This is a genomic window from Acinetobacter sp. AR_0276 (genome assembly GCF_003000705.1).
Classification (GTDB): Bacteria; Pseudomonadota; Gammaproteobacteria; order Pseudomonadales; family Moraxellaceae; genus Acinetobacter; species Acinetobacter nosocomialis.
On record NZ_PSQO01000004.1, the window covers coordinates 3,398,571 to 3,513,913 of the forward strand.

Sequence of the window (115,343 nt, forward strand, 5' to 3'; positions counted from 1 at the left end):
TGGATGATGCTGTTTTTCGGTTTCCTTTACGGTATTCCATATGCAATTAATGCCACCTATATGACAGAAAGCTTCCCGACTTCTATTCGAGGTTCGGCAGTGGGCGGTGCTTATAACATTGGCAAAGTACTTTCAATTTTTTCTCCATTAACAATTGGTTATCTATCGCAAAACGGTTCTATTGGCTTAGGACTTTTGGTAATGGCTGCGGCTTATTTTATCTGCGGGGTAATTCCATTGTTATTTATTAAAGACCGACTATTTAACCCGCAAAAGGCAGAGTGACAGATTTATCTGTCACCTTAAATTAAGGATGAAAAGGGACAAGTGAGATGATAAATAAAATCACCAGTGACATTGAACCGATTTTAAAAGCTATTCCTGATGGAGCAACCATCATGACAGGCGGGTTTGGTGTGACGGGGCAACCTGCTGAATTAATTGAAGCCTTAATCGATTTAGGAAAAAAAGAACTCACCATTGTAAACAATAATGCAGCTTCGGGTGACCGTGGTCTAACCAAGCTGATTATTGCCGGTTGTGTCAAAAAAATGATTAGCTCATTTCCGAAATCTGCAGGATCAACCGTTTTTCAAGACTTATATAGAGCGGGAAAAATTGAGTTAGAACTGGTACCGCAAGGTAATTTGGCATGTCGTATTCAAGCCGCAGGGGCAGGTTTGGGTGCTATTTTTACTCCGACTGGTTATGGCACTAAAATTGCCGAAGGCAAAGAAACCCGAACCATTAATGGTAAAAACTATGTGCTTGAATATCCACTGGAAGCTGACTTTGCACTGATTTATGCCGATAAAGCCGACCGCTGGGGCAATTTAACTTACCGCAAAGCGGCTCGCAATTTTGGACCAATTATGGCAAAAGCCGCCAAGACCACGATTGTTCAAGTGAATGACACCGTAGAGCTAGGAACGCTTGACCCAGAGTGCATTATTACACCGGGAATTTTTGTTCAGCACGTTGTAAAAGTAGGAGATATCTAATGTCAGTTCAAAAGCGTTCTCGTGAAGATATTGCCAAACTCATTGCCAATGACATTCCGGAAGGTTCTTATGTCAATTTAGGCATTGGCTTACCGACCAACGTTGCTAAATTCTTGCCAAAAGACAAAGAAATTTTTTTACATTCGGAAAATGGTGTTTTGGCTTTTGGCCCACCACCACAACCGGGTGAGGAAGATGAAGATCTGGTAAATGCCGGAAAAGAACTTGTCACTTTATTAGATGGTGGATGTTTTATGCATCATGGTGACTCATTTGACATTATGCGTGGCGGCCATCTGGACATTTGCGTGATTGGTGCATTCCAAGTTGCGGTCAATGGAGACTTGGCAAACTGGCATACCGGTAAAGCAGATGATGTACCTGCAGTTGGCGGTGCTATGGATTTGGCAGTTGGTGCAAAAACGATTTATGTCTATATGGAGCATGTCACTAAAAAAGGTGAGCCCAAAATTGTAAAAGAACTGAGTTATCCAATAACGGGTGAGCAGTGTGTAAACCGTATTTACACCGATTTATGCATTATTGAACTCAAGGACCAAAAAGCTTACGTCAAGGAAATGGTAGACGGCTTAACTTTTGATGAATTACAGGCAGTTACTGACTGTGAACTAATTGATGCACGTGTAGCCTAAATACACACGGAAAAAACGCTTCTTTAAGGATTAAAAGATGAAAAAATTAATTTTAGCTGCAGCTTGCGCTGCGGCTTCAGGGACTATTTTTGCAAATTCTTCAGATACCACAGAACAAAGAATTAATTTACTAGAAACCGAGCTGCAAAAATTAAAAGCAGAACTTGCTGCTCAGAAACAAACTCAAAATAATTTACAGGTCAAACAGGTTAAGATCGAAGAGAACATTGAAAAAACTAAAGCAACGGTAACAGAAAAGCCTGTTGCTCCTTCATGGGTGACTTGGACGGATAACGTTAAGGTTTATGGTATTGCCCGTATTGATGCAGCGGTTGATTTTAAGTCATCACCAGACTCGGGCGGTAGAACGACCAGCAGTCTGTACCGAACACCTTTTGAAAGTGAAAAACGTTCGAATCATGCGCGTTCGGATGCCATGATTAATGCAAGCCGACTCGGTGTTTATTTTAATAGCCCAAATAAAGCGGTTACAGGAAATATCGAAGCCGATTTCTTTGATAGCTCTAACATGGGAACGGGGGATGGTAAATTCCGTATCCGTCATGCATTTTTTACCTATAAAGACTGGACCTTTGGTCAAACATGGTCACTCATGTCTAACATGGAAACCCGTACAGAAGCTGTTGATTACACCCAATTTGTGGGAACTTCCTATACGCGTACTCCTCAAATTCGCTATGACTGGAAAATCGACGCCAATAATGATTTAAAAGTAGCTTTGGAATATACAGGTTCGAGAGTCTCGGCATTGCCATCTTTAACGGGGCGCTATACTTTTAAACAAGGTCCTTTAACTGCTCTTGCGCAAGGTTTTATCAATGAAAAATCCGCAGATGTCGCCACTGCCACAGTGAAGAAAGTAAGTTGGGGTGCAGGAGGCGGCTTAAAATATCAACTCACGCCACAACAATCGCTACAAGCAAATTATCAATATATTGTCGGTGATCAAAAATTTATGCCGTATACCACCCAAAGTGGTTTGGCAAATTCAACAAGTTTAAATGCTGCGGGTGATTTTTCTTTAAACGAAGATAAAACAGATTTGGTGATGAATAAGTTGAATAGCGTCAATATTGGCTATTCATATAAATTTAATGAGCAATGGCGTGCGAACTTATCGGCTTCAATGTTTGATTATGATGACGACACGGCTTATGCCAAACTTAACCCCGATGCTAATAAACGCTTAACGGACTATGCTGCTAACGTCTTTTATTCTCCAATTGAGCAAATGGATATTGGGATGGAATATCACCAAGGCAAACGTGAAGTGTTCGATGGCCGAACCGCTGATGTGTCACGCATAAACTTTGTATCAATGTATAAATTCTAAAATAGGGCGTAATTAAAAATGGAAAAAATAGTTGAGCCCAATGCAGAAAATATACTGTCAAAAAGCTTTATTTTTATCATGGCAATGACATGTGGAATTTGTGCGGGTTCAAACTATTATAACCAGCCCTTAATCTATTCCATTGCAGAAGCATTAAAAGTCAATGCCGATCAGGTCGCTTTAACTATTGTGATTAGCCAGCTGTCATATGCAGTTGGCCTTTTTATATTAGTTCCCTTAGGCGACTTTTTTGAAAAGCGTAGTTATATTTGCCTGCTCATGTGTTGTACGGGGCTTGCACAAGTAGGGCTATCCTTAAGTCAAACCTTGCCAGCTTTATATGGCTTTACCTTTTTAGCTACATTCTTTTCGATTGCGACTCAAGTTTTAGTTCCTTTTGCCGCGGGTTTAGCCAGCCCGAAAAAAAGCCCTCAAGTTGTAGGGACTCTCATGAGTGGTTTGTTCTTGGGAATATTATTGGCACGTTCTATTGCAGGCTTACTTTCTACAGTTTGGTCTTGGCATGCGGTTTATTTAATTAGCGGAATTGTCATTTTGGTGTTTGCTTGGGTAATGTGGGTAAAGTTACCAGTGGCGCGAAAATCCCATCAACTCAATATTCTACAGATTTATGGTTCGCTATTTTCATTAGCTGTTCATCAGCCTCATTTACTACGCCGTGGTTTGGCAGGGGGAATTGGCTTTGGAATTTTGGCTCTCATTTTTACCACCATGACTTTTATTTTGGCGAATGAGCCTTATCACTTTAACGATTTCCAGATTGGTTTATTTGGTATTGTTGGCTTGGCTGGCGTATTTGCGACCCCATGGGCAGGCAAGAAAATTGCAGCAGGCCTTGAAAATAGGATTGCATTGGTTTGTATGGCACTATTAATGAGTGCATGGATACCACTATTTTTTGCACAGCAGTCTTTGGTTGCCTACGCTGTTGGCGTGATTATGGCGTATTTTGGTTTGTCAGCATTTCATGTACTCAACCAAAATCTGGTCTACCGGATTTCGGCCGAGGCACGTTCCCGTATTAATTCAATTTATATGACTTTATATTTTGGTGGAGCCGCCTTAGGTTCTTTTATTGCGGTGTATGCTTGGAAACACTGGGGATGGGAAGCATGTGCTGCTTTAGGTTTAGCAATGGCAATAACAAGTTTCGTGATTGATCGCTTAGATTTTTATGAAATGGGTAAGATTACCAAGCAAGAAAAAGCTCCATAAACAGGAGCTTTAAAATTTTATTATTTGCGAATAATCATTAAGGTTGCCGAGGCAAAAGCATACACTTTGCCGTTCTCATCTACGATTTTTCCTTCGGTACTTATAATATTACGGCCCGCATTAATCAATTCGGCTGTCGCATAGTAAGACGTATCAACTTGCATGGGGCGGATCATTTTTACATTTAAATCAATGGTTCCATAGCCGACGCCATGTTCGAGCAATGTATGAGCTGCACTGCCAGTAGCTGTATCTAAAGCTGTGGCGCAAAAGCCGCCGTGTACACCGCCTTGAATATTTCTATGTTCTTTGCGAGGGGTAACTTTATAAGTTGCTTTACCTTTGGATACTTCAACGAGTTCCATTGGTATGGTGTGAGCCATAGGTGATGGAGAAACTTCACCATTTTTTAAAGCGGTTAAAAACTCAAGACCTGTGTATTTCGGGCTTTCCATGAATCGTCCTTGGATGATTAAGCAATCTAATCACCATACTATAAATTGAATTTTTACGGAATAAAATTTTGCAATACAAAATTTAAATTTATTTTGATTATGTAATGCTAATTACTTTTTATTCTGTATTTGTATTTTAAAACATGTATTTATGTTTTATATCCATTTATGAGTTACGATAATTTTATTAATTTAGTGAAAATATATTTTGCTATAAGAAATTTTTTGATATTTTGGTGAGATTGAAACAATAAAAGTCCATTTCAAGGAAAAACGATATCTGCCCATGACACAGGCAGAGAGGTGAAAGGAAAAACTATGCCTTTATACAAAGCTCCATTACGCGATATGCAATTTGTACTGCATGAAATGCTTCAAACAGAACAGAACTATCAAGGTTTAAGCAAATATCAGGAAAGCGTAAATCGAGAATTAATTGATCAATACTTAGAGGCAGCAGCAGATTTTTGTGAAAATGAATTAGCGCCCATAAATCAAAATGGCGATCAAGAAGGCTGTCATTTAAATCAAGGTGTGGTGACAACCCCTAAAGGTTTTAAAGAAGCCTACCAAAAATATGCCGAGCTTGGGTTTACTTCATTAACCGCCGATCCGGAATATGGTGGGCAAGGCTTACCAACATTACTGCGGATTGCGATTTCTGAAATGTTATGTGGTTCTAATTGGGCTTGGGCAATGTATCCGGGATTGTCTCATGGCGCAATGAGAACAATTGAGCACCATGGTACCGAGCAACAAAAACAGAAGTTTTTGACTAAACTTATTAGTGGTGTCTGGACCGGAACCATGTGTTTAACCGAGTCACATGCGGGTTCGGACCTTGGTTTAATTAGAACTAAAGCAGAACCAAATTCGGACGGTAGTTACTCGATTACAGGCGAAAAGATTTTTATTTCGGCGGGTGAACATGATCTTTCTGAAAATATTATTCATATTGTTTTAGCCCGTTTGCCTCAAGCACCTGCAGGGACTAAAGGTATTTCTTTATTTATTGTGCCTAAATTTAATGTGAGTGATGATGGTCAGGTGCTGGACCGTAATAAAGTCGTTTGTAGTGCGATTGAACATAAAATGGGGATTCATGGAAATGCGACCTGTGTACTGAATTTTGATGGTGCCAAAGGTTATTTAATTGGTCCTGAAAATCGTGGGCTCAATTGTATGTTTACTTTTATGAATACCGCACGTATTGGAACAGCCGTACAAGGGCTTGCTGCTTCTGAAATCTCATTTCAAGGCGCGTTAAGTTATGCTAAAGAGCGTCTCGCTATGCGTTCGTTATCTGGTCCTAAATATCCTGAGAAAAATGCCGATCCAATTATTGTGCATCCCGCTGTGCGTTCAATGTTAATGACACAAAAAGCTTTTTCTGAAGGTGGTCGTGCACTGGCTTATTTTCTGGCTCAGCATGTCGATATTGTGGAAAGCTCAAACGATCAGGAACAGCAAAAACACTCCGATGAATTATTGGCTTTTTTAACACCCATTGCTAAGGCCTTTTTAACAGAGTCGGGTAATGAGTCTGCAAAGCATGGTGTTCAAGTATTTGGTGGACATGGCTTTATTGTTGAGCATGGCATGGAGCAAATTGTACGTGATGCACGTATCTCGACATTGTATGAAGGTACAACTGAGATTCAGTCTTTAGATCTGCTGGCACGTAAAGTCCTCAAGTCGGAAGGCAAACTTCTAAAGAACATGACCGATTTAATTGATCAGTTTATTAGTCAGCACCAATCAAATGAAGTCTTGAAACCTTATTTAGAAAAATTAGCTGAGCTTAAGCAGCAATGGCTGTCACTGACCAAATCTATTGCAGAGAAAGCCAAACACAACCCAGAAGAAATAGGGGCTGCTTCAGTAGATTATCTTTATTTTTCTAGTTACGTCGTGTTCGCTTATTTGTGGGCTCGAATGGCACAAGTTGCCCATGAAAAATTAGCATCGGGTACACAAGAAGAAGCTTTTTATAAAGCAAAATTAACGACAGCTAAGTTTTTCTATCAAAAGCTTTTGCATCGTACACAGAGTTATGCCGCTTCTATTGAGTCTGGAGCTGATACTGTGATGGAGCTCGATCAAGATGCTTTTGCATTTTAATGAATCGTAATATCTAGAATCATTGGGTGAAATTGACATACGAAATTTTACCTATTGATTAAATTTGTAAATTTAGACTCATCAGTTTTTGGTAGGAAAAACCAGTTGAGACAAAGAAATAGAGGGTTAACATAAGTATTAAAACGTGAATTTTCATCAAATATTGATGTTGGACAAGGACTAAGGAAAGAAAATCATGAATGCTTATTATCAATTACTGAATAGAACAATTGGTCCTCAAGGTGAAGTGATTGCTCATTATTGCTCAACTGTTCATGCGCAAGGTGCTTGGAACCCTCATGAACAGCATATGGCGCCTGCAAGTGGCGTGATCGCAGTAGAGTTAGAACAGTTTTCACCACGACAAGATATGCGAATTGGTCGAATTAGTTTTGATATTTTTGGATTGATTGCATTTGGTGAATTTACGATTAAAACACATGTCATTCGTGCCGGTAAAACGATTGAATTGATTGAAGCAGAACTACAAGCACAAGGTAAAACTTGTATTGTGGCTAGAGCATGGCGCATGTGCACTCAAGACAGTTCCGATATTGCTGGGCTTGAAGATCAACCAATTCATCATCCAGATACTTTTACCGAATGGACAGGTATGAAAAGATGGCCGGGTGGTTTTATCCAGACATTAGTCACTAAAACTGATGATCAGCATCGTGCGGGCAAAGGCATTGTTTGGCTAAACAATCATAAAGAAATAGTTGAAGGGCAGCCGACCACAGATTTTGCGCATTTGATCGGTATGGTAGATACCGCAAACGGCATTGTCCCAAGACAAGAAGGAGAATTTACTTGGGGCTTCCCAAATCTTGATTTACAAATCCACATGCACCGTTATCCGCAAGGTAAATGGTTAGGTCTGGAAACCGTTCAGCAATATGGTTCGGATGGCATTGGTTTAACCAGTGCAGTTTTACATGATGTGTATGGTCCATTTGGACGAAGCGAGCAGATTTTGACTTTACGTAAAATGACTAAATAAATTTTTGAGCCAATAAAAAAAGTCATCCCCAAGGATGACTTTTTTTATTGAGATTTAATTGTTAGTTACGGACTTTTAGCAATGTTGGCGTAAGCTCATCCCAACGTTGTTTTGCAGCGTCCATTGCTTTCATTTTGATATGACCATAACCGCGGACTTCTGCCGGTAATTTTGCAATTTGTTCAGCAACTGCCAAGTTATGATTGTCTGGTGTCTCAACAAGTGTTTCAACAAATGCGATGTAACGGTCACGCCAAGCTTGTTCGTGTTGACGTTCTTCTTGACGCGCAAATGGGTCAAGGAAAGTTTCACGAAGCCATTGTAAGCGAGCGAGCATCATCATCGGGAAACGCATCCAGTAACCAAACGCACGTTTACGGACATTTTTCAGACCACCAAGTAACGCTGGTGGAGCAAGATGATAGGTTAAACGTAAGCCTTTACCGAATTGGGTTTCAATTGATTCTTTGAAGCTTTTACCTGTTAGTAGACGTGCAACTTCATATTCATCTTTATAAGCCATAACTCTGTAAAGCTGAGTTGCAATCGTACCTGTTAACTCTTCTGGTAACTTTTTAGCTGCCAATTCTACAAGAGTGCGGTATTTAGCTGCATAAGCTTCATTCCAGTAGTCTGTTAGACGAGCAGAACGGTCTTCAACAAGTTCAGCTAAAGTTTGCGGAGTTTTGGTTTTTGGCATTGCTGCAAGTAAACGAGCAGCTAAAGTCGGGTCACTTGCAAGATGACAACCTACACGGAAAGCTTCAAGGTTCTTTTCAACAGCCGTACCATTTAGGCGAATTGCTTTTTCAATACTTTCACGTAATAGCGGAATGCGACCAGATTGCCATGCCATACCGAGCAATAACTGGTTGGTATAAATTGAATCACCTAAGAGCTGAGTTGCAATACGAGCCGCTGGCAGAGAAACCAGCTGACCTTGACGAACACGACCACGGAGACGGTCAATTAAATCGGTAATAGGCGCATACCAGTCACGAGATTTAATAAACTCAGAAGTAGGGGTACTGTCTTCATTCACAATAACTAAAGCATCATCTTTTAAACGAGATAGAGCAGCGCTACCACCAGCGACTACGGCATCTGCACCGATGAGTAATTCACATTGACCCGCTGGAATTTTGGTAGAAGAAATTTGCTCATCACTTGCTGCAAGTTGAACGTATGAATAAACCGTACCACCTTTTTGGGCAAGGCCGGCCATGTCCATAACACGTGTTGCTTTACCTTCGAGGTGAGCCGCCATACCAAGCAGTGCACCAATAGTCACAACACCTGTACCACCAATACCACCGACCATAATACGACTTGGAACGTCATATAACTGAGGAATAACGGGTGATGTTGGCCAGCCTGCACCAATACCTTCAAATTTAGCAGGACGTTTCATATCACGTGTATGAACAGTCACAAAGCTTGGGCAAAACCCTTCGGCACAAGTGAAGTCTTTATTACAGCTACTTTGGTTAATTTGACGTTTAGTCCCTAAAGCAGTCTCTACTGGCTCAATAGATAAACAGTTTGATTTTTTAGAACAGTCGCCACAACCTTCGCAAATATCACTGTTAATGTATAAACGCTCAGCTGGGTCAGGGTAGGCATCACGTTTACGGCGACGGCGTTTTTCACTGGCACAGGTTTGTACATAAATTAAAGCGGTTACACCTGAAACTTCACGTAGCTCACGTTGAACTGCATCAAGCTCATTACGGTGGCGAATTTCTACACCCGCTGCAATACCGTCTTCTTCATTTAATAATTTAACTTCATCAGTGACAATCACTTGTTTTTTAATACCTTCGGCAGCGAGCTGGCGAGTTAACTGTGCAACGCTCAAATGCCCATCTACATGCTGACCACCTGTCATAGCGACCGCATCGTTGTAGAGGATTTTGTAGGTGATATTTGTTTTTGCAGCGATAGATTGACGAATTGCTAAGTAACCAGAGTGGAAATAGGTTCCATCACCAAGATTAGCAAAAATGTGTTTTTCATTGGTAAATGGTGATGCACCCACCCAACTTACACCTTCACCGCCCATTTGAGAGAACGTTTCGGTACCACGGTCAAGCGAAACAGCAATATAGTGACAACCGATACCGCCTAACGCACGACTACCTTCAGGAACGACTGTTGATGAGTTATGTGGGCAACCACTACAGAAATATGGTTTACGTTCAGCAAGATCAATCACACGTTTTGATTCTTGCTCTGCTTTTAGCAGTAAGTCGATTCTGCTTTGGATTTGTGCTTTTAAGCTTTCTGGAATATCTAGTTTTAAGAAGCGAGCAGCTAGCATTTTTGCAATCGGTTCAGGCTGATACTCATAGTGACCAATGAGCGGTGCTTCTTCAATAGAGGTACTCCATTCACCTTTGCCATCAATCGCTTTACCAATAACACGAGGACGTTTGTCATCAGGAAGTGAGTACAACTCATCTTTAATTTGTGTCTCAAGAATTGGACGTTTTTCTTCAACAACAATTAGCTCTTCTAAACCTTCGGCAAATTCACGTAGACCTTGTGGTTCTAGAGGCCAAATCAGCCCAACTTGATAAACACGTAACCCAAGCTGTTGGGCTGTTTCATCCTCAATACCTAAAATACGTAGGGCTTCAATGGTATCTAAATAACCTTTACCACTTGCAGCAATACCAATACGGGCATTTTCACAAGGCCATGTTACGGTATTGATTTTATTCGCACGGGCATAAGCCAAAACAGCAGGTAAGCGATATTTATAAAGACGTTCTTCTTGTTGAATGCCATGATCTGGCCAACGAATATTAACGCCACCCTCTGGGAAATTGACATCTTTTGGTATAACAGGAGTGACACGGTCTAAATCGACATGAACAGAAGCTGAAGTTTCTACAATTTCACTGACCAGCTTCATGGAAGTCCACAGACCAGAAAAACGTGAAACAGCAATGGCATGAACACCAAAGTCTAAAATTTGTTGAACGGATGTTGGGTAGAAAATTGGAATACCGCAACCAATCATGACATGTTCAGACTGGTGGGGAATTGTAGAAGATTTACAAGAGTGGTCATCACCAAATAAAGCAACGACACCACCACGTTCAGAGGTACCAGCTAAGTTAGCATGGCGGAGTACGTCGCCTGAACGGTCAACACCCGGGCCTTTACCATACCACCATGAAGACACTCCATCATATTTGCCTTGACCTGAAAGGTTAACTTGTTGGGTACCCCAAATTGCGGTAGCAGCCAAGTCTTCATTTACGCCAGGTTGAAATACAACATTATGGGATTTAAGTAATCCTTGAACTTGCCAAAGGAAACTATCATAGTTACCAACAGGAGAACCGCGATAACCAGAAATAAAACCAGCAGTATGATAACCATTAATCGCGTCACGGCGAGTTTGGGCAAGAGGCAAACGAACAAGCGCCTGAATGCCGGTCATATATGCTGTACCGTTATCACTTACATATTTATCTTCAAGTGACACATCCTTTGTTGCAATAATATTTGGAGTGACTTTTGTAGCTATATTCATTTATATCTCCTTAGAATTTTTAGTAGCTCGGACTACTTTCTTTTTTCAACATCCAGTTGAATATTTGGAGCAAGTGACATACGAAATAAAAAAAGATCGGTTCCTCTTCTTAAAAAGAATTGGTGCCAATGTATGTACATTTAGTCATTGTGGTTGAACTAAACTGGTGCAACAATCCGTAATTTAGGAAAACATATTTACGTTATGCGCAAAAATCTCGATGGTGGACTATTGCATGCTATGCATGCATTCCTGAAAGTGATTGATAGCGGGAGTTTCACAGCAGCAGCTGAGCAGATGGATCTGACCACAGCACAGGTTTCACGTCTTATCAGCGAGCTAGAAACACGCTTAGGTACAAAATTAATACAACGCTCAACGCGCCAGCAGGCCCTCACTGATATTGGTGCGACTTATGCAGAGCGCTGTCGCCAAGTCATTTCAATGGTGGATGAAGCGGAGTCAGAAGTCACCGGAACAGCTTCTAAACCCAAAGGCCGTTTACGCGTGTTAAGTATGGGAAGCTTTGGGCATCATTATGTTTTTCCAGTGATGGCTGAGTTTTGTAAACATTACCCCGAATTAACCGTGGAATATACGACTTCACAATACGTTCCGGACCTGTTGGCAAAAGGGGTCGATGTTAGTCTTTATCTGACTGAATCATTAACAGACTCACGGTTTGTCGCACGCAGAATTGGCACTATTTTTTCTGTTTTATGTGCATCACCTGCTTACCTAGAAAAACATGGGATACCTGAGTCCCCCGAAGACTTAAAAAGTCATGCCTGTTTACGCTTGGTAAATCCGTCTATTACACCAGATTGGCACTTATTAAATACAAGTGGTGAGTCTTACCAAATCGACATTGGCGGGCAACTCATTGCAGATAACCCTGAGTTATTATTAGATGTGGTGCAGCAGGATATGGGCATCGCATTATTGCCGATGTTTTCGGCTTTAGATGCAGTTCAAAATGGAAGATTATGTCATATCTTGCCAGAGTGGCGTTCACCTGATATCGGGGTTTATACCTTATTGCCTTCACGCCATTTTATTGATGCCAAAACACGTGCATGGTTAGATTGGGTAGAAGAATATATTTCTCCAAGAATTGAAATGGATGCATCTTATTTTTATAAATAATGAGATAAATTTTTTAAGGATTACAATTGAAAAAGGATGAAGAATAATACGGATTAGAATAAAAATAGGGTAGAAAATGCTTCTTTTGAAAGAGGCATTTAATACAAAGATAAATAATAGATTTTAAAAAAATTGCATGAGGGATTGAGTCCCAATTCCTGAACAGAATGAGATAAAGATGAGATAGGATGATCTGGTATTTCACCTAATATTCAGCTTTATACCAGATGCTGAGCTACTTTAATTGATGACTAGGCACACTTGGTTTGCCAGTAAGCATTTGCATAATTCGACAAGCTTTTTCGGTTTAATACATTGCTAATATTTTGGCTGGCTTGCATCAGTTTTTCTAAATTAATGCCAGTTTCAAAACCCATGTGGGATAGTAAATAAAACAAATCTTCGGTCGATACATTACCTGAGGCGCCTTTGGCATAAGGGCAACCCCCAAGTCCTGCAAGAGACGAGTCAAAAACGCGAATACCTTGTTGTAAAGACTGATAAATATTGGCAATCGCCATGCCATAGGTGTTGTGGAAATGGCCGGCTAAAACCTTGCTGTCGAGCTCAGCAAGACAGGCTTGCCATACCTTTTGGACGCGATCTGGTGTTGCGGTACCAATGGTTTCACCTAAAGACACTTCATAGCAGCCCATATCATAGAGTCGTTTAACCACTTTTACGACTTGCTCAGGGGCAATTGCGCCTTCATAAGGGCAATCGACTATACAAGAGACATAACCTCGCACACGGATGTTATGGGCTTTTGCCGCGCTCATGACATCGCTAAATTTCTCAAAGCTTTCTTCGATTGAACAGTTGATATTTTTGCGGGTAAAGCTTTCCGAAGCTGCGGTAAACACGGCAACCTCTTTGCATCCGACCGCTTGAGCAGTTTCAAAACCTTTGATATTGGGGGTGAGCAGGCTAAATTGCACATCGGCTGTTTGGGGTAATAACTTAAATAGCTCGTCACTTTGAGCCATTTGTGGCACCCATTTTGCCGAAACGCATGAACCCACTTCAATTGATTTCAGGCCTGCATTAATCAGATCGTTAATGAAGTTTAAGCGTTGTTCAACTGTTAAAGCCTGCTTTTCGTTTTGAAGGCCGTCTCTGGGACCGACCTCCACGATTTTGACAAATTCACTCATGCAACTTCCTCCTGTGCAGGTTGAAATTCCACAAGCTCATCGCCAGCTTTGACCTGATCACCTACTTGGAAGTAGGAATCTACAATCACGCCGTCTTTAGGAGCACGGATGGTATATTCCATTTTCATTGCTTCAAGCGTCATTAAAATATCGTCTTTCTTCACGCTATGATTTGCACTGACTAGCACTTGAGTGACCACACCTGGCATAGGGGCTTTTAAGTGACCTTCATCGGCTTGGCTATCTGCCTGATTAAAGTCTTGGCGAATATAAGCAAACTTATAGCTTTGACCATTTTGGAACAAGGTAATACCTTGCTGACTTTGGTTAAAAGGTTGCTTTTGCTGAGTCCCACCAATTTGAATAGAGGCCGTATGTGCATCAAGCAATTGACCTGAAATCGGGTAGCTTTGGCCGTTATATTCTGCGGTGAAGCCATCTTCATTTGAGGCAAATTTGATTTGGATATTTTGGTTTAAATAATTCAGTTTAATGCTGTGCTGATAAGCAATATTTAAACGCCATAGAGGTTGAGCTTGCCAAAGCTGTTTTTGGCTTGAGCTGTTGTTATTAAGTTTGCTTAAAAACTCAATAAATGCCGCTGCCACTACCAGTTCCGGTTTGATCTCTTCAGGGCTAAACAAGAAGTTTTGTTCACGTTGAATCAGGTTGGTATCAAGCTTAGCTTGTTTAAACGATTCGCTACGTACAATCTTTTCAAGAAAGGCAATGTTGTTACCTAAGCCATCGACATGGAATTGGCTCAAAGCATTTTGCATTTGAATAAGCGCAGCTTCACGGTTTTTACCCCATACAATCAGTTTGGCAATCATCGGGTCATAATAGGTCGTGATTTCATCGCCTTCAACAATACCGCTGTCTACACGTACATATTGGTTTTGCGTTGGGTAGTGCAAATAGTCAATTTTACCGATTGCTGGTAAAAAGCCTTTTTCTGGTTCTTCGGCATAAATACGTGCTTCGAGCGCATGGCCGTGAATCTGCAATTCGTTTTGTAGTTTAGGCAAAGGTTCACCATAGGCCACACGAAGTTGCCATTCGACCAAGTCTTCACCTGTAATCATTTCAGTAACAGGATGTTCGACTTGTAGACGTGTATTCATTTCCATGAAATACGCCGTACCGTCTTGTTCTACAATAAACTCAACTGTACCTGCGCCAACATAATTTACCGCGCGTGCAGCATCAATTGCAGCTTGGCGCATTGCCTCGAGTTTCTCGCTTGGCATTTGTGGAGCAGGGGCTTCTTCTAGCACTTTTTGGTGACGGCGTTGTACCGAACAATCACGTTCAAACAAATGTACGTAGTTGCCATGTGTATCGCCAAACACTTGCACTTCAATGTGGCGCGGTTGAATCACATAACGCTCAATCAAGACATCATCATTACCAAAGCTCGATTTGGCTTCACGTTTACAAGAGGCTAAGGCATGCAGAAAATCTTCACTGCGTTCAACCAGACTCATGCCTTTACCACCGCCGCCAGCACTGGCTTTAATTAAAACAGGATAGCCAATTCGGTCTGCCTGTTGTTTTAAAAAGTCGGCATCTTGGTTGGTTCCGTGATAGCCCGGTGTTAAAGGAACACCTGCTTTTTCCATTAAAGCTTTCGAGGTTGCTTTTAAGCCCATCGCTAAAATGGCATCCACTGGCGGGCCAATAAAGCAAATGTTGTGTTGTTGGCAAGCGAGTGCAAACTGATCATTTTCAGAAAGGAAGCCGTAGCCTGGGTGAACCGCTTGGCTACCTGTATCAATGGCAGCTTGAATAATACGATCAACCTGTAAATAACTTTGTGTTGCAGGGGACTGACCAATATAAATCGCTTCATCTGCAAGTTTGACGTGTTGTGCATTTGCGTCTGCATCTGAGTAAACGGCAACCGTTCTAATACCTAATTTTTTAGCTGTACGAATTACGCGGCAGGCAATTTCGCCACGGTTCGCAATTAAAATCTTTTCAAACATGATGATCGTCCTTAATTGTTGTTATTCGAGTTAGAAACCCAAGCAGGCTGCTGTTTATTTAAAAAGGCACTCAGACCTTCTTTTGCCTCACTGCCTTGACGAACTTGAGCAATATGATGTGCTGTCTGTTGCAGCAAGTCATTGCTCATGGTCTGGTTGCTCACCATTTGAATGAGTTGTTTGGAGGCCGTTTGAGCGTGCGGGCCACCGAGTAATAGAGCATCAATAATTTCTTGAACTTTTTTATCTAGGTCTTCGGCATCTGCTACTTCGTGTGCCAAACCAATTTGTTTGGCTTCACGTGCTGAAATCCGCTCGGCAGTTAAGAAATAACGTGAGGCTTGTCTTGCACCAATCGCACGAATCACATAGGGACTAATGGTTGATGGAGCAAGTCCTAAACGAACTTCAGACGTAGCAAACTTGGCATCGGTGCTGGCAATACAAATATCACATGCCGATGCCAAACCCATGCCGCCACCAAAGGCAATGCCATGCACGCGGGCAATAGTCGGTTGTTTAAGTGTTGCAAGTGCATCAAGCATTTGGGCAAGTTTTAATGCATCTGCTTCATTTTCTGCTGAAGATGCCTGACCTGCCTGTTTCATCCAGTTCAGGTCGGCACCTGCCGAAAAGCTTTTACCGCGTCCAGCTAAAACGACCACACGTATATCATCACGTGTATTGATTTGCTTAAAGCAGGCATGCAATTCTTCAATGACTGTTGTATTAAATGCATTGTGCAATTCAGGGCGATTCAGCCAAACATAGGCAACCTGACCTTGTTGTTCGAGTTGTAAAAATTGATAGCTCATATACACCTCTTACATGCGGAACACGCCAAATTTGGTTGGCTGGATAGGGGCATTCATGGCCGCAGCCAAACTTAAACCAAGTACCTGACGGGTTTGAGCTGGGTCGATTACACCGTCATCCCAAAGGCGGGCAGAAGCATAGTACGGATGGCCTTGGCGCTCGTATTGTTCACGAATAGGTTGTTTAAACTCGTCTTCTTCTTGCGCTGACCACTGGGCACCTTTTTGCTCAATCTGGTCACGTTTTAAAGTCGAAAGTACGCTCGCTGCTTGTTCGCCGCCCATGACTGAAATACGAGAGTTGGGCCAAGTCCATAAAAAGCGTGGTGAATAAGCGCGGCCACACATACCGTAGTTACCTGCACCAAACGAACCACCAATAATCAGGGTGAGTTTAGGTACATTTGCGGTGGCAACTGCCATCACTAATTTAGCGCCGTTTTTTGCAATCCCTTCATTTTCATACTGGCGACCAACCATAAAGCCCGTAATGTTTTGTAGGAATAACAATGGAATATTGCGCTGTGTACATAGCTCAATAAAGTGCGCACCTTTTTGTGCAGACTCAGAAAATAAAATCCCGTTATTTGCAATAATGCCGACTGGCATACCATAGAGTGAAGCAAAACCAGTAATGAGGGTTGAACCAAAGCGTGCTTTGAATTCATCAAAACGAGAACCGTCTACAATACGTGCAATGACTTCACGCACATCGAAAGGTTTACGCGCATCACTTGGCACCACGCCATAGAGTTCCGATGCATCAAACAGCGGCTCATCAATTTGCTTGTTTAACTCATTTGGCTTTTTATTTAAGTTAGCAACAATGTTTCGTGCAATCGCAATGGCATGTTCATCATTTTCAGCTAAGTGATCAGCTACACCTGAAAGACGTGTGTGTACATCGCCGCCGCCTAAATCTTCACTGCTTACCACTTCGCCTGTTGCAGCTTTTACCAGAGGAGGGCCGCCTAAGAAAATCGTACCTTGATTACGGACAATAACGGTTTCATCAGACATGGCAGGCACATACGCACCACCAGCGGTACAGCTCCCCATCACCACGGCAATTTGAGCAATACCTAGGCTCGACATGCGTGCCTGATTATAGAAAATACGCCCAAAGTGATCGCGGTCTGGGAAAACCTCATCTTGCATTGGTAAATAAGCACCGCCTGAATCTACTAAATAAATACAAGGCAAGTGATTTTGTTCAGCAATTTCTTGTGCGCGTAAATGCTTTTTAACTGTAAGTGGGTAATACGTTCCGCCTTTAACCGTTGCATCGTTGGCAACGATCATGCAAGTTACGCCGTTGACCTGACCAATACCAGCAATCACACCGGCAGCAGGAACATCATCTTCATAAACGTTGTACGCTGCCAATTGACCAATTTCTAAAAATGCCGTGCCGACGTCAATCAGTTGATCAATACGTTCACGGGGTAAAAGTTTACCTCGAGCCAAATGTTTTTGTCGGGCATTTTCACCACCGCCTAAAGCAATACGCTGGGCAACCTGTTTGAGATCTGTGACCAATGTTTGCATGGCTTGCTGGTTTGTTTTGAAGTCTTCGCTTCGAACATTAATCTTGCTTTGTAATTGGTTCATAAGATGCGTCCTTATTTATAATTATTATTTGGTTTCATTGAAAAGTTCGCGGCCAATTAGCATGCGGCGAATTTCAGAAGTTCCCGCACCAATTTCATAAAGTTTGGCATCGCGCCATAAACGGCCAGCAGGGAATTCATTGATATAACCGTTGCCACCTAAAGTCTGAATGGCTTCACCAGCCATCCATGTTGCTTTTTCGGCAGCATATAAAATGGCACTTGCGGCATCTTTGCGTAAGCTGCGGTCATGATCTGCTTTGTCACATGCAGCACCAACCGCATAAACGAGAGCTTTACATGCAAGCCATGTTGAATACATATCGGCAAGTTTGCCTTGCATAAGCTGGAATTCACCTAAAGCCTGACCAAACTGTTCACGCTGATGCAAGTAGGGAATAACGACATCTAAGCAAGCATCCATAATGCCTAAAGGTCCGGCACTTAAAACTGCTCGTTCATAATCCAAACCACTCATGAGTACTTTAACCCCGTTACCCACACCACCGAGTACGTTTTCAGCAGGAACTTCTACATTGTCAAAGAACAGTGGATAAGTATTAGAACCACGCATACCGAGCTTATCTAAGTGGTTGCCGTGACTAAAGCCTTTCATACCTTTTTCAATCAAGAATGCGGTCATGCCTTTAGGGCCCGCTTGTGGATCAGTTTTAGCGTAAACGACCAGTACATCTGCATCACCGCCGTTGGTAATCCACATTTTTGAACCGTTTAAAACAAAGTGATCACCTTTTTGCTCGGCGCGTAATTTCATGCTGACCACATCAGAACCGGCATTTGGCTCAGACATGGCAAGGGCACCAACATATTCACCGGAAATTAATTTTGGTAAATACTTTTGTTTTTGCTGCCCGTTACCGTTACGGTTAATTTGGTTTACACATAAATTAGAATGAGCACCATATGACAAGCCAATAGCTGCCGAAGCACGAGAAATTTCTTGCATGGCAATAATATGAGCTAAATAACCCATATTGGCACCGCCATATTCTTCAGAAACCGTCATGCCTAAAAGGCCCATATCTCCGAATTTTTTCCAGAGATGTGCAGGGAATTTGTTGTCTTGATCAACTTGTTGGGCAATTGGTGCAATTTCCTTTGCACAAAATGCGGCTACCGAATCTTGAAGCGCAATTAAAGTTTCATCTAGACCGAAATTCAAGCTGCGTAGGTTCATGATATTTTCATCCTATTGGTTATATTTGTTGTCCATAAAATATTTTGTGGGTATTTGATAATTACCATACAATGATTTTTTGAAAAAGTGAATACAGATTCATAAAATGATTTACAATTCATTTTATTTGTTAGAGAATAAATTATGAGCTATAAACGATCATCTTTAATGCAAGAGCGGATGGAGCAAAATCGTAAATCGATTTTGAATTCAGCTAGAAAAATAATTTCAGAAGGAGGATTTAAGGACGCACAAATACAAACAATTGCAGAGCAAGCAGGTGTATCTAGTGGACTGGTTTATCGCTACTTCGATAATAAAAGCCAAGTGCTAATAGAAGTTTTGTCTGATGCCATTAATACAGAGCTATTGGTCATCGATTCGATTACCGAAAGTGACTTATCGGCAAAGCAGAAATTACACAAGGCGGTGGCAACTTTTGTAAAACGGGCACTGAATAGTCCTCAGCTTGCGTATTCACTCATGTTTGAACCTGTCGATTCCACGGTTGAACATGAGCGTTTTCGTGTGAAGCAATTGATTAAACAAAGTATTAAAAAAATACTTGCGGATGGAAATGCAAGTGGTGAGTTTGTCTTGGATGATTTAAACACAGCAGCACTTTGTGTAGTCGGTGCTATGACTTATGTGGTGGTTGAACCCCTAGACCCAGCTCAAAATACAAAGTTTGATCATGCGCACAAAGACTATTTTTCAAAACAGATTGCGGACTTTTGTGTGGATGCTGTGCAAAAGAAATAGGGCATATAAAGGATAAAACAACACAAAATAAGTAGTTTGGAAAAGTAGTTGCAGTAACAACAATTAGATCAGGTAAGAAGAGAATTAGAAGAATCAAGGAGAATGATTCAATGCAACAAGAACGGTTAAGCTACGCCTCGGGACCAAGTACACAACCCTTATTGGGTATGACCATTGGTGAACAATTTGATCAGGCCTGTCAGCAATATGCTGAAAAGGAAGCAATCGTTAGTTTTCATCAAAATAGACGATTAACCTATAAAGCTTTACAAGATGAAGTAAACGCTTTTGCTTGTAGCCTATTAAAATTGGGATTAAAAAAAGGAGACCGATTAGCGATTTGGTCACCTAACTGTGTGGAATGGACGGTAACCCAATTTGCAGCTTTTAAAGCAGGGATTATTTTAGTTAACCTGAATACAGCTTATAAAAGTCATGAACTTGAATATGTGTTGAATAAAGTCTCGTGCAAAGGATTGATTATTGCTTCTCAATTCAAAACGACGGATTATCAAGAATTACTCACAAAAATTGCCCCTGAATTAACTAATAGCCCAGATAAAGTGCTCAGTTCAGAGCGTCTGCCGCATTTAAAATTTGTCATTAAAATTGATGACCAACAACATACGGGTATTTATCGTTTTAGTGATTTAGTCACCACACCAACTTCTGAACAGCTAGAACAATTAAAACAATTAGCCAGACAGCTCCAGTTTGATGAAACCATTAATATTCAATTTACCTCAGGTACAACAGGTAACCCGAAAGGGACCATGTTAACCCACCATAATATTTTAAATAATGGTTATTTTGTCGGTGAAGGCATCCGTTTAACTGCTCAAGATAAAGTCTGTATTTCTGTGCCATTGTTCCATTGTTTTGGCATGGTGATGGGGAATCTGGCGTGTGTGACGCATGGGTCAACCATGGTCTATCCATCGGCTGTATTTAATCCTTTGGAAACTTTAAAAGCGATTCATCAAGAACGTTGCACGGCAGCTTATGGTGTACCAACCATGTTTATTGCCACTTTAGAACATGAACAGTTTAATGAGTTTGATCTTTCGAGCTTAAGAACAGGCATTATGGCAGGTAGTCCTTGTCCACGTGAAATTATGCAACGTGTCATAGACCGAATGCATATGTCGGAAATTACCATTTGTTATGGCATGACAGAAACCTCGCCAGTGAGTGTACAAAGCTCGGTAAACGATTCAATCGATAAACGGGTAAGCACAGTTGGGCATGTTCATCCGCATGTTGAAATTAAAATTGTCGATTTAGAAGGACAAATTGTTCCGCAAGGCACATTAGGTGAGTTATGCGTTCGTGGTTATTCAGTGATGGCCGGTTATTGGGGTGAAGAAGAAAAGACCCGTGAAGTGATAGATGCTGCTGGTTGGATGCATACGGGTGATATTGCCGAGATGGATCAAGACGGTTTTATTAAAATTAAAGGCCGCATTAAAGATGTCGTGATTCGCGGAGGAGAAAACCTTTTTCCAAAAGAGATTGAAGACTTTTTATATACCCATCCAGATGTAAGCGATGTACAGGTGATTGGCTTGCCAGATGCAAAATATGGTGAAGAACTTTGCGCATGCATTATTTTGCATGAGCATCACCAAGTCGATGAAGACAGCATTCGCCAATTTTGCAAAGAGCATATTTCTCATAATAAAGTGCCGCGCTATGTCCGATTTTTTAATGAGTTTCCAATGACTGCTTCTGGCAAAGCGCAAAAGTTTAAATTGCAGGAAATTATGCGAGCTGAACTTAATTTAACGGGCAATGTCTTTGACTAAATAAGTTAAAAGCTCGTTCAAAGTGCAGAAAATGATAAACCGAAAAGCAGTTTTAAAAGGGATAAAACAAAATGGCAAAAGACTTTAATAGCCCTAAAGTAGTTGAAGGATATGATGCGCATATTCGTAAATTAATTCCGGGTTATGAAGTCATCCATCTACAGGTGAATGCCATTTTACAGTCGGTGTTGCCACCCGATGCTCATGTCTTAATTGTGGGCTGTGGTACGGGTTATGAACTCGAATATTTACTTAAAAGACATCCAAACTGGAAATTTACAGCAGTCGATCCATCTTTAACCATGCTGCAAAAAGCTCAGGAGCAGGTTGAACTTTTAGGTAAATCTACCCAAGTCACTTTTGTACATGGTGATACTTCAGCACTGCCTTTGGAACCATGTTTCGATGCTGCACTTTCTATTCTTGTGGCTCATTTTATTGCAGATGACATAAAACCAGCCTTCTTTAAGGATATTTATGATCGCTTAAAAGAAAAAGCGCTTTTACTTACCTATGACCTCATGACTTGTGTAAATCCACAGCAGCTTCAAGCATTGCGTTACTTGTGCTTGGCTCAAGGGTTAACAGAAGAACAATGTCAAAAAATGTTGGAGCGTATGGCGGAGGACTTTTTTAGTTTAACGACTGAAGGATATATAAAACTTTTGGAAAAGACGGGCTTTGAAAGTGTACAGCCTTATACGCAAATTTTGACTTATCAGGGGTTTATTGCAAAAAAATAATACTATTGGGGAATATAAATAAGGGGTTAAAACTGAATATTCTCAATGTGGAAGAGAATATAAAAAATGGAAAATTAAAAAGTTGCTTTTGCTGCGTTAGGGAGGATACGGCTAAAAAATATGAGGGAAGGTCTTTCTTGTGAAAGAAAGGCAAATTTTTAAGGATCTATTTTAGATAGGTACATAACAAAAAGGATGTCGAGACTTTTAAGACTACTTAAAGGTCTAAAGGAAAATTTCATGATGAAAGTTTTAAATACAACGGTTCAAAAAAGCTTGTTGGCAGTTTCTGTGACTCTGCTTATGTCTTCTGCTTTTGCTGGTCAAGTAAACCCTGAAATAGAGCAACTTCGCCAAGAAGTAAACGAATTACGGGCAATGCTACAGGCAGATATACAAACTCAAAAATCTTTAACCCAAGAAAAAGTAGAACAAGTTGCTCCTGTGGCTACTCAAGCTCCACAATCCATACAACAAGTATTAACTAAATCGGGTACAGAATTTAACTTATATGGTTATATACGAGCAGATGCTTCTTACCAAATTAAGGGTGCATCTACGATGTATAACAATATTAGTGGGGTTCCACTTGAACATACGCCAGAAGAATCTGCCCAGAGGGACCAATTGCACAGTACGGTTTATGTGACCCGTTTCGGATTGAATTTTAAAACACCAACAACTGCTGGTGATGTGGGTGGAAAGTTAGAAATGGACTTTTTTGGGGCGGCTACTCGTGATCAGTTCCGTATACGTCATGCTTATTTAACTTTTGATAAATGGTTGATTGGTCAAACATGGTCGACATTCATTGCCCCTGAATATTACCCAGAAACAATCGATGCAGGAACATTTGTAGGCAGTGCTTTACTTAGATCGCCAATGGTTCGCTATAGCGATAATTTAACGGCAAATACAAGTTTTGCAGTATCAGTTGAAGACCCGAAATATACTGCGGCAACAGACCCAGATAACAAAATGCGTTTACCTGCTTTAGTGGGGCGTTTAAATCATAAATTTGCCAATGGTTCGATGCTTTCAGGCCGTAGTTTTGTTGCAGAAAAAAGAACCAATAATGACAGTGAATGGGCTTGGGGCGTAGGTTTCGGCGGTAAATACCAAATGACACCCGATACTTTACTTAAAGCCGATTATTACCATGTCAAAGGCGATGGACGTTTCTTATTGTGGAGCAATAGTGGCTATGCAATAGATGAGCAGAACAACATGCATAGCAATGAATTTGATACGGTGTCTTTGGGGGTAACTCATCAATTCACGCCAAAAATTCGCTCGACTTTAGCTTATGGCTATATGAAAGCTAAAGACGATAACCGTTTTGCCGAATTACACCACAATAGCACGACTCAAAACAAACAGCTTTGGCAGGGCTGGGTAAATACCATGTATAACCCATACAAGCCAATTACCTTAGGTGTTGAATATGTATATGGCGAACGAGAAACTTTCGATGGTCGAAACGGGGTGGATAACCGCTTCAACATGATAGCAAGTTATGATTTCTAAATAGCTATTCCCATCAGATGAAAGGCTCACCTGATGGGGCAATCATTAATTTTTAGTAATTTGATCTAAATCTACCAATTCCGCCATATGTTGATTGCCACGATCATTAGGATGTAAATGATCTCCAGAATCATAAATGGGATTTAAACGATTGGGATGTTTTGGATCTTTTAAGCCTTCATCAAGATCAAGTACACCATCAAATGTATGACTGGTTCTTATCCAGTGGTTAATGCGCTGACGTAATTGATCTTTGTTGGGTTGATAGTAATTATCTAAAGGCGTATTGGGTAAAGCACCAGAAAACGGAAGTAAAGTTGCACCAATCACCTGAATACCTTGCTTGTGAGCTTCATTTACAACACGCTGATAACCTTTAGTTAAGGCTTCAAAAGAAGGTATTTGCTGTTTAGGAGCAAACGCTGTGCCGGGCCATGAAATATCATTTATACCAATTAAAACGATTAAAGTTTTAACATCTGTATATTGAAATATTTCATTGTTTAAACGTTTTAAAACACTATCGCCCATACCATCGGTAAGCAGTCGATTTCCTGAAATTCCGCTATTAATTACCGCTACTTGATGGGGAGATAAACGCTTAGCCAAAAAATCGGTCCATCTCGTATTCGCATCTAAGGTTGCAGTCGCTCCATCGGTAATTGAGTCTCCAATAACAGCAACCACCCGAGCTTTCTGTTTAGGTTTTACCTCGATTGCAGACAGTAATAATCGTGCTGTTGTAGTTTTTGCATTCGTAGGCGCATTTAAATTTGTTGTCTGATTTCCACTAATGAGCCAACTGGTTTGTTTGGCATCCCAATGAAATGTTTTAAACGTTGTAGGCTTTTGAATAAAGCTATTCACCACCAATTGAGCATGATCGGGAACAGCTAACTTGATTGGATCACTCACCAGTTGTTTGCCAGGTAAAATTTTTGCTTTAAGTTGACCAGAAAAATAAACGGAATAGGTGCTCTTAGATTTTGGAGTTACTGCGTTCGCTAAACCAATCGTTGTTTGATCAATATAAAGCGGTTGCTCGCCATATTGATTGGTAAAAACAAGCCGAACAGCTTCACCACCTAAACTAATTTGGCTTACCTGCCTAATTGTTTGGTTGGATATTTGCTCTGGAATGAGTGTCGGAAAAACGAAATCTTTATTCCAGACTTTTTGAGGGCTAGCAGACCAAGTCGTGATCCATTGGTTATTTGATACTTCTGCTCGTGTAAAGCTTGTAAATAAAACCAAAGAAAATACGGTGGCTTGAGAAAGTTTCATCTCGTGAACTCTTTAAAACAAATTAAAGGTATCTTTAAATAAATTGCTGGCTTGTTATAGCGGGCTAAGCGGAATAAGATTTGTGAATACAATTCATAAATAAATTTTGTTATGTCTTATTTTGATATTAATCGATCTGGCGAGTTGGCAATTTTTATTCGAGTGGTCGAGCTTGGAAGTTTTTCAGCCGTAGCAAGGGCATGTGATATGACGCCGTCTGCAGTCAGTAAGTTAATTTCTCGGTTGGAAAAAAGACTTGGCATCAGACTATTGAACCGTTCAACACGTCAGTTTCAGCTTACCAGTGAAGGGTGTCAGTTTTATGAGCAAGGCCTTCAAATACTCAATAATTTAGATGAACTTGAACAATCTGTTACTGCTCACCATAAACCGCAAGGACGAATTAGGATCCATACCAGCTTTTCATATTGGACTCACTTTTTATTGCCTTGCATTAGTTTGTTTAATCAACGCTATCCGGAAATTGAATTAGAAGCTCATTTGAGTGATGAAGTAATTAATTTAGTTGAACAAAGAATTGATGTTGCGATTCGAACAGGACCTTTGAAAAGCTCCAATTTGGTAGCTCGCTCACTCGGGAGTACACATAAATATTATGTATGTTCACCTACATATATTGAAAAGTATGGTTGTCCCAAACATCCGGATGAGCTACATGCACATCGGCTTTTAGATGTAAGTTATCAACGCCAGAACAAAACCTGGTTATTCAAAAAAGCAACTCAGGAAATTAACTTAACGCCATCTAGAGTTTTAAAAGTAAATCAGGGTGAAGCAATTTTACAGTTAGCAGTGTCAGGTGTTGGTATTGCTCAGCTGAATGAATTTCAAATTCAAAAAGCAATACAGCAAAAGCAACTCATCAAGATTCTTGAAGACTGGAATATTCATGCTTGTGAAGAATTCCATGCTGTCTGGATTGGTCATGATAAATATGTTCCAAATCGTGTTCGCGCATTTTTAGATTTTTTGGTAGAGCATGCTCCTATACAGTAACTCATTGTTTCCTTGCACTAAATTGGCACTGTTGCATAGTTTTATTCATTGTTTCTACAAAATTCATTTTAGTATCAATATTCTGCAAGCTCACTTTTGGTAAGCTTTCTACAAATTGTGGTGAATAGTGCTGCTCTAACGAGCTATAGATACAATTACACTGTGAAAGGTCATGTCCCGCCCCAACACAACGTGTATTAAATTCATTTTTACTCATGGGTCTGCAGCCCATCAGATTTAAAACACTGAGTGTAACAAGGCTCACCAAAACAAAACGATAGAGAAAAAACATTGTTGTTACTCTGCATGGGTTGTTGTTATCGTTAAGTGATGTTGATAGAAGTTCTAATCTTTATGTGGTATTTGAATACTTAAAACTTTTAACCCAAACTTATATAAAAAGGGTAGAAAAAAGATTTAAGTAAACGATTTTTGAACTCTATAGAAAGTTTTTATTTTTGAGAAATGGGTACGATCTCTAAAAATGCTTGAACAAATAAAAAATGCCGAATGTAAGTAAAATCAATAAAAGTACGTAAAAAATATAGAATAGTCATGAGTGACTCCTTGATTAAAAGAAGTTATGCCCACTCATTGCTAATCATTATGGTGGCGAAACGAAAGAGGGTTAGCAGACTGATACCTAAGAAACCAGCACACCCGAAGGTGTCCCACTCTCGTTCCTCCATCAAAGGCACGAGGGGCATCACACCAAAAAACGTGTTTTTTAGTGCACTTAGGTAGACGGTCTGCTAAAACCGACTGACAAAATTGGTCAGCGCGAGCATCATAAGCTGAGCATTGGGGTGGGTCAATTGCAAAAATAAAAGATTGATTTATATAATTTGATATAAATATTTGCCTGTTTTTATTTAGAAAATAGAAAAATTAAAAAATATAATGTGTATATAACTGTTTTTTATTTCACCTTTGGAGTTGCTTTTTAATCTTATATATCAAATATTTATTAATTGTTTATTTGTATAGTATGTCAATGTCATTAATTAGATGTATCGTTTGGCTAAACTATTTAATAATTCGATTTTTATAACCTAGACGATGTAGTATAAACACTGCATGCCAAAAAATAACCAAAATTTCAATTGCAAGAAATGTAATTTTATTAATCATATTTTTGGGTTTTTACAAAAGCTTGCATAATCTACAAAAGTTAAGAGAACCACTGCGGTAGGCCAACATAAGATAATGTTATTCATAAACCTACATTTTAATATTTATAAAGGTGATTTAAATGGTAAGAATATTTTGTGCAGTAAGTATGGTGCTGGCAATTGCTATGGGCATGAGTGCTTGCCAAGACCGTAATTCAAGAAATGATGGCATGCATGGAGCAAGTGATCCAGCGACCTCTCATGATATGAATAAAAACTCGTAATAAATTAGTTTTTACTAAAAAAGCCTACTTTATAAGTGGGCTTTTTTTATCGTTATTTTATCTAAAGAATATAACTTAACAAGTAATCAAATATTTTAAAATAAAATATAAATCAATAATTTATGTTGTTTAAATGACTGGAATTTTTAATGTTACTGAATTGTTGTAAAATGAATATATCTTTTCAAAAAGTTAATAAAACAAACACAATAGCTTACTTATATTCATCCAAAATTCATTTTAGTAATAATGAACTATAAAGGTAAGGATATGCCCCAATATTTAAAAATAGCTGAGAAAATATATCAAAATGTTAAAGAAAAAAAAGGTTTTACAGATGATCCAATGGAAGATCTTAACAACTTGATGATCGAACTCAGACAAGAAATAAAGGGGACAAAGTTAAAGCTTTTATATAATTATATTGATTTTGCCGAAATACTCATAAAGCCCTTGCAAGAGTCAAAAATTAAATTGGATTTAAGTCTTATTCCTAAAAGTAAGAATACTCAAGAATTTGTACTTTGGCTGGCTGGTTTTATTGAGCGAATTACCACAGGGGGCCAAGAGAAATTACCCCCAATTCGAGCTAAAATTACTTTACCCGCCTATGCCTACGAAGAAACTTACCCCTCGCAGAAAAAGCCTGTAAATAATGGGGAAGAAATAATTGAATATTTTAAAAAAAATCAAAGTTGATTTTGAGGAAAGCCTGACCAGATTAACTGAGTCAGGCTTTATGTTTGATAGGACCTTTATGTTTAGTGATATTTAAGGTAGTACGTATGTTTGTATATTTTACAGATGGAACTTGCATTAATGATTCTGAAATTTATGGCGTAAAAGCTAAGCACGAGCAAAATAAATATGTAGTGGAAGTGACTATTAAGCCGACTCATGTACTCACTACAACCGTGAGCGTACAATTTAAGAAAGAAGTTTTTGATGATCCAAATTTAGCAAATCAGTACCTTAATCATAATTTTAATATGCCACCATATTTTTAAAACAATAAAAAAGCCTATTTCCCAGGGCCAATAGGAAATAAGCTTATAGCTTTGGACCAGTTGAGAATGTTACATATCATCCCATGCATCTTTAATCGCTTGTTTAGCGTGTTCCCATTTAAGGCGGGACTCGGCTTTTAGCTCTTCCCATTTTTGCTTTAAGCTACCTTCCATATCTTCAAACTGAGTTCCTTCTTTAGATTCAGAACGAGCCCGATGACCAAGTTCATAAGCTGCAGAAAAATCACGATCATAATCTAGATCTGGTGTAGTTAATTGCGCTTCTTGATAATAAGGACGAGTAAGATAGCTTTCACGCCAGCGAGAGTCAGAATAGTTATGATCGCCAGCTACCAGTTGAGCATGATCTGTATTTTGATCTGTCATCAGAATTCCCTCATATTTTATTGAATTTTATGTTTATATTTTGATTTAGGAAGGTGCTTTCACCTTCCTAAATGATTGACCGCATCAAAGAACAACTAAAAACGATTAGCGTTGTTGGTTGTTATTTGAGTTTTGTTGGCCAGAATCTTTTTGGTTAGATCCTTGTTGTTGGCCGCGGTTATCATTTTGCTGTTGCTGCTGATTATTTTGTTGCTGTTGATCGTTTTGCTGTTGGTTACCGTGTTGCTGTTGATTACGGTTGTCATTTTGCTGTTGTTGCTGCTGATTATTACGTTGATTTGCTTGATTATTAGTAGTGCTCATTTTTTAATACCTCATATCAATTATGACGATGTGTTTTATCTGAGAGCTTCAGATAGGTTTATTAAAACATGTAGATTTTAAATGTGTAGGGTAGGGGTGTTACCCTATATTTAACTGTAAATTTAAAATTTGAATAAATTGCTGATTTTTAATATAAGTAATTTTTTAGAATAAACATTATTAATATGAATGTTTAATAAATTACATTTCAGTACACAACATTTAAAAAAGATAATAAATATGTCTAAATGTATATTTGTTATCTTTTATATAGGTTAAGGTGTTTTTTTATCTAATATAATAAATTTTATATCTTGAGTAATGTAGTAAGTCAACTTTCTAAGCTTTAAAAAAGCTGGTCCTTTTAATACACGCCTAAAATTATAAAAATTATTTTTATAATATATTGAATAAAAGAACGTTCCTACTGGTTTTTCTTGTGTTTCGGAACCCCCTTTTTTGAGTAGACCCGTACATGCAACATACATATCTGCATGTAAAAGCTCTTTTCCTTTATTAATCATTTCAACAGTTACTTGCATTGATTCTGCTGTATATTTTTCAATAAGTTCTTCTGAAATATGTAGGGTATTTTCTTTGACACGAAGATCATAACTCACAAGGCTTCCAATCAATATATCCCCCGAATAAGGGCTCAAAGAGAAGCGGTAAGCCAGATAGCCGGCAGAAGCACTTTCAAAAAAAGCAATTTTAATTTTTTCCTTAGCTAATAATTTACAACATGAATTAAACATTTTAATTCTCCCTTAAATTGTTTTTAAAATGTTATAAAAATATATAACTATTTGCTTTGTTATTTTTTTAATGTTTATAATTTTGATGGTGAAACTAATGTAAGTTTAGATTAAGTTTTGCAAATTTTATATAAAAACAGCAGCTTAAATAATTCTAAAAGTTTAAATGTAATTTTGCGTTAGTAACTATGTTGTTGAAATATTTTAATTTTCAGGTTTGATCTTAATTTTTAATAACGCAAAATAACAAAGTTAAAACTTGATTATAGTTAGGGTGACGTATGGTAATTGATATCTCACAAACGGAGAATGAAAATGCCTGTTGTAGTGAAAAAAAGATTATTAGACTTATTACAAGATAATCAACAAAATTATTATGAATTGTTTGTTTTTTTTCTTGACCCTGATGTTTCAAGTTTTGAGAAAGAGAAAAAGGCAAGAGATTTTCTTATTAAAGAAATAGATAAACTAGAGATGACGGAAATAGATTTTCCTTCAAGTATCGATTCGATTAAAGAATGGTGTGAAAACGATAATAAAAAAAATTGTCAGGAATTTCAGGCATATTTAAATCGTAGACAAGATGGTCATGGTAGAGAGTATTTTCAGAATGTTGCTCAGGCGTTTGAGTTTTTAATAAAGGTATCTCCGACCAAAAAAGTAGATGGTGCTTGGCTATATAGCTCTGTACATTACTGGAATGATCCTGTCTTTCATGAACTTATTATTACTTATCTGGAAGAGCTTGGATTAGGTGAACCGAAAGCGAATCATGTGTGTATCTATGATGATCTTTTACGTAGTCTTGGACTCGACAGTTTCGACCTGCTTTTAGAAGATGATTATTACCATCAAGCCGTAGTACAGCTTGCATTAGGGTATGCACCGCCTGAGTTTATTCCAGAAATTGTTGGTTTTAACTTAGGTTATGAGCAGCTTCCTCTGCATCTTTTAATTTCAAATTATGAGCTTGCTGAATTAGGTATCGATTCTAAATACTTTAATTTACACATTACTATCGACAATATTGACAATGGCCATGCTTATAAAGCGATTAAGGTTATTGAAGATATTTACAATAAATACAGGGATAAAGAGCTCTTCTTTACCAAGTTAAAACAAGGTTTTGCCTTGAATAACCGTGGTGAATCTTCTTCAAATATTATAAAGAATTTAAGTCTTGAAGACTTTGTTCATAAAATTTTGAAAAGAAAAGCACTTGTCGGTCAGTTAATTCATAACGAAACCAGACAGTTTGGCTGCAAAACTATTAATCAATGGTTATCAAACCCCGATGATATTGCAGGATTGATCAATCATTTAACTGAACAGAAATGGATTAAATTTAATACCGACCCTGAACAGAGCGTGTTCTGGCGGATGATTAATGAAGAAAATGGAAAAATGTTTGGGGTATTTAACCCTGTAGAGCGTCAAATTATTCATGACTGGATCGCTGGTAGTGATCATTCTTCTAACTTCTTGGCATACAGCAGAGAACTAAAGAATAGCCAGCGTATTCAAGATTATCTGTTTAGCTATATCTCTGATGGCGAGCTTGATGCACTGCAAGAGCGCGTGCTGCAATCAAGTGATCTTGCAATAAAAATATGCAAACTTACTCCGTTTCTAGCCCCTGATTCTCATCATAAAAGTATTGGTCTTTGGAGTACTCGTAAATACGTAGAACTTCTTTTTCCTTATTTAGGGACGTTTAAAAACTAGTTTGATAAACGTTTTCAACTTCAACCCAAGTTTAACTTTCAAAACATAGGTAATGGACATGAACGACAAAACTAAATTAACTAATAAAACAAGTGAAATGGCTGGTGCCGATGCAGCAAATAAAGCCAATACTACCCAGAAAACTGAACAGTTAGACACAGTAAGAGATGATGCAACCAATGAGGCATTAACCACAAATCAAGGTGTTAAAATAGCTGATAACCAAAATAGCTTAAGAGCGGGTATTCGTGGTTCGACCTTGTTGGAAGATTTTATCTTAAGAGAAAAAATCACCCACTTTGACCATGAGCGTATACCTGAGCGTATTGTGCATGCTCGTGGTGTAGGGGCGCATGGTTATTTTCAGGCTTATGAAGGAAATGAACGTTTGACCAAAGCTGGGTTCTTAACAGACCCAACCATTCAAACTCCAATTTTTGTACGCTTTTCAACAGTGCAAGGGCCGCGTGGTTCAGCCGACACTGTCCGTGATATTCGCGGTTTTGCAATTAAGTTTTATACCCAAGAAGGTAATTTCGACTTAGTTGGTAATAACGCCCCAGTCTTTTTTGTGCAAGACGGTATTAAGTTTCCGGACTTTGTCCATGCAGTAAAACCTGAACCAGATACAGAAATCCCGACTGGTGCAACTGCACATGATACTTTCTGGGATTTTGTGTCTTTAGTACCTGAATCTGCACATGCGGTAATTTGGGCAATGTCAGACCGTGCGATTCCACGTAATTTACGTTCAATTCAAGGGTTTGGTGTGCATACCTTCCGTCTAATTAATGCCGAAGGTAAATCACACTTTGTGAAATTTCACTGGACACCAAAACAAGGTTTAAGTGCGCTCGTATGGGACGAAGCTCAAAAACTTGCTGGTAAAGACCCAGATTTCCACCGTCGTGATCTTTATGAAGCGATTGAGCAAGGTTTTTATCCAGAATGGGAACTCGGGGTGCAGATTGTCGAAGAAGAAGATGAAATGAACTTTGACTTCGATTTGCTTGATCCAACAAAAATTATTCCTGAAGAATTAGTCCCTGTTACGCCAATTGGTCGATTTGTTTTAAACAGAAATGTAGATAACTTCTTTGCTGAAACAGAGCAGGTGGCTTTCTGTCCGGGTCATGTAGTGCCTGGTATTGATTTTACAGATGACCCACTTTTACAAGCACGTCTATTTTCATATACAGATACCCAGTTAAGCCGTTTAGGTGGACCAAACTTTCACCAAATTCCGATTAACAAACCTGTGTGTCCATTCCATAACAATCAACGTGATGGCATTCATCAACATACCATTCATAAAGGTCAAGCTTCATATCAACCAAACTCGATCGATGGAAATTGGCCAGTTGAGACACCGCCAGCAGCATCAAATGGTGGTTTTGAAAGTTATCCTGAAAAAATCAGCGGACATAAACTTCGTCAAAGAAGTGAGACATTTTCTGATTATTTCTCACAGCCTCGACTTTATTACAAAAGCCTTGCGCCGCATGAGCAAAAACATGTGGTCGATGCCTATACTTTTGAGTTAAGTAAAGTTCAAAGAAAACATATTCGTGAGCGCCAAGTTCAACAAATTTTGGCAAATATCGACCTCGATCTGGCACGTCAAGTCGGTGCGAATTTAGGTATTGAAGTGCCGGATTTAACCTTAGATTATAAGAAAACAGCAATTGAAAAATCTGCCAAGTTGTCTTTTTTAGCTTTCCCTCCTGAAGACATTCAAGGTAGAAAAGTCGCTGTGCTTATTCATAATCTTGTGAAGTCAGATACACTTGAAGCAATTAAAAATTGGGCAATTAAAGAAGGTGTAGTTGTTCATTTACTAGCGCCGAGCTTGGCTCCAGTAAAAGACCATAAAGACAATATTATTGTAGCTGATGGTATGCAAATGGCTGAACCTTCAATTGCTTATGATGCTGTAATTGTTCCAGATGGCGATAATTTAAATGCAGTGATGCAAGATGGTGTAGCGCGCCATTATGTACTAGAAGCTTATAAGCATTTAAAACCAATTGCATTTTTAGGCAATAAATCTGATTTGCTTGAACCACTCGGTTTAGTTGCAGATGAAGGAACTTTGGTTGAGGATGAGTTCCAGCATATTGCAGAAAAATTTAAAAATCTGATTAAAGCTCATCGTGTTTGGTCACGAGAACAAATAGCCGCACACGTACCGGCTTAAATAAAAAAGCCCTGAAAGTTGAAGCTTTCAGGGCTTTTTCTAAATGACGTTAGCGCTTAGCCATTAACAATTTGACCGCCATTTACATGAATTACCTGACCCGTAATATAACTTGCATCATCTGAGGCAAGAAAAAGGTAAGCAGGGGCGACTTCACTTGGCTGACCCATGCGACCCATTGGTGTATCTTTACCAAATTTCTCAACCGTTTCTGCATCGAAACTGCTTGGAATGAGAGGAGTCCAAATTGGCCCTGGTGCCACACCATTTACGCGAATACCTTTTTTCTGTTTCATTAAGTTGTTCGACAAGCTACGAGTAAAAGAGGTAATCGCACCTTTAGTACTCGCATAATCGATGAGCTCATCATGACCTTGATAACTGGTAATGCTGGTGGTGTTTATAATACTATCACCTTCTTCCATATAAGGAATCGCTTCTTTGGTTAAATAAAACATGGCAAAAATATTTGTTTTAAATGTTTTTTCTAATTGTTCATTACTAATACTTTCAATTTCTTTTTGCTGATATTGAACTCCAGCATTATTTACTAAAATATTAATTTTTCCAAAATGCTGTAAAACCTTATCAATATTTTGTTTTGCAAGGTCTGCATCGGAAATATCACCTTTTAATAGAAGACAGTGCTGTCCTTCCTTTTCAACAAGTTGTTTGGTGATTTCAGCATCTTGATCCTCTTCAAGATACAGAACTGCAATATCGGCGCCTTCACGGGCAAACAATACGGCAACCGAACGGCCAATACCGCTATCGCCACCGCTAATGACGGCAACTTTGCCTTTTAGTTTCTCACTACCTTTATGAGATGCTTTAATGATTTCTGGTTCAGGATGCATCTTCTCCTGATCGCCTGGCTGATGAGGTTGAACTTGTGCTGGAACTGCTGTTGGATACTCATTTGTTGTATTTTCCATGTCTAGACTACCTCTATTTAAATTTCAGTCCCTTTATAGTGATTAATATGCACGTGAATATAAGTAAATAGTCTTTTTTAAAAAGTTGTCTTTGTTATTTTATATATAAGGATGTAAAAAAATATAACATCTAAATTTTTATTAAATAATATCCAATAATTTAACCTTGTTTTTATCAATCATACTTTCAATAATTGATCGATTACCTGTATCCTCTAACCAATTTTCTATAGGTATATAATCCGATAAATCTAAAATTTCTTTTATTACGGTTTCTGCTTCTACTATAGATTTTAATTCTGGTTTATTTTTAGCTACTAAATTATCAAATGGTTCTTTTATATCTTCTTTCTCAATATTTTTTGATTTAATAATATGTAAATCTCTTTGGAAAGGATGGCTTGCATGAGGTGGATCTAATCTATAGCTCCATTCTTGGTTATAATCTTGCCAAATATTTTTAATTTGTATATTACTAAGTAAAATTTCAGGTACAGAAATATGAATGTATTGTAGCGATGACTGAGTTTGAGGTAATTGCATGATTCATCTCTCATAAATATTATATTTTAATTTTAAATCTTGATTTTGCTCACTCAAGTAAATTTTTTCTGAAAAAGTAATTGATTATGTTATTGTTTTTAAATAATTTTAATTGTATTTTTTATTTGTTTCTTCAATTGTTAAGATGTTTTTGTTTATTATTGATTTGTACATTGTGAAAGTTTATGTTATTCACATTGATCTTTTAAAGGCATTTGTAAAAATATATTATTATGTAGGATTGAGTAATAATAAGTATGGCCAGTATTTAAAAAGTAAAACTATAGAATATTTTATAAATATTTTAATTGATAAAATCTTTATTTAAATAATCATCTTAGAGTTTTTTACGTATTTTAATTTATATACATTTAAAAAGGTTGAAACATAGCATAGGTATAAAAATATTTTAAATCTCTTATCTTAAATTTATCCGTTCAACAAAAGCGGTAGCTACTATAATTTAAATATAGGAAGATATAACTATGGCTAATACTAGATATGAAGATCACGATAACAATAGTTCAGGTACTTCAAATCGTGGATTTGCAAGTATGGATCCTGAAAGAGTAAGAGAAATAGCCAGTAAAGGTGGGCGTGCTGCGCATGCAAGTGGTAATGCACATGAATTTACTTCAGAAGAAGCTCGTGAAGCTGGTCGAGCTGCACACGCTAGTGGTAATGCACATGAATTTACCTCGGAAGAGGCTCGTGAAGCTGGTGCTTTAAGTCATAAGAATGATGATCGCAATGGTCGCGGTCGCAGCCGTTATGACGATGACGAAGATGATGATCGCGGTCGTTCAGGTGGCCGAGGCCGTAGCCGCAGTCGTTACGATGACGACGAAGATGATGATCGCGGTGGTCGTTCGAGTGGCCGAGGCCGTGGTCGCAATCGTGATGACGATGACGAAGATGATGATCGCGGTCGTTCAAGTGGCCGAGGTCGTGGTCGTAGCCGTTATGATGACGACGATGAAGATGACGATCGCGGTCGTTCAAGTGGCCGAGGTCGTGGTCGCAGCCGTTATGATGAAGACGATGAAGACGATGATCGTGGCCGTTCAGGTGGCCGAGGCCGTGGTCGCAGCCGTCGTGACGATGATGACGAAGATGATGATCGCGGTCGTTCAAGTGGCCGAGGTCGTGGTCGCAGCCGTTATGATGACGACGATGAAGATGATGATCGTGGCCGTTCAGGTGGCCGAGGTCGTGGTCGCAGCCGTCGTGACGATGATGAAGATGATGATCGTGGCCGTTCAAGTGGCCGAGGTCGTGGTCGCAGCCGTTATGACGATGACGAAGATGATGATCGTGGCCGTTCAAGTGGTCGAGGTCGTGGTCGCAGCCGTCGTGACGATGATGACGAAGATGATGATCGCGGTCGTTCAAGTGGCCGAGGTCGTGGTCGCAGCCGTTATGACGACGACGAAGATGATGATCGTGGCCGTTCAAGTGGCCGAGGCCGTGGTCGCAGCCGTGATGACGACGATGACGACGATGATCGTGGTCGTTCAAGTAGCCGAGGTCGTGGCCGTAGCCGTTATGATGACGATGACGATGACGATGATGATCGACGTGGTCGTTCAGATGGCCGTGGACAAAACTCTCGTAATCAAAAACGCGATGCTTATGGACGCTTTACGTCTTAAGCAACCAGTTTTTGAGAATAAAGGAGGCATTATGCCTCCTTTATTTTTTATTATTTTTAAACTTATGAATGAGTAAGAGGGTGTAGGCCTTTTACAATATCTGTAAATTCTGAGCCGTTTATCCAAAAAGATTTCTTTAAAAATAATGTCGTCATAATACTTTCGGCTGCTTCACTTTCCGGATTTTCACAGAAAATTCCATAGCTTTCGCCTAATACCGCATCATTTTCAATAAGACGGATATAGTAGGCATGTTGTTCATTCGCATAACCTAAAACTGCATCACGTTGATTTTTCATTTCGCATGTCTCCATACCAAAAACTGAATCTAACTCATATTTAAGTGTTCAGAATTTCATTGATAAAAATCAAAACAGTCAGTAATAAGGACTATTTCACAATAGGTTTTGATTCTCTTCAAATTACCATTTTTGTTTTAACATCCCTGTTAAAAGCAAAATGGATTAAAATCTGATCATGAAATTTATTGTTATGCAAAAAAAATATTTCGTCAACTTGAAAATGTAACTTTTTCAAGTTACATTGTTTGTGTAGGATTTGAACGGTGAAATGGAGGCGATATGCCAAAGAAGAAAGAATTCGAGCATGGCGGTGCACGGGAAAACGCCGGCCGTAAAGCACAGTTCAATGAACCCACCAAAGTGATTCGTGTTCCTGAGTCTCAAGTCAACTTTATCAAAAATTGGTTACTGAATAATGTCAAAACCGATAACCAGACAGATTTCACCTCAAAACTAAAAATACAGCAGGTGCATCCGAACAACGATAAAATTTACCATATCCCTTTGGCGACAGAACGCGTGGCTGCGGGTTTTCCATCGCCAGCACAAGATGATATTGAACAAGCACTCGACTTAAATGAGTACTTAATTAGAAATGAAAATGCCACCTTTATTGTCAAAGCCAATTCGTTGTCCATGTTAGATGCCGGAATTGATATTGATGATCCGCTTATTGTGGACCGTAGTATTCCTGCTAAATCGGGCGATATTGTGATTGCACTTATCGACAATGATTTCACTGTTAAGCGCTTAATGATTGATACCCAATTTCAACCTCCTAAAGTGTGGCTAAAAGCAGAAAATCCTGATTATCAAAATATTTATATTGAAGAGGGGCAAGAACTGGTGATTTGGGGCGTTGTGACGTATAACCTCAAACGTATGAGATAAATTTTTCTTATATTTTATTATTCATGTTACTGACCTGAAATGGAGGCCAGTAACTTTTTGCTGAATATCTTTTTAAATTTGCCCAATCAATAAACATGTAGCGATAACGACCATCAAACCACCTGAAAAACGGCCGACTAACTGTGCTGCCTGCGGTCTGGTTTTCAAAATGGCCTCCGAACCATAACCCACCATTAAGTAAATAATGGCGCAGCTAATCATGTGGACAACACCAAAGGCAAGAATTTGAGTTGTCACTGACCATGAAGCAGTGGTGTCAATGAATTGAGGAAGCAAGGCTAAAAAGAGTAAAAAAACTTTCGGGTTTAAGCCACTCACATAAACACCTTTAGTTGCCCAGCTCAACCATGACTGAGCCTTTTCAGAACCAGACTGATTTGGAGTAGGAGGGGTAAGTAATAAGTTTATTCCCATCCATAACAAATAAGCAGAACCCGCCACAGTAAGAATCATCAAAGCAGTTGGGTTATTTGCTACAAGCAGACCAACACCAGCCGCTACCAATAAAATCGTAATAAAGTGCCCAAATAGCATACCTGCAACAGCGGGTACGACGACTTTACCCTTAATACCTGCCGAAATGGCATAGGCCCAGTCTGCCCCTGGTGTAATAATAAAAAGAATAGAGACACTCCAAAATGCAATAAAAATATTAAAAGCCATATACTTATCTCGGCAAACTATTTTCCAAAGGTTTCGCCCGTGGTTTAGAAAAAATCCCTATTTATTCGAGCTTGTTGAAAATAATATGCTCATGTATTTAGAATGTGCTTTTAAATGTTTGCTCATATCACATACATTTGGGGTAAATTTTTCTAAATGGATCGCACAGATAAAAAGATTCTTGCTGAATTGCAATTAAATGGCCGATTATCTATCACTGAATTGGCAGAAAAAGTTGGTTTGAGCATTTCACCTTGTCACAGACGAGTGAAGGCTTTAGAAGAGTCGGGAGCTATCAAAGGCTATCGGGCAGAACTCGACCCAAACTTAGTCGGTTTTGAGTTTTCAGCGATTGTTTTTATTACGCTTAAAGAAGGTGATAAACAGGCAGTAGAGAAGTTTGAAAATGCCGTAATTGATATCCCGCAAATTATTCAGGCCCAACGCTTATTTGGTGAACCAGATTATTTGCTACATGTGGTCGCTAAAGATTTGCCGGCTTTTCAGCGTTTGTACGATGAAAAATTATCTGCTATTCCAAGTGTGCAAAGGCTCATCTCAACCATTGTGATGAAAGATGTAGTGCCTGAACGTTTATTTCCGATTGGCTAAGAATCATCAGATATAAAAAAAGAAGCTTTAAAGCTTCTTTTTTTAATTGGTAAGGGAGTTAAGCATCGAGTGTTTTACACAAAGAACAAATTGTACCGTTATGTTTGTGAGAGAACATAATATCTGGACGCTCATAGCCTTGCTCACATACGCGGCAGTGATAAACAGTTGCTACTGGTGTACCTTCAGCATCGTAACGTGGTTCTTTAACGCCATCATCGTGTGACTTGATGTAGTATTTTCCTTTGGTTAGTAGGCCCATGATTGGTGTTAATACAAAGGCAAGTACAAGCGCAATAATTGGAGAGTAAGGCGCTAGGAAACTACCCAGTAAGCCGAAGAATGCTGCAATTGATAAGCCTGCTGATACAAGGAACGCAACCATACCAACAGGGTTTACGTTGTAGAGCATGTCACGGCGGTATTCCGGTTCTTTTGGTGAAAGTTTTAAAACATATTTGTTGATCGAAATATCTGTTGCAACCACCACCACCCAAGCAATCGCAAAGTTTGAATAGAATCCTAAGATTTTACCCAATACCGCAAACATGTTGCCTTCCATCAAAGCAAGCGCAATTGCCAAGTTTACGATCACAAAGACAATACGCCCCGGATAATGTTTGCTAATACGAGTGTAGGCACTTGTCCATGCAAGGGAACCAGAGTAAGCATTGGTCACATTAATTTTAATTTGAGAAATAACCACTAAAATAACCGCGAGTGTTAAAGCAGCCCAACCCGGAAGCATGTCATGAAACGCTGCATTAAACTGTTGAACAGGTTCAGTGCTGTTTACGCCCGGTATTTTAGTAAGTAAATAGAATCCTAAAAATGCTCCAATAATTTGTTTGATTGCCCCTAAAATCACCCAACCCGGACCTGCTGAAATAACTGCTGCCCACCATGCTTTGCTATTTTCTTTTGTTTTTGCAGGCATGAAGCGTAGGTAGTCAATTTGTTCACCAATTTGCATGATTAAAGATAAGCATATACCCGCACCGAGCATAATCGCTGCCATATCTACAGGTGCAAAACCTTCATGACCTGTAAACGTTGCAAACTGGCTAACTAAGGTAGGTTCTTGGTAAATCAGATAGGCTACAGGACCAATCATTAGAACGAGCCAAAGTGGGGTAGTCCAGACTTGTAATTTACTTAAAGCTTTCATGCCGTAAATGACGAGTGGAATGACCATAATGGTTGAGATGAGATAACCTGCCCAAAGCGGAATACCTAAACCGAGCAATAACCCTTGCGCCATGATTGAACCTTCAAGGGCAAAGAAAATAAATGTGAAACTGGCGAAAATGATACTGGTAAGAACCGAACCGATGTAACCGAAACCTGCGCCGCGGGTAATCAAGTCAAGGTCGATGTTATAGCGCGCTGCGTAATAGGCTAAAGGAATGCCGGTTAAGAAGATAATAATCGCTGCAAATAAAATGGAGAAAACAGCATTGGTTGTTCCGTAAGACATACCAATACTGGCACCAATAGAAAAGTCAGCAAGATAGGCAATACCACCAAGTGCAGTAATAGCGACAACTTTGGGACTCCAGCGCCGAAAGCTGTGTGGAGCATAACGTAAAGTATAATCTTCTAAGGTTTCATTCACTGCTTTTTGTGAATCTGTACCTTGCACAGTGTCCAGATTTGGATGTTCAGATACACTCATAACATCAATCTCCCAATCATTTTCGGTCAATCAACACAAATATTGATCATTGTTTTTTGATGGATTTGAGTGTGTGATTTTTGGGAAAAATTGAAAATACGTTATTTTGCGTATATGTGCGTATTAGAAAAAATCGCCATGATAAATGACTTTTGGCATAAGGATTGCTGGGTTTAATGCAGCCACATGCCAAACATGAGTGTTATGCCAGATACTTCACACCCCCAACAAGCGCCACAACGTGTGATCAAAACACGCCGTGAATATAATATTTGGGTGGCAGATGAAAGTATCGAAGATTATGCGCTCCGCTACGCACCCACCTCAGTACGAAAATGGTCACCTTGGACTGTTACCAATACCGCAATTTCGACCGTTAGCTTTTTGGCTATGGAAGCCATTGGGGCAACCATGCTTTGGCAGTATGGCTTTAGCAATGCAGTCTGGGCAGCAATTGTCGTATGTACCATCATATTCTTAACCAGTTGGCCGATTAGTTACTACGCTGCAAAATATAATGTAGACGTCGATTTGCTTACTCGTGGTGCAGGTTTTGGCTACATTGGCTCGACCATTACATCTCTCATTTATGCCAGCTTTACCTTTATTTTACTTGCGTTTGAAGCCGCCATTATGGCGATGGCACTTGAGCTTGCTTTAGGTATCCCACAAGTTATTGGTTACTTAATTTCTGCCTTAGTGATTTTGCCTTTAGTGGTTAAAGGCATTGGTTTTATTAATAAAGTTCAGGCAGTCACTCAGCCAATCTGGCTCTTATTGCTGTTATTACCGTGGTTTTTTGTACTTTGGAAACAGCCACAAATTTTAAGTAGTAGCCTACATTTTGTTGGTGCGGTTTCAAACTCGACTGATTTTAATCTGTATTACTTTGGTGCGGCGTGCACTCTTATTTTTTCATTTGTGATCCAAATTGGTGAGCAAGCCGACTATTTACGCTTTTTACCCCAACAAGAAAAAAACAGAACCGCATGGCGTTTTGCCGTTTTTTTAGGTGGCCCATCCTGGATTATTTTTGGTTTTCTAAAAGTTCTAATGGGCATGCTGCTGATGGTGTTGGCTTTTCAGCTGTTTATTCCTGTCTCTGAACTAGACAATCCGACTTATTTATATTGGGTTGCTTATCAACAGTTTATTCCAAATCCTCAGCTAGCTTTAATATTAACTTTAGCACTGGTTTGCTTGGCGCAAATTAAAATTAATATGACCAACGCCTACGCTGGTTCATTAGCATGGTCCAATTTTTTTGCCCGCTTGACTCATAGCCATCCAGGGCGAATTGTTTGGCTTCTTTTTAATGTGTTTATTGCCATTGTTTTGATGGAAATGGGGATTAGCCATGCGGTTGAACGTATTTTGGGACTATATAGCAATATTGCTTTGGCATGGATTGGCGCCGTTGTTGCCGATTTAATTATCTGTAAGCCTTTAGGTCTAAGCCCGAAAGGAATTGAATTTCGCCGTGCTTACTTATATGACATTAATCCCGTAGGCGTGGGCGCCTTACTGATTGCTTCAGTGTTATCGATGCTGAGTTACTTGGGCTTTTTCGGATTGATGGCGAAAGGCTTGGCGAGTTTTATTGCTTTGGGGAGTGCGGTGTTATGCGTGCCTGTTATTGCTTACTTAACCAAAGGTAAATATTACATTGCACGCCAGCCTGAAAAAATTCAAGCGACTTCGGTTGCAAATTGTGTTGTGTGTGAACGGGACTATGAACTTGCCGATATGGCGGGTTGCCCAGCCTATAACGGTACGATTTGCTCTCTATGCTGTTCACTTGAAGCACGCTGTCACGATTTATGTAAACCCGATGCACGTTGGTCAGTACAACTCAAAAAAGCCATTTGGCACTGTTTACCAGAACGTTGGGCCAGCCGTTTAAATAGCAGGGTCAGTTTGTATTTATTACTGACTCTGGGGTTGTCTATTGTTCTGGCAGTGAGTTTAAGTCTGGTTTATATCCAAGAAAAAACCTACTTAGAAGCCATTAATGCCGCAGCCGTTCCGCAGTTATTTACGCTGTTTGTCAAAATTTACACGATTTTATTTTTATTGATGAGCGTTGCTGCATGGTGGTTAGTGTTAAACGATGAAAGTCGTCGTAATGCTGAAATTGAGACACATCAACAAACAGCATTATTGATTGATGAAATTGCTGCCCATGAAGTCACTTCAAAAGACTTACAAGATGCCAGAATAGCAGCAGAACGGGCCAATGATGCAAAAAGCCGTTATGTCATTGGCATTAGCCACGAACTACGGACACCTCTAAATAGTATTTTGGGTTATAGCCAATTACTTCAAAAACAAGAGCAACTCTCTGAACAAGGAAAAATGGCGCTCGGTGTGATTAGCCGCAGTGGTCAACATCTGACTTCACTGATTGACGGTTTACTAGATTTAGCACGAATCGAAACAGGTAAAATTTCTTTAAATGTAGTGGATGTCCATTTCCCCAATTTTATTGGACAGATTATTCAAATGTTTCAGCCGCAGTTTGAACAGAAGAATTTACAGTTTGTTTATGAAATTGGAGATAACCTACCGCATTACGTCCGTACCGACAAAAAACGCTTAGAGCAAGTGCTCATCAATTTGCTGGGCAATGCTTTAAAGTTTACAACGAGCGGTACAATTACTTTGAAAGTCGAGTACCGTTTTCAAACGGCGTATTTTGAAATTAGAGATACGGGCTGTGGTATTGCAGAAGCAGATTTAGAGCGAATCTTTAACCCGTTTGAACGGGGCAGTAATGTAGTACAAGGCGGATTTACCGGAACAGGACTCGGACTACCAATTGTAAAATTATTAGTCGATTTACTCGGCGGGCAGTTATCGGTGGCTAGTCAGCTCAATCAGGGTTCTCAGTTTAAGATTAAGTTTTATTTACCTTCAAAAGAAGTGGTTCATCCAATTTCTAATGTTTACTCCAACCAGATTACAGGCTATCAAGGCGAGCGAAAACGAATTTTAGTTGTCGATAATGAAGCGGTGGACCGAGGTTTGGTTGCTAATTTTCTAAAACCATTAGGGTTTATAATTGAAGAAGCCGAGTCAGGCATTGACTGTTTAAGACGAGTACCTATTTTCCAACCTAATCTGATTTTGATGGATTTAAATATGCCTTTGATGGGCGGGTGGGAAACAGCACGATTATTACGTCAGAATAATATTACCAATGTGCCGATCTTAATTATTTCCGCCAATGCAGGCGAGCGCGAAGTCAATCCACAAGATGCAGTCTTAAGTGAAGACTTTATGCTAAAACCAATCGACCTGAATTTGTTGTTGAGTAAAATTGGAGACAAGTTAGGCTTAGTTTGGATTGATTCCAAATCAGAGACATTCCTTGAAAATGATGAAGTTCAAGCACTTGATGTAAAGGTGTTTAAGCAGGAGCAAGCTGCTGTTCATACATCAATTACACAACCTGAAAATAAAGACCTGCTTGATTTACCGCAAAGCTTGCAACAATTAAATGATTTAATTGGGCAGGGCTATATTCGAGGAATTCAACAGACTTTAATGCAATGCCGGCAAAATTTTCCGGAGCATAACGAATTATGGGAACAGCTTGAACAGGCTATTCGAAAGTTTGATTTAAAACACGCGCAACGATTGATTCAGGATAAGCAATGAGTACGCAACATGTTTCTTTTCAGCAAGCTTCGCCAAACGAGCAGGCTGTTATTCTGATTGTGGATGATGTGCCGGAAAATCTGGGCTTGTTACATGAAAGTCTGGATCATGCAGGCTATCGCGTGCTTGTTACAACGGATGGATTAAGTGCTATTGAAATTGCACACCGATGCTTACCGGATATGATTTTACTTGATGGCAATATGCCACATATGGATGGTTTTGAAAGTTGTATACAGCTTAAAGCGAGCCCAATTACGCAGTTTATTCCCGTCATTTTTATGACAGGTTTGTCTGAGACAGAACATATCGTGCGTGGTTTTCAGGTCGGTGGAGTGGACTATGTAACCAAGCCTCTAAATATTGAAGAAGTATTAGCAAGGGTAAAAACACATTTGGCACATGCCAAACTATTGCAACAGCAAAAACAGGTGATTGATGCAACGGAAACAGCCATTCTCGCGCTAGATGTTCACGGTAAAATTGTGTGGAAAACTCAAAAAGCCAGCGATTTACTGAATCAATATTTACCTGAATTAGAGGGTTTTGAAGCAGGTTTAAAAGCTTGGTTTTCAGATTTAGAGCAAGAAAAAGACCCCAAAAAATTAACCAGCTGTTCTTATTCAACACCATCTCAGCAATTACAGCTTTTATTGCTCACGCCGTGGGAGAGTGAGCCAAGTGTGGCTAAAAATTATCTTATCCAGATAAAAACTTCTACACCAGCTTTGGAAATGGCTGATATTTTGAAATATTGCCCACAGTTGACTCAACGTGAGGCAGAAGTCATGCACTGGTTGTTGTTAGGGAAAACCAATAAAGATATTGCAGAAATTTTAGAGCTTAGTCCACGGACGGTGAACAAACATTTAGAGCATGTTTTTGAAAAACTTTGTGTTGAAAACCGAACTGCTGCGGTGGCGCATATTAATAGCTTGGTACAAGAGTTTCATTAACTTAATTAAAAAGCTAGAGGCCCTTAGAGAGCCTCTATCATTTTTCTTACTTCAAGCTCTGTTTAAAGAAACTGGTTAATTTATTAAATGGAATGAGATCGACTCGATCATATAAATCAACATGTCCAGCGCCTTTAACGTAGTAAAGTTCTTTTGGTTGGCCTGCGCGTTTGTAAGCCTCTTCACTAAACTCTTTTGAGTGGGCCTGATCACCAGTAATAAATAGCATTGGACGTGGTGAAATCGTTTCAATGTCATTAAAAGGATAGAAGTTTAAAAATTTGACATTACTTGTGAGCGTTGGGTGAGTCGTAAGCTCTCTCGATGAGCCTTTAGGCGTATATTCTCCGCGTGGAGTACGATAAAAGTCGTAAAATTCACGTTGAATAGGGTGTGTATCTACTGTTAGCTCATGCGTGGTTCCGCTGGTATATTTGGTTTCACCACCTTTAAATTCAACATAACGCTGTGCAGCGGCTTCTGCAATAATTTGCTTTCTTTGCTCTAAGGTTTGTGAGTGACGTAAACCATTGCGGTTTGCTGCACCCATATCATACATGCTGACAGTTGCTATCGCTTTCATACGCGGATCAATTTTTGCTGCACTAATGACAAAGCTCCCGCTTCCACAAATACCCAGTACACCAATATTATTAGGGTCAATGAAAGATTGTGTTCCCAAATAATCTACAGCGGCACTAAACGCTTCTGCATAAATGTCTGGTGCAACCACATTTCTTGGTTGGCCCGCGCTTTCGCCCCAAAATGATTGATCAATTGCTAACGTCACAAAACCTTGTTCAGCCAGTTTTTGTGCATAAAGCATAGAGCTTTGCTCTTTTACAGCCCCCATCGGGTGACCGATTACAATTGCAGAGGCTTTAGTCTTTTTATTCAAATTTTTGGGAATAATCAGATTGCCGACAATATCCATATTGTATTGATTTTTAAAAGTCACTTTTTGAATAGTCACTTGCTGACTTTGATAAAAATTATTCGCGCCGTTACTCATGTCTGCTGCCATAGCTGAAGTTGAAGAAAATAATCCAATTGTTGCTGCACAAACTGCCGCCGCTGTATGTGTTTTAAGCTTTTTAAAAAAGGGAGATGTAGTCATAAATACCTCAATTTAAACAATGTGAATGGGTGAGTAGGTGCATGCTTATTTGATTTGTGAAATTGAAATTTTGATCGGTTGGTTTTGCTTGAATGCTTGGGGAATAGCATCTAGTTTTCCAAGAAAAATAAGGCCATTGGCATAACCAACATGAGAATCTTTATAGAAAAAAGCCAGATTACCCCAAGGAGCATAATAGGTAAGATCACCCGCTTTTCCGGCATATCCATGAGGCGCGTTTTGTGTAGTTAGCTTGGTGGGTAGATCAGCTATTTTTTCAGTGGAGTCATAATCTTTAAGTGTTAATGTCAGTGGAAGCTGCTTGGCAAAATCTTCAACAGTAGGTGACATGGCTAATGTGGCAAATAGCGGTTGCTGTGTTCCATCAATATCAATACGGATTTTCATCATCGATACCCTTTGTTGATTTTTATCTTGAGGCTTTATTGCATAAGAAGCGAAAGTAACTGAGAACAAAGCACATAGGCTGACTAAGCCTTTAAAAAACCTATGATTAGCCATATCAAATCACCTCACTTCTTTAAGAAAAAAGCATATAAATACAATGAAGCTATTTATTCTTTAACGTAAAGATATGAGTGGAATTCATTAATTTTTTACAATAATAAAATGCCTCATAATAATCGCCTCAGTTTATTTAAATCTTCATGTTTACTGCTTGATATGGATTTTAACGAATCTTCTTTTTAATAATTAGTCTAAAAAACAAACATGGACTTATGAGTAATATTCATGAATAGTTTTATACTCTATAATGATATTGAACCTTGAACAGAGATAAAAGCAGATGATAAATAAAGAAAACTATAATGATCTTTATGCTTTTTTAATGGTGGCAAGAGAGGGTAGTTTTACTAAAGCCGCAGGGAAAATGGGAATTTCACAATCTGCGCTAAGCCATACCATTCGGGGTTTAGAAGAACGTTTGGGAATGTTACTCCTGACCAGAACTACACGTAGTGTTTCACCTACAGCAGCAGGCGAAAGGTTGAAACAAACGATTAGTGCTAGTTTTGACCAAATCGATAATGAATTATCACTTTTGACTTCATTTCGAGACCAACCCGCTGGTACGGTTCGGATTAATGCTAGTAGCCATGCGATACGGGAAGTGCTGATTCCAAAACTTAAAAAGATTGCGGGTGATTACCCAGATGTGCAAGTTGAACTAACTGCCAATAGTGGGATGGTCGATATTGTGGCAGAGCGCTTTGATGCAGGCGTTCGTTTCGGAAGCCGCGTAGCTGATGGCATGATTGCGGTACGTATTAGTCCAGATGTCAAAATGGCGGTAATAGCAACACCAGCATATTTTGAAAAATATGGAATTCCACAAACACCTAAAGATTTAGTGAGTCATCAATGTATTGGATTTCGTCTAACGACCCAAGGCAGTGTGTATGCGTGGGAATTTGTGAAAGATGGTCAAGAGACAAAAATCAAAATTCAGGGGCAATGGATATTTAATGAAAGCTACGATATCGTCGAGGCGGTTAGAGCTGGATTTGGACTGGCTTATATTCCAGAAGATTTGATTCGAGAAGATCTAAAAGAAGGGAAGCTGATTCAAGTTTTGGAAGAGTACAGTATCCAGTTTCCTGGATACCATTTGTACTATCCACATCGCAGACAACTTTCACCTGCATTACGGTTGGTTATTGATGTGTTACGTGAGTAGCATTCCGCCATGTAATATAGGCAGTCAGCGCGCCTAATAGCAAAATAGTTGCGCTCATATAGAACGTGACGCTATAGCCATGTGAGTCATATAACAATCCGCCTATAGTTGCGCCTAGAGTAATTGCAAATTGAATAATCGCAACCATCAAACCACCACCAATTTCGGCATCTTGATGTAGTGTTTGGGCAAGCCACGTGTTCCATGCAACAGGTGCCGACGTTCCAATAAAGCCCCATAACCCCATCAATATGGCAACAAACTATAAATGTTCACCACCAAACACAAAAGCTCCAGCAATCACTGCCATAATGAATGGAATAAGAATCAGATAACGATAAACATGTTGGTGGAGGATTAAACTAATTATAAATGTACCCACTAAACCTGCTAAACCCAATATTAATAATAAAATGGATAGCATTGTCGCATCGACATGAGTAACGTTTTCTAGAAATGGGCGTAAATAGGTAAATAGCGCAAATTGGCCCATAAAGAGTAATAAAATTCCGGTCATCCCATAAAGTACAATTGGGCGTTTTAGTAAACCAAATGGATTTTTAGATTTCTCAACTGACAATATTGCAGGAAGAGAGGGCATACTTTTAAATTGCCAAATAAGTGCAACAATCGCGATGGGGACAATACAGAAAAAAGCACCACGCCAGCCAATAATTGAACCCAAAAAACTTCCTAATGGTGCTGCAATTGTGGTGGCTAGCGCATTTCCACCATTTAATAAACCGAGTGCTTTAGGTACTGAAAGCGGAGGAACGAGTCGCATAACAATTGATGTCGACATGGCCCAAAAACCACCAATAACTACGCCTAAGATTGCACGACCCAACATAAACAAAGCCGCAGAATGGGCAAATGTAATGACTATGCCAGAGAAAATCATCAGTAGGGTGAGTAATAAAATGATATGTCGTCGGTCCCATGCCTTAAATACACGGCTAATCGATAAGCTGGTCATCACAGCAAAAATACCAGAAATTGCGATTGCTTGACCCACTTGGCCTTCACTCATATTTAAATCTAAAGAGATGGGGGTAAGTAAACTTACGGGCATGAACTCAGATGCAATTAATACTGCGCAGCAGAGCGACATTACAAAGACGGCACCCCAAGCAGGTGTTGAATGTTCATATGTGCTTTGCTCAATTTGATGAAAAGAAGGCATAAAAGTTCCAATCTCAAAACCATTGAATTTTCATAAATGAAATGAATAAAATCTGGTCGCAGAGCTTAACAACAATGATTTGAGAGGATTAGACGCTGAATTACGAATAGAATTATGAATTTTATGCATGAATTGTATTTAAAAAGCATACAGACTCGCTGCTAAAAACAGGCTATTTTTTTACACTTAGATTTGTTCTTATAGATAAAGATTATACAAAGTCATTTCTAAATAAATATGAGTCGTAATACGAGGAATTCATTGTGAATATTCAACAAAAAGATGATACAAAACACGGCAGCTTTAGCTTACTTGATGGTGAAACCGTTGCAGGCGAAATGACTTATACATGGGCAGGCGAAAGCATGCTAATTATTGATGCCACAGATGTGAATGAAAATTATCGTGGACAAGGCGTAGGTCGCCAATTACTTGATGCTTTAGTGGCTTTTGTTCGTGAAAAAGACGTAAAAGTAATTCCGCTTTGCCCATATGCTAAATCGGTTTTTGATAAAGACCCAAGCATTGGCGATGTACTTAGAAAGTAAGCAATAGATTAAAAATCATTTAATAGAAATCGGGCCTTGGTGTCCGATTTTTTATTGGTTTTATTATTCATCTTTATTTTAGTGAATATGTTTTGAGCGATTGTATTCAACTGATTCGAAGATTTTCGATTGCCAGATCGAATTTATCAAACTTATAGAAAAGCTTATCTAATAAAAATAGTTTTAGACCAATTGGGAAAAAAATAAACTCGTTGCACAAATATTTAATGGCTGATGAAAGCTAAATATTTATAACGTTTTAATATTATTTTTGGAATTTTCCTTGAACTGGCAGTATATCCATAGTGTGTTGCCGCAATTTTTCTCTGCAACTTTGACCACGCTGAAAATTTCAATTATCAGCATTATTTTGGCGATTATTGTAGGACTGATTTGCAGCATTTTAATCACATATCGCGTGCGGGTACTAAATAGAATTGCCCAGTTCTATATTGAGTTATCTCGAAATACCCCTTTATTAATTCAACTGTTCTTTTTGTATTACGGTTTGCCAAAACTGGGCATCAAAATCGATGGTTTTACTTGCGGTGTAATCGGACTGACCTTTTTAGGCGGAAGCTATATGGCTGAAGCTTTTCGAGCAGGTTTGCAGTCTGTGGCAAAAGGGCAAATTGACTCAGCAAAAAGTATTGGTCTGCAACCGATTCAAATTTTTAGATATGTCATTTTTCCTCAAGCACTGGCTATTTCAATTCCGGCAATAGGGGCAAATTGCCTATTTCTAATTAAAGAAAGTTCTGTGGTGAGTGCCATTGCTGTCGTTGAACTGCTTTTTGTGACCAAAGACTTAATTGGCATGGACTATAAAACTACGGAAGCTCTGTTTTTACTCATCATGGCTTATCTGATTATTTTATTGCCCGTGTCTATTTTAACCAGTTATCTGGAGCACAGAAGTCGGAAGGTGAGCCATGGAACTTGATTATCTATTTCAAGCGAGTCACCTCGAACGTTTAATGTGGGGACTTTGGGCAACTGCAAAAATTGCTTTTATTTCGGTCTTTTTCTCTGCAATTTTCGGCACAGTTTTCGGCGTCATTATGACTTCTAAAAACATAGTCGTTAAAGCATTGTGCCGTCTGTATTTAGAAGCGATTCGAATCATTCCAATTTTAGTTTTGCTGTTTGTGTTTTATTTCGGCTTTGCGACATGGTTTAACTGGCAGTTTTCTGCAATGTGGGTTTGCGTTGTTGTGTTTGTTTTATGGGGTACGGCTGAAATGGGCGATTTGGTTCGTGCTGCCATTACTTCGATTGATCAGCATCAACGTGATTCGGCCTATGCGCTCGGACTTACCCATGTTCAAGCTTTGGTCTATGTCATTTTTCCGCAAAGTTTAAAACGAGTAACTCCTGGCGCGATTAATTTATTTACCCGAATGGTGAAAACTAGTTCCTTGGCAGTCCTGATTGGTGTAGTTGAGGTCATTAAAGTTGGCCAGCAAATTATTGAAAATTCGCTGTTAACCGTGCCGAGTGCTTCTCTTTGGATTTATGGCTTTATTTTTATTTTGTATTTTCTAATTTGCTATCCCTTATCTCGTTTGGCGGCACATTTAGAAAAGGTCTGGGAGTAATTATGCCTTTGTTATCGATACAACAATTACAGAAATCATTTGCACAAAGTCATATTTTACAGGGCATTGATCTGGATGTAGAACAAGGAGAGGTGGTTGTTATTTTAGGTCCATCGGGCTGCGGTAAAAGTACTTTATTGCGCTGTATTAATGGCTTAGAACCGATTCAGGGTGGTGAGATTCGTTTAACTGGTTCAGGCGTGCTCGGTAAAGATGTGGACTGGACTAATGCTCGTCAAAAAATTGGCATGGTTTTTCAAAACTATGAGCTATTTGGGCATATGAATGTTATTGACAATATTTTGCTTGGACCACTCAAAGTACAAAAACGCCACCGCGATGAAGCTGAACAAGTCGCAGATGAATTGCTAAAGCGAGTCGGGCTATATGAGCGAAAACTTGATTATCCACGACAACTTTCTGGCGGACAAAAACAGCGTATTGCCATTGTTCGTTCACTGGTCATGCAACCTCAAGTGATTTTACTTGATGAAATTACCGCTGCGCTTGATCCGGAAATGGTTAGGGAAGTGCTCGATGTAGTACTTAAGTTAGCGAACGAAGGAATGACCATGTTGATTGTGACACATGAGATGTCCTTTGCCCGTAAGGTTGCCGACCGCATTATTTTTATGGATAAGGGCAAGATTATTGAACAGGCTTCACCAGAAGAATTTTTTGAACAGCCGAAAACAGAACGAGCGAAAGCCTTTCTAAATATTTTGTCGTACTAAATTTTTATTATTTGAATCATGAGGAAGTGAATGTTTAAACGTAATTCAATAAAAATATTAAGCAGTCTTGCTGTTGCTGGGGTGTTGTTAACTGCATGTAGTAAAACGCCATCAACTGAACAGGCAAGTAATTCTCAAGAAGACCATTCTTTAGAGCAAGTCAAAAAAAATGGAGTTCTACGAGTTGCGGTTTTTGCTGATGATCCGCCGTTTGGTTATGTAGACAGTGCTGGAAATAATCAGGGCTTTGATGTGGCTTTAGCAAAACGGGTTACTAAAGATTTGCTCGGTGATGAAAAGAAAGTTGAGTTTATTGTGACTGAAGCTTCAAATCGGGTGGAGTTTTTAAAATCAAATCGAGCTGATGTTGTATTCGCGACATTTACGGTAACGCCTGAACGTAAAGAGGTTGTCGATTTTGCTGAGCCTTATTTAAAAGGTGCGTTTGGTATTGTCTCGCCTAAAGCCAAGCCGATTACCGACATTGCCCAATTAGAAGGTAAAACCTTAATTGTCAATAAAGGCACAAGTTCGGATACTTACTTTACCAAGCATTATCCGAAAGTGAATTTACTCAAGTTTGAAAGAAATTCGGATGCCTTCAAAGCTTTAACCGACGGTCGTGGTGACGCAATTTCACAAGATAGTACGTATGCTTTGGCATGGGCCGCGAAGAACCCAAGTTATGTGGCGGGTATTCAATCTATTGGTGATCAAGAGTTTATTGCACCAGCAGTGAAAAAGGGCAATACCCAACTATTGAATTGGCTCAATACTGAAATTAAGCAGCTAAGAACTAGTGGTGAAATTAAGAAAATTTATGATGAAACCTTGAAACCAATTTACGGTGACTCGGTCAATCCGAATGTGTTTTTAGATGTAGGCCAATAATTTTCGATATCGCTAGAGCAGTGTCTGAAAGTAGGCGCTGCTATTTTTAAATAAGACTTTTACAAGAACGATAGGGTGAAATAATGACAACATTAACATTTCAAAACGTGAAGCATATTTTAGCTGCGTCTTTACTGAGTTTAGGTTTAGTTGCATGTGACAAAGGAACTCAGTCTACTGAAAAAACGGCAGATACTACACAAACTGTGTCGAGTATTGAACAGATCAAAAAGAATGGTGTGGTACGAATTGGTGTATTTAGTGATAAACCGCCATTTGGATATTTAGATGCTCAAGGTAAAAATCAAGGTTTTGATGTAGAAATTGCTAAGCATGTCGCTAAAGATTTGCTGGGTGATGAAAACAAAGTTGAGTTTGTTTTAACTGAAGCGGCTAACCGTGTCGAATACTTAAAAGCCAATAAAGTGGATATTATTTTTGCCAACTTTACTGTTACACCAGAACGTAAAGAAGTTGTCGATTTTGCTAAACCTTATTTAAAAGTGGCGCTCGGTGTGGTTTCTCCTAAAAGTCATCCGATTACTGATGTGGCTCAACTTAAAGATAAAACTTTGTTGGTGAACAAAGGGACGACAGCTGATTCATTCTTCACCAAGACTCATCCTGAAATTAAACTACAAAAGTATGAGCAAAACACTGAAACTTTTGATGCTTTAAAAGATGGTCGTGGTGCTGCGCTTGCACATGATAACTTGCTGGTTTTAGCTTGGGCTAAAGAAAATCCAAATTACACTGTTGGCATTACCAATTTAGGTGAGCAGGACTTAATTGCACCAGCAGTGAAAAAGGGTGATAAAGAGTTATTGGACTGGTTGAATCAAGATTTAGAGAAACTGGCTAAAGAAGGTGTGATTCATCAGGCTTATGAAAAGACTTTAAAACCTGTCTATGGCGATACGATTAATCCAAAAGATTTATTGGTTGAGTAATTCTAATAAAGAGGACTCTAGATAGGATTTGCTCGAGTTAAGAGCCGACTAGATTTTTAAAGTCGGCTCTGCTGCTAATTTATCTGCCAAATATTGAATCAACACACTCAATTTAGGCGGGACATGCCGTGTCGGTGGATAAAGTAACCACAGCCCACCACTATAATAGGTCTTAAAATACCAATCTGGTAAAACCTGCACTAAGGTACCTTGTTGTAGTGCATGGCGTGCAACGAAGTATGGCAAGCTCGCAATACCTAAATGCTGTAATGCGGCACTCAAACGCACACCTGTATGGTTTGCTGCATAACGACCACGCACGGCAACACTGATCGATTTATTTCCTTGCTGAAATTTCCACTTTGAGTCACTGGCTTGTTCACCCAAGTAAATACATTCATGCTGCTTTAAATCATGAGGGTGGTTCGGTATGCCATGCTTGGCCAAATACTCAGGCGTAGCACAAACCAAGTGATCAATATCAATGAGTTTTCGGCCCATAAGACCACCTGGTGGTTGCTCTGTAATTCGAAGTGCTAAATCGACGCCATCATCAATGAGATCTACATAGCGATCTTCTAAAAGCATCTGTATATCAATTTTAGGGTAGCGTTCTAAAAATTCGGGTAAATGCGGATGAATCATAAAATGTCCCACAGCTTTTGGAACACTCATACGAATAATACCTTCTGGTTCAACATGAAATTGACCCGAACTTTCCATGACTGCTTGTGCCGCATTCACCATATCTAAACAGCGTTGATAGACCTGTTGTCCACTTTCACTTAAACGAAGTTTCCGTGTAGTCCGATAGAGTAAGCGGGTGCCTAAAGCACGTTCTAAACGAGCAATCGCGCGGCTCACAGCAGAAGGTGTTGTACCAAGCTGGCGGGCAGTTTCAGAAAAGCTTTCCGACTCGACAACCTTAACGAAAGTCGCCATTTCATTTAACAGAACCAGATTTTGATTTGTGCTCATGAGGCAAAAATTATTTGGATTTTGATTAGATTATCGCGTCTAAAAAATCGCAATACAATCTTTTAGGTGATTTTCAGGAAACTAAATTGTTATGTGGCAGTTGTATGGACATGAGTTTTTAACGCTAGCTCTTATTCATTTTATGGCGGTGATTTTACCGGGACCAGATTTTGTGATTACGGTCAGACAAAGTGTACGTTATGGTTATTTGATTGGATGTCTAACCGCAATTGGTATTGGTGTTGGGATTTCGGTTCATGTCTTTTATACCTTGGTTGGGATTGGTTTTTTGATTCAACAAAGTGAATGGCTCATGTCGCTTATTAGAACAGCGGGAGCAGTCTATTTAATTTATTTGGGGTGGCAGTGTTTACGTAGCCAGCCGAATACCAATATTGAAATTAATGGCCAAGCAGGCAGTGATAAGCCGAGTTTATTTAAAGCTTTTACAATGGGTTTTCTTACCAATGCGTTAAACCCAAAAGCCACTATCTTTTTTCTGGCAATTTTTACGACGATTGTAAGTACAACTACACCAATGAAAGTTCAGGTCTTTTATGGAATATGGATGTGTATGGTCAATGCTATTTGGTTTATGGTGGTGAGTGTACTGTTTGCACAGCCTATTGTACGTAAACGGTTTTTAGAATTTGGAGTTTATTTTGAGCGGGTGATGGGAGTGTTGTTGATTGGGATTGCGTTGAGATTGATTTGGGGATTGTTTAATTAAGTTGGATATCTATTGATATTTCCTCAGGTTAAAGTCATCTGCAAGTTTTTAGACTAGCACAACGGAGCCCATACTTGCATTTGCTAGTGCTAAATTTCATCCACAGCCTGCCCATAATTTATAAAGATAATGTATTTGCAATATTATTTGAAAAATGAAAACAGAGAACAGGTTCTGTGGATGAGAAAGTTTTTGGTTACTTTTTTAAAAAAGTAACGGAATTAGCTACTTTCTTTGGATTTGAAAACGGTAAGACTCCGCCGTGATAAGCACTTTAAATTATCTATAGTACTAATAATTTTTAGCTCGAGCCGAAGGCTAACTTAGAAATCGAATTTCAAATAATAAGACTCAACTGTGATAGCTATTTTGTCTTATTCCTATATATGAAGTTGAGTTCAAGTAGTTTTAATAAATAATCCATAAAAAAGACCGCTCAAAAGCAGTCTTTTCTAGTCTAAAAATAGATTTAATTGCTACGCCTATTACGTGTCAGTTGATGTAACACTGACACCAATAAATCAATTTCTTCCGTCGTGTTATAAAAAGCCAAAGACGGACGCACGGTCTGTTCTACACCAAAACGACGTAAAATTGGCTGTGCACAATGGTGCCCAGAACGTACAGCAATACCATGTTGATTTAAAGCTTTACCCACTTGTTCGGTTGAATAGCCTTGTAAGGTAAAGGACATAACACTGGCTTTGTGATGTGCGGTTCCGATCAGGCGTAAACCTGACACACTACTCAGCGCATTTTGACCATATTCGAGTAGATCATGTTCATAGCGAGCAATGTTATGAATGCCTAGACTTTCGACATATTCAAGTGCAGCGCCTAAACCAACAGCATCGGCAATGTTTCCAGTTCCAGCTTCAAACTTGTTTGGTGCAGGTTGGTAAACTACTTGTTCGAAGGTAACATCCTGAATCATGTTACCGCCGCCTTCCCAAACAGGCATACTTTCTAGCAATTCTGGTTTTGCATAGACCGCACCAATACCTGTTGGACCAAACACTTTATGTCCAGAAAACACAAAAAAGTCTGCATCAAGAGCTTGTACATCGGTAGGGATGTGCGAAACAGATTGAGCACCATCAACTAAAACACGAACACCTTTGGCATGCGCAATTTTAATGACTTCAGCAACAGGTGTGACTGTACCCAAAGCATTTGAAACTTGAGTAATCGACAGCAGTTTGGTGCGCTCATTAATCAGTTTTGGCAATTCTTCTAAAATAATTTGCCCAGTGTCATCCACAGGAATGACTCGTAATTTCGCTCCAGTTTTTTTAGTGAGTTGATACCAAGGCACAATATTGGCATGGTGTTCTAAGTGAGAAACGATAATTTCATCACCTTCACCAATATTTTGCTCACCCCATGTTTTTGCAATCAGATTAATGCCTTCGGTTGTTCCTCGAACAAAGATAATTTCTTTAGAAGAGGGTGCACCAATAAATCGGGCCACTACATTTCTTGCATGCTCATAGGCATCGGTTGCACGAGCTGCTAACTCATGGGCAGCACGGTGAATATTTGAGTTTTCATGCTGATAAAAATAAGCAATCCGATCAATCACGCGCTGCGGTTTTTGTGTAGTGGCTGCATTATCAAACCAGACCAAAGGTCGACCATTGACGCGTTCCTGTAAAATTGGGAAATCGCGACGTATGGCATGCACATCGAGTGGTTGAGCACTGCTTGCTACAAAAGTGGGTTGCGATGGTTGATAGTGACTATAACTTTGTCCACTTTGAGGCAAGTCTAAAAAATAAAATGCAGAGCTTGCCGAACTTTGGGTGGGCGTGTTCGTTGCAAAACGATCTTCCGTCAGTAATGACTTCAGCTGGTCACCATGTGGCAACTGAAAAGACTGTGCAACTGAATAATTATCTTCAACACCTTTAACAGACGGTTCTGCTGTATTGGGAGCAGAAAAATCATTTAAAAAATAATAAGGTGATTCACCTGCACCAGTGGGTAAGTTTGGTTCAATGCGTGGCACATTGGGTTCACTATGAGCAGCTTGTGGCAAATGTGGCTCAAATGGTGGGCGCGGCAAATTAGCTCCACCAACCACAGGCGCAGACGCTACAATTCGACGTTCAGGGTAGTCTGGCAAATTTGGAATATGTTCAGGATATTCCGGATTAAGACTTTTCTGAAAGGCGATATTGGGCGCACGACCACTGAGTGCAGAAAATGGTTCACCCGGTTGTGGTGGGTGTGGTGGCGCTCCGACAGGTAAGTCCAAGTTTAGGCCCGATGGAGAAGTTGAACTGCTTGAGCTTGGTAATGCTGAAAAAAACTCATTAGCAAGTCGAGCAATGGTGGACTCATCAGGGAAGTTGGCTGGTGGATTAACACCAGTCACTTCAGGCCCCGTTGGACTACCTTGCAGATTACTTGTAGTTAACTGGGTAGTCATGATATTTGTCCACCTCCACATCATCTAATACTGCCAACGCATCATCAGTGAGTACTGCAAGTGAGCAATATAACGAGATTAGATACGACGCAATCGCGTTACGGTTGATTCCCATAAAGCGTACTGAAAGCCCTGGTGACTGTTCACCAGCAAGACCAGGTTGGAACAAACCAACAATCCCTTGACGCTTTTCACCAACACGAAGCAGCAAGATTTTAGTTTTGCCATCTTCTACAGGAATTTTATTTGATGGAATGATTGGAATACCGCGCCATGTAATGAATTGCGAACCAAATAAGCTAACCGTTGGAGGTGGCACACCACGGCGTGTACATTCACGTCCAAATGCTGCAATCGCATCAGGGTGTGCTAGGAAAAATCCCGGTTCTTTCCAGACTTTACGTAGCAAATCATCAAGATCATCTGGAGTAGGTGGGCCATTTAAAGTCGAAATACGTTGGTCATCTGTCACACTTGCCAGTAAACCATATTCAGGGTTATTGATAAGCTCACTTTCTTGACGTTCTTTAATGGTTTCAATGGTTAAACGGAGCTGTTCTTTAATTTGGTCGTGTGGGCTGCTGTAAAGGTCAGCAACACGTGTATGTACATCTAAAACAGTAGATACACCATTTAAAAAGTATTCGCGTGGCTCTGGGTCATAATCAACAAAAGTTTGAGGTAAAGTTGCTTCATCGCGTTGTGTGCAAGCGACTTGAATATCATCGGTATTACTTACACGGTTTAAGCGGTAGATACCTGCTTCAACAGGAAGCCATTGAAGTAAGTGAGTCAGCCATCTGGGAGTAATTGTAGAAAGTTGGGGAGCAGTTTTGGTTGCATTGGCCAGTTGACGGGCTGCGTGGTCCCCCAGCGCAAGTTGGGCTTTGTCAGTATTTTTCGCCATGAATCATTTTTCCTTATTACAGTGGCTTGGTTATAAAATGTTAAATTTTTAAATTATCGTGTTAACAGATTAGAATTAAATATTCGATTTTCAAAATATGAATAAGGTATAAATAAATGAATACAGGTCACTTATTATTAATAAGCATATATTTATGAAAATTTAATATAAATAAGTAATAAACTGATTTATATATACCAAATTCATATTTTTAATATATTGGTTAAAACTCTTATATATAAAATTGTGAGTACGATTTATTTAAATTCTGGATTTTTTTGATAAGCCTCCAGTGGTGACTGTAAAATCTGGCTTCCTGCGGGAATACTATGTGTAAGCCAGACATTTCCCCCAATAATGGACCCTCGACCAATCGTAATACGACCTAAAATAGTGGCACCTGCATAGATCACCACGTCATCTTCAACAATTGGATGGCGTGTATAGTCTTTTTTCAAACCACCATCATCATTCGTTTCAAATCGTTTCGCTCCAAGGGTCACTGCCTGATAAATACGAACACGCTCTCCAATAACGCTAGTTTCACCAATCACCACACCCGTACCATGATCGATGAAGAATCCTTTACCGATTTTTGCACCCGGATGAATATCAATACCAGTTGCAGAATGCGCCAACTCGGAAATAATGCGAGACAATAAAGGCACTTGGGCATAGAGTTGATGCGCTATTCGATGATGAATAATCGCAAATATACCCGGATAGCAAAGTAATACCTCATCCACACTATGCGCCGCCGGATCGCCTTCATAAGCAGCACGCACATCGCCGTCTAAAAGACGTCGTATAGAGGGCAAGGTGTTGGCAAAATCCTGCACAATATTTTGAGCAAGTTCGTCTGGCTGTTGGACTGTGTTCGAATGACTCAAATGACGTTTTGCTTCATAGTTTAAAGCCAGTTGTACTTGAGCATGTAAGGCTGTGAGTACCCGATTTAAAGTATAGGCAATATAAGAATCCTCAGTTTCCTGACGTAAGTCGGCAGGGCCTAAACGCATTGGAAATAAAATTCCGCACAGATCATCTAAAATGGCTTTTAAAGCCTCTTTAGATGGAAGTTCACGACCCCCAAATTCTTTGGTCCGGTGCTGTTGTTGACGCCAGTCATGCCTTGCTTGTTGTAAACCTTGTACAACCGCATTAATGTTCCATTGAGTCACAAGCTTTCCTTGATTCACTGAAAATTGATTAAAATATTAGTCTTGTTGCCAAGGAAGTTGATGGATGCGCCAGCCATTTTTCTGATTACGCTGTTGCTGATCATTTAGATCGCCTTCGAAGCCTTCAAGAACGTTATAAATGTGCTCAAAACCTGCATTAAATGCGGCCTCGGCAGCTTGTGCTGAACGGTTGCCACTACGACATAACAAAAGAATGGTTTTATCTTTGCCAACTTTTGATTCAAGTTCTTTTAAAAAGCGTGGATTACGGTTAAATGACGTGCCTGTTGCCCAAGCGACATGAACACTTTCAGGGACATAACCCACAAATTTGCGTTCTTCATTGGTACGCACATCAACTAAAACAGCTTCGCCCTGTTGTACGAGTTGCCATGCATCAGTAGGTGATAAACTGCCACTAAAATTAAGTTCATGGTCCTGTGTGTATTGCTGTGCTTTATAAAGAATTTCTTCGGCTGAAAAGGATGTATTTGAATCATTTGAGATAAAGCTTTGCGGAGCTTCTGTATTTAATTTAGCGTTCATTGAATATATCCTTATCTTTGATTCAGATTGTTAAGGTTCAATTTACGCGTTTTTAAATATAAGCAAAAATAAGGAATATCTATTTATATATATTATTTTGATAAATAAGAATGAGGGATATTTTTATAAAAATAGTATTAGTTAATCTTATAAACTTATTAAAATAAAATAGATTTAAGAAATTTTAATAGTTAGTAAAAAACCGTGTGAATTAAAATAATCCACACGGTTTTAAACATTAAGCAAATCCACCATTTACTCGAATGACTTGTGAATTTACCCAACGTCCATCTGGACTAGCCAGCATGGCAACTACGCCAGCAATTTCGTCAGGTGTCCCGATTCTTTCCAATGGAGCAAGTTTTGCAATAGCTTCCACTTGCTCGTCAGTTTTTCTATTATAAAAAAGGTCAGTACCTGTCGGGCCGGGCGCAACGGCATTTACAGTAATATTCCGTCCGCGTAACTCATTTGCTAACACATGTACCAAACCTTCGACACCTGCTTTTGAAGCAATATAAGGACCATATGCTGGAAAAGATTTGGCAATTACACTGGTTGAAAGCGCAATAATCCGACTACCATCTGGCACTGTTTCGGCCGCATGCGCCAATATTAAAAACGAGCCACGTAAATTAGTATGAATCACTTTATCGAAATCTGGCAGGCTTTCAGGTGTAATTTTTGCCATAGGCATAATACCGGCACTATGAACCACAACGTCTAATTGACCATTAATGGCCTTTGCCTCTTGAAATAAACGGTTCACCTCATGTTCATTTGCAACGTCCGCTTTAATAGCTGAGGCTTGACCACCTTGCTCAATAATATGATCTACAGTTGCTTGGGCATGAACCTTATTGCCAGCATAGTTAACAATGACATAAAAGCCATCTTGTGCTAAGCGTTCAGCAATAGCACGACCAATACCACGTGATGCGCCAGTAACCAGAGCTGTTTTTCTTGAAATATTCATTTTTAGATTGCCTGTTTGAGTAAGTATGGCTTATTTTAATAATATAGAAATATGGGATAAATCATCAGAATTGGATAAGATAATTCCGTATACATTAATAATGGATAGGGTTAAAAGATAGCACCATGGATAAATTTGATACCTTGCAACTTTTTACCCGCATCGTAGAGCTAGGTAGTTTTAGTCAGGCAGCCGATCAGCTGAATATCCCACGTGCTACTGCAAGTAATGCCATTAAGGAGTTAGAGAGTAATTTACAGTGCCGTTTGCTAGAACGGACGACTCGGCATGTAAGACCATCACTAGATGGACAGGCATTTTATGAACGCTGCACACAAATATTATCGGAACTTGATGATGCCGAATCGTCTTTACGCAATGTAATTGCACAGCCCCGTGGTTTGCTACGTGTCGATTTATCCGGTGCGCATGCGACCAAAATTGTTTTACCTAATATTGATCAATTTCACGAGTTGTACCCCGACATTGAACTGGTAATTAGTACAGGTGATCGCTTGGTTGATCTGATTAGAGAAGGGATAGATTGTGTGGTGAGAGCGGGGCGTTTGGATGATTCCACTTTAATTGCTAGACATTTGGTTGATATGCCACAAGTCATTTGTGCAAGTCCTGACTATTTAAATAAAAATGGAACGCCACAGCAACCAGAAGATTTGTTATCACATTATTGTGTTAATTTCTTCTCGACAACAGGCGGGCGAAATTATCCATTTGAATTGATGGTGAACGGTAAAAAACAAGATTATTTTTTAAAAAGCTGGATCGCGGTAAATGATGCTGAAAACTATGTATTATCTGCTTTACGTGGGGCAGGTTTAATTCAGGTCCCGCGCTACCATGTGGCGAATGAGTTAAAAGACGGGCAGTTGGTTGAGGTTTTATCTGCGTGGGAAATCCCGAAGATGTCTGTTTCTGCTTTATATCCGCAGCACAGGCAGCTCTCGCCACGCGTACGAGTTTTTGTCGCTTGGCTGAGTGAGTTATATACGGGCTATTTTGCCACCTTTGAATACCCGCAAAAATGAAATATCTTGCGGGTAAGTCAAAAACTGAATGATATTTTTAAGACTGGTTCTGCAATTTATCTTGAGTCTTGGTCTCAAAATCACTCGCATCATGGCGTTCATGCAACTGCGTAGCTAAATCACCAAAAGTACGGTTAACCATACGCCCGCGTTGAACCGCAGGGCGCGCTAAAATCGCATCTGCCCAACGCTGAACATTTTTATATTGATCGACACCTAAAAACTCCGCGCCGTTATACACCCAGTTTTTAACAAGACCACCATACCAAGGGAATGCCGCAATATCAGCAATCGAATATTCAGAACCAGCCAAATATTCGTTTTTTGCCAGATGCTGATCTAAAACATCAAGTAAACGCTTTGTTTCCATGGCAAAGCGGTTAATCGCATATTCAATTTTAACGGGTGCATAAGCATAAAAATGCCCAAAACCGCCACCTAAGTAAGGTGCACTGCCCATTTGCCAGAATAACCAATTGAGGCATTCAGTACGTGCAGCAATATCAGTCGGAATAAACGCTTTAAACTTTTCAGCCAAGTAAAGCAAAATTGAGCCAGACTCAAACACTCTTAATGGCGGGTTTTGGCTATGGTCAACCAATGCCGGAATTTTAGAGTTTGGATTAATGTCTACAAAGCCACTGCCAAATTGCTGTCCTTCTCCGATTTTAATCAGCCAAGCATCATATTCAGCATCTTTATGTCCCAACGCTAAAAGCTCTTCAAGCAAAATAGTGACTTTTTGACCATTAGGCGTTGCTAAAGAGTAGAGCTGGAGCGGATGTTTTCCTACTGGAAGTGTATGTTCGTAACGAGCACCTGAGGTAGGTTGGTTTAAATCGGTTTTTTCTCCAGTCCATTGCCAAACTTGTGGAGGAATATAGTTTGAATCACTCATTTTTTATCTCATGTTTGGTGTAAATATAAGGGTTTAGTTATGTCGCAAGGCAAGCCATTTTTGTACGGTCGGTCTTTGCCATTGCTGTAGTGCATAGGTTTTTAAGCGTTCTGGTACAGCATCACCATTTTGGATAAGGCGTTGCAACATCAGGGCAAGTTCAGCATCTACAATGCTCCATGAACCAAAAAGAAATTCGGCATCAGATGCGAGAAGTTTTTCTGCAACAAAGAAAAGTTTCTCCGCAGCTTTTAGACCTTCTTCTGAAAGTGGAGTGGACTTGGGCTGAATAAAAATAACATCGGTTGGTCGTTCAGTTCTTAGTGCTACTAAGTCTGATCGGAGCCATGCCTGAATTTGTCTTGCTCTTGCGCGTGCTTGAATATCTTTTGGATAAATAGATGTGTTTGGATAAAGTTCTTCAAGATATTCCAAAATGGCAGAAGATTCTGATAAGGCAAAATCATTGTGCTCAAGTACAGGCACTTTGGCAGTTAATGACTTTGCTACATAAGATTTTTCAAATTGGCCTTGCTGGCCTAAGTTGATGGTCGCAATTTCAAATGGAATTTGTTTTTCATGTAGCCCTACAAAAACTGTAAACGCATAAGGGCTTAGAAATTGTGAATCTGTGTACAGCTTAAAATGTTCATTATTCATTGTTATTGTCCATGTCATAAAACAATCGGATCTAGTCTAAGTGAGCTAAGCCAAGATTGGGTAGCTTTTTTGTGGAAAAGCTTTATTGGTTTTTGAATTAAGCCATTTTAATATTCAACGTTAAGGCTTAACGTGCTGGAAATGCTCACGAACAATGTTCAGCCACGCTTGTACCGCTGGTGAGACAGGAAGATTTTTTTTCCAAGCCATGACTAAGTGCCACTGAATATTTGGTTTTTCAAGTGGTACTGCTGCAAATAAAGTAGGGTCAAGCATGTCGGTATAATATTGAGGGAGAAGCGCAATCCCCATACGTTGTAACACCATGTCTGCCAAAAGATGCCATTGGCTGGTACGGCAAGCAATAGTTGGATAAAAACCATGCTGCTTACAAGCATCGAGAATAATACTGTTCAAAGAAAAATTTTCAGGAAACATTAAAAATGATTGGTGTTGTAATTCTTCTAGATTTATTTTTTTGCGGGTTGCCCAAGTTGCATCACGACGTAAAAGTACCATTAAAGGGTAGTTACATAGCTCAATGCTATTAAAGATTTGCTCATCAAAAGGCTGCAATAAAACGCCAACGTCTAACTCGTTATTGAGTAAAGCTTGTTCAATACCGCGTGAACCTACTTCCATAAAAGCTAATTCAATAGCTGGCCATTGGCGATGAAAGTCAAACAGGGCTGTTGTTAGGAGCTGGGAACCTAAAGGTGGAACGCCAAGTTTTAAAGTACCTGTTTTTAATTGTTGATAGTTTTCTATCTCCAAAAAGATGTTTTGTTCTGCCTGAAGAAGCTCAATTGCATGTTGATAAATACGCTCTCCAATTTCAGTTAATTCAATTTGTCTTTTTCGTCCATGATCGGGTTTGACAAAAAGTTGTACCTGAAGCTGTTCTTCGAGTTGTTGTAATATTTTACTAATAGTGGGCTGAGTCAGATACAACTCTTCAGCAGTACGGGTAAAACTTTTAGTTTTTACCAGTGTAACGAAGCACTGTAATGATTTTAGAGAAAGCATAATAAAGAATAGATTATTCCATTTTAGAATAATATTAACATGAATAATTCATATTTGGCTGGTTTAACCAAGATAGCATAATGATGTAGTTAACCATTTAATTTCAAAAAATGAGTACTGAATCTGCTTCTGGAACACCCTCACAACCATCACTTTTAGTTTTAGTTAAACAAATTTTGATTTTGGCTGGATTTTGGTGGGTCGGATATCTCTTACATCAAAAACTCGGCGTCCCTGTCTCGGCGGGTATTTTAGGTATGTTTTTATTGCTTTTATGTCTGTTCTTTAAAATTATCAAAATGGATCAGGTGGCAATGGGAGCAACTGTGGTTTTAGGTGAGCTATTACTGTTCTTTGTCCCTGTAGTAGTCGCCGTTGTCCAGTATAAAACCCTGTTTATGACCGAAGGATGGCAAATTGTCTTGAGTATTGCCATTGGGACTATTTTAGTCATGCTAAGTACTTCGCTGACTATTCACTATTACAATCGTTTAAAAGCTTATTTACAAGCTCGAAAACGTCTTCAACATAAGCATATCTAGAGAGCAAAACGACATGAATATTTGGTCAATTCTTTGTCTCATCTGGACTTTGGTTGCCTATGTGGTGGCAAAGCGAATCTATCAGAAAAATCCAAAACTTTGGTTATCACCCGCAATTAGTGTGCCTGTACTCACCATTATTTTGATGACGATTTTTGGAATTTCATATCAAACTTATGCAGAAGATACGCAGTGGATTGTTAATTTGTTAGGACCAGCAACGGTTGCTTTTGCTGTACCAATTTATCGCTATCGGGAAACAATTCGTAAAAACCTTGGGGTTCTTTCGATTGCGATTATTGTGGGTATGAGTGTAGGTGTGATGTCTGCCTATGAGATGGCACAGTGGTTCCATTTTAGCCCTGAAGTGACCAACAGTTTGATGGCACGTTCTATTTCAACACCATTTGCCATGATTCTAGCGGAAGATATTCATGGTTCGGCAGCATTGGTTTCACTATTTACCGTTATTACCGGTTTGGTTGGTATGATTTGCGGCGATGCGATTTTAGCGATTACTAAAATCCGTTCTAATGTAGCAAATGGAGCTGCCTTTGGTAATGCAGCGCATGGTTTTGGTACAGTCAGAGCACAGCAAAGAAATAGTGAAGAAGGTGTAATTGCCAGTTTAACTATGGTCATCGCTGGTATTTTAATGGTGCTGATTGGGCCATTTGCGATTCATCTATGGTTGATGTTGTAAGCTTGGATTAAGACGGTTTGCCATGTTGTTGAATAATTTTTGATAGTTTTTTAATGGCTTGTTGCATCTGTTCGGGTTCAAAATCACCTAAGCCAACAATTAAACCCGGACGTTGTTGCTCTTTTGAAAATGTTGGTGAAATTGCTTTAACGGCAATACCTGCATCGACTGCCGAGCTTGCAACGTCAATATCATTAATATGATGAGCAAGCCATAACACCATATGCATGCCTTGATCACCCGGCTGTAACCAAGCCAGTTCTTGAGGTATATGTTTTTCAATCAAGCCAATAATGTATTGCCGAACTTCCGCATAAACATGTCGAGTACGTCGAATATGTCGTTCCAAATAACCCTCTTGAATAAAAGCAGCTAAAACATGTTGGTCAGCAGCAGGTGGGTGTCTATCAATTAATACTCTTAGCCCACAAAAAGGTGCCACCAGTTCTTTAGGCAATACGGCATAGCCAAGCCTAAGCGATGGAAATAAGACTTTGCTGAAAGTTCCAAGATAAATGACTTGGTTGGGTGCCATACCTTGTAAAGATGGAAAGGGCTGACCGTTATAACGAAGTTCACTGTCATAGTCATCTTCAATGATCCATGCATTTTGCTGTTTTGCCCAAGCCAATAAAGCCGTGCGTCTTGCTAGACTCATTGGCATGCCAAGTGGATATTGGTGAGATGGTGTCACAAAAGCAGCACGCGCATGTTTTGAAAGTTTAATCCCAATTTCAACTTGAATACCTTCTTCATCGACAGGAACACGCACCGTACGGATATTTTTTACGGCATGTTCAAAAATGGCTGTAGTACCACGATAAGCTGGATCTTCTATCCAGACTTCATCTTTCGCTTCAAATAAAATCTGGCTGCAAATATAAAGTGCCTGTTGAATACCAGGTGTAATCACGATTTGTTCAGGTTCACAGTGTACAGAGCGGGATCGACGTACATAATCTGCTATAGCGATTCTTAATGATAATACCCCTTGAGGTTCACCATAACCTGATGGAGCACCAGCACCCCGAGATCTAAATTTATTACCAAACTTACGCCAAATATCACTCGGTTGAGTACGAGCAATCGGAACAGACACTGCAAAAGGGGCATGAGGAAGGGGTTTAAACTCTTTGAGTACCTCGGCATAACAAAGAGCTGATTTGGTTAAAGGGATTGAGCTAGAAATTGTTTCTTTCTGGGAAGATTCCAATACAGTTTTTTTAGTTAAAGCATGAGATACATAAGTGCCAGTTCGGGCTTGTGAAGAAAAAACACCTTCAGCGAGAAGTTGATCATAAGCTTCAATAACGGTTCCGCGAGCGACTTCAAGTGTTTGAGCCAGCTCACGCGAGGATGGTAAAGGGTCGCCGGGTTGTAAATCACCACTTTGTACAGCTTCACGCAAGGCTTGGGTCAGTTGAGCACTTATCTTTCCTTTGCTTTTATCAATCTTTGCAATCGACGGAAGTTCAACAACTTTTGCCATTCTTGCCATAATTCTGGTCTACTTAAAAAAATACAAAGTGGTTCTTTTTAATAAACCACATAAACCAGAAAATTTACAACACAAAATATAAATAACCCTGAGATTTACAGTGAGGTTTTGAGCCATGTATATCCCCGATGATTATGCAGAAAACCGTTTGGATGTATTGCATTCTCTTATTACAGAATATCCGTTTGGTGTGCTTTTTACGCATGGAAGTAATGGATTAGATGCAAATCATCTTCCTTTTGAACTTCAGAAAAATGAAGGGAAGTTTGGCGCTCTACATGCGCATGTGTCTCGAGTGAATCCTGTCTGGCATAACATTAAAAATGGAGATGAGGTGTTGGTCGTGTTCCAAGCCGGTGATGCTTATATTTCACCAAACTGGTACCCATCCAAACATGAACAGCACAGACAAGTGCCGACGTGGAATTATAGGGTTGTGCATGCTCATGGCAAAGTAACAGTTCACGATGATGAACGTTATGTTCGCGGTGTGGTGGCTCGTTTAACCCGTAGCCATGAAGCTTCTCAACCTGAACCCTGGAAAATGTCAGATGCACCAAAGGACTATCTTGAACCGATGTTAAAGGCGATTGTGGGAATAGAAATTGAAATTACTAAGCTGCAAGGCCAATTAAAATTGGGGCAAAACAAAGAACGTCGAGACATTTTAGGTGCGGCAGATGGCCTATCAAAATCTGGTCATCAAACCATAGCAGACGCTATGTATAGTGTGGCTGATTTAAATAAATAACTTTGGAAATATAAAAGCTTAATATTAATGGAGGAGATAAAGATGGCTTGGATTACACCTGTTGAGTTGGTAGGCGAACACGTTATTTTAAAGCCGCTAGATGTCACTCAAGCTGAATCACTGGCAGAGGCCGTTTGCGATGGGGAACTCTATAATCTTTGGTATACCCGTGTGTCAAGACCTGAACAGATGACTGCTGAAATTGAAAGACGTCTTGGTTTACAAAAATCTGGTTCTATGTTGCCTTTTTATATTGAAGACCGAAAAACGGGACGAGCGCTGGGCATGACAACTTTAATGCATATTGAAGAAGCGCATCGCCGTGTCGAAATTGGTTCGACGTGGTACCGCAAATCTGCACAGCGTACACCTGTCAATACTGAATGTAAAAAACTACTGTTAGCTCATGCATTTGAGACTTTAAACTGTATTGCGGTTGAGTTACGCACATCTTCTTTAAATGTTCAAAGTCAAGCCGCGATTGTACGCTTAGGTGCAAAGCTCGATGGTGTGCTAAGAAGCCATCAAATTGTGAAAGATGATATTTTACGGGACACTCACGTTTATAGCATTTTAAAACATGAGTGGCCTGCGGTTCGCCAAAATCTGGAATGGATGTTGAACAAGCCGCGTTAGGAATTAATGCATAAGTCTATATTCTTGCGGAGTATTACCCGTCCAGTTTTTAAATGCTCGGCTGAATGAGTTGTGCTCTTGAAAGCCCAATAGAAATGAAATTTCACCCGTGCTCATTGATGATTTTTCTAAATAATGTTGGGCAAGAGATTGACGTGTCGCATCCAAAAGCGTTTTAAAATTAGTTCGCTCTTCTAAAAGTAGCCGTTGTAGTGTACGTTTGCTCATCGCGAGTCGTTGAGCAACATCTTCTATCGTACATAGTCCAGCAGGTAGGTTTTCTAAAAGTATTGCTTTAACTTTTTCACTAACTGTTGCATCTTCATCAAGTTGTATAAGACTACGTTGCAAGTTTGGCTCGAAAAAAGACCACATGGTTGGGTTGACTGTTAAAAAAGGACGTTCAGCATCTTGGCGTGAAAAGACAATCGAAATGTGTTCACTTTTTTGTGGAAGTACGCCAAAAAATGTTTTGTATTCTGCCAGATTATTAGGTAAATCGGGCAGTGTAACTTTCAAAGGTATAACCTGATGCCTTGTACATATTCTTGCTAATTGAGCAAAAAAGACCAGTTCTGACATGGCAAGACTTTGTGGCGTTGGCGTAGATACATTATAAAATTTGAGTTCTAGCGTTGTGGTGTCGTTATCAATTGCTACTTGTAACTGCATTGGCCCAACGAGTCTTTTAAATTCAGATAGACGCTGTATCGCAATATTAAAGTTAGGGCTACAAATACAAGCAAAAATCGCTGGGTCAAACAGTTCAACTGTAATCATTTGACCAATTTTTAAAGGTAAGTCATTTATTCCAGCAAGTTGTTCAATTGCGTGCCAAAAATTGAAATATTGAACAGGCGTAAGGCTTGCATCTTTACGGTTGAATAAATCAAACGGTAGAGATGCCAAACGTAATGCATCTTCAACATTTATGCCTAGGTCATTCAGTAATAATTTCCAGTTGGTATTTAGGGCAAAATTTGAAGCATATTTCATTTGAGCATCTCAACATTAAACTTATAAGGGGCACTTAATTTATTTAATAACTGACATCACCATACGATCAAACACACGGTCACCAAACCATTTACGTACAAATATCATCAGTTTGGCATATTTGCCACCCACATAACGTGTTTTAGGTGAGGATGCATGGACGGCTTTCATCAGCATATCAACGACAACTTGCACGTTTGAAAGCTCACCTTTTTCAACAGAGGTATGTGTTGCATTAGCAACCGCGGCTGCCATATGGCTATACGCACTTTGTCCTGAACGTTCCAGCATAGGTTGGACCATTACATCTGCAAATTCAGTTGCGATAGCACCGGGTTCAATGACGACAACATCAATATTAAATGATTTTAACTCTAAACGTAGACAGTCAGACCAACCTTCAACAGCATGTTTACTCGCATGATACCAACTACCAAGTGGTGTATAAATTTTCCCGCCCATTGATGAAATATTGATAATTCTACCCTGCATTTTTTTACGCATACTAGGTAGAACCTTTTGAGTTAAATAGGCCATACCAAACAGATTCACTTCAAATTGATAGCGTGCATCGGCAAGGGTGGTATCTTCCATAGCACCATACATACCAAAGCCTGCGCAGTTAACTAAAATATCAACACCATGGGTTTCTTTTTCAATAGTCTTCACAACTTGGTCGATATCATCCTGATTGGTAATATCCATTTTTAATGTATGAGCACCAAGTGCTTTTAGTTCTTGCATAGCATCAACGCGACGAGCAACGGCATAAACAGTTGCACCTTCTTTGAGTAATGCTTTGGTAAATGCTTTTCCCATACCAGATGATGCGCCTGTGATGAGAACGATTTTTTCTTTAACTGTGTTCATATTCTGTCTCTCAACTAAAGTTTTAAGGAACTTGCTTTTCGATAGAGACATCATAGAAATTTGAACGATATTTACCCAAATCGAATGGCGACAATGTTTAATCAAAGTACGCCAAATTTTTAAAATATCATTTTCTGGACATAAGAGCAGATACACAAAGTTAAATTAAAGCTTTTGGTCGTCTTTTGCTTAACCATAGTAATGAGCATGCTGCAATTGCCAGCCACGGTATTAAAGCCATATTCATTGCTTCCCAGCCAAATAAATCAAGTAAAGCACCAGCGCTAAAAGAGCAGATTAAACCGACAACAAAAACAGTCATGTCGTTAATGGCTTGGGCCTTGGCTTTTTCAGCCGCTGTATACGTTCCGGTAAGCAAAGAAGTACTACCAATAAATAAAAAGTTCCATCCCACACCTAATAAAATGAGTGAGATTGCAAACGATGCGAACTGAATACCGGAGAGAGCAAATCCGATATAGCAGGCAAATAATAAAAGACCTGCAAACATGATTTTAAGCACACCAAATCGGGCGATTAAATGTCCAGTAAAGAATGAAGGTAGGAACATACCAAGCACATGAAGCTGAATGACAGTTGTAATCGTGCCTAGTTCATGGTGTGAATGTCGCATAGCAATGGGTGTTGCGGTCATACCTAAAATCATGATGCCGTAGCCTGTTACGGCACCAAACAAAGCAACTAAATAGGTAGGCTGAAAAACAATCTTTTGCCATGGGCGACCAGCAGTAAAATTAGATTTTTGCTCAACTGTATTGGCAATATGTAGGCTAGATAAAATGCCCATTGCCACAAGTGAAATGATACTAATAATTAAAAATGAACCGATATATTCTAAATGTTGAAATAATGGGCCACCAAAGCGCGCCAAAGTCGGACCAATCAGTGCGGCAACAATTCCACCTGCCATAACCCAAGAAATAGCACGTGAACGGAATGCATCATCTGCTACTTCACTGGCAGCGAAACGATAAAACTGGGCAAAGGATTGGTAGGCTCCGACACATAACGTGCCTAAGGCTAAGAGAGTAAGTGAACTATAAAAGATACCAATGGCGGCAATAATACCGCCAATTACACCTAAAAAAGCGCCGAAAAGAAAACCCTTACGCCGTCCTACATGTGCCATCAACATTGATGCAGGGAACATCATTAAGGCTGTACCCAAAAACATAGATGCGATGGGTAAAGTTGCAAGTATCGGTGTATTAGAAATATTTGCCCCAGCCAAACCACCAATCGTCATGACCATGATCGATACGGTTTGATAAAGTGACTGAGAACTCGCCAAAATAAGAACTTGGCGGTGCATCGTATTTTGAAGCATGAGAGCCTTTAATTATATGTGTTAATCGATGAGTCTGGATGCTGCGTTTTTACATAGGAAGAAAGTATCAACAGCTCAGCTTGAAAATGTTGAGGCGTTCTTGGCGGTAGAGATAACAATATTTCTTTGGCCTAAACTATTTTTTATCAAGTAATTGCAGCTGAATTATCAGACTTAATATTCTATCATCTGATAGTTTGATACAAAACAGTCGAAGCCCCAATTTCCCTAAATAAGTCCATTTACATAGGGGATGTTGTTTGTATTCTCTCGATTTCATTAAGGCGTCGTACCTTCTTATAAACCTGCTTCAACTCTTTGTTGAATAGTTTTGATGACTTGATCTAAAGCAACTTGAATTTTTTCGTTCCACTCAAATGAACAATTGATTCTTAAATAATGTTGCTGTGCGGGTAAAACACTAAAGAGTGGGCTTGGGGCAACGCCAATGTCTCGTTGGATGAGTTCTTCATAAATTTGCATGCTATCAAGCTTATAAGGCAATTTAACCCATAGAAAATAACCGCTTGGATAATAATAAATCTCGCAACTCGGTGGCAGATGTTGCTTCAAATAGTGGTAAAACTGCTTTTTATAACGTTCAAGTGAAAGTCTAAGTGTGCGCAAATGCTTTTCATAATGATGATGAGACAAGAACTCAACCAAGGCATTTTGGATGAGTGCATTCACTGAAATAGTACTCATGAGCTGCAAGTGTTGGATATGGTCCGAAAATTTACCCGCATAGACCCAACCTACCCGAAAACCTGCCCCTAAAGTTTTAGAAAATGAAGAGCAGTGCAGTACCAGATTTTGTTGGTCAAAATACTTCATCGAAAGTGGTTTTTGCCCGCCATAATAAAGCTCTTCATACACATCATCTTCAATTAAGTAAATCTGGTGTTCATGAAGTAGTTTGGCAATTTTATATTTAATCTCATCACTGACCGTAAATCCAATCGGGTTATGGGTATTCAGCATGAGCCAACACACCTTGATAGGATATGTTTGAATAACTTGCTCAAAAGCTTCTAAGTCAAAACCATATTGAGGATGTTCGGGAATGGTAATGACCTTAAGTCCTAAACGTTCAGCAGCCTGCCAAGCACCGTAAAACACGGTTTGTTGCAATAAAATATAGTCACCCGGTTTAGCAACTGCTTGTAAAGAAAGATTGAGTGCATCTAATCCTCCAGATGTAATGACAATGTCATCTGGATCGGTCTGTATGCCTTGCATACAGTAGCGTTGAGCAATCAGTTTTCTTAACGCTAAATTACCGGGAGGTAGGCTTGCTGTCTGGTCATAGCTTTGTCTTTGCCGAGCAAGTTGTCCCATAATTTGAATAAGTTTGGGAGCAGCTAAAAGCTGACTATCTGGAAAAGCTGAACCAAAAGCTACGACAGATTCATGTTGAATTGACTTAAGGTATTTAAAAACTAATGAGTTAATTTCGATTTTAGAGTTTAGTGAAACAACTGAATATTGCTCGAGTGGCTTTAGTGCAATTTGCTCGGCAACGAAGTAGCCAGACTTTTCCTTTGAATAGATCAGCCCTTGTGATTCAAGTTCTTGGTAAGCATTCATCACAGTCATTAAGCTAAACCCAGAACGTTGGACCTGATCTCTTAATGAAGGTAATTTCTCATGTGCACTTAAAGTACCACTTTCAATAAGTTGGCGAATGCTATGCGCGAGTTGTTCTGATTTATACATGTATGAGCTGCACGAAAGAATAAAATAAAAGATGCACTGAACCCATAATAAATGCCGCTTGTAGAATCTACAAACGGCATTTTTTTATAAGGATGGGTTTACTTTAAGTAAGGGGCAGCATAAATCAATATCACTTTAAACAAACCTGCAATCACAGCTAAGGCTAAAAAACCACCAAGCCATAACAGAATAAACCATTGGGTTTGACTGAGTTTAACTGACGACTTTTTCATAACACCCCCGGACCTTAATGATAACCTTCATCACCTACACGAACTTTGTCACGGAATACCCAGTAAGACACAACCGTATAAGTAATAATGATTGGAATCAGAATAAGTGCACCCACTAAAGCAAACATCTGGCTGGAATGAGGCGCTGCCGCCTGCCAAATCGTAACTGATGGTGGAATGATATTTGGCCATAAGCTAATTACAAAACCAGTAAAGGCAAGGAAGACCAATGCCAAGGTATATATAAATGGTTTATGGTCCTGCTGCTTTTTACATGCTGATAAAATCAGGCCAACAAACAATAAGACCAAAATAGGCACAGGACTAAAATAGAACAGATTTGGTAAAGAGAACCAGCGATCTGCAATTTCAGGGTGTGTTAAAGGTGTATATAAGCTAACGGCACCAAAGATAATGAGCAGCGCAATAATTAACTTTGGCATAAGCTCATACATACGTTGCTGCAAGCCTTTTTCAGTTTTCAAAATGAGCCAACCGCAGCCTAAAGTGGCATACATCGCAACTACACCAATACCTGTGAAAATGGAGAATGCAGTAAGCCAGTCAAAAGGACCACCGGCAAAAATACCGTTTTCGGTTTTAATGCCTTGAATATAGGCACCTAAAATAATCCCTTGGAGGAAGCTTGTTAAAACCGAACCCCAAATAAAAGCTAGGTCCCAAAGATGTTTGGTTCGATGAGCTTTAAAACGGAATTCAAAAGCAACTCCACGGAAAATCAAGGCAATCACCATGAAAATAATAGGCAGGTAGAGCGCAGATAAAACCGTTGAATAGACCAGTGGGAAGGCTGCATACAAGCCAGCACCCCCAAGTACCATCCAGGTTTCATTGCCATCCCAGACAGGAGCAACGGTATTCATCATCACGTCACGTTCTTGGCTATTCTTAATGAAGGGAAACATAATCCCGATTCCTAAGTCAAAGCCATCCATGACCACGTAAATTAAAACACCTAAACCGATAATACCGACCCATATTAAAGAAAGATCAATCATGACGGTTCTCCCCAGAGTTTTGTTTGCTGTCAATATTTTCATCGACTGCACTAAGTGGACGCATCGGTGTTTTGAAGTGACCTACGCCACCTGTTTCCATATTTGGTGTGTCGATAAATACAGGGCCTTTATTAATGAGTTTTAAGGTGTAGTAGATACCACTACCGAAAACGATGGTGTAAACCACAACAAAAATAAAAAGACTTAGACCCACCTGATCTGCCGAAACAGTATGCGATAAACCATCTTTGGTGCGCATAATGCCGTATACCACCCAAGGTTGACGGCCTACTTCGGTAGTAATCCACCCAGCCAGCATTGCGACATAACCTGCAGGCCCCATCACTACAGCAAATTTATGAAACCATGATGTTTCATAGAGTTTTCCACTTTTACGCAGCCAAAGAGCAATAAGTGACAAGGTGACCATAAGAACGCCAAGTCCCACCATGACTCGGAAACTCCAGAAAATAATGGTCGAGTTTGGACGATCTTCAGGTGCGAATTCTTTTAAGCCAGTCACTTGCCCATCTAAACTGTGAGTCAAAATTAAACTACCCAAATATGGAACACCCACTTCAAAGTGATTTCGTTCTTCTTTCATATCTGGAATGGCAAATAACAGTAACGGCATAGGCTCGTTATGATTGGTTTCCCAGTGACCTTCCATTGCAGCAAGTTTGGCAGGCTGATGCTCACGAGTATTTAAACCGTGGTTATCGCCAATCACCACTTGTAAACAAGAAGTCACAAGCACCATCCAAAGACCCATCGAGAATGATTTTTTAACCAATTCATCACGACGACCTTTTACCAAGTGCCAAGCAGATGTTCCCACCACCAATAAAGATGAAACCAAGAAGGCAGCAGCACCCATATGTGCAAAGCGGTAAGGGAAGGACGGGTTGAAGACAATAGCTAGCCAGTCTTTTGGCACAATAATGCCATTTTCGATGGCAAAACCTTGCGGTGTTTGCATCCAGCTATTGGACGATAAAATCCAGAACATTGAAATACATGTTCCGATGGCAACCATAAGCGTTGCAAAGAAATGGGCTCTAGGACCAACACGGCCCCAGCCAAACAGCATAATGCCTAAGAAACCTGCTTCTAAGAAGAAGGCACTTAACACTTCATAGGTAAGTAAAGGACCAGTAATACTTCCGGCTACTCGTGAAAATTCACTCCAGTTGGTACCAAACTGATAGCTCATTACGACACCGGAAACCACTCCCATACCAAACGCAACAGCAAAGATCTTAATCCAGTATTTAAATAGATCTTTATAAATTGGGTTTTGCGTTCTTAACCATTTCCACTCTAAAACTGCCAAAAAGCAGGCAAGTCCGATGGATGTGGCCGGAAAAATAATATGGAAGGATACTGTGAAAGCAAATTGTATTCGCGCTAATTCTAGAGCGGTTAGACCGAGGCTCATAAACTTTCCCCCTGTGAACTAGCTGATGATGATTGAATGAGTTAAATACTTATTTTCAGGCAAAAAAGTACTCTGGCGATTAAACTTACTTCTGTGATAAATGTTCTTAGCAAGTAAAATGCCAACAGGGTAAAGCAATATAATTGCTTGATATTTCAATAGAATAGGGCGATTGATTGTTTTCAATCTGTTAGCAAAGTTTATGCTTGATGTTGCATTTGTAAAAATGCATGTTGCATTGAAACATTGATGAAATATCTGGCGATATGCAATAGATCGTCTCATGAAAACTACCTACCTTAAGAAGTTTTCTTAATCATGCACTCGCTCTATTTGTATATGTAGATACAGAAATTTTTTATAAAACTATAACAGTTCAGTATGGTTTCGAAGGTGTGCTATAGTTTTTTTTCAATCATCTGTAGCTATATATTCAGTCCTCTAAAGTTCAGAATAAAAATGAACAGGATTTACCGTCGACCTAAACCAACTTTCAAGACTCAATGTGAACGCTGCTTTAGATTTTATTTAAGCACATGATTATGTTCTTCTTTTCTATTTCCATTGTTGTTTTGCGTAGGGTCCGGTTGCTGCGTGTTTCTTAAAGACCTAAGTGTAAGTGTAGCGCTTCTAAAATAGCTTGGATGTTAAAAAATGTTTATCACGTCTCAACTGAATATCATTCATAAAATTATTAAAAATCAGTCTATTTCCACTTCGGTAGTAGATCAGTTGGAACAGTCTTATGTGAATCTTGAAGCAACCCTACTTAGAGCGAAAGTACTCAGGGATTTTTCTAAAACTCAAATCGTGTATTTAATTCAGTCGCATATTGAGCCACAGCAAAGTAGTCTGGCTTATCTATTCTCGCCATTTATTTTTGCGAACTTAAACAAGGCTGCTATTTATACAACACCTGCAACACCACCTGTGCTTACTATTCTGAATAAATACTATCAAGCAGACAAGAAGGTCGTATTTAAGATAGATGAAGTTTTAGAAAGCCTAAAAATATATCTTGATTTAGAATTAATAGAGATGGGAGAAGCTGACTTTATTTATTTAAAATTAATCAAAGCATTGTGCCGAAGTGATATCTCTACAGTTTTTTTAATCACCCATTTAGAGCTTGATTTAGAGGCTTTAAAGCAACTTGAACAGTTCTTAAAAATAAAAATTCATTGGGTAAAAGTCGTAAAAGATGAGGGTCTAAAAGGTGTAGATCAGTTGGATATGCGAAAATTATTATTTAAAAATAAAGATGAAGCATATGTACAGTTATGTGCTCATTTTGCGCAAATGAATGCAGCACTGGTCGGGCTATGCGATACCTTTACTACTAGTCAAATGACGCACTTAATCGATGATATGTTTTATTCAGAGCATATTTTCGAAAAACTTTCTGTCTATTCAGAATATATGCAAACCTTATTGCAAAGTCAGCATAGTCTTACCAAGAAAGAGATCGCTTAGGGCTGTCATGCTTTTAATTGGTGTTATATCAAGATTGAATACTGTTATAAAAAAATAATCGTTTTCATGTGAAATAAATATTTTATGGTAAAAGCAAAGCAATATTGGTTTTACTTACATGACAAATTTAAATTTTGAGCATCATCTCGGTTCATTAACTCACGCTGCACTGAGCCAGGCTTCAATCATTTCGCGGGTATGGGGTGAGGGGCCGTCACCACGTTATGATGAATTGGCAAGTAACTTCAGACCGACGTTTGCCCGTATTAAAGAAGGGGCTTTAATCCGTGAACAGCAGCATATTTTGCCGTATGAGCAACTTCAGTGGCTCAAAGATATTGGCTTTACACGGTTACGACTTCCAAAAGCTCATGGTGGTTTTGATGCAACTATTCCTGAACTATTTGCATTGCTTATTGAACTTGCAGAGGCCGACTCAAACTTACCGCAAGCTTTACGTGTGCATTTTGGTTTTACTGAGGATGTCTTGGTAAGTAAAGATAAAGCGTTTCAACAGCGTTGGCTGAGCCGAATTGCCAATGGGGAAACTGTCGGTAGTGCATGGTCTGAAGGCGGCAAAGAGTCAATCGATCAGTTTGAAACACATTTATATCGAGACAGTGACGGAAAAATTCGCGTTAAAGGCAAAAAATACTACACCACAGGGAGCCTATATGCAGACTGGGTGGATGTTGGGGTAACAGATTTAAAAGGAGAGTCTGGCTCAGTTGTTGTTCGCCGTGAAGATGAAGGCGTCGAAATTGTCGATGACTGGAATGGCTTTGGACAGCAGCTCACTGCAAGTGGTACGGCATATTTCCATGATGTATTGGTCGATGAAGCTGAAATTTTACCTGACGATGACCGTTTTAAATATTCGGCGGCTTATTATCAACTGGTCCAACTGGCAATCATTACAGGTCTAGGGCGTGCTGCAACCTATGATGTTTCTCAAGCTGTAGCAAAACGTACCCGAAACTACACGCATGCAAATGCTCAATTTGTAAAACAAGATCCCCAAATTTTACAAGTCGTAGGACAAATTCGTGGCGCAGCTTATAGTGCAGGAGCGATTGTTGAAAAAGTTGCACAAAGCTTACAGCGTGCTTACTTAGCTGCATTTCAAAATAATGAGCAATTTGAAGAAGAGCAAAATGCACTTGCCGAGCTTGAAAGTGCGCAGTCCCAAACGGTCATTACCGATCTAATTTTAAATGCCTCTACAATTTTATTTGATGCTTTGGGTGCTTCTGCAACAGACAAAGATTTAGGTCTAGATCGGTATTGGCGTAACGTACGAACTTTATCTTCACATAACCCGAGAGTATTTAAAAATCGAATTATTGGTGATTTTAGTGTGAACGGTACATTACCACCGTATCAATGGCGAATAGGCAATGTCACTAAATAATAATTGATAATATAGATATTAAGCTGCTACTTTTAGCGGCTTAATATTATTTTGATTATTAAAATTAAATTATAAAAATCTATTAGAATAAAATCATATTTTGTTTGGGGTATATATTATAAAGAAAATGTAAAAATTGCTTTAGTATAAAAATTAAATAAAATGCTGGTTGATATTTTATGACTAAGAAAATTAGTTTTAATGCTTTTGAAATGAATTGTATTGCCCACCAATCTCCTGGATTATGGCGACATCCTCAAGATCGATCTGTTGAATATAAAGATTTAGAATATTGGACAGATTTAGCACAAATTCTTGAGCGTGGTTTTTTTGACGGTATTTTTATTGCAGATGTGCTTGGTATTTATGACGTTTATCATCAAAGTGCTGAACATGCCTTAACCGGTGCAGTACAAGTTCCAGTCAATGATCCGCTACAGATCGTGCCTGCGATGGCAGCAGTCACAAAGCACTTGGGTTTTGGTGTCACTACCTCTATTTCCTTTGAACATCCTTATCCTTTTGCTAGGCGTATTAGCACGCTAGACCATTTAACCAAAGGGCGAGTGGGTTGGAATATCGTGACGTCTTATTTGGAAAGTGGTTCGAAAAACTTGGGCCTGAAAACTCAGGTCAATCATGACAATCGTTATGATATTGCTGATGAATACTTAGAAGTCCTTTACAAACTTTGGGAAGGTTCTTGGGAAGAAGGTTCGGTACTTCGTGACCGTGAAAGCGGTATCTTTGCTGACCATAAAAAAGTGCATCCAATTCAGCACGAAGGTAAATACTTTACTGTACCGGGCATCCATATTTGTGAACCATCACCGCAAAGAACACCAGTACTTTACCAAGCAGGTGCATCTTCACGCGGGCAGAAGTTTGCCAGTCAAAATGCCGAGTGCGTATTCATAGCGGCGCCGTCTAAAATTGCCACTAAAAAAGTGGTACAGGGCATTCGCCAAAAATTGGCTCAAGAAGGCCGCGACCCGTACTCAGTTAAAATTTATGCACTTTTGTCGATTGTCACTGATGAAACCGATGCAAAAGCACAGGCTAAGTTTAAAGAATATCAAAGCTATGGAAGCTACGATGGCGCTTTAACATTGCTATCTGGCTGGTCGGGTGTTGATTTTTCACCATATCAACCCACCGATAAAGTTGAATATATTCAAACCAACGCCATTCAATCTTTATTAGATTCTTATGTAAATGCAGATCCAGAACGTGTTTGGACCATTGAAGAAATTGCAAACTGGAACAGCTTAGGCGGTAATGGGCCTGTGTTAGTGGGTTCGGGAGAAACCGTTTCGGATGCTCTACAGCAATGGGTTGAAGATACAGATGTCGATGGCTTTAACCTTGCCTATATTTTGGCTCATCAAACCTTTGCCGATGTGGTTGAGTTTATTGTTCCGGAGTTGCAAAAACGAGGGGTATATCAAACTTCGTATGCACAAGGAACATTAAGAGAAAAATTATTTGGTGCTGGGCCATATTTGCCTGAAAATCACCGCGGTGCAAAATATCGTAATCTAAAAGAGCTGAAACTTGCTGAGGCGAGTTAATATTTTGGAAATTCTTTAAATAAATAGCTGGTTAAATACCAGCTTTTATTTTGTCTTTTTATATCGGTTTTACTGCTGAGTTAATAATGAAAAGATAATTCTATAATTTAGATTAAAACATCAGATTAATTTGTTTTTGTATTATGTGAATAATCATTATTTTGTTCCTGTTATTAAAGTTTAGGAATTATTAAGTGAGCACACAAGAACTCGATCATAACCATCGTTATGAAATTAAATCTCCCGATGATGTTTCACAATTAATTTCAAAATTTGCAGGGAAGGGTAAATCGAATAAAGTTATTTGGTTGGCGCTGATTGGGGTGTTTATTGATGCCTATGATTTAACAACGCTGTCCTTTGGTATTGAGCAAGTTATCTCAGAGTTTTCTTTAAGCCCTGTCATGACTGGTGTGGTGGCTTCAGCAATTGTCTGCGGAACCATTGTTGGTAACCTGATTGGTGGTTGGCTGACAGATAAAATTGGCCGTTATCGGGTCTTTATGGCGGACATGGTGCTCTTTGTCATTGCTGCAATTGTTGCTGGTTTTGCACCGAATGTCTGGGTTTTGATTTTAGCCAGATTTATTATGGGAATTAGTGTTGGTATTGATTTGCCGGTGGCAATGTCATACTTATCTGAGTTTTCCAAATTTAACGGGAGTAGCAACAAGGCAGCGCGTTTAGCTGCATGGTGCCCAATGTGGTATGCCGCTTCTTCGGTCTGTTTTGGTCTAGTTCTGGCGCTTTTTTTTCTTTTACCCCCTGAGCATAGCAACTGGCTATGGCGAGCATCTTTAATTTTTGGAGCAGTGCCAGCGTTACTCATTATTTTTATTCGTGGTAAATATTTAACTGAATCACCCATTTGGCTTGCAAATCAAGGCGATTTAAAAGATGCAGCTAAAGTTCTACAAGATTCCTATGCAATTAATGCAGTCGCTACAGTTGAAAAAGTAGAAAGAACTGCTGAAAAGAAAAAGCGCGAGGGGTTTGCGGTTTTATTTAATAAAACCTATTTGCCAAGAACTATTGTGGCCATTGTGATTCATATTTCGGTGGCATTTCAGTACACGACCATTGCCTTCTTTTTACCTTCTATTTTAACGCGATTCTTTCATACAGATGTCTTGACGACCCTTACTACAACACTCGGACTCAATTTGCTGTTTGCATTTACGGGCGGGCTGTTAGGTGTATTTGTTGCTAGCAGATTTAAATCTCGTCATGTGTTGCTTACAGGCTTTTTACTCCAGTTTATAGCCCTCATTGCCTTAGCATTCATTGGTGAACCGGGTAATAGCTTTTTACTCTACACCGCAATTGGCATGCTCGGTTTGTGGCTTTTTGCTGAAGGTTTTGGGCCAGGTGCACAAATGATGGTTTATCCAACTATGGCTTATCCAGCTTCGATTCGTGGTGTTGGTGTTGGCTTTAACCGTGCAGTAACGGGTGTTGCTCAAGCAATTGCTTTGTTTGTTTTACCAATCTGGATGGCGGGATATAAAACTGATGTTTACCTGATTATTTCTATTTTTGCGTTTATTCCTTTAATTGTGATTGGGCTACTGATTAAGTTTGAGCCTACCGCCCAAGATGTCGATGTTATAGATGAAGATAAAACAGAACTTCCTCTCAATAATTCACCAGTAATCGATTAGAGTAAAAATAAATATCTAGATAAAAACAAAGGCCAACATCTGTTGGCCTTTATTTTTCGAGTTAGAAGTAATAAGCAAAAATTACAAATGCTTTTTTATTCCATTTATCATTAGTTCCACCAGCCGCAAGGCCTTCACTGTCTCCTAGATATGGATCATGTTTACCCATTAGTAACTCAGCTTGTACTGTCAATTTTTGATAGTTAAAGGCAATGCCGGGAATAAAACGGGTTGAATCTTTAAAGCCATCTTGCTCTTTTCGATAAGAACTATAGTTTAAATACGGGCGAACAGAAGTAATTGGTCCAAACTGCTGAGGAAATAGATAGCTCAGTTCGGCTGAATAAATCTGACCTTTGGTTGCCGAATTAAATGAATAATCGAAACCGCCCAAAGTCAGATGATCTTTATATTCATTGTCGGCATTATCAATGTCTTGATAACCAGCCAAAAGCTGTAAATTCCATTGGTTATAATTGGTATTGCTAAAAACTGAATAGACTTGGCGATCGCCATCTTGCCCTGAACGTTTATTTTCAATGGTGGAATACCATGCAGAGGCGCCCAGTTGGGTAGAGAAATTTTCTTGGCCTAATACATTCTTAAAGGTATGAGCACCACGAACAACAATGGAGTTCTTTTCTTTGGTATTGGTACCTTGTGGTACTGAGTCATCTGCATTGACAGGGTTGATACTAAATCGACTCGAGTCTTTGCTTTTACCTCTATAGGTGCCACCATCGGTAGGATAAAAGGCGAGTTGTGCTTCATTGATTCCATCATTGAAATCATATTTCACCCCAAGGTTGTGTACATCTTCCCAACCAGCACTATTGGCAATGCCTAAATAATAAGTATTTCCCCAAAAGCGACCCAAGCCAAAAGGAACGGGGTTTAAGCCAGCAATAATTTTACTATTGTCATTAATTTTATAACCCAACCACGCATCGGTAAGCCAATTGGCATCGCCTAAACGCCCGTAATATTCATAAACCCGATAATCTAGGCGGCCAATCCATTTTGGGGAGTTGTAATCTAGCCATAATACCGCGTCATTAAAGGAAAATTTACTGGTAGTGGGGTCAGAGTCAAAATCATAAACATATTTAGCTCGAACAGTACCACTCACTTTAAGTTGACCTTCTTCAGCATTACCAAAGGTGAGAGCCGCATGACTTGAAAGGCTAAATGTAATTAAAGACGCTGTAATTAATGTTTTTTTCAAAAATTGAGAATGTTTAAACAAAAGAATTTTTCTCCTCTTAAAAATAAAAATTAAATTTGCGTCATGTATAAACCAGAAAAAGATTTGTCCAAATCTTAATATTTGCAGAAGTTTTAAGATAAAAAGATAATAAAATCTTAAGTTTATATAAAAGAATGAAAATTAATTAGATGCAAAACTCTGGATGCGATAAGCAAAAAATAAAAATGACGAAATGAGTAGGATAAAATAATTAGAGTAGGTATGTCAGGTTTTTCTCATCATGTGTTTTTTGAATATCCTTTTTAATTATTGATATATAAGTATTTTAATTTTATGGCTAATCTGTAAGTTTGCTTGATATTTGCTTTTTACCAAAAGATAAAAACTTATATGAAAAAGTTATTTATCAAAAATAGATAAGCAACTCATATTTTTTTATTTTTCATTATAAAGCCAGCTGCATACCATGAGCTTATATTATTGAAAGATCATGAAATTATGAGCACAAAGACCAAACCGTTGATTATCACGGCAATTGTGGTTGTAGCAATAGTTGCATTTATCGTATGGCAAAATAAAAAAGACAATAATACAAGTGCTTCAGTTCGTGACAACAAACCTGTCGTGATTGCTTATCAAACAGGGGTTGACCCAAGCAAAGTTGCACAGGCTAACGGAGACTACGAAAAAAATAGTCAACGTAATATTAAATGGAAAAAATTTGATGCAGGCTCAGACGTTGTTAACGCTCTGGCATCAGGTGATGTCGTACTTGGTAATATTGGTTCAAGCCCACTTGCTGCTGCGGCAAGCCGTGATTTACCAATTGAAGTATTCTTAATTACTTCAAAACTTGGTGCGTCTGAAGCACTCGTGGTAAGTAATAAATCAGGCATTAAAACTCCTCAAGATTTAATTGGCAAAACCATTGCTGTACCTTTTGTTTCAACAACCCATTACAGCCTTTTGTCTGCACTTAAACATTGGAACATTCCAGAAGACAAAGTAAAAATTATTAACTTGCGTCCACCTGAAATTTCAGCGGCGTGGGAACGTGGTGATATTGATGCAGCATATGTTTGGGAACCTGCTTTAAGTAAAGCCAAAGCATCTGGTACGGTTTTAACTGACTCGAAACAAGTCGGTGAATGGGGTGCTCCAACTTATGACTTATGGGTTGTACGTAAAGATTTTGCAGAGAAAAATCCTGACTTCTTAAAAGCTTTTGTTAAAACCACACTAGAGCAACTCGAAAAATATAACCAAGACCCAGCTTCTTACGTTAAAGATACCGATAACTTGCAAAAAATTGCGCAGCTCACAGGTTCTGATTCAAAAGATATCCCGCTTTTATTAAGTGGAAATATTTACCTTGACCATGCTCAGCAAAAACAAACGTTAGATGGTGAATTCGCACAAAATATTTTTGATACAGCGAAATTCTTAAAAGGTCAGGGCAAAGTCGATCAACTTAAAGCCGATTATAAAGGCAATGTGAATTCTTCATTTTTGCAGCCTTAAGGAGTTGTCATGAGCGTATTAGAAGCCAAACATATTCATCTGACTTTTCCTAAACAGCAAAAGCCAGTTTTACAAGACATTAACCTAACCATTGAAGAAGGTTCTTTAACCGTGATTTTAGGTGAGTCGGGTTGTGGCAAAACAACTTTGCTTAATATCTTGGCAGGGTTTCAAAAGCCGAGTTCTGGTGATGTGCTTGTAAATCATGAAGTCGTAACTGGACCAGATGTAACTCGTGCTGTTGTATTTCAGGATCACGCCTTACTCCCTTGGTTGAATGTTGCAGATAATGTTGGCTTCGCTTTGCAGTTAAAAGGTTTAAAGCGTGCAGAGATTGAGAAACAAGTGAGCGCAATTTTAAAAATTGTGGGTTTAAGTCACGTTGAAAAAGCCAATATCTGGGAGCTTTCCGGTGGTATGAAACAACGTGTTGGTATTGCTAGAGCTTTGATCAGTCACGCGCCGTTTATTTTATTAGATGAACCTTTCGCCGCATTAGATGCTTTTACGCGTGAAAACATGCAGCAGTTAGTGCTCGATTTATGGATTCAACAAAATAAAAGCTTCTTTTTAATTACTCATGACATTGAAGAAGCATTATTGCTCAGCAATCAGCTGGTACTAATGACAGCGCACCCGGGCAAAATTGTAGAAACTCTACATCTCGATTTTGCTAATCGATATCGTCAGGGCGAGTCTATTCGCTCAATTAAATCGGACCCTCAATTTATTCAGCTCAGAGAACAGCTGTTTGAAAGTTTAAGGGCACAAAAACAAAGCGGTAAGGAGGCGTTACCTACATGAACACTAAAGATAACGTCTATGAATATGACAAAGCAGAGCTAAAAATTAAGCCAGATGTGCAAACAGAAAAAGCTTCATTTTTATCGTCATTTTTTGAAAAGCACCACACTTTGGCAGTTAGCATAATCAGTGTAGGAAGTGTGGTTGCACTCTGGTTCCTCATTACTGCTTTGCATGTTGTACCTGAACTATTTTTACCGAGTCCACAGGCAGTATGGCAAAAATTTATATCGGTTAGCCAAGAAGGCTTTATGAAGGCAACTTTGTGGCAACACTTGGCAGCCAGTATCTCACGTGTATTTTTGGCTTTGATTGCAGCCGTAGTGATTGGTGTACCACTAGGTCTATGGATGGGGCTGAACAAATGGGTTCGCGCTGTTCTAGATCCTTTGGTTGAATTATTACGTCCAATTCCACCGTTAGCTTATTTGCCGTTACTCGTGATTTGGTTCGGTATTGGCGAAACCACAAAAGTACTTTTGATTTTCTTCTCGATTTTGGCGCCTGTGATTATTAGTAGTGCGCACGGTGTATTAAGCCATCAGTTGAATCGTGAACGTGCGGCATTGTCGTTAGGGGCAAGTCAGTCACAAGTCTTTTGGCATGTCATTTTACCAACGGCTTTACCTCATATTATTACCGGTATTCGTATTGGTCTTGGGGTGGGCTGGTCAACATTAGTTGCAGCAGAATTGGTTGCAGCGGACCGCGGTATTGGTTTTATGGTGCAATCGGCAGCGCAGTTCTTAATTACCGATACGGTGATTCTGGGCATTATTGTGATTGCGATTGTCGCAGTTAGTTTTGAGCTGTTTTTACGTTGGTTACAAAAACAGTTTTCTCCTTGGTATGGTCAGCAGTTGTAGTAAAGAAGATGAATACAGTAGTGGCAAACTTAAATATAGAAGTGATCAAGCCTACCATTGGCGCAATTATTCACGATATTGATTTGAATGCGTTAAATGAACAGACAACGCAACAAATCCAGCAGGCTTTGCTTGATCATCAGGTCATTTTTTTTCGAAAGCAACAATTAGCACCACAAGTACAAGCAGACTTGGCACGTAGTTTTGGCACCTTACATGTGCACCCGATTTATCCTTCAATTGAAGATGTACCTGAGGTGATGGTGCTCGACAGTTGGAAACAAGATTTGCGTGATAATGAACTTTGGCACACAGATGTGACTTTTAGTAAAACTCCACCTTTAGGTTGTGTGTTGCAAGCCATTAAAATTCCACCTGTAGGCGGCGATACATTATGGTCGAGCAACACAGCAGCTTTTAAAGGACTCCCGCTTGAGTTACAGCAAAAATTGCGTGGCTTAACTGCAACACACGATATTCGTAAGTCTTTTCCACTTGAACGTTTTGCCCATAACGAAGAAGAACGTGAAAAGCTTTTGCAAACCTTTAAGCGTAACCCGCCAGTGGTTCACCCAGTGGTGCGTACTCATCCGGTTACAGGTGAGCCTTTGTTGTTCGTAAGTGAGGGTTTTACCACACATATTAATGAGTTACCTGAACAAGAAAGTGAGCAATTACTTAATTTCTTGTTTGAACATGCGACCCAAGAGCAATTTCATTTACGCTGGAAATGGCAAGACGGTGACGTCGCGATTTGGGATAACCGTTGCACACAACATAAAGCATTATTTGATTATGGCGATGCCCATCGAATTATGCACCGCGCAACTATTAATGGTGATGTGCCATTTTATAAAGAAGAACAACAGCCAGAGTTAGCAGAGGCTTAATTCTTTTAATTATTCTTTGTTTCAATTCCAACTCTGAATTTTGAGCTGGAATTGAAACAATAACTCTTTAGCGCATTCCAAATCCTGACAATATGCCTGTGTAGTTCTTTACAGGAGGTGAAGCCCAATCACCAATTTTGCTGGTTTTTAAATTTAACTGGACTAACATTTCAGCTTGTTTAACGGCTGCTGCAACGCCGTCAATAACGATTACTCCCAACTCGTTTTGTAGCTTTAGACATAAATCACTCATACCTGCACAGCCCAAAACAATCGCATCGCTTTTATCTTCAACGAGCGCTTTTTTGCACTCATCTCGTATGGTCCGATAAGCGTCTGAGTTAGGAAGCTCCAACTCTTCAACTGCAATGTCACATGCCCGAACATTTTTGCAAAAGGGGTGAGCACCATAGCGATGAGCCAGATGCCAGCTCATATTCACTGTACGTTGTAAGGTGGTGATCACACTAAAACCAGTACTTACATAACTTGCAGTTCGCATAGCTGCTTCGGCAATCCCAATCACCGGTGCTGACGTCATTTCACGGGCAGCATAAAGCGCGGGATCACCAAAACAGGCAATGATATAGGCATCTACATTTAGCTGTTCACCTTGGCGGATTTCCTCTAACACACCTACGGCACTTAGTGCTTCATCATAATAACTTTCAATCGTTGCAGGGCCCATTTGAGGACTCACAGCAATAATTTGAGTACCAGAACCTGCAACTATATTTGCTGATGCTGCAATTTTGTCTGTCATGCTTTGAGTAGTATTGGGATTAATAATTTTAATTTTCATTGTACTTTTACCTTAGTCATTGCTGATTTAGCATGGCTAAGCGGTTGGTTAAGAAATCGGTAAATAACAAAACCAAATCCCATACCAATAAACCATGTGAAATTAGCTAGCCCCGATAGTTGTGGTAAAAGTACGCAGAGAATAGGAATTAATGAAGCTGGAATTAAGGCATAAAAAGCAGAGTGGTTATAACCATTTTTGTACCAATACGAGCCTTGAGTATCTAAAGTATATAAATCATCTACCACGATTTTCTGTTTTTTAACGAGGTAAAAATCGGCGAGCAATACACCAAAAAGTGGACCGATAAATGCACCTAAAATATCAATGGTGTAATGGATCACTTGAGGGTTATTGAACAAATTCCATGGGGTAATGAAAATTGAACCTACTGCTGCAATCATTCCACCCATACGCCAGCTAATTTTGCTTGGTGAAACATTAGAAAAATCAAAGGCAGGTGAGACAAAGTTCGCAACAATATTAATCCCAATGGTAGCAATCATTAAGGTCAAACTACCTAAAATGACTACAAATGTATTATCAAGTTTTCCAACCATCTCGACAGGGTCGGTAATGAGCTTGCCATATACTGGAAGCGTTGCCGCAATACACACCACAGTAAGTAACGAAAAGCCTAAGAAGTTAATCGGTAGTCCAAGAAAGTTCCCCATTTTAATGGCATTAAAACTTTTGCCATAACGAGAAAAGTCACCAAAGTTCAGCATAGGCCCTGAAAAATATGAAACAACAAGCGCAATAGCACCAATCATGACTGGTACAACCGCAAACCCGTCGTATTGAACACCACTCAAGTTTAAATCAATATTTTGCCAACCAGCTTTCCAAATGAGCCATACTGCCATCGCAAACATTACAACGTAGACAGCCGGACCCGCCCAGTCAATGAACTTACGAATACTGTCCATGCCAGACCAGAAAACAATCGCTTGCAGTAGCCAAAGCAGCATGAAGCCAACCCATCCTAAATAGGAAAGCCCGAGAAAGCCGTAAGTTGAAGCATCGGCATAAGCTGTCCATTCTGGAAAGAATTTTAAAATGACCAATAAGAAAGCACTTGAGGCCAGATAGGTTTGAATGCCATACCAAGCCACAGCAATAAGACCGCGGATAACAGCAGGAATATTTGCACCAAGCACACCGAAAGTGGCACGGCAAATCACAGGATAGGGTGTACCAGTTTGTTGGCTAGACTTAGCAATCAGATTTGTAAAAAACTGAACAATTGCAATGCCGATCAGTAAAGATAGAAGTACCTGCCAGCTATTTAGCCCTAGTGCAAAAAGGCTTCCAGCCATAACATAACCGCCGACACTATGAACATCAGACATCCAGAAGGCAAAAATATTATAAGCACCCCAAGTTTGCTTTTTTAAAGGAGCTAAGTCTTGATTTGTTAGCTTTGCATCATAAGAAGGTTTAATTATTGCTTCGGTATTATTCATCTTGAACACTCACTTCCCTATGTTGGGCGGGCACGTTCTTCAGCAGCTTGAAATACTGACTAAAAGAATGAAATTAAAATTGTGCACAATGTTTTATTTAGATTGTGCACAATTCATTGAGCAAAAGTTATGCCAAACTTGAGATGTAGTATTGATGAGTGATTTAGCTTGATACGATTTCGGGATATGAATAGACAAATTTATAAACTGAGACGTGCTTAATTTTTTATAAAAAGTAAATAAATTTAGGTGTATAAGTAGATATTTAGAGATCTAATATTGAATTATTCAGCTCAGTATAGATATTGTGAAAGTTAGAGAAATATTTCCAAATGCTTAAGTTAAACTTACACTATTCAAAATAGATAAAGTTCTAAAAAGAGGAGACGTTAATAAAAATGGAGAAATCAATGTCATCGAGTGCACCAAAAAAAGCCGTAGAAATGAGCAATGATGAAATTGATGACCATATATATAACGCTATTGTAGATGCTATTTTAAATCGACAACTTGCCCCTGGTGCACGTTTAGTTGAAGCACCTTTATGTGAAGCTTTCGGTGTAACACGAGGCGTGTTAAGACGTGTTTTTGTCAAACTTGCCCATGATAAGGTTATTGAAATTCAGCCCAATCGTGGGGCACTCATCGCAAAACATAGTGCTCATGAAACAAAAGAGGTCTTTGAAGCGCGCAGCATGCTTGAAATTGCCACTGTAAAAAAGCTGGCTCAAAAGTCTCATCACTTAGATTTTAGTGAGCTTCGAGGCTTGGTCGATCAAGAGTCTAAAGAGCGTTTAGCTGGAAATTGGGCTGAGTGGATTAAGCTATCAGGTCAATTTCATTTAAAGCTGATTGAAGCTAATCAAAATTCGATCATGTCCAGTTATTTGCAGACGCTTATTGCGAGAACTTCGTTATTAATTGGATTGTATGAGATTCCAAAACATAATAACTGTTCGGCAGATGAACACCGTGCAATTTTAGAAGCCATTGAACAAGGCGATGAAAAGCGCGCAACTCAATTGATGGAAGAGCATTTAGAACACTACGCAACTACATTTATTGAAGAAAACAGCACAGTGTCTGCAGAGCAAAATTTATTAAATTTATTTAAAAATAAGAAGATTGAAATGCCTCAAACTAACTAAAAATCATGGGCCAATTCCTATGGAAAAGGCCCAGATTGGTTATTTTATGGGAATGATTTGACGTGTTAAAAAATCAATAAATAGTTTTACTTTCTTCGATAAAATCTTACGGTTTGGCCATGTCACATATAAGTGAAGTGGCTGACTAGTGTAATCCTCTAAACACTTCTGTAATTTACCTTCTTTGTAGTAAGGCTCTGCAATAAACTCTGGAAGAAAAACAATACCGTGATTCTTTAGACACATATCTAATAATAATTCACCATTATTACAGGTCATCACAGGGAAGCAATTAAAAGACACTTCTTTGTGATCTTTTTGAAAAATCAATTTTTTATGTCGGCTATCTTGATAGTAAATCAGAAACTTATGTTCTTTAAGTTCTTCTAATGAGCCTGGTAATCCATGCTGATTAAAATACTCAGGCGTTGCATATAAATATCGTTGATAGGTATTCAAAATTTTACTATTTGCCAAATTTGGAGGAGAACCATCAACACGGATTGTTAAATCAAATTTATTATTATTCGTGTCTAATAGCTGATCAGTCATGAATAAATCAATTTTAATGCTGGGATATTTCTCTATAAAGTCTGAAATAATATGTTGAAGAAAAATATTGCTAAAAGACATTGGTGTATTAAGCTTGAGTTCGCCTTCAGGGTACTGCTGATTGTAGCTAATTTCATATGCAGCCCATTCAAACTCACTTAAAATGACTTTGCTATGTTGATAAAATTTTTCCCCACAAGAGGTCAGGTTCATCTGTCTTGTTGTTCTGGTTAATAGTGTAGTTCTAAGGTCATTTTCAAGGTAGCAAACACGTTTGGCCACTAAGTCACGAGAGATGTCGAGTGCTCTGGCTGCGCTACTAAAATTCCCATGTTCTACGACACTTACAAAAGTGGAAATACAGTCTAATCGATCCATGGATAAGCGAAAGGTAAAAAATATATATCAATGATTAAACTATAAAAATTAAAAAGCAATCATTGTTTTGATTGTATTCGTACAGCATACAGATTCGAGCTGATTTGCTGTCTATGTTTTTACATTTTTATCTGTTTTGATAATAAGCAGAAGGCAGTTTTAAAAGCCTCAATTAAGGAATAATGGAGTTTACCCATGAATAAATCACTTTTAGAACAACTATCAGCAACGAATTGTCAGGTTATTTTTATTGATCATCAGCCACAAATGGCTTTTGGGGTACAGTCAATAGATCGCCAAGTATTAAAAAATAATACGGTCGGGTTAGCAAAAGCAGCTAAAACATTCAATATTCCTGTCACTATTACCACGGTTGAAACTGAAAGCTTCTCTGGTCATACCTATCCAGAACTTTTAGACGTATTTCCAGATGCTCCATTACTAGAACGTACTTCAATGAATTCATGGGATGACCAAAAAGTACGTGATTCACTTGCAAAAAATAATCGTAAAAAAGTAATCGTTTCAGGTTTGTGGACTGAAGTGTGCAATAACACCTTTGCTTTTGGTGCCATGCTTGAAGGTGATTATGAAATTTATATGGTCGCAGATGCCTCTGGTGGTACATCGAAAGAAGCACATGACTATGCCATGCAACGTATGATTCAAGCAGGTGTTGTTCCAGTAACTTGGCAACAAGTATTACTTGAGTGGCAACGTGATTGGGCAAATCGCGATACTTATGATGCAGTCATGGCAATTGTACGCGAACATTCAGGGGCTTACGGTATGGGTGTGGACTATGCTTATACCATGGTACATAAGGCACCTGAACGTACAACTTCAAAACACGAAGTACTTGCACCAGTTCCTGCAAAATAAGAAATAGTTGAGTTAAGGGTATTTCGATATTTAAGTTGATTTATTCGATTTTTGACTATATTGGATAAGCGGAAAAGCCATCTGCAACTGTTCGAGGCAGGACAAAATCTGAAAAAGATTGTAATTGAACGAGTTTTGCAGATCTTGCGCTGCCTTAATGGCAGCTCAGGTTTTGGTTACTTTTCCCGAAAGAAAAGTAACAGAATTAACTCCTCTTATTGGATGTAAAACGGTCAGACTCCGTCGTGTAAAATCAAAAAAGAATAATGAAATATATTTGTTGCTATACCTTTATTTTTTAAAACAATAATTCACAAGAATGGAGTTCAGAATGACCGAAATAAACCTCATACTCAAAAACGGTAAAATCACAACACTAGATCCTCAGAACCCCGAAGTACAAGCAATTGCGATTGCAGATGGTAAAATTCTCCGCACGGGTACAAATGATGAGATCATGAAGCTCGTAACACCAACAAGTAAAGTTGTAGACCTAAATGGTCGTCGTGTTATACCGGGGCTAAATGACAGTCATTTGCATATTATTCGCGGTGGTCTCAATTACAATATGGAGCTGCGCTGGGAAGGTGTGCCATCCGTTGCAGATGCATTACGCTTACTCAAAGAACAAGCAGACAATACTCCAGCTCCACAATGGGTTCGTGTAGTAGGTGGATGGACTGAATTCCAGTTTGCCGAAAAGCGTTTACCGACTTTAGAAGAAATTAATAAAGCTGCGCCAGATACTCCTGTATTCGTTTTACATCTATATGCCAGTGCAATGCTCAACCGAGCTGCGCTTGATGTATTAGGCTTTAACAAAGACACGCCAGACCCGCCGGGTGGCAAGATTGTAAGAGATGAAAAAGGTGAGCCAACAGGACTGTTGCTCGCAACGCCATCCGCTATGATTTTGTATTCAACCTTAGGTAAAGCACCGAAATTGCCAGTTGAAGATCAAGTCAATTCAACGCGTCATTTCATGCGTGAGCTGAACCGATTAGGCATTACTTCTGCAATTGATGCGGGCGGTGGCGGTCAAAACTACCCTGAAGATTATGATGTGATTAAGCAATTACACGACCAAAATCAAATGACCGTACGTATTGCTTATAACCTATTTGCTCAGAAGGCAGGCCAAGAGCTTGATGATTATCGCCGCTGGACAGAAATGACATTTCCGGGCGATGGTGATGAACTATTTAGAATGAATGGAGCCGGTGAGAATTTGACGTGGTCTGCGGGTGACTTTGAAGATTTTTATGAGCCACGTCCAGATTTACCAGAAAAAATGGAAGGTGAACTCGAAGCCATTGTAGAGCACTTGGCTGAAAAGAAATGGCCATTCCGTATTCATGCAACCTATGATGAAAGCATTAGTCGGTTACTCAATGTATTTGAGCGAGTAAATGCTAAACAGCCATTTGCGACCCGATTTATTATTGACCATGCCGAAACTGTATCTGAGCGCAATATCGAGCGTATTGGTGCGTTGGGTGGCGGTATTGCCATTCAACACCGTATGGCATATCAAGGTGAAATTTTCGTAAGACGTTATGGTGCCGAAGCCGCTCAGGCAACGCCACCAGTTAAAAAAATGTTAGAACTCGGTGTTCCTGTGGGTGCCGGGACAGATGCGACTCGTGTTGCGTCTTATAACCCTTGGGTGTGTTTGTATTGGCTGACTACAGGTAAAACAGTGGGTGGCTTACCGCTCTATGATGAAAAAAATCTATTAGACCGTCAAACAGCCCTAAAACTCTGGACTAAAGGTTCGGCATGGTTTTCGGGTGAAAAAGATATCAAAGGTTCACTCACAGCAGGAGAACTTGCTGACTTGGTTGTTCTGTCCGATGACTACTTTAAAGTTGAAGCAGAAGATATTCAGTGGATTGAGTCTGTACTCACTGTTTTGGGCGGAAAAGTGGTGTACGCAGCGGCAGAGTTTAAGCAAGATGATCCGCCGTTACCACCAGCATCTCCAACATGGTCGCCGGTAAAACGCTTTGGTGGTCAGTGGCGTTTATCTGAAAACCGTAATGCGCCTTCCAATGAGTCACTACAGTCACAAAGTGCATTGTGTGCATGTGCTAGCAGCTGTGGCATGCATGGACACAGCCACGCTTGGATGCTTGATGTTCCTGTAAACAATAAAGACAAAAAGTCTTTCTGGGGCGCACTAGGGTGCTCGTGTTTTGCATTTTAAATAAAACAGTATGGGAACCTGCCGCTTTAAATGGCTTGGTTTTCTAAGGTATGTACCATGAAAATGTACTTATTATCTTTGGCTGTAGGGTTGCTTGTTGGTGTCTTATATTATGTTTTAAATGTGAAGTCACCAGCTCCACCTCTTGTTGCATTAGTTGGTTTATTGGGCATGGTAATAGGAGAGCAGCTGCTTCCTTTTATTAAATCCTATTTTTAATCCGTTTCATTTATAAAAAGCTAAATGGTGCCATGCCATTTAGCTTTTTATATTGGTAAGTGTCTTCAATTACTTTATACGATGACCTTGCTCATCAATAATCACTTCACCATCTTCTTTTGCAAAATAGCCTAAGCTTTTTGAATCTAAAATATCCAATACAACCTCAGAAGGGCGGCAAAGTCGTGTACCTTTTGATGTAACCACAAATGGACGATTAATTAAAATTGGATACTGCACCATAAAGTCAATTAACTGTTCATCGGTCCAATGGTCTTGTTCTAACTCTAATTCTTTATAGGGATCAACATTTTTACGAATGGCTTCCCGTACAGTTAAGTTTGAATCTTGAATGAGTTGGATTAGTTCATCTTTACTTGGAGGTGTTTGTAAATATTCAATAACAATAGGCTCAAACCCGGCATGACGAATAAGCGCCAATGTATTTCGTGAAGTTCCACAAGCAGGGTTATGATAGATTTTCAATTGATCGCTCATGATAAATTGATCTTCAAATTAAGTTATTGCATTTATATATGGATATCCGTATATTTGCAATATCGAATATACTCTGTTGAAGATATGATCAACCAAGTCGATTTCTTTAAATGTCTATCTGACCAAACTCGGTTAAACATTTTTAAATTAGTTCTAAACAAACAAAATATTTGTGTTTGTGAGCTAACAGAGCAGCTTGAGTTGAGCCAACCGAAAATTTCTCGACACTTAGCCTTACTAAGAACTCATGGCGTATTACTGGATGAAAGAAAAGGACAGTGGGTTTATTACAGCTTAAATCCTGATTTACCTATATGGGCTTTAGATATTTTAAAGGTGATAGAAAATGACGAGATTGAGACAAGGGTAAAACAACAAGATCAGCCTTCTATCACTACAACGTGCTGTGATTAATCTTTCTAGATTTTTGTCTTAAAAATTCGGATTTTCTTAGCATAAATGTATTAGTCATTTGTGTGTATTGAGCAAAATTAATCAATTCTTTCTTCGAGTAAAACATGACCAAACAAGGGCTTTCCTTTTTAGATCGAAACCTGACGCTGTGGATTTTTATTGCAATGGCTTTAGGTTTAGCTATTGGAGTTTTCTTTCCTCAGGCATCTGTGTCTTTAAATAAGTTAAGTGTAGATAACGTTAATATTCCAATTGCGATTGGTTTGATCTTAATGATGTATCCGCCATTGGCAAAAGTGGACTATGCAGCTTTGCCGGAAGTATTTAAAGATAAAAAGACCTTAACTTTATCATTGGTACAAAATTGGATTATTGCTCCAGTTTTAATGTTTATTCTTGCAATTGTTTTTTTGCATAACTATCCAGAGTATATGACAGGTCTTATTTTAATTGGCTTAGCACGTTGTATTGCAATGGTATTGGTCTGGAATGGCTTAGCGTGCGGTGATAACCAATATGTTGCAGCTTTGGTTGCCTTTAACAGTATTTTCCAAATCTTATTCTTTAGTAGCTACGCATGGCTTTTCTTAACCTTTTTACCACCGTATTTTGGTGTGGCAGGGCAAGTGATTGATGTCAATTTCTGGACCATTACCCATGCTGTTTTAGTGTATTTGGGTATTCCATTTTTAATGGGATTCATAACTCGTTTGATTTTAGTTAAATTAAAAGGCTTGGAGTGGTATCAAACCAAATTTTTACCAAAAATTAGTCCATTAAGTTTAATCGCATTACTTTTTACCATTGTGGCGATGTTTAGTCTAAAAGGTGGAGATGTAGTGAGTTTACCTTTAGATGTATTACGTATTGCGATTCCACTGACGATTTACTTTGTCGTAATGTTCTTTATCAGTTTCTTTATGAGTAAACGGATGGGGAATAACTACCCACGTACCACTGCTATTTCATTTACCGCAGCGGGAAACAACTTTGAGTTGGCTTTAGCCGTAGCCATTGCAACTTTTGGTTTGGCATCACCAGTTGCTTTTACTACAGTGATCGGGCCATTGGTTGAAGTACCAGTGTTGATCTCACTGGTTTCGGTTTCGCTTTGGTTAAAGAAAAAGTATTACTCTTAAAAAATCGCAAAATTTATTTGAACTATTTTCTAAAGATCGCTAAAAAAGTGCCTTTATATAGGCACTTTTTATTGTCTGGCTTTTAAACTTAGGTCATTGTCGGTAAAAGTTTTTGCATGAGTTCAATGAAGTTTGAAACTTTAGCTGAGTTTTTATTTTCTCTAGTAATCAAGTAAATAGGCGCATTTAGTTTTATCGAATCATCAAACTCGCGATAGACGATTTCATGGTCCCAAAAGTTATGCATTGATGCGGGTACAATACTAATTCCAATACCAGCAGCCACTAAATTGAGCGTCGCAGTAGGGCGCGGAGCTTCTTGAATAATGCGTGGACTAAATCCTGCTTGATAGCAGCTATATAAAATATTGTCATATAAGCCTTGCCCTGAAGAGCGACGGTATAAAACAAAATTTTCCTCTGACAAGTTACTTAAACTAATTTTTTTCTTCTGTGTAAGCGGATGACCGATAGGTAGGGCCACCACCATGGGTTCATCTAATATATGAAGATGCTTCAAACCAATATCTCGGCTAATCGGCGCTCTTAAAAAAGCAATATCAAGTTTTTCTGAAATTAACCAGTCCAGTTGCTTTTGACTACCTGCTTCTTCAAGTTTAGTTTGTACAGCAGGGTACATTTCCCGATACGAACGTAATACAAGTGAAATGAGCGGATGTAAACCTGCGGAACTTGTAAAACCAATATTAAGCTGTCCAGTTTTACCTTGGCTAACGTCTTGGACCAATTTGGTAATATGACGAGCATGCTCTAATAAAAGTTGTGCTTCTTTAAATAGTGCTAAACCTGCTTCTGTCGGTTCAATCCCGCGCGGTTGACGAATAAGTAACTGTGTACCGAGTTCTTCTTCAAGTTTTTTGAGTAAACGCGTTAGAGGCGGCTGTTGGATAAACAATCGGTTTGCTGCATGCGTAATGTTTCTTTCTTCAACCACTACAACAAAGGCATGAAGCTTATGTAAATCGAGCATAGAAATACCTTTAGGGTATGGTTAACGAAAATAAAAGCATTTGTAGATATACCACAAAAGTATCATTCTATCTTGGTCAGATAAAGTGAAAAGTAACGAAAATGAACCATGTTGAGATTGCCGTGCAGAAGGAGAGTGTACCTACCTGCACAGAGTTATTTTTAGGTTTTTTAACATTAGGTTTAATGGGATTTGGTGGTGTTTTGCCTTTAGCCCGCAAAGTTATTGTAGAGCAAAGGCAATGGCTAAGTCCTGAAAAGTTCACCGAGTTACTTGGTTTGTGCCAATTTTTACCGGGCGGCAATATTATTAATTTATCTGTTGCGATTGGTATGGAGTTTCGCGGTGTCCGTGGAGCAGTGAGCTCACTTATTGGTTTGATTCTTGCACCTACCGTAATTGTTGTACTTTTACATTATGTTTATGAACAGTTCCAAGATAACTTGATGGTTAAGCATCTTTTCGAAGGTTTAGGGGCAGCAGCAGCTGGGCTTTTGGTTGCAACTGGATTGAAAATGATTAAGCCTTTATTACGTAATCCAATAGCGATGTGTGTTGTCGTAGCTGCAATTGTCAGTATTGCTTTTCTAAAAGTTCCCTTACTTTTGACTATGTTGATTTTATTGGCACTTTATTCATCTATTATTTGGAGACGTGTGTAATGGGCGCAGTTCTACTTGCTTTAGCGATCATTTTTACTCAGTTGTCTCTCATTGCATTTGGTGGCGGGAATACAATTTTACCTGAAATGCAACGCCAAGTAGTCGACATTCATCATTGGATGACGGCACAAGAATTTAGTGCATTGTTTGCTATGGCTCAAGCAGCTCCTGGGCCAAACATGATGATTGTACCGTTGGTAGGGTGGCACGTAGCGGGATTGTCAGGTTTACTTGTAGCTTCTACCGCTAAATTTTTACCGTCATCTCTTATTACTGTATTTGTAATGAGAGGCTGGTCTAAGTTCAAAGACAAAAAATGGCGCCGTGTTTTACAGCTTGCTTTACAACCTGTTACTGTGGGGACTGTGCTTGCCAGTGCTTGGATTATTTCTGAGGCGGCAGCAATAAATACTTTACTTATCATTATGGTAGTCATTGCGACTTTATTATCTTTAATTAAAAAAGTTCATCCCTTGCATGTTTTGATTGCTGGGGCTGTATTTGGTGTCGTGTTGCTCTAGTTGACCAGTTTGCCGATCTGCGCTGGGATAAGTTCAGGTTGGCTTTTTTTGATTTGAAGTAAGTAATAATAAAATCTAAAAAACCGATCAAATACATAAAAACATACTGTTTTACCTATTCATTGTTTTCACGTACTATGCATCTATTGAAAGAATTTGGATGCATTGGAGTAAAAACAGATGTTAGATCAAAACATTAAAACTCAATTAAAAGCTTACCTAGAACGTTTAGAAAGTCCAATCGAATTAGTTGCTGCTTTGGATGAATCAGATAAAGCTGCCCAAATTAAAGAATTAGTAACTGAAATCGCTGAGCTTTCTGACAAGGTAACAGCCCGTTTTGACGGTAACAATACACGTCGTCCAAGCTTTGGTGTGGCTAAAGCAGGTGAACAGCCTCGTGTGTTCTTTGCAGGCTTACCAATGGGACATGAGTTTACATCTTTGATCTTGGCTCTGTTACAAGTGTCTGGCTATGCACCTAAAGTGTCAAATGAAGTGCTTAACCAGATTAAAGATTTAAACCTCAAAGCTAACTTTGATGTATTCGTATCACTTAGCTGTCATAACTGTCCGGACGTGGTACAGGCGCTTAACCTGATTGCCATTTATAACCCGAACACTACGGCAACCATGATTGATGGTGCTTTCTTCCAAGACGAAGTGGAACAACGCAAAATCATGGCTGTGCCAATGGTATTCCAGGACAATGAACACATTGGTCAAGGTCGTATGACGCTTGAAGAGATCGTGGCAAAGCTTGACACCAACTCGGCGGAAAAAGATGCAGCAGCACTTAATGCCAAAGATGCGTTTGATGTATTGGTGATTGGCGGTGGACCTGCAGGTGCAACAGCAGCCATCTATGCAGCACGTAAAGGTATTAACACCGGTATTGTAGCTGAACGCTTTGGTGGTCAGGTCATGGATACCATGGACATTGAAAACTTCACTTCTGTGCAAAAGACTCAAGGTCCTAAGTTTGCAGCCGAGATGGAAGCACACGTTCGTGAATACGATGTTGATATCATGAACCTGCAACGTGTCAGCAAAATCACTGGTGCAAACCAAACAGCAAATGGTCTGGTTGAAGTTGAACTTGAAAACGGTGCAAAACTTGAATCGAAAACTGTGATCCTTTCTACAGGTGCACGTTGGAGAGAAATGAATGTACCGGGTGAAGCTGAATACCGTACCCGTGGTGTAGCGTACTGCCCACACTGTGATGGTCCATTGTTCAAAGGTAAACGTGTTGCAGTGATTGGTGGTGGTAACTCAGGTGTGGAAGCGGCAATTGACCTTGCAGGTATTGTTGAGCATGTAACTCTGGTTGAGTTTGATACTAAACTTCGTGCAGACCAAGTCTTGCAAAACAAGTTAAACAGCTTGCCAAACACCACAGTAATTATGAATGCGTTAAGCACCGAAGTATTGGGTGATGGTTCACAAGTAACCGGTCTTAAATATAAAGACCGTGCGACTGATGAAGAGCATGTGGTCGAGCTTGCAGGAATCTTTGTACAGATTGGTTTATTACCAAACACTGACTTCTTGGGGACTGTTCTAAATTTTGTGTAAGTACTTAATTTTCATTTATCCTTCAGAGGATAATTACAAAAGGTACTTCACATGGATGAAGCAACAATCAAAAGTATGGCTGCCGAATTGGCTAAAGGTCTAAAAACACCAGAAGACTTAAACCAAATGACAGCAGTCTTTAAAAAATTCATGATTGAAACTGCACTCAATACTGAACTTTCAGACCATCTCGGTTATGAAAAGCATCAGCCCAAGAAAGGCTCAAATAGCCGTAATGGGTTTAGTTCTAAAACCATTACAACTCAAGATGGACAACTGGCTTTAGATATTCCCCGTGATCGAGAAGGTTCATTTGAGCCACAAATTATCAAAAAGCACCAAACACGCATCACCAGTATGGATGACCAAATCCTCTCACTGTATGCAAAAGGAATGACTAATAGGGAAATTGTAGCCTTCTTCAAAGAAATGTACGATGCCGATGTGTCAGCATCTCTCATCAGCAAAGTTACCGATGCTGTGATTGAGCAAGTGACTGAGTGGCAAAATAGAGCCTTAGATAGCCTTTATCCTGTTGTCTATCTTGACTGTATTGTTGTCAAAGTCCGTCAGCACTCCAATGTGATTAACAAGTCCGTATACCTTGCTTTAGGCATCAATATGGATGGGCAAAAAGAATTACTGGGTATGTGGATTGCTCAGACAGAAGGTGCCAAATTCTGGCTGTCAGTCATGACAGAGCTAAAAAATCGAGGAGTACAGGACATTCTTGTTGCCTGTGTAGATGGATTAAAAGGCTTCCCTGACGCGATAGCCTCTGTTTACCCTCATACTGATATTCAACTGTGTATCGTGCATGTTGTACGCAATAGCCTGAGATTTGTAAGCTGGAAAGACTACAAAGCTGTTACGTCGGGTCTGAAAGCGATTTATCAGGCAAGTACAGAGGAAAATGCTTTAAAATCCCTAGACATCTTCTGTGATCAATGGAATCACCAGTATCCCAAAATTGGAGAATCCTGGCGGGCCAATTGGGAAAATATCCGAACGATCTTTAGCTATCCAGCCGAAATACGTCATGCAATTTATACAACAAATGCGATTGAGTCGTTGAATAGCGTAATACGCCATTCAACGAAGAAAAGGAAAATCTTTTCATCTGATGACTCAGTAAAGAAGGTCATTTACTTAGCAACATCAAATGCTGCGAAGAAATGGACGATGCCAATTCAAAATTGGCGTTTAGCAATGAATTGGTTTACGATTCAGTTCGATGATCGATTAAAAGATCATTTATAAAAAATGGAACTTACACAAAATAATTTACAGGCTCACTTCTTGAAAGAAAGTGAAGTTGAGTTAACTAATCGTGGCGAGATTATTGTCAACGACCGCAATGAAACCAATGTGAAAGGTGTATTCGCTGCAGGTGACTGTACAACTGTACCTTACAAACAAATCATTATTGCTACAGGTGAAGGCGCTAAAGCATCACTCTCTGCGTTTGATTACATCATCCGTTCTGGGCAATAAAATCTAACCTAAAACAAAAGAGCCAAAGGATCACCTTTGGCTCTTTTTTATTTTTTATGGTTTATACAAACCATGTTCAACTAAATGCTCTCGTAAAATACGGCGTAGCTCTAGTACAGCTTGAGGTGTTAACTGAATAGAGTGTCCACCCGGAAGTACTTTCTCAGACTTTGCACCATCTAAGTGAGCGCTCTTATAAGGAACAATACCATCGGTAATGACATTTGGATCATCGCTTTTAGTAATGTTACCCATAATTGAATGGAAGACTAAGCCTTGGTGTGGATTAATATTTTCAGTGAGTTCCATAAACTTAGATTGATGGCTTAAGTCACTTGGTCCATTTTGAATCAGACCATTATCAATGTTATTCAAGAAATCTTTAACATCTAGGTTTTCAGTGGTTAGTGATGTCGCTACAGCAGATAAAAAAGCTCCCGGCAAACGAATAATTTTACGAGCAGCTAAAGTAAACCATCGATCTGCATAATCTGTACCTCTGTGAGGTGATGCTAAGAAAATTGCGCGATCAAAGTTAGCAATTGAATGCATTTGCAATCGTTCAGTCACCATAGGATGTTTTTTGAAGCGGTTCTGTTGACGTACAGTCATTAGCTTCAAAGCTGGTTGAGTAATATCACCATCACTGACCAGTAAACGGCTAATAATACCTCCCATACTATGTCCCACAAGCACGGCATCATGTGCAGCAGGGTCACTTGGGTTTAACGAACCGAACGCTTGTTTTAATAGTGCATAAATTTGGAATCGACTTTCTAAGATTGGCATATTGGTCGAGTAGAAAACTTGCCAAACCTGATAGTTATCTCTTAAAACTGTATCGCCCATCACATCGTTAGTAAGAGCAATCCATGCCTCGGGGCTACTTGCCAAACCATGTACCAACACAATAATTTTTTTGTTTGGATTATAAGGTTCGAGCATATATAGATGCGGCATGGTTAAATGCTGATCACGATCAATCAGGCTTAAATAAGCGGCTACACCTAAGTTATTTTCAGCTAACCATAAACCATAAGGAGCCGAGAAGTTGGCAGCTAAAGGGTATTGCTTACCAGCGACATTAATATTATCTGTTCGATAAGGATCATAAACCCGAATTACAAATTCTGGATCATTAATAATTTCTTCAACAGTTTTGGCTTTTTTAGGTTCGGCAACAATAGTTGCTGCTAAATAACGTGCATGGTGAATATTCGGATTCACACCATTTTTATAGCTGTAATTGAGGGGATCTAAAATGTATTCATTAATATCTTCTTTTTCTGAACTTGGGAAAACAGCCACAAATTCGGAACCGAAACCATCACGACGGTTGATTGTTCTTAAACCAGAGAAATTTAAGTTATAACTTGAAATTAATTTTTCTAACTTTTGACCAGTTAACTGTCTATGAAACTCAAAGTCAATTGAGTAGACACTCTTACCAATATGGATTTGTGGTTCTACCACATTTTTTTTAGGGTATCTTAGATCATAAATACTCACCATTTTAGCAATGGCTTGATTATAAAAGTCCCGTATTTGAACTTGCCTATTATCAAAAATACGATCGGTCGGCTGACGTTTTGTTGAAAATAAGTAGGCATAACTATAACGAATGCTCTTATCGAGTAAGCTCAATTGTTGGTCTAAGCAATCGTCATATTTGTTCTGAATTGCTTTTTGTTCATCAGAGGCTTTGTGCTTAGTGAACCGACTAATTTTACACTCGGAAGAATCTGATAAAGCCATCGCTTTTGCCAGATACATTTCACTCGCGGCAGATAAAAGCTGTTCATCTAAAATTTGTGGAAGATTTTTAAGCTGATTAACACAGGTATCAGGGGAATCTGTACAAGTTTTGGCTTCTTGTCCTGACATAGACAAAACGTTAAGACTTGCTTCACTCAATTTATCTTGGGTAAGAATACTATTACGTTCGTTTGCAATAGTGACGTTGAGGGCCTGTTGCTTAACATTTACCACCTGACATCCACTCAGAATTGAACCGAGGAGTATGACCGTGAAGAGCGCTGAGTTTCTTTTTCTAACAAACATTATGGTCAAATATGTGGATCAGTAATATGCAGATCATACAAATTTTAAAGTATTTTTCAATTGATCAAATATAAAAAAGGGCTGTCAAATCAGCCCTTTTTAGTAAGTTTATACTCTTATTTTTTTGCTGGTGCAGTTGGAGTAGCTGGTGCCATAGCAGGGTTTGTTAAAACTTGCCATACATTCCAACGACCTTGTTTTTCAATTTCTTGAATCAAACGATCTGCAACTTCAGCTTCGTCAGGATATTTAACCTTGTAGTTTTTTAAGGTCTGAATCGCGTTTTTCTTTTGTTCCATTGCAATATAGTTGTTTGCAGCAGCTAAATATGCTTCTTGAACATCACCTTTAATGGCTTTGTCTAAGTATGGAATAGCTTCACGTTGACCACCACCTTCAGACAAACCAAAACCAAACCAGAAATTAGTTTCTGGATCATCTGGGCTAATTTTTAAAAGTCTTTGTGCATATTCTAAAGATCTAGTGGTATGGGCAGTACCTAAATCAAGGTTACGAGCAAGTACACTTGCTTTAAATGCTCGAATTAAAATATCAAATGAAGCATTTGGATTAGCGGCTAAAGTATCTAAACGCTGAGTTACTTCTTTGAGTTTGCTCTCAAAACCTTTACGTTCTTGGCGATCAGAAAAGCGAGGCGGGTAGTGACGAGCTTTACCTTCAACAAGCTGTAAGAAGTCATCAATTTCAGTCACGTCAATTTCATTATCGCCAGCTAAAACTGCATACTTCATCGAACGTTGTGAATTATTGATGGTAGGTACAATCAGTTTATTTGTATCTAATGTAAGCGATTTAGTTGGATCGTCCTGACGAGTGACTACCATTTTAGTTACAGGCTGTGCTGCGGCATCTTTTAAAGCAACTTCAAAGGCAGGTGGAGCATCATAATTAAATGGATTTAACGCATAAAATGGAGGAGTAAGCTCTGGTTCCTTGAAAACAAAAGGTTCGATTTTTTGTTCTTTTACAGGTGCCATTGTACACGCTGTTAAACTAGAAGTTGCAAGGATTAAATACGCCAATGGCTTAAAATTCATAGGATCTTCCGTTCATTTTAGTAAAGTCAGATTTGGTACAGCTAAGTCTAGGAAAAGCTAAACCCACATGCAAGGGTAAGCGTGTTACATTATGAATCAAGAATATTACGTTTTTGATGTCTTGTTTTGTGCACCGCATTCACGACGAACTTCTTCAAGAATTTTTAGCTCTTCATCACTAAAAGGCTGTTCATCTTGGCTTTCTTTTTTGAAAGTGGGGTCAAGTTCGGATAAGCGTTGGCACAAATTATTCATACGCGTTTCATTGTGCTGAATACGGTCAAGTAAAACTCGCATTCCTTCTAAAATTGGGTCAGATTGATCAGCAGTAGTCGCATACGGAGCAAAACCAATACTCTGCGCATAATCACGGCGGCGCTCTTCATCTTTATCTTTAGTTTTGTCGGCATCTTTATAAATATAGCGAGCAGGGTTTCCAACTGCTGTTACACCAGCGGGTACCGCTTTTGTCACCACTGCATTTGAACCGACTTTAGCACCTTTACCAACTGTAAACGGTCCTAATATTTTCGCACCGGCACCTACAACTACACCATCTTCTAAAGTTGGGTGACGCTTACCTTTATTCCAAGTCGTACCACCTAAGGTAACACCGTGGTATAGCGTTACATCGTCACCAATTTCAGCAGTTTCACCAATCACAACACCCATACCATGATCGATAAAGAAGCGTTTGCCGATTTTAGCACCGGGATGAATTTCAATACCGGTTGCAAAACGGCTAAATGACGAAACAAAACGGGCAGTACCTTTGCAATCTTTTTTCCACAATTCGTGTGCAAGTCTATGCAAAAGTAAAGCGTGTATACCTGGGTAAGTGGTAAGTACTTCGAGTGTATTTCGTGCAGCAGGATCTCGCGCGAATACAGCCTGTATATCTTCTTTAAGCTGTTTAAGCATTGGATTGATCCTCCTTGTCCGATGATGCTTTTTTCCATTTGCCGCTTGTGAGGGCTTGAACACGACTAAAAATACCGCGAAGTAAATGATATTCCATACGATCTAATTGTATACGACCAAATAAACGACGCAAGCGTAAAGGTAATAAACGTGGATTTTCTGGATCTAAAAATTCAATTTCAGTGAGCATTTTTTCCAAATGAGGATAGAACTCTTCCATTTGCTGCTGAGTGACTAAAGGCTCATCCCACTGCATGCTTTGACCTTGAGCAAGTGGCATTTGCCCATCATCAGAAACTGATTCTTTTTGCTCTAATACCGACATGCGAAGTTCATAACATACGACTTGAATCGCTTGAGCAACGTTAAGTACACCATAGTCTGAGTTTACAGGAATAGTAAGGTGATAGTTTGCTAATGCCAACTCTTCATTGGTTAAACCGCGGTCTTCACGTCCAAAAACGATCGCAATCTGTTGACCTTGTGAAGCTGCCTTAATTGCTTCTTTTGAAGCAGGGCGCACGTCAAGCAAAGGCCATGGAATAGTACGACTTCGCGCACTCGTTCCAAAAACTAAATGACAGTCTTTAATGGCGTCTTCGAGTGTTTCAACAATTTCAACTTGTTCTAATAAATCTTGTGCACCAGCAGCAAGCGCCTGAATATCTGGATGTGGATAGGTTTTTGGTGAAACCAGAACTAACTTACTCAAGCCCATTGTTTTCATTGCGCGTAAAGCACTGCCAATATTAGCTGGTAAAGTGGTATTGACCATGACAATACGCACTTGTGCTAATTGTTTTGACACGGCGGTGTCGTCAAACAAACTCATAAGATTTCCAGAAATTACGAATATTGAGAAACTTCGCTTTGGTATGAATCCAACGCATCATCAATAGTCATGTCCACAGGAGGTGAGGCAACAGGTTGTGGACGAACAGGTTCTGCTGCTTTAGCTGCCTTAGATTTTACCTGATATTCAATATGAATATTATCTTTACCAAAGTAATCTCTTAGTTTGGCAAGTAGTTCATCTAAAGGTGCGACTTTCCACTGCGGCCCAAGCTGAAGCTCAGCCTGAGCATAGGATTGGTCAATCTGTAAATGTATTGCAATATGCTGATGCATATCAACATTACAATAAGGCAATAAGATATTTTGTAGATCTTTTGCCAAACTTGGTTGCATTAAATCATTAGTTAATTTGATTTGAATACTATTGGCACGTTTTTGTCTGATTTCATTTAAGCTAAATGCTTTGTTCAGACGTCCCATTGGACGATCAAAGCCTTCACGCTCATAAATCTCGCCTTCAAAGACAACTACACGCTCAACTTGAATAATATCTTTAAAGCGCTGGAAACGTTCGTGGTTACAGCTGACTTCAATACGTGCCGTTCCGTCATCAAGTACGATAACAACACGGTTCGGGAAATTCGCTACGTCAAGGACGAGTCCTGCATAAACTGTCGTTACACCGCGGCGAGTTGCGGTAATTTCATTAAGTTTTGCAGGAATAAAGGCTTTGAGTTCTTGGCGGTACACATCAATTGGGTGACCCGTTAAATACAAACCAAGTGTATCTTTTTCGCCTTTAAGACGAACCTCATCACTCCATGGCTTAACAGGTTTAGCTGGTTTACGTTGAACTTCTTCAACTTCACCAAATAAATCCATAATACCGCTTTCACGGTTACTACGTGCCTGTTCAGCTGCTTGTACGGCTTCAGGCAATTGAGCCATTAAACTTGAACGTTCAATACCTAAACAATCAAGCGCACCAGCACGGATAAGTGCTTCTAAAGTTCGTTTATTGATTTTTTTCAAATCAATACGGTGGCAGAAGTCGAATAGGTCAGTATAAGGCCCTTGTTGACGACGTGAGTCAATAACAGACTGCATTGCCTGTTCACCAACACCTTTAATTGCACCTAAACCATAAACGATGGTTTTATCATCACTGGCATGGAAATGATAAGTTGACATGTTAACTGACGGAGGTAAGACCTCAAGTCCGTTATTTCGACAGTCATCAATCAAAAATACGACACTGTCAGTGTTCTGCATTTCCGATGACATTACCGCTGCCATAAATTCGGCAGGATAATGAGCTTTTAACCATGCTGTATGGTATGCAACAAGGGCATAAGCAGCTGCGTGAGATTTGTTGAAACCATAGCCTGCGAACTTTTCCATATAGTCAAAGATATGGTTGGCTGTGCTTTCGTCAATGCCTTTTTGTCCAGCACCTTCAAGGAAGATTTGGCGTTGTTTCACCATTTCTTCAGGTTTCTTTTTACCCATTGCACGGCGAAGTAAGTCAGCGCCACCGAGTGTATAACCCGCACAAATCTGTGCAGTTTGCATTACCTGTTCTTGGTAAACCATAATCCCGTAGGTTGGCTCTAATACGCCTTCCAGCAATGGATGAAGATATTCAAAATCTCCACCATGCATACGGTGAATAAAGTCAGGAATCAGGTCCATCGGGCCCGGACGATACAAAGACACGAACGCAATAATTTCTTCGAATTTACTTGGACGTGCTTCTTTAAGCATTCGCTTCATACCGACGGATTCAAACTGGAATACCGCGGTTGTATTTGCATCGGCAAAGACAGAGTAAGCTTTAGGGTCGTCAAGAGGGACGTGTGAAATGTTTAAAGGGTCATTGCCACGGTTTTTATTAATATTTTGAATTGCATCTTCAATAACCGTTAAGTTACGTAAGCCCAAGAAGTCGAATTTTACGAGACCTGCAGCTTCTACGTCATCTTTATCGTATTGAGCTACACGGTTCGTACCGTCTGCATCACAAAGTACTGCAGAGAAGTCAGTAATTTTACCTGGCGCAATAACAACACCACCGGCATGTTTACCTGTATTTCGAGTAATACCTTCTAATTTTAATGCCATTTCCCAAATTTCACTGGCATCATCATTATCTGGATTTGAAGGGTTGGTAACGATATCTTTAAGCTGAGGTTCCATCTCAATAGCGGTTGCTAAATCTACACCGAGTGGTTTAGTTGGAACCATTTTTGAAATACGGTCAGCTAGACCATAAGACTTACCTAAGACACGGGCAACGTCACGAATCGCACCTTTTGCAGCCATGGTACCGAAAGTTGCAATCTGAGAAACTGCTTCACGCCCATAAGTACGTGATACGTAGTCAATAACACGGTCACGTCCTGCGATACAGAAATCGACGTCAAAGTCGGGCATCGATACACGTTCTGGGTTTAAGAAACGTTCAAAGAGCAAGTCATAACGAAGAGGGTCAAGGTCGGTAATTTTTAAGCTATAGGCAACCAATGAGCCAGCACCAGAACCACGGCCTGGCCCTACAGGGACACCGTTATTTTTTGCCCATTGAATGAAGTCCATGACGATGAGGAAGTAGCCAGGGAATCCCATTTTAAGAATGATTCCAACTTCATAATCAATTCGCTCATCATAAGGCTTACGAATTTCAGGCCAGTCTTCACCACGTTTTTCAACTGGGTAAAGATAGTTTAAACGCTCTTCCAAACCTTCTTTTGATAAGTGCTCAAAATAGGTATCGATGGTAAAACCATCAGGAATTGGGTACTCAGGTAAGAAGTAAGTGCCGAGTTTTAAGCTGACATTACAGCGTTTAGCAATATGATAGGTGTTTTCAATAGCACTCGGGATATCTGAAAACAGCTCAATCATTTCATCTGAAGTTTTGAAATGCTGTTCAGGACTATACAAACGTGGACGTCGGTCATCTGCTAAAACATAACCATCTGCAATACATACACGTGCTTCATGTGCTTCGAAATCTTCTTTTTCAACAAAGTGCACATCGTTGTGGGCAACTACCCCAATATTATATTTAGCTGCTAACTTGGCAGCTTCTTGAATAAAATCTTCTTCACCGGCACGATCAGTACGTGTTAAAGCAAGATAAACTCGATTGCCAAACTTTTCGATCCATTCTTCAAGTAAGGGTTCTGCTTTTTGCGGATTAGATGAGCAAAGCATTTGCCCAACATCACTATGTTGGCCAAGTAAAACAATAATATCTTGATGCTGCTCTAGAACCCATTCTTTTTGTACACAAGGAATACTGAGTTGCTGACCTTCAATAAAGCCACGCGAAACAATTTCAGTCAGTCCTTTCCATCCGATATCGCTCATTGCAAGCAAAGTTGCACGATGCTGGGCATCATTAAGACGGATTGTGCTACCCAAAATAGGCTTAATACCTTTCTTGAGGCAAGAGTTATAAAACTTTACAGCAGCATGAAGGTTAGATAAGTCGGTAAGTGCCAGCGCAGGCATTTCATCCTTTACAGCAGCCTTGACCAAGTCGGGTATGCGAACAATCGACTCTGTAATCGAAAATTCTGTGTAAATACCGAGATGAACAAACTGCATAAACCAATCCTTAATGCGACCGAAGCATAGTTTAACACGCAAAGTTCAAACGAAATGCTTAATATTTTGGCAACTGTTATGGATTTTAGTATTTAAACAGAATGTTGAGAACACGAAAGTAGAGGATTGATCAAAGATGTTGCGTCTTTTGAAGCAGGAGAAAAGAACCAGCCCAAACTGATTCGGGCTGGTTGAAAAATTTAGTACTGCCAGAACATGCGTTGAATTTCTTTAGCATCATTCGTCTTAGTAAGAGCTAAAGCTGCAAGAAGACGTGCTTTTTGTGGGTTTAAGTCATGAGCAGCTACCCAACCATATTTATCGTCAGGTTGTTCAGCATTACGTAATACGAAACCTTGTGGTACACGTGATGAACGGATAATTTGAATACCGTCTTTATCATGAAGTTTTTGTAAAGTTGGAACAATATAGTTCGCAACAGAACCGTTACCTGTACCTGCATGGATAATCGCTTTAGCGCCAGCTTTTGCATATGCTTCATAAGCGTCAGGAAGCATAGAGTCTGAACCGTAAACGATTTGTACAAGTGGAAGTGCATCACCTTTAATATTTTCAATATTAAATTCTGAAGCATTTGTAAAACGTTTAACAGACTGTCTGAACCAGTATGGTTTACCTTCAACTAATGTACCTAAAGCACCCCATTGGCTAACAAAAGCATTTGTATGAATGTTAATGCCTTTAGTTACATCACGTGCAGCAAAAATAGAGTCGTTCATGAGAACCATTACGCCTTTATTTTTTGCTTCATCAGAAGCTGCTAAAGCAACTGCGCTATAAAGGTTAAGTGGTCCATCTGCTGAAAGTGCAGTTGAAGGACGCATAGAACCAACAACAACAATCGGCTTGTCAGTGTGAACAACAAGATTTAAGAAAAACGCTGTTTCTTCTAAAGTATCTGTACCGTGAGTAATTACCACACCATTAACAGATGGCTTTTTAACAAGGTCGTTTACTTGACGAGCAATTTGTAATAATTCCTTGTCAGTAATACTTTCAGAAGCAACCTGTAATGCTTGAATACCACTCACATTTGCCAATCTTTGATTTGTGGCACTGCATTGATTAAAGCATCAACTGGAACTTTTGCTGCTGTGTAAGTTGCACTATTTGCTGAGCTTGCACCAGCACCAGCGATTGTACCGCCAGTAGCAACGACAACAACGTTGTTTTTTGCGTAAAGAGGGAGAGAGCAGGCCAATAAGCCCATAGCTAAACCGAAAGATTTAACAGTTTTAGTCAACATCGAAAATATCCTTATGAAGTGACGAAGTAGAAGTTTGCTGAATACGCCTGCTTTTCCTAAGCAAAATACATACCATGTAAAACATATTCACAACTTATTTGAATAAGAAGCATCCCTGAATATCATTTTGTTTCAACAACAATCATTTAGTCATTGCTCTTATTCAGCGCTAATAAATATCATGAAAAAAATAAAAAATCTATTAAGTTTTTCTAATTTATCTCTCTTTTTTCACTTTTTTATATAAAGATTACAAATGACTTTTTTATTATTATAAAAATAAAAAATAATAGGTGGTTTTAAAGTTTTATTTACCAGATGATAATTTTATATTGTTGATTTTTAATGTTATAGTTAAAATTATAAATAATATTAAAATTCATATAGTTAAACTCAATAATAATTTCAGTTATTTAATATAAATAATAAACAATAAATTGAATTAAAAAGTAAGCATTTGATCTATATTTTTAAAAATATAAATTTTGATTGTTTGGTTTTTATTCTTTTTTTAAGGTTTAAAATTAAGAAATTTAATAGGAACTAAAACCTATTATTGAGTTCATTATTTAATATAAAAATGTCGGTAAATTTTTATTGTTTAATTTTAGAATAAAAAAAGAGCAATTTTATTGGTCATATAAAATTGCTCTTTAGTTGGGAGAGTGGGAGAAAAGAGAAACTTAAGCGATCGTTTGTTCTTGTGTTGTTTTAATTAATACAGGTTCTGGCGACTCTTCAATATCAGCAACTTTGTCACCTTCAAGTTTTGCCACAACTGCGGTAGCAATACTATTACCAACCACATTTGTAGCGGTGCGGCCCATATCTAAGAATTGGTCAATTCCAAGCAATAACAAAATGCCAGCTTCAGGCAAATGGAACATCGTGAGTGTCGCTGAAATTACAACAATAGAAGCTCTCGAAACACCTGCAATACCTTTACTTGTTACCATAAGAGTTAACAAAATTAAGATTTGCTGGGTAAAGCTCAAATCAATGTGGTAAGCCTGAGCAATAAAGAGTACCGCAAAGGTGGTATACATCATTGAACCATCAAGATTAAATGAATAACCTAAAGGTAAAACGAAGCTCGTCACTTTTTTAGGCACACCGAACTTATTTAGGGCGTCCATAACTTTAGGATAAGCTGATTCACTAGAAGCTGTAGCAAAAGCAAGGGTTACAGGCTCACGAATTAACTTGCCTAAACGGAAGATATCTTTTTTCAGTACGATTGCACCCACCGAGAATAAAACAACCCAGAGTAATAAAAGCCCAAAGTAGAATTCTGCAATTAAAATTCCGTAGT

At 39.3% G+C, this 115,343-nt stretch carries 102 protein-coding genes and 4 pseudogenes (2 of these 106 cut by a window edge); 55 read left to right on the forward strand and 51 right to left on the reverse strand.

The window, feature by feature from the left end; genetic code table 11:
• The 5 genes in view from CSB87_RS17220 to CSB87_RS17240 are tightly spaced (at most 47 nt apart) and all read left to right on the forward strand, a layout consistent with a single transcriptional unit that may run on beyond the window.
• Window positions 1-285, forward strand: the final stretch of a protein-coding gene (locus CSB87_RS17220) for an MFS transporter (protein ID WP_009501086.1). Its footprint begins 999 nt before the window's first position; the window shows 285 of its 1,284 coding nt (coding positions 1,000-1,284); its start codon lies off the left edge, out of view; the stop codon is at window positions 283-285.
• Between the two features lie 47 nt (window positions 286-332).
• Entirely contained in the window at window positions 333-1,001 is a 669-nt protein-coding gene (locus tag CSB87_RS17225; RefSeq protein WP_002048307.1) for a 3-oxoacid CoA-transferase subunit A, read from the forward strand.
• Window positions 1,001-1,654: a 3-oxoacid CoA-transferase subunit B gene (locus CSB87_RS17230; RefSeq protein WP_000116037.1), complete on the forward strand. Its 654-nt coding sequence runs from the start codon at window positions 1,001-1,003 to the stop codon at window positions 1,652-1,654. Before CSB87_RS17225 ends, CSB87_RS17230 begins: the two co-directional genes overlap by 1 nt.
• 37 nt (window positions 1,655-1,691) lie before the next feature.
• Window positions 1,692-3,008, forward strand: coding sequence for an outer membrane trimeric porin-like protein DcaP (gene dcaP, locus CSB87_RS17235; protein WP_004887709.1), 1,317 nt, complete (start codon window positions 1,692-1,694; stop codon window positions 3,006-3,008).
• An 18-nt stretch (window positions 3,009-3,026) separates the two neighbouring features.
• Window positions 3,027-4,244 carry an MFS transporter gene (locus CSB87_RS17240; protein ID WP_006581459.1) on the forward strand — a complete coding sequence of 406 codons (1,218 nt, stop codon included), beginning with the start codon at window positions 3,027-3,029 and terminating at the stop codon, window positions 4,242-4,244.
• Window positions 4,245-4,264: 20 nt separating this feature from the next.
• Here CSB87_RS17240 and CSB87_RS17245 read toward each other — a convergent pair whose 3' ends face one another.
• Window positions 4,265-4,714 (reverse strand): PaaI family thioesterase, encoded by a 450-nt coding sequence (locus tag CSB87_RS17245; protein WP_079377081.1) that lies wholly within the window; start codon window positions 4,712-4,714, stop codon window positions 4,265-4,267.
• 303 nt (window positions 4,715-5,017) lie between these two features.
• On the opposite strand from CSB87_RS17245, the gene CSB87_RS17250 reads away from it, so the two are divergent.
• Window positions 5,018-6,820, forward strand: a complete 1,803-nt coding sequence (locus CSB87_RS17250; RefSeq protein WP_004887706.1) for an acyl-CoA dehydrogenase C-terminal domain-containing protein — start codon at window positions 5,018-5,020, stop codon at window positions 6,818-6,820.
• Window positions 6,821-7,016: 196 nt separating this feature from the next.
• Window positions 7,017-7,820 (forward strand): thioesterase family protein, encoded by an 804-nt coding sequence (locus CSB87_RS17255; RefSeq protein ID WP_004887705.1) that lies wholly within the window; start codon window positions 7,017-7,019, stop codon window positions 7,818-7,820.
• 61 nt (window positions 7,821-7,881) lie between these two features.
• Here CSB87_RS17255 and CSB87_RS17260 read toward each other — a convergent pair whose 3' ends face one another.
• Window positions 7,882-11,364 carry an indolepyruvate ferredoxin oxidoreductase family protein gene (locus CSB87_RS17260; RefSeq protein ID WP_004887704.1) on the reverse strand — a complete coding sequence of 1,161 codons (3,483 nt, stop codon included), beginning with the start codon at window positions 11,362-11,364 and terminating at the stop codon, window positions 7,882-7,884.
• A 204-nt stretch (window positions 11,365-11,568) separates the two neighbouring features.
• Between CSB87_RS17260 and CSB87_RS17265 the strand changes: the two genes are divergently transcribed.
• Window positions 11,569-12,510 (forward strand): LysR family transcriptional regulator, encoded by a 942-nt coding sequence (locus tag CSB87_RS17265; protein ID WP_004887703.1) that lies wholly within the window; start codon window positions 11,569-11,571, stop codon window positions 12,508-12,510.
• Window positions 12,511-12,761: 251 nt separating this feature from the next.
• Here the strand turns inward: CSB87_RS17265 and CSB87_RS17270 are convergent, their stop codons facing one another.
• From CSB87_RS17270 to CSB87_RS17290, 5 genes are read right to left on the reverse strand one after another with little or no spacing between them, the layout of a single operon-like run.
• Window positions 12,762-13,664, reverse strand: coding sequence for a hydroxymethylglutaryl-CoA lyase (locus CSB87_RS17270; RefSeq protein ID WP_004887701.1), 903 nt, complete (start codon window positions 13,662-13,664; stop codon window positions 12,762-12,764).
• Window positions 13,661-15,652, reverse strand: coding sequence for an acetyl/propionyl/methylcrotonyl-CoA carboxylase subunit alpha (locus CSB87_RS17275; RefSeq protein WP_031952489.1), 1,992 nt, complete (start codon window positions 15,650-15,652; stop codon window positions 13,661-13,663). The genes CSB87_RS17270 and CSB87_RS17275 overlap by 4 nt, the downstream gene beginning before the upstream one ends.
• 11 nt (window positions 15,653-15,663) lie before the next feature.
• Entirely contained in the window at window positions 15,664-16,467 is an 804-nt protein-coding gene (locus tag CSB87_RS17280; RefSeq protein ID WP_004887697.1) for an enoyl-CoA hydratase/isomerase family protein, read from the reverse strand.
• A gap of 9 nt (window positions 16,468-16,476) precedes the next feature.
• Window positions 16,477-18,078, reverse strand: a complete 1,602-nt coding sequence (locus CSB87_RS17285) for a carboxyl transferase domain-containing protein (RefSeq protein WP_004887694.1) — start codon at window positions 18,076-18,078, stop codon at window positions 16,477-16,479.
• Between the two features lie 24 nt (window positions 18,079-18,102).
• A complete protein-coding gene (locus CSB87_RS17290; RefSeq protein ID WP_004887693.1) occupies window positions 18,103-19,275 on the reverse strand; it encodes an isovaleryl-CoA dehydrogenase in 1,173 nt (390 codons plus the stop codon).
• Window positions 19,276-19,419: 144 nt separating this feature from the next.
• Between CSB87_RS17290 and CSB87_RS17295 the strand changes: the two genes are divergently transcribed.
• From CSB87_RS17295 to CSB87_RS17310, 4 genes are all read left to right on the forward strand, one after another.
• A complete protein-coding gene (locus tag CSB87_RS17295) occupies window positions 19,420-20,037 on the forward strand; it encodes a TetR/AcrR family transcriptional regulator (RefSeq protein WP_000120687.1) in 618 nt (205 codons plus the stop codon).
• Between the two features lie 110 nt (window positions 20,038-20,147).
• Entirely contained in the window at window positions 20,148-21,842 is a 1,695-nt protein-coding gene (locus CSB87_RS17300) for an AMP-binding protein (protein ID WP_004887690.1), read from the forward strand.
• 71 nt (window positions 21,843-21,913) lie between these two features.
• Complete coding sequence (locus CSB87_RS17305) at window positions 21,914-22,585, forward strand: class I SAM-dependent methyltransferase (RefSeq protein WP_004887689.1); 672 nt, start codon at window positions 21,914-21,916, stop codon at window positions 22,583-22,585.
• Window positions 22,586-22,828: 243 nt separating this feature from the next.
• Window positions 22,829-24,112, forward strand: a complete 1,284-nt coding sequence (locus tag CSB87_RS17310) for a DcaP family trimeric outer membrane transporter (protein WP_009501081.1) — start codon at window positions 22,829-22,831, stop codon at window positions 24,110-24,112.
• Between the two features lie 45 nt (window positions 24,113-24,157).
• Here the strand turns inward: CSB87_RS17310 and CSB87_RS17315 are convergent, their stop codons facing one another.
• On the reverse strand, window positions 24,158-25,396 hold the full coding sequence (locus tag CSB87_RS17315; RefSeq protein WP_006581665.1) for an SGNH/GDSL hydrolase family protein: 1,239 nt from the start codon (window positions 25,394-25,396) through the stop codon (window positions 24,158-24,160).
• A 111-nt stretch (window positions 25,397-25,507) separates the two neighbouring features.
• Here CSB87_RS17315 and CSB87_RS17320 point away from each other — a divergent pair, with 111 nt between their 5' ends.
• Complete coding sequence (locus CSB87_RS17320; protein ID WP_004887683.1) at window positions 25,508-26,413, forward strand: LysR family transcriptional regulator; 906 nt, start codon at window positions 25,508-25,510, stop codon at window positions 26,411-26,413.
• 1 nt (window position 26,414) lies between these two features.
• Here CSB87_RS17320 and CSB87_RS17325 read toward each other — a convergent pair whose 3' ends face one another.
• Window positions 26,415-26,705, reverse strand: coding sequence for a hypothetical protein (locus CSB87_RS17325; RefSeq protein WP_004709395.1), 291 nt, complete (start codon window positions 26,703-26,705; stop codon window positions 26,415-26,417).
• A 960-nt stretch (window positions 26,706-27,665) separates the two neighbouring features.
• Here CSB87_RS17325 and CSB87_RS19905 point away from each other — a divergent pair.
• The 3 genes from CSB87_RS19905 to CSB87_RS17340 all read left to right on the forward strand — a co-directional run bounded on the left by CSB87_RS19905 (window position 27,666) and on the right by CSB87_RS17340 (window position 28,816).
• The gene (locus CSB87_RS19905) at window positions 27,666-27,809 is read left to right on the forward strand and encodes a hypothetical protein (RefSeq protein ID WP_004887681.1); all 144 of its coding nucleotides are present in this window, start codon (window positions 27,666-27,668) and stop codon (window positions 27,807-27,809) included.
• A gap of 270 nt (window positions 27,810-28,079) precedes the next feature.
• Window positions 28,080-28,508, forward strand: a complete 429-nt coding sequence (locus tag CSB87_RS17335) for a hypothetical protein (RefSeq protein WP_001136759.1) — start codon at window positions 28,080-28,082, stop codon at window positions 28,506-28,508.
• A gap of 86 nt (window positions 28,509-28,594) precedes the next feature.
• A complete protein-coding gene (locus CSB87_RS17340; protein WP_002048363.1) occupies window positions 28,595-28,816 on the forward strand; it encodes a hypothetical protein in 222 nt (73 codons plus the stop codon).
• A 69-nt stretch (window positions 28,817-28,885) separates the two neighbouring features.
• Here the strand turns inward: CSB87_RS17340 and surA1 are convergent, their stop codons facing one another.
• The 3 genes from surA1 to CSB87_RS17355 form a co-directional block, all read right to left on the reverse strand.
• Entirely contained in the window at window positions 28,886-29,203 is a 318-nt protein-coding gene (gene surA1 / locus CSB87_RS17345; protein ID WP_002048358.1) for a surface antigen protein 1, read from the reverse strand.
• Window positions 29,204-29,308: 105 nt separating this feature from the next.
• The gene (locus CSB87_RS17350; RefSeq protein WP_000108361.1) at window positions 29,309-29,527 is read right to left on the reverse strand and encodes a hypothetical protein; all 219 of its coding nucleotides are present in this window, start codon (window positions 29,525-29,527) and stop codon (window positions 29,309-29,311) included.
• A 275-nt stretch (window positions 29,528-29,802) separates the two neighbouring features.
• On the reverse strand, window positions 29,803-30,282 hold the full coding sequence (locus tag CSB87_RS17355) for a CinA family protein (RefSeq protein WP_004887680.1): 480 nt from the start codon (window positions 30,280-30,282) through the stop codon (window positions 29,803-29,805).
• Window positions 30,283-30,597: 315 nt separating this feature from the next.
• Between CSB87_RS17355 and CSB87_RS17360 the strand changes: the two genes are divergently transcribed.
• Together CSB87_RS17360 and katE are read left to right on the forward strand one after the other, a co-directional pair.
• Entirely contained in the window at window positions 30,598-32,007 is a 1,410-nt protein-coding gene (locus CSB87_RS17360; protein WP_004887679.1) for an iron-containing redox enzyme family protein, read from the forward strand.
• A gap of 52 nt (window positions 32,008-32,059) precedes the next feature.
• Window positions 32,060-34,204, forward strand: coding sequence for a catalase HPII (gene katE, locus CSB87_RS17365; RefSeq protein ID WP_009501073.1), 2,145 nt, complete (start codon window positions 32,060-32,062; stop codon window positions 34,202-34,204).
• A 56-nt stretch (window positions 34,205-34,260) separates the two neighbouring features.
• Here the strand turns inward: katE and CSB87_RS17370 are convergent, their stop codons facing one another.
• The gene (locus CSB87_RS17370) at window positions 34,261-35,139 is read right to left on the reverse strand and encodes an SDR family oxidoreductase (RefSeq protein WP_002048314.1); all 879 of its coding nucleotides are present in this window, start codon (window positions 35,137-35,139) and stop codon (window positions 34,261-34,263) included.
• 141 nt (window positions 35,140-35,280) lie between these two features.
• Window positions 35,281-35,682: a DUF6367 family protein gene (locus CSB87_RS17375; RefSeq protein ID WP_004887676.1), complete on the reverse strand. Its 402-nt coding sequence runs from the start codon at window positions 35,680-35,682 to the stop codon at window positions 35,281-35,283.
• A gap of 485 nt (window positions 35,683-36,167) precedes the next feature.
• Between CSB87_RS17375 and CSB87_RS17385 the strand changes: the two genes are divergently transcribed.
• Window positions 36,168-37,334 (forward strand): KGG domain-containing protein, encoded by a 1,167-nt coding sequence (locus CSB87_RS17385; protein WP_004887673.1) that lies wholly within the window; start codon window positions 36,168-36,170, stop codon window positions 37,332-37,334.
• Between the two features lie 62 nt (window positions 37,335-37,396).
• Here the strand turns inward: CSB87_RS17385 and CSB87_RS17390 are convergent, their stop codons facing one another.
• Window positions 37,397-37,633 carry a hypothetical protein gene (locus tag CSB87_RS17390; protein ID WP_004709372.1) on the reverse strand — a complete coding sequence of 79 codons (237 nt, stop codon included), beginning with the start codon at window positions 37,631-37,633 and terminating at the stop codon, window positions 37,397-37,399.
• Between the two features lie 282 nt (window positions 37,634-37,915).
• On the opposite strand from CSB87_RS17390, the gene CSB87_RS17395 reads away from it, so the two are divergent.
• Complete coding sequence (locus CSB87_RS17395) at window positions 37,916-38,527, forward strand: LexA family protein (protein ID WP_001124839.1); 612 nt, start codon at window positions 37,916-37,918, stop codon at window positions 38,525-38,527.
• Between the two features lie 72 nt (window positions 38,528-38,599).
• Here the strand turns inward: CSB87_RS17395 and CSB87_RS17400 are convergent, their stop codons facing one another.
• Complete coding sequence (locus tag CSB87_RS17400) at window positions 38,600-39,211, reverse strand: LysE family translocator (RefSeq protein WP_002048382.1); 612 nt, start codon at window positions 39,209-39,211, stop codon at window positions 38,600-38,602.
• Between the two features lie 156 nt (window positions 39,212-39,367).
• Here CSB87_RS17400 and CSB87_RS17405 point away from each other — a divergent pair, with 156 nt between their 5' ends.
• Window positions 39,368-39,823 (forward strand): Lrp/AsnC family transcriptional regulator, encoded by a 456-nt coding sequence (locus CSB87_RS17405; protein ID WP_000376211.1) that lies wholly within the window; start codon window positions 39,368-39,370, stop codon window positions 39,821-39,823.
• 58 nt (window positions 39,824-39,881) lie between these two features.
• Here CSB87_RS17405 and CSB87_RS17410 read toward each other — a convergent pair whose 3' ends face one another.
• Window positions 39,882-41,498: a purine-cytosine permease family protein gene (locus CSB87_RS17410; RefSeq protein ID WP_004709366.1), complete on the reverse strand. Its 1,617-nt coding sequence runs from the start codon at window positions 41,496-41,498 to the stop codon at window positions 39,882-39,884.
• A gap of 195 nt (window positions 41,499-41,693) precedes the next feature.
• Here CSB87_RS17410 and CSB87_RS17415 point away from each other — a divergent pair, with 195 nt between their 5' ends.
• Window positions 41,694-45,158 carry an ATP-binding protein gene (locus CSB87_RS17415; protein WP_006580975.1) on the forward strand — a complete coding sequence of 1,155 codons (3,465 nt, stop codon included), beginning with the start codon at window positions 41,694-41,696 and terminating at the stop codon, window positions 45,156-45,158.
• Window positions 45,155-46,114, forward strand: a complete 960-nt coding sequence (locus CSB87_RS17420; protein ID WP_004887665.1) for a response regulator transcription factor — start codon at window positions 45,155-45,157, stop codon at window positions 46,112-46,114. The genes CSB87_RS17415 and CSB87_RS17420 overlap by 4 nt, the downstream gene beginning before the upstream one ends.
• Before the next feature lie 46 nt (window positions 46,115-46,160).
• On the opposite strand, the gene CSB87_RS17425 is transcribed toward CSB87_RS17420, so the two are convergent.
• Both CSB87_RS17425 and CSB87_RS17430 read right to left on the reverse strand, forming a co-directional pair.
• Window positions 46,161-47,231, reverse strand: coding sequence for an alpha/beta hydrolase (locus tag CSB87_RS17425; RefSeq protein ID WP_004887663.1), 1,071 nt, complete (start codon window positions 47,229-47,231; stop codon window positions 46,161-46,163).
• Between the two features lie 45 nt (window positions 47,232-47,276).
• Window positions 47,277-47,753 carry a cyclophilin-like fold protein gene (locus CSB87_RS17430; protein ID WP_004887661.1) on the reverse strand — a complete coding sequence of 159 codons (477 nt, stop codon included), beginning with the start codon at window positions 47,751-47,753 and terminating at the stop codon, window positions 47,277-47,279.
• Window positions 47,754-48,039: 286 nt separating this feature from the next.
• Here CSB87_RS17430 and CSB87_RS17435 point away from each other — a divergent pair, with 286 nt between their 5' ends.
• Complete coding sequence (locus tag CSB87_RS17435) at window positions 48,040-48,930, forward strand: LysR family transcriptional regulator (RefSeq protein ID WP_004887659.1); 891 nt, start codon at window positions 48,040-48,042, stop codon at window positions 48,928-48,930.
• On the opposite strand, the pseudogene CSB87_RS17440 reads toward CSB87_RS17435, so the two are convergent.
• Window positions 48,908-50,113: pseudogene (locus tag CSB87_RS17440) on the reverse strand (MFS transporter). The gene CSB87_RS17435 and the pseudogene CSB87_RS17440 sit on opposite strands and share 23 nt — an antisense overlap.
• A 263-nt stretch (window positions 50,114-50,376) precedes the next feature.
• On the opposite strand from CSB87_RS17440, the gene CSB87_RS17445 reads away from it, so the two are divergent.
• Window positions 50,377-50,661 (forward strand): GNAT family N-acetyltransferase, encoded by a 285-nt coding sequence (locus CSB87_RS17445; protein ID WP_001025680.1) that lies wholly within the window; start codon window positions 50,377-50,379, stop codon window positions 50,659-50,661.
• Window positions 50,662-50,767: 106 nt separating this feature from the next.
• Here the strand turns inward: CSB87_RS17445 and CSB87_RS17450 are convergent, their stop codons facing one another.
• Complete coding sequence (locus tag CSB87_RS17450; RefSeq protein ID WP_078225548.1) at window positions 50,768-50,881, reverse strand: hypothetical protein; 114 nt, start codon at window positions 50,879-50,881, stop codon at window positions 50,768-50,770.
• 63 nt (window positions 50,882-50,944) lie between these two features.
• On the opposite strand from CSB87_RS17450, the gene CSB87_RS17455 reads away from it, so the two are divergent.
• The 5 genes from CSB87_RS17455 (at window position 50,945) to CSB87_RS17475 (ending at window position 54,834) form a co-directional block, all read left to right on the forward strand.
• Window positions 50,945-51,604 (forward strand): amino acid ABC transporter permease, encoded by a 660-nt coding sequence (locus CSB87_RS17455; protein ID WP_001104469.1) that lies wholly within the window; start codon window positions 50,945-50,947, stop codon window positions 51,602-51,604.
• Complete coding sequence (locus tag CSB87_RS17460) at window positions 51,594-52,259, forward strand: amino acid ABC transporter permease (RefSeq protein WP_000418067.1); 666 nt, start codon at window positions 51,594-51,596, stop codon at window positions 52,257-52,259. Before CSB87_RS17455 ends, CSB87_RS17460 begins: the two co-directional genes overlap by 11 nt.
• Window positions 52,260-52,261: 2 nt before the next feature.
• Complete coding sequence (locus CSB87_RS17465; protein ID WP_001130362.1) at window positions 52,262-52,993, forward strand: amino acid ABC transporter ATP-binding protein; 732 nt, start codon at window positions 52,262-52,264, stop codon at window positions 52,991-52,993.
• 30 nt (window positions 52,994-53,023) lie between these two features.
• Window positions 53,024-53,884 (forward strand): transporter substrate-binding domain-containing protein, encoded by an 861-nt coding sequence (locus CSB87_RS17470; protein ID WP_000476797.1) that lies wholly within the window; start codon window positions 53,024-53,026, stop codon window positions 53,882-53,884.
• Between the two features lie 83 nt (window positions 53,885-53,967).
• A complete protein-coding gene (locus CSB87_RS17475; protein ID WP_000209985.1) occupies window positions 53,968-54,834 on the forward strand; it encodes a cysteine ABC transporter substrate-binding protein in 867 nt (288 codons plus the stop codon).
• 48 nt (window positions 54,835-54,882) lie between these two features.
• Here the strand turns inward: CSB87_RS17475 and CSB87_RS17480 are convergent, their stop codons facing one another.
• A complete protein-coding gene (locus tag CSB87_RS17480; RefSeq protein ID WP_004887652.1) occupies window positions 54,883-55,812 on the reverse strand; it encodes a LysR family transcriptional regulator in 930 nt (309 codons plus the stop codon).
• Window positions 55,813-55,903: 91 nt separating this feature from the next.
• Here CSB87_RS17480 and CSB87_RS17485 point away from each other — a divergent pair, with 91 nt between their 5' ends.
• Complete coding sequence (locus CSB87_RS17485) at window positions 55,904-56,542, forward strand: LysE family translocator (protein ID WP_004887651.1); 639 nt, start codon at window positions 55,904-55,906, stop codon at window positions 56,540-56,542.
• 469 nt (window positions 56,543-57,011) lie between these two features.
• On the opposite strand, the gene CSB87_RS17490 is transcribed toward CSB87_RS17485, so the two are convergent.
• The 5 genes from CSB87_RS17490 to CSB87_RS17510 form a co-directional block, all read right to left on the reverse strand.
• Window positions 57,012-58,973 carry a family 2A encapsulin nanocompartment cargo protein cysteine desulfurase gene (locus CSB87_RS17490; protein WP_004887650.1) on the reverse strand — a complete coding sequence of 654 codons (1,962 nt, stop codon included), beginning with the start codon at window positions 58,971-58,973 and terminating at the stop codon, window positions 57,012-57,014.
• Entirely contained in the window at window positions 58,948-59,880 is a 933-nt protein-coding gene (locus CSB87_RS17495) for a family 2A encapsulin nanocompartment shell protein (RefSeq protein WP_004887649.1), read from the reverse strand. Before CSB87_RS17495 ends, CSB87_RS17490 begins: the two co-directional genes overlap by 26 nt.
• Window positions 59,881-60,137: 257 nt before the next feature.
• Window positions 60,138-61,079, reverse strand: a complete 942-nt coding sequence (gene epsC / locus CSB87_RS17500; protein WP_075382795.1) for a serine O-acetyltransferase EpsC — start codon at window positions 61,077-61,079, stop codon at window positions 60,138-60,140.
• An 18-nt stretch (window positions 61,080-61,097) separates the two neighbouring features.
• Window positions 61,098-61,607 carry a rhodanese-like domain-containing protein gene (locus CSB87_RS17505; RefSeq protein ID WP_004887645.1) on the reverse strand — a complete coding sequence of 170 codons (510 nt, stop codon included), beginning with the start codon at window positions 61,605-61,607 and terminating at the stop codon, window positions 61,098-61,100.
• Window positions 61,608-61,845: 238 nt separating this feature from the next.
• A complete protein-coding gene (locus tag CSB87_RS17510) occupies window positions 61,846-62,583 on the reverse strand; it encodes an SDR family oxidoreductase (protein WP_004887643.1) in 738 nt (245 codons plus the stop codon).
• 125 nt (window positions 62,584-62,708) lie between these two features.
• Between CSB87_RS17510 and CSB87_RS17515 the strand changes: the two genes are divergently transcribed.
• The gene (locus tag CSB87_RS17515) at window positions 62,709-63,629 is read left to right on the forward strand and encodes a LysR family transcriptional regulator (RefSeq protein ID WP_004887641.1); all 921 of its coding nucleotides are present in this window, start codon (window positions 62,709-62,711) and stop codon (window positions 63,627-63,629) included.
• A 37-nt stretch (window positions 63,630-63,666) separates the two neighbouring features.
• Here the strand turns inward: CSB87_RS17515 and yghU are convergent, their stop codons facing one another.
• From yghU to CSB87_RS17530, 3 genes are all read right to left on the reverse strand, one after another.
• Complete coding sequence (yghU, locus tag CSB87_RS17520) at window positions 63,667-64,527, reverse strand: glutathione-dependent disulfide-bond oxidoreductase (protein ID WP_004887637.1); 861 nt, start codon at window positions 64,525-64,527, stop codon at window positions 63,667-63,669.
• Window positions 64,528-64,560: 33 nt separating this feature from the next.
• Complete coding sequence (gene yfcF / locus CSB87_RS17525; RefSeq protein WP_004887634.1) at window positions 64,561-65,187, reverse strand: glutathione transferase; 627 nt, start codon at window positions 65,185-65,187, stop codon at window positions 64,561-64,563.
• 120 nt (window positions 65,188-65,307) lie between these two features.
• Window positions 65,308-66,213 carry a LysR family transcriptional regulator gene (locus CSB87_RS17530; RefSeq protein ID WP_004887632.1) on the reverse strand — a complete coding sequence of 302 codons (906 nt, stop codon included), beginning with the start codon at window positions 66,211-66,213 and terminating at the stop codon, window positions 65,308-65,310.
• A gap of 110 nt (window positions 66,214-66,323) precedes the next feature.
• Between CSB87_RS17530 and CSB87_RS17535 the strand changes: the two genes are divergently transcribed.
• The gene (locus CSB87_RS17535; RefSeq protein WP_004709330.1) at window positions 66,324-66,755 is read left to right on the forward strand and encodes a CidA/LrgA family protein; all 432 of its coding nucleotides are present in this window, start codon (window positions 66,324-66,326) and stop codon (window positions 66,753-66,755) included.
• Between the two features lie 13 nt (window positions 66,756-66,768).
• Window positions 66,769-67,458, forward strand: coding sequence for an LrgB family protein (locus tag CSB87_RS17540; protein WP_004887631.1), 690 nt, complete (start codon window positions 66,769-66,771; stop codon window positions 67,456-67,458).
• Window positions 67,459-67,465: 7 nt separating this feature from the next.
• Here the strand turns inward: CSB87_RS17540 and CSB87_RS17545 are convergent, their stop codons facing one another.
• A complete protein-coding gene (locus tag CSB87_RS17545; RefSeq protein WP_004887630.1) occupies window positions 67,466-68,956 on the reverse strand; it encodes a PLP-dependent aminotransferase family protein in 1,491 nt (496 codons plus the stop codon).
• 115 nt (window positions 68,957-69,071) lie between these two features.
• Here CSB87_RS17545 and CSB87_RS17550 point away from each other — a divergent pair, with 115 nt between their 5' ends.
• Window positions 69,072-69,707 carry an FMN-binding negative transcriptional regulator gene (locus CSB87_RS17550; protein ID WP_004887629.1) on the forward strand — a complete coding sequence of 212 codons (636 nt, stop codon included), beginning with the start codon at window positions 69,072-69,074 and terminating at the stop codon, window positions 69,705-69,707.
• A 42-nt stretch (window positions 69,708-69,749) separates the two neighbouring features.
• A complete protein-coding gene (locus CSB87_RS17555) occupies window positions 69,750-70,343 on the forward strand; it encodes a GNAT family N-acetyltransferase (RefSeq protein WP_004887628.1) in 594 nt (197 codons plus the stop codon).
• Window positions 70,344-70,346: 3 nt separating this feature from the next.
• Here the strand turns inward: CSB87_RS17555 and CSB87_RS17560 are convergent, their stop codons facing one another.
• The 7 genes from CSB87_RS17560 to CSB87_RS17590 form a co-directional block, all read right to left on the reverse strand.
• Window positions 70,347-71,339: an AraC family transcriptional regulator gene (locus CSB87_RS17560; protein WP_004887627.1), complete on the reverse strand. Its 993-nt coding sequence runs from the start codon at window positions 71,337-71,339 to the stop codon at window positions 70,347-70,349.
• Between the two features lie 39 nt (window positions 71,340-71,378).
• The gene (locus CSB87_RS17565; RefSeq protein WP_004887626.1) at window positions 71,379-72,209 is read right to left on the reverse strand and encodes an oxidoreductase; all 831 of its coding nucleotides are present in this window, start codon (window positions 72,207-72,209) and stop codon (window positions 71,379-71,381) included.
• Window positions 72,210-72,369: 160 nt separating this feature from the next.
• Window positions 72,370-73,557 (reverse strand): MFS transporter, encoded by a 1,188-nt coding sequence (locus tag CSB87_RS17570; RefSeq protein WP_004887625.1) that lies wholly within the window; start codon window positions 73,555-73,557, stop codon window positions 72,370-72,372.
• Window positions 73,558-73,854: 297 nt separating this feature from the next.
• Window positions 73,855-75,273: a PLP-dependent aminotransferase family protein gene (locus CSB87_RS17575; protein WP_004887624.1), complete on the reverse strand. Its 1,419-nt coding sequence runs from the start codon at window positions 75,271-75,273 to the stop codon at window positions 73,855-73,857.
• Between the two features lie 98 nt (window positions 75,274-75,371).
• A complete protein-coding gene (locus CSB87_RS17580; protein WP_000749814.1) occupies window positions 75,372-75,506 on the reverse strand; it encodes a hypothetical protein in 135 nt (44 codons plus the stop codon).
• Window positions 75,507-75,520: 14 nt separating this feature from the next.
• Window positions 75,521-76,525 carry a cytochrome d ubiquinol oxidase subunit II gene (cydB, locus tag CSB87_RS17585; RefSeq protein ID WP_002049414.1) on the reverse strand — a complete coding sequence of 335 codons (1,005 nt, stop codon included), beginning with the start codon at window positions 76,523-76,525 and terminating at the stop codon, window positions 75,521-75,523.
• On the reverse strand, window positions 76,518-77,963 hold the full coding sequence (locus tag CSB87_RS17590; protein ID WP_004709299.1) for a cytochrome ubiquinol oxidase subunit I: 1,446 nt from the start codon (window positions 77,961-77,963) through the stop codon (window positions 76,518-76,520). Before CSB87_RS17590 ends, cydB begins: the two co-directional genes overlap by 8 nt.
• 654 nt (window positions 77,964-78,617) lie before the next feature.
• On the opposite strand from CSB87_RS17590, the gene CSB87_RS17600 reads away from it, so the two are divergent.
• The 4 genes from CSB87_RS17600 to CSB87_RS17615 all read left to right on the forward strand — a co-directional run bounded on the left by CSB87_RS17600 (window position 78,618) and on the right by CSB87_RS17615 (window position 84,079).
• A complete protein-coding gene (locus tag CSB87_RS17600) occupies window positions 78,618-79,436 on the forward strand; it encodes a hypothetical protein (protein WP_004887619.1) in 819 nt (272 codons plus the stop codon).
• 118 nt (window positions 79,437-79,554) lie between these two features.
• Complete coding sequence (locus CSB87_RS17605; RefSeq protein ID WP_004887618.1) at window positions 79,555-80,847, forward strand: acyl-CoA dehydrogenase family protein; 1,293 nt, start codon at window positions 79,555-79,557, stop codon at window positions 80,845-80,847.
• A gap of 179 nt (window positions 80,848-81,026) precedes the next feature.
• Entirely contained in the window at window positions 81,027-82,418 is a 1,392-nt protein-coding gene (locus tag CSB87_RS17610) for an LLM class flavin-dependent oxidoreductase (protein ID WP_004887616.1), read from the forward strand.
• A gap of 194 nt (window positions 82,419-82,612) precedes the next feature.
• The gene (locus CSB87_RS17615; protein ID WP_031952496.1) at window positions 82,613-84,079 is read left to right on the forward strand and encodes an MFS transporter; all 1,467 of its coding nucleotides are present in this window, start codon (window positions 82,613-82,615) and stop codon (window positions 84,077-84,079) included.
• 61 nt (window positions 84,080-84,140) lie between these two features.
• Here CSB87_RS17615 and CSB87_RS17620 read toward each other — a convergent pair whose 3' ends face one another.
• Window positions 84,141-85,325, reverse strand: coding sequence for a hypothetical protein (locus CSB87_RS17620; protein WP_004887613.1), 1,185 nt, complete (start codon window positions 85,323-85,325; stop codon window positions 84,141-84,143).
• A gap of 441 nt (window positions 85,326-85,766) precedes the next feature.
• Here CSB87_RS17620 and tauA point away from each other — a divergent pair, with 441 nt between their 5' ends.
• Genes tauA through tauD form a run of 4 tightly spaced genes read left to right on the forward strand, consistent with a single transcriptional unit; the run spans window position 85,767 to window position 89,367 of the window.
• Window positions 85,767-86,807, forward strand: a complete 1,041-nt coding sequence (gene tauA, locus CSB87_RS17625) for a taurine ABC transporter substrate-binding protein (protein ID WP_006580984.1) — start codon at window positions 85,767-85,769, stop codon at window positions 86,805-86,807.
• Between the two features lie 9 nt (window positions 86,808-86,816).
• Entirely contained in the window at window positions 86,817-87,611 is a 795-nt protein-coding gene (locus CSB87_RS17630; RefSeq protein WP_000114465.1) for a taurine ABC transporter ATP-binding protein, read from the forward strand.
• Window positions 87,608-88,477: a taurine ABC transporter permease TauC gene (tauC, locus tag CSB87_RS17635; RefSeq protein ID WP_004887608.1), complete on the forward strand. Its 870-nt coding sequence runs from the start codon at window positions 87,608-87,610 to the stop codon at window positions 88,475-88,477. Before CSB87_RS17630 ends, tauC begins: the two co-directional genes overlap by 4 nt.
• A gap of 8 nt (window positions 88,478-88,485) precedes the next feature.
• A complete protein-coding gene (tauD, locus tag CSB87_RS17640) occupies window positions 88,486-89,367 on the forward strand; it encodes a taurine dioxygenase (protein WP_004887606.1) in 882 nt (293 codons plus the stop codon).
• Window positions 89,368-89,434: 67 nt separating this feature from the next.
• Here the strand turns inward: tauD and CSB87_RS17645 are convergent, their stop codons facing one another.
• Both CSB87_RS17645 and CSB87_RS17650 read right to left on the reverse strand, forming a co-directional pair.
• Window positions 89,435-90,169, reverse strand: coding sequence for an aspartate/glutamate racemase family protein (locus CSB87_RS17645; protein ID WP_004887605.1), 735 nt, complete (start codon window positions 90,167-90,169; stop codon window positions 89,435-89,437).
• A complete protein-coding gene (locus tag CSB87_RS17650; protein WP_004887604.1) occupies window positions 90,166-91,635 on the reverse strand; it encodes an NCS1 family nucleobase:cation symporter-1 in 1,470 nt (489 codons plus the stop codon). Before CSB87_RS17650 ends, CSB87_RS17645 begins: the two co-directional genes overlap by 4 nt.
• A 398-nt stretch (window positions 91,636-92,033) precedes the next feature.
• Between CSB87_RS17650 and CSB87_RS17655 the strand changes: the two genes are divergently transcribed.
• A complete protein-coding gene (locus CSB87_RS17655; RefSeq protein WP_006580986.1) occupies window positions 92,034-92,783 on the forward strand; it encodes a GntR family transcriptional regulator in 750 nt (249 codons plus the stop codon).
• A gap of 39 nt (window positions 92,784-92,822) precedes the next feature.
• Here CSB87_RS17655 and CSB87_RS17660 read toward each other — a convergent pair whose 3' ends face one another.
• Entirely contained in the window at window positions 92,823-93,713 is an 891-nt protein-coding gene (locus CSB87_RS17660) for a LysR family transcriptional regulator (protein ID WP_004887602.1), read from the reverse strand.
• A 195-nt stretch (window positions 93,714-93,908) separates the two neighbouring features.
• Here CSB87_RS17660 and CSB87_RS17665 point away from each other — a divergent pair, with 195 nt between their 5' ends.
• The 3 genes from CSB87_RS17665 to CSB87_RS17675 all read left to right on the forward strand — a co-directional run bounded on the left by CSB87_RS17665 (window position 93,909) and on the right by CSB87_RS17675 (window position 97,020).
• Window positions 93,909-94,595, forward strand: coding sequence for a hydrolase (locus CSB87_RS17665; protein WP_004887601.1), 687 nt, complete (start codon window positions 93,909-93,911; stop codon window positions 94,593-94,595).
• Window positions 94,596-94,926: 331 nt separating this feature from the next.
• Entirely contained in the window at window positions 94,927-96,801 is a 1,875-nt protein-coding gene (locus CSB87_RS17670; protein WP_004887600.1) for an amidohydrolase, read from the forward strand.
• A gap of 57 nt (window positions 96,802-96,858) precedes the next feature.
• On the forward strand, window positions 96,859-97,020 hold the full coding sequence (locus CSB87_RS17675; protein ID WP_000784879.1) for a DUF1427 family protein: 162 nt from the start codon (window positions 96,859-96,861) through the stop codon (window positions 97,018-97,020).
• A 69-nt stretch (window positions 97,021-97,089) separates the two neighbouring features.
• On the opposite strand, the gene arsC is transcribed toward CSB87_RS17675, so the two are convergent.
• Window positions 97,090-97,518, reverse strand: coding sequence for an arsenate reductase (glutaredoxin) (gene arsC, locus CSB87_RS17680; protein WP_004887599.1), 429 nt, complete (start codon window positions 97,516-97,518; stop codon window positions 97,090-97,092).
• A gap of 84 nt (window positions 97,519-97,602) precedes the next feature.
• Between arsC and CSB87_RS17685 the strand changes: the two genes are divergently transcribed.
• Entirely contained in the window at window positions 97,603-97,932 is a 330-nt protein-coding gene (locus CSB87_RS17685; protein WP_006580988.1) for an ArsR/SmtB family transcription factor, read from the forward strand.
• 104 nt (window positions 97,933-98,036) lie between these two features.
• Window positions 98,037-99,071 (forward strand): ACR3 family arsenite efflux transporter, encoded by a 1,035-nt coding sequence (gene arsB / locus CSB87_RS17690; protein ID WP_004887597.1) that lies wholly within the window; start codon window positions 98,037-98,039, stop codon window positions 99,069-99,071.
• An 88-nt stretch (window positions 99,072-99,159) separates the two neighbouring features.
• Here the strand turns inward: arsB and CSB87_RS17695 are convergent, their stop codons facing one another.
• Window positions 99,160-100,062 carry a LysR family transcriptional regulator gene (locus CSB87_RS17695; RefSeq protein ID WP_004887596.1) on the reverse strand — a complete coding sequence of 301 codons (903 nt, stop codon included), beginning with the start codon at window positions 100,060-100,062 and terminating at the stop codon, window positions 99,160-99,162.
• A 101-nt stretch (window positions 100,063-100,163) separates the two neighbouring features.
• On the opposite strand from CSB87_RS17695, the gene CSB87_RS17700 reads away from it, so the two are divergent.
• The 5 genes and pseudogenes from CSB87_RS17700 to CSB87_RS17720 form a co-directional block, all read left to right on the forward strand.
• On the forward strand, window positions 100,164-100,724 hold the full coding sequence (locus CSB87_RS17700; protein ID WP_004709256.1) for a chromate transporter: 561 nt from the start codon (window positions 100,164-100,166) through the stop codon (window positions 100,722-100,724).
• Window positions 100,724-101,245 (forward strand): chromate transporter, encoded by a 522-nt coding sequence (locus CSB87_RS17705; protein ID WP_004702206.1) that lies wholly within the window; start codon window positions 100,724-100,726, stop codon window positions 101,243-101,245. The genes CSB87_RS17700 and CSB87_RS17705 overlap by 1 nt, the downstream gene beginning before the upstream one ends.
• Before the next feature lie 180 nt (window positions 101,246-101,425).
• A pseudogene (ahpF, locus tag CSB87_RS17710) lies at window positions 101,426-102,799 on the forward strand (alkyl hydroperoxide reductase subunit F); the annotation flags it as partial.
• Window positions 102,800-102,874: 75 nt separating this feature from the next.
• On the forward strand, window positions 102,875-104,083 hold the full coding sequence (locus CSB87_RS17715) for an IS256-like element ISAba26 family transposase (protein WP_000343018.1): 1,209 nt from the start codon (window positions 102,875-102,877) through the stop codon (window positions 104,081-104,083).
• A gap of 36 nt (window positions 104,084-104,119) precedes the next feature.
• Window positions 104,120-104,317: pseudogene (locus CSB87_RS17720) on the forward strand (FAD-dependent oxidoreductase); the annotation flags it as partial.
• 54 nt (window positions 104,318-104,371) lie between these two features.
• Here CSB87_RS17720 and CSB87_RS17725 read toward each other — a convergent pair.
• From CSB87_RS17725 to CSB87_RS17755, 7 genes and pseudogenes are all read right to left on the reverse strand, one after another.
• Window positions 104,372-106,378 (reverse strand): esterase/lipase family protein, encoded by a 2,007-nt coding sequence (locus tag CSB87_RS17725; protein ID WP_029769059.1) that lies wholly within the window; start codon window positions 106,376-106,378, stop codon window positions 104,372-104,374.
• A 116-nt stretch (window positions 106,379-106,494) separates the two neighbouring features.
• Window positions 106,495-107,436, reverse strand: a complete 942-nt coding sequence (locus CSB87_RS17730; RefSeq protein WP_146128710.1) for an ABUW_2363 family tetratricopeptide repeat lipoprotein — start codon at window positions 107,434-107,436, stop codon at window positions 106,495-106,497.
• Window positions 107,437-107,541: 105 nt separating this feature from the next.
• Window positions 107,542-108,357, reverse strand: coding sequence for a serine O-acetyltransferase (cysE, locus tag CSB87_RS17735; RefSeq protein ID WP_000917698.1), 816 nt, complete (start codon window positions 108,355-108,357; stop codon window positions 107,542-107,544).
• Window positions 108,350-109,189, reverse strand: a complete 840-nt coding sequence (locus CSB87_RS17740; RefSeq protein ID WP_004887591.1) for an RNA methyltransferase — start codon at window positions 109,187-109,189, stop codon at window positions 108,350-108,352. The genes cysE and CSB87_RS17740 overlap by 8 nt, the downstream gene beginning before the upstream one ends.
• 14 nt (window positions 109,190-109,203) lie before the next feature.
• Entirely contained in the window at window positions 109,204-112,764 is a 3,561-nt protein-coding gene (dnaE, locus tag CSB87_RS17745) for a DNA polymerase III subunit alpha (protein ID WP_004887588.1), read from the reverse strand.
• 200 nt (window positions 112,765-112,964) lie between these two features.
• Window positions 112,965-114,031, reverse strand: a pseudogene (locus CSB87_RS17750) (type II asparaginase).
• Between the two features lie 683 nt (window positions 114,032-114,714).
• Window positions 114,715-115,343 carry the end of a dicarboxylate/amino acid:cation symporter gene (locus tag CSB87_RS17755; protein WP_002049955.1) on the reverse strand. It continues 679 nt past the right edge of the window, so 629 of the gene's 1,308 nt are visible here — the last part of the coding sequence; the start codon falls outside the window, past its right edge; it ends in the stop codon at window positions 114,715-114,717.

Bases quoted from the DNA above. Each gene is read 5' to 3' on its own strand.
- CSB87_RS17225 (WP_002048307.1), top strand. From the start codon at position 333: ATGATAAATAAAATCACCAGTGACATTGAACCGATTTTAAAAGCTATT.
- CSB87_RS17230 (WP_000116037.1), top strand. From the start codon at position 1,001: ATGTCAGTTCAAAAGCGTTCTCGTGAAGATATTGCCAAACTCATTGCC.
- dcaP (WP_004887709.1), top strand. From the start codon at position 1,692: ATGAAAAAATTAATTTTAGCTGCAGCTTGCGCTGCGGCTTCAGGGACT.
- CSB87_RS17240 (WP_006581459.1), top strand. From the start codon at position 3,027: ATGGAAAAAATAGTTGAGCCCAATGCAGAAAATATACTGTCAAAAAGC.
- CSB87_RS17250 (WP_004887706.1), top strand. From the start codon at position 5,018: ATGCCTTTATACAAAGCTCCATTACGCGATATGCAATTTGTACTGCAT.
- CSB87_RS17255 (WP_004887705.1), top strand. From the start codon at position 7,017: ATGAATGCTTATTATCAATTACTGAATAGAACAATTGGTCCTCAAGGT.
- CSB87_RS17260 (WP_004887704.1), bottom strand. From the start codon at position 11,364: ATGAATATAGCTACAAAAGTCACTCCAAATATTATTGCAACAAAGGAT.
- CSB87_RS17265 (WP_004887703.1), top strand. From the start codon at position 11,569: ATGCGCAAAAATCTCGATGGTGGACTATTGCATGCTATGCATGCATTC.
- CSB87_RS17270 (WP_004887701.1), bottom strand. From the start codon at position 13,664: ATGAGTGAATTTGTCAAAATCGTGGAGGTCGGTCCCAGAGACGGCCTT.
- CSB87_RS17275 (WP_031952489.1), bottom strand. From the start codon at position 15,652: ATGTTTGAAAAGATTTTAATTGCGAACCGTGGCGAAATTGCCTGCCGC.
- CSB87_RS17280 (WP_004887697.1), bottom strand. From the start codon at position 16,467: ATGAGCTATCAATTTTTACAACTCGAACAACAAGGTCAGGTTGCCTAT.
- CSB87_RS17285 (WP_004887694.1), bottom strand. From the start codon at position 18,078: ATGAACCAATTACAAAGCAAGATTAATGTTCGAAGCGAAGACTTCAAA.
- CSB87_RS17290 (WP_004887693.1), bottom strand. From the start codon at position 19,275: ATGAACCTACGCAGCTTGAATTTCGGTCTAGATGAAACTTTAATTGCG.
- CSB87_RS17295 (WP_000120687.1), top strand. From the start codon at position 19,420: ATGAGCTATAAACGATCATCTTTAATGCAAGAGCGGATGGAGCAAAAT.
- CSB87_RS17300 (WP_004887690.1), top strand. From the start codon at position 20,148: ATGCAACAAGAACGGTTAAGCTACGCCTCGGGACCAAGTACACAACCC.
- CSB87_RS17305 (WP_004887689.1), top strand. From the start codon at position 21,914: ATGGCAAAAGACTTTAATAGCCCTAAAGTAGTTGAAGGATATGATGCG.
- CSB87_RS17310 (WP_009501081.1), top strand. From the start codon at position 22,829: ATGAAAGTTTTAAATACAACGGTTCAAAAAAGCTTGTTGGCAGTTTCT.
- CSB87_RS17315 (WP_006581665.1), bottom strand. From the start codon at position 25,396: ATGAAACTTTCTCAAGCCACCGTATTTTCTTTGGTTTTATTTACAAGC.
- CSB87_RS17320 (WP_004887683.1), top strand. From the start codon at position 25,508: ATGTCTTATTTTGATATTAATCGATCTGGCGAGTTGGCAATTTTTATT.
- CSB87_RS17325 (WP_004709395.1), bottom strand. From the start codon at position 26,705: ATGTTTTTTCTCTATCGTTTTGTTTTGGTGAGCCTTGTTACACTCAGT.
- CSB87_RS19905 (WP_004887681.1), top strand. From the start codon at position 27,666: ATGGTAAGAATATTTTGTGCAGTAAGTATGGTGCTGGCAATTGCTATG.
- CSB87_RS17335 (WP_001136759.1), top strand. From the start codon at position 28,080: ATGCCCCAATATTTAAAAATAGCTGAGAAAATATATCAAAATGTTAAA.
- CSB87_RS17340 (WP_002048363.1), top strand. From the start codon at position 28,595: ATGTTTGTATATTTTACAGATGGAACTTGCATTAATGATTCTGAAATT.
- surA1 (WP_002048358.1), bottom strand. From the start codon at position 29,203: ATGACAGATCAAAATACAGATCATGCTCAACTGGTAGCTGGCGATCAT.
- CSB87_RS17350 (WP_000108361.1), bottom strand. From the start codon at position 29,527: ATGAGCACTACTAATAATCAAGCAAATCAACGTAATAATCAGCAGCAA.
- CSB87_RS17355 (WP_004887680.1), bottom strand. From the start codon at position 30,282: ATGTTTAATTCATGTTGTAAATTATTAGCTAAGGAAAAAATTAAAATT.
- CSB87_RS17360 (WP_004887679.1), top strand. From the start codon at position 30,598: ATGCCTGTTGTAGTGAAAAAAAGATTATTAGACTTATTACAAGATAAT.
- katE (WP_009501073.1), top strand. From the start codon at position 32,060: ATGGACATGAACGACAAAACTAAATTAACTAATAAAACAAGTGAAATG.
- CSB87_RS17370 (WP_002048314.1), bottom strand. From the start codon at position 35,139: ATGGAAAATACAACAAATGAGTATCCAACAGCAGTTCCAGCACAAGTT.
- CSB87_RS17375 (WP_004887676.1), bottom strand. From the start codon at position 35,682: ATGCAATTACCTCAAACTCAGTCATCGCTACAATACATTCATATTTCT.
- CSB87_RS17385 (WP_004887673.1), top strand. From the start codon at position 36,168: ATGGCTAATACTAGATATGAAGATCACGATAACAATAGTTCAGGTACT.
- CSB87_RS17390 (WP_004709372.1), bottom strand. From the start codon at position 37,633: ATGAAAAATCAACGTGATGCAGTTTTAGGTTATGCGAATGAACAACAT.
- CSB87_RS17395 (WP_001124839.1), top strand. From the start codon at position 37,916: ATGCCAAAGAAGAAAGAATTCGAGCATGGCGGTGCACGGGAAAACGCC.
- CSB87_RS17400 (WP_002048382.1), bottom strand. From the start codon at position 39,211: ATGGCTTTTAATATTTTTATTGCATTTTGGAGTGTCTCTATTCTTTTT.
- CSB87_RS17405 (WP_000376211.1), top strand. From the start codon at position 39,368: ATGGATCGCACAGATAAAAAGATTCTTGCTGAATTGCAATTAAATGGC.
- CSB87_RS17410 (WP_004709366.1), bottom strand. From the start codon at position 41,498: ATGAGTGTATCTGAACATCCAAATCTGGACACTGTGCAAGGTACAGAT.
- CSB87_RS17415 (WP_006580975.1), top strand. From the start codon at position 41,694: ATGAGTGTTATGCCAGATACTTCACACCCCCAACAAGCGCCACAACGT.
- CSB87_RS17420 (WP_004887665.1), top strand. From the start codon at position 45,155: ATGAGTACGCAACATGTTTCTTTTCAGCAAGCTTCGCCAAACGAGCAG.
- CSB87_RS17425 (WP_004887663.1), bottom strand. From the start codon at position 47,231: ATGACTACATCTCCCTTTTTTAAAAAGCTTAAAACACATACAGCGGCG.
- CSB87_RS17430 (WP_004887661.1), bottom strand. From the start codon at position 47,753: ATGGCTAATCATAGGTTTTTTAAAGGCTTAGTCAGCCTATGTGCTTTG.
- CSB87_RS17435 (WP_004887659.1), top strand. From the start codon at position 48,040: ATGATAAATAAAGAAAACTATAATGATCTTTATGCTTTTTTAATGGTG.
- CSB87_RS17460 (WP_000418067.1), top strand. From the start codon at position 51,594: ATGGAACTTGATTATCTATTTCAAGCGAGTCACCTCGAACGTTTAATG.
- CSB87_RS17465 (WP_001130362.1), top strand. From the start codon at position 52,262: ATGCCTTTGTTATCGATACAACAATTACAGAAATCATTTGCACAAAGT.
- CSB87_RS17470 (WP_000476797.1), top strand. From the start codon at position 53,024: ATGTTTAAACGTAATTCAATAAAAATATTAAGCAGTCTTGCTGTTGCT.
- CSB87_RS17475 (WP_000209985.1), top strand. From the start codon at position 53,968: ATGACAACATTAACATTTCAAAACGTGAAGCATATTTTAGCTGCGTCT.
- CSB87_RS17480 (WP_004887652.1), bottom strand. From the start codon at position 55,812: ATGAGCACAAATCAAAATCTGGTTCTGTTAAATGAAATGGCGACTTTC.
- CSB87_RS17485 (WP_004887651.1), top strand. From the start codon at position 55,904: ATGTGGCAGTTGTATGGACATGAGTTTTTAACGCTAGCTCTTATTCAT.
- CSB87_RS17490 (WP_004887650.1), bottom strand. From the start codon at position 58,973: ATGACTACCCAGTTAACTACAAGTAATCTGCAAGGTAGTCCAACGGGG.
- CSB87_RS17495 (WP_004887649.1), bottom strand. From the start codon at position 59,880: ATGGCGAAAAATACTGACAAAGCCCAACTTGCGCTGGGGGACCACGCA.
- CSB87_RS17505 (WP_004887645.1), bottom strand. From the start codon at position 61,607: ATGAACGCTAAATTAAATACAGAAGCTCCGCAAAGCTTTATCTCAAAT.
- CSB87_RS17510 (WP_004887643.1), bottom strand. From the start codon at position 62,583: ATGAATATTTCAAGAAAAACAGCTCTGGTTACTGGCGCATCACGTGGT.
- CSB87_RS17515 (WP_004887641.1), top strand. From the start codon at position 62,709: ATGGATAAATTTGATACCTTGCAACTTTTTACCCGCATCGTAGAGCTA.
- yghU (WP_004887637.1), bottom strand. From the start codon at position 64,527: ATGAGTGATTCAAACTATATTCCTCCACAAGTTTGGCAATGGACTGGA.
- yfcF (WP_004887634.1), bottom strand. From the start codon at position 65,187: ATGAATAATGAACATTTTAAGCTGTACACAGATTCACAATTTCTAAGC.
- CSB87_RS17530 (WP_004887632.1), bottom strand. From the start codon at position 66,213: ATGCTTTCTCTAAAATCATTACAGTGCTTCGTTACACTGGTAAAAACT.
- CSB87_RS17535 (WP_004709330.1), top strand. From the start codon at position 66,324: ATGAGTACTGAATCTGCTTCTGGAACACCCTCACAACCATCACTTTTA.
- CSB87_RS17540 (WP_004887631.1), top strand. From the start codon at position 66,769: ATGAATATTTGGTCAATTCTTTGTCTCATCTGGACTTTGGTTGCCTAT.
- CSB87_RS17545 (WP_004887630.1), bottom strand. From the start codon at position 68,956: ATGGCAAGAATGGCAAAAGTTGTTGAACTTCCGTCGATTGCAAAGATT.
- CSB87_RS17550 (WP_004887629.1), top strand. From the start codon at position 69,072: ATGTATATCCCCGATGATTATGCAGAAAACCGTTTGGATGTATTGCAT.
- CSB87_RS17555 (WP_004887628.1), top strand. From the start codon at position 69,750: ATGGCTTGGATTACACCTGTTGAGTTGGTAGGCGAACACGTTATTTTA.
- CSB87_RS17560 (WP_004887627.1), bottom strand. From the start codon at position 71,339: ATGAAATATGCTTCAAATTTTGCCCTAAATACCAACTGGAAATTATTA.
- CSB87_RS17565 (WP_004887626.1), bottom strand. From the start codon at position 72,209: ATGAACACAGTTAAAGAAAAAATCGTTCTCATCACAGGCGCATCATCT.
- CSB87_RS17570 (WP_004887625.1), bottom strand. From the start codon at position 73,557: ATGCTTCAAAATACGATGCACCGCCAAGTTCTTATTTTGGCGAGTTCT.
- CSB87_RS17575 (WP_004887624.1), bottom strand. From the start codon at position 75,273: ATGTATAAATCAGAACAACTCGCGCATAGCATTCGCCAACTTATTGAA.
- CSB87_RS17580 (WP_000749814.1), bottom strand. From the start codon at position 75,506: ATGAAAAAGTCGTCAGTTAAACTCAGTCAAACCCAATGGTTTATTCTG.
- cydB (WP_002049414.1), bottom strand. From the start codon at position 76,525: ATGATTGATCTTTCTTTAATATGGGTCGGTATTATCGGTTTAGGTGTT.
- CSB87_RS17590 (WP_004709299.1), bottom strand. From the start codon at position 77,963: ATGAGCCTCGGTCTAACCGCTCTAGAATTAGCGCGAATACAATTTGCT.
- CSB87_RS17600 (WP_004887619.1), top strand. From the start codon at position 78,618: ATGTTTATCACGTCTCAACTGAATATCATTCATAAAATTATTAAAAAT.
- CSB87_RS17605 (WP_004887618.1), top strand. From the start codon at position 79,555: ATGACAAATTTAAATTTTGAGCATCATCTCGGTTCATTAACTCACGCT.
- CSB87_RS17610 (WP_004887616.1), top strand. From the start codon at position 81,027: ATGACTAAGAAAATTAGTTTTAATGCTTTTGAAATGAATTGTATTGCC.
- CSB87_RS17630 (WP_000114465.1), top strand. From the start codon at position 86,817: ATGAGCGTATTAGAAGCCAAACATATTCATCTGACTTTTCCTAAACAG.
- tauC (WP_004887608.1), top strand. From the start codon at position 87,608: ATGAACACTAAAGATAACGTCTATGAATATGACAAAGCAGAGCTAAAA.
- tauD (WP_004887606.1), top strand. From the start codon at position 88,486: ATGAATACAGTAGTGGCAAACTTAAATATAGAAGTGATCAAGCCTACC.
- CSB87_RS17645 (WP_004887605.1), bottom strand. From the start codon at position 90,169: ATGAAAATTAAAATTATTAATCCCAATACTACTCAAAGCATGACAGAC.
- CSB87_RS17650 (WP_004887604.1), bottom strand. From the start codon at position 91,635: ATGAATAATACCGAAGCAATAATTAAACCTTCTTATGATGCAAAGCTA.
- CSB87_RS17655 (WP_006580986.1), top strand. From the start codon at position 92,034: ATGGAGAAATCAATGTCATCGAGTGCACCAAAAAAAGCCGTAGAAATG.
- CSB87_RS17660 (WP_004887602.1), bottom strand. From the start codon at position 93,713: ATGGATCGATTAGACTGTATTTCCACTTTTGTAAGTGTCGTAGAACAT.
- CSB87_RS17665 (WP_004887601.1), top strand. From the start codon at position 93,909: ATGAATAAATCACTTTTAGAACAACTATCAGCAACGAATTGTCAGGTT.
- CSB87_RS17670 (WP_004887600.1), top strand. From the start codon at position 94,927: ATGACCGAAATAAACCTCATACTCAAAAACGGTAAAATCACAACACTA.
- CSB87_RS17675 (WP_000784879.1), top strand. From the start codon at position 96,859: ATGAAAATGTACTTATTATCTTTGGCTGTAGGGTTGCTTGTTGGTGTC.
- arsC (WP_004887599.1), bottom strand. From the start codon at position 97,518: ATGAGCGATCAATTGAAAATCTATCATAACCCTGCTTGTGGAACTTCA.
- CSB87_RS17685 (WP_006580988.1), top strand. From the start codon at position 97,603: ATGATCAACCAAGTCGATTTCTTTAAATGTCTATCTGACCAAACTCGG.
- arsB (WP_004887597.1), top strand. From the start codon at position 98,037: ATGACCAAACAAGGGCTTTCCTTTTTAGATCGAAACCTGACGCTGTGG.
- CSB87_RS17695 (WP_004887596.1), bottom strand. From the start codon at position 100,062: ATGCTCGATTTACATAAGCTTCATGCCTTTGTTGTAGTGGTTGAAGAA.
- CSB87_RS17700 (WP_004709256.1), top strand. From the start codon at position 100,164: ATGAACCATGTTGAGATTGCCGTGCAGAAGGAGAGTGTACCTACCTGC.
- CSB87_RS17705 (WP_004702206.1), top strand. From the start codon at position 100,724: ATGGGCGCAGTTCTACTTGCTTTAGCGATCATTTTTACTCAGTTGTCT.
- CSB87_RS17715 (WP_000343018.1), top strand. From the start codon at position 102,875: ATGGATGAAGCAACAATCAAAAGTATGGCTGCCGAATTGGCTAAAGGT.
- CSB87_RS17725 (WP_029769059.1), bottom strand. From the start codon at position 106,378: ATGTTTGTTAGAAAAAGAAACTCAGCGCTCTTCACGGTCATACTCCTC.
- CSB87_RS17730 (WP_146128710.1), bottom strand. From the start codon at position 107,436: ATGAATTTTAAGCCATTGGCGTATTTAATCCTTGCAACTTCTAGTTTA.
- cysE (WP_000917698.1), bottom strand. From the start codon at position 108,357: ATGCTTAAACAGCTTAAAGAAGATATACAGGCTGTATTCGCGCGAGAT.
- CSB87_RS17740 (WP_004887591.1), bottom strand. From the start codon at position 109,189: ATGAGTTTGTTTGACGACACCGCCGTGTCAAAACAATTAGCACAAGTG.
- dnaE (WP_004887588.1), bottom strand. From the start codon at position 112,764: ATGCAGTTTGTTCATCTCGGTATTTACACAGAATTTTCGATTACAGAG.